This window comes from Limnobacter litoralis (assembly GCF_030160455.1).
Taxonomy (GTDB): Bacteria; Pseudomonadota; Gammaproteobacteria; order Burkholderiales; family Burkholderiaceae_B; genus Limnobacter; species Limnobacter litoralis.
The window spans coordinates 55216-166509 of sequence record NZ_BSOJ01000032.1; the positions used below are offsets into that span (position 1 = coordinate 55216).

Below are 111294 nucleotides of genomic sequence, written 5' to 3' on the forward strand. Positions count from 1 at the left end.
TGGTCTGGAAGGGGGCGTGGCGTTTGCAGTTGTCCATGGCCAAACAGCCGGTTGCCGCTGGTCACGCCAAAATGGCCCGCCTGTTCTCGCGGTGGGTGCCCATGTACCAATTGGAGGGCGAGCAATTTTTTACCGCCGACAAACCCGCTGACGCGGTCAAGTTGCGTCGCCAGCAAGGTTTTCGTCGACTTGCGGATCAGCTTGCGCAAATGCACCCCAACGGTCAGATCAGCGAGCAGGCTCAAGCTGCCCGTGAATTGGTGTCTGACGTGGAGTTTGTCAGCCTGTATCGGGTGCCTTTTCAGTATCGCAATCAGATCGCTTCCAGTTTCAAACTGCCGTATGGGGTCAGCAAGACGGCGGGTAACACACTGTGGGACGCGCAGGGCAATGCGTTTATGGATTTGACTGGCGCATACGGGTGCAACGTATTGGGCTACGACGCCTACAAAGGCATGATTCGCGACGCGGTTGAGAAGGCCGATGCCATTGGGCCGGTTTTAGGGCCCTACAGCAACGCGGTGGTGGACAACGCCCGCAGGCTTTGTGAGATCTCGCACATGGATGAGGTGTCGTTTCACATGAGCGGCACCGAGGCCGTCATGCAGGCGGTTCGCCTGGCCCAATACCACACTGGAAAGCGCAAAATTGTGCGGTTCGCCGGTGCTTATCACGGTTGGTGGGGTGAGGTACAACCCGGTGTTGGCAACCCGGTGGGCGCGCGCCATACACTGACCCTCAAAGAGATGGGCGAACAAAGCCTTCGCGTGTTGGCACACCGCCGCGATGTGGCCTGCGTGCTGGTCAACCCCTTGCAGGCGCTGCACCCCAATTCCAACGCCCCGGGTGATGGTTCCTTGCTCAGTGCAGCATCCAGAAAGGCGGGTTACGACAAAGTGGCCTACACGCAGTGGCTGAAGCGCCTTCGCGAGGTGTGCAACAAAAAGGGCATCGTGCTTATATTTGACGAGGTGTTTTTGGGCTTCCGCCTGGCACGCGGCGGAGCCCAGGCCTACTTTGGCGTTCAGGCCGACATGGTGACGTATGGCAAAACGCTGGGCGGCGGCTTGCCTGTGGGGGTGCTGTGTGGCAAGCGGGCATTCATGAAGCGTTACAAGGCCAATCAGCCTGCCAACATCTGCTTTGCACGCGGCACGTTCAATGCGCACCCCTACGTCATGCAAAGCATGAACTGCTTTCTCAATGAAATTGAAAAGCCCCACCATGACGAAATGTACCGTCACATCGATGAGGTCTGGAATGCGCGGGCCGAACGCTTGAATGCCATGTTAAGCCGTGCCAGTTTGCCGGTCCAGGTTCGCAACATGACGTCAGTCTGGACAATTTTGTACACCGCACCCTCACGTTTTCACTGGATGTTTCAGTTTTACCTGATCACGCAGGGCCTCATGCTGGGTTGGGTCGGCTCCGGCAGGCTGATTTTCAGCCACACTTTTAGCGATGCAGACATGGACGTTTTTTACGGGAAATTCATGGATGCCGCCCGCCGCATGAAACAGGATGGTTGGTGGGACCAAGGTGCACAATCCACCTCAGACCAGGCCATTCGCAACAGCCTGGTGAGGGAATTGATGATTGCCAAGTGGGGTCGGTGGTTGATCAAGTGGCCTGACGCGCCTTCACGTCGTCCATGGGGTCGATCAACTGGCCTTTAAGCAGGTAGAGGGGCGACTTGTAGTAAAGCAGCACGTCGTGAATGGGGTCAGTCACGATCTTGACCAGCCAGGTCAGCCCGGTTTGAATGTCGCGAATGAAAAAAAGCTGCAAGGTGCGAAAGGCCAGCCCCCCGAAGCCCAGATACAGCCAGAATTGACCCGCCTTGCGCAGCAATCCATCCGCACCGGGCTCCAGCAACCACAGCGCGATGGGAATAGCCACCCAAATGCTGAGCAACACAAGCTTGCGCTTCAGGTTGTAGCCTACCTTGATTTCCTCTTTGTGTTCATGCGTGGCGCGATTCACCTCGTCGTACGTTTTCGGTTCAAAGAAAAAGTGCCCCATCTGCCGACTGGTCATGGACACCAGCCAGGCCACCAGTGCTGCAGCCACCGGGTCGACCAGCAAGAGGTAATAGGCGTACAAAAAGGACAGCGCACTGAACAAGTGCAAGCTCTGGTTGATGCGGCTGTGGTGGTAGTAGCGGTGGTCGTCCCAGCGCTGTTCGTTCAGCTTCAAAAATGAAATTTTCATGTTGGATGAATAAAAAATGAAGGTTGGAAGCAACCACCCAAGTTGCCACGGCAATATTTCCCGGATATGACGATGCGGAATTGTCCCAATGAAATAGAGCCGCTTGTCAGCGTCACGCAAGCGGGCTTTGGCAACAATTAATGATATTTTGGTTTTTATTCTTTTTATGTAACCTTCTACAGGTGCCGAATTGCCTGAATCCATCAAAAACAAGCGCACCCGGCGCCGCACAGTGGTAGAGCGAGAAGGGGCCAAGCTGGTTGACCAATATTTTGATCACGTGGGTGAAGGTTACCTGCGCCATGCACCGCACCCCGACATGGACAAGGTGGCCAACTGGCGCCCGAAAATCTGGAGCCTGAACACCCTGAACCCCTGGTACGGTGGTTTGATGGGGGTGCATCGCAGGCGCAGCGGCGTAGGCAAAGACAAAATTGTGTGGTTGGAGATGGGCAGTGTGGCCAATCCGACCCTGTTGCTGTTGCATGGTTTTGCAGCCGCCAAAGAGCACTGGCTTCCGCTGATGCCTTTTTTGGCGGGCCATTTCCGTTTGCTGATTCCCGATTTGCCGGGCTGGGGTGAAAGCGGGTTCAACGCTGAGCGCCATTACGGGCTTGAGGAGCAGACCGAGCGCCTTGCGCACTGGCTGGCCGAGCTGGGTGCAAGCCGGGTGAATGTGGTTGGCAATTCCATGGGGGGCGCCATTGCCGGCTTGTTGACAGCCAGACACCCTGAAATCATCAGCAGCCTGGTGCTGATGGACGCCTTGGGTTTGCCTGGTGAACGTCACACCGATTTTGTGGACGATTTGCTGATGGGCAAAAACCGGCTGGTGCCCAGAGACCCCGCCGGGGTGTTGCGTCTGACGGACGTGGTGTTCTACAACCGCGCGTTGGCGGCATCGGCTGCCTTTTTTTCGGCCACCGAACTAATTCACCGCCGCGATGTGAACGCCTTTTTGTTTGGTGAAATGGTCAGTCGCAGGCCCGATTATCACAAGTCCACCTTTGAAGACATCAAGACCCCGGTGCTGGTGATGTGGGGCGAGGAAGACGAGGTGCTACACCCCAGTTGCGCCTACACCTTCGCACGGCTCATCAAGCGCGCTGAAATGCACATGATCCCTGGGGTTGGCCATCTGCCAATGATCGAAAGCCCCTACGTGTGTGCCAACTCCATCAAGGAGTTCGTGCACCGGCACCTCTGAGTGGCTTTTTCAGTTTGACGGGCACTGCGAAGGCTTTTTGCAGTGCCTTGGGCAGTGTGCGCAGGCCCAGTACGTTCGTCTCAGGCGGGGTCAGGCCGCTGAACTCACGTGTGCCCATGAGGTAATCAAACCAGGGCTTGGTGACGCACCAGTTGGCCCCGGGGTTGTTGCCCATGTGGTGGTCGTAGTGCCAGGGCACATTGGCCGCGCCCCATTCAGGGTCCATGTGTGAGCGTTTGTGCACCAGGTAATAGTTGAGCGCGCAGTACCACAGTGTGCCCACGTAAAAAGGCATGACCGGAAACAACGGGCTGATCAACACGCTGCTTGCAATCAGCGACCAGGTCTCTTTGCCTTGTGCATGCAGACCCAGCGGGAATTTCTCATAGTTGGGGTCGTAGTACCCATGCTGGCGCACCTCACGATGGTGTTCGTGAAAGTGAAAGGACCAAAACGAGCTGCGTTTTTTGCCCATTTGGTGAAGGACGTACTTGTGCATGGCCCATTCGACCCCGTTTGCGGTCAATAACCCCAGAGGAATTCCGAGCATTTCATTATCCCGTTAAAAGTAATATTTCTTGTAATGTATCACCAAGTGGAAATTCCACAAACCATGGTCATCTCACATTCAGATGTCATCAAAAGCTGTCAAAATGCCGTGCTAACTTATTCCTAAGAATCTTGGGTTATTTTGGCGGGTTTGCAATTCGCCAGAAAACGGGAGACGCCTTGAACAAAGACTCTGCAGCTTTCAAACTTGAGCCAATTCATTGGGCGCTGATTGCCGTATTCACCTTGGTCTGGTTTGTGTCGCTTGATGTGCGGGCGCTCATCACGCCGGACGAAGGTCGCTACGCAACGCTCTCCCTGTTCATGGCGAAAACAGGCGATTGGATCACGCCCCGCCTCAATGGCATTTTGTATTTCGAGAAGCCCATCATGCAGTACTGGATGGGGGCCATGGCCTTCAATGTGCTGGGTGTGAATGAATTTGCAGCCCGGTTCTGGCCGGGGTTGACCGGGTTTGCAACCGTGTTCCTGACCGGCTGGTTTGCGACGCGTTTGTGGAATGCCCGCATCGGCTTTTACGCCTTCTGCGTGGCCGGCAGTTCTCTTTTTATTTTGGGCAACAGCCACTTTCTAACGCTGGACATGGGGTTGACCTTTTTCCTGACCCTCGCGCTGGGCGCGTTTCTGCTGGCACAAACCGCGGAAAGTCAGGCTTGGCGTACCCGATTCAACTGGCTGGCCTGGGCGGCCATCTCGGGTGCCATGTTGTCCAAAGGTTTGGTGGCTTTGGTCATTCCTGGCATGAGCGCCATTATTTACATGGTGATCAAGCGCGACTGGACGCTGCTGGCACGAATGAACATGGTCAGCGGTTTGCTGATTTTTGCGCTGTTGGCCGGCCCCTGGTTTGTTGTGGTGTCCCTGCGGAACCCGGGCTTCGCCGACTTCTTTTTCATTCACGAGCATTTTCAGCGTTTTCTGACCGATGAGGCACGCCGCGAAGGCCCAATTTGGTACTTTCTACCCATGCTGATTGCAGGCATGTTGCCCTGGACGACCTGGCTTCCCGGTCTGTTCAAAGCGTCGGCGGCCCCTGCCAGTAAGCGGTTCGATTCCCGCCTGTTCCTGATCATCTGGTCTGTGTTCACACTGGTGTTTTTCAGCGTGTCCAAGTCCAAGCTGCCCTCTTATATTTTGCCCATGTTTCCGGCTTTGGCCATGTTGGTGGCGGCCAGAATAGAGCGGATGTCCGCCAGGGACTGGTGCTGGAACCTGGTTTTGCCGGGCGCACTTTGGGCTGTTTCAATTCCCCTGTTTTTGCTGTCCACCCGAATCGCAGAGCGCAGCAAGAACAGCTACGACGTGGTTCACTACGCCCTAAACCTTGTGTCTGTCGGTGGGTTGCTGGGTTTCATCGGTGTGTTGTTGAGCGCTCGCTATGCCTTGAAAGGCGACAGGCCCAAGGCGGTGTTGACTTTGGCCATGGGCGGCTTTTTGGCCATTACCCTGCTGCTGGCAGGTCATGAACGATACGGTCACGAAAAAAGCGCGGTGGACATTGCCCCGTTGTTCAAAAAAGACCTGGCTGCTGACGCGCCGGTGTTTTCAGTGGCCTACTACGATCAAACCCTGCCTTATTACCTTGGAAGAACAGTCACGCTGGTAAACTATTCCGATGAGTTTTCGTTTGGTTTGCAGCACGAACCTGAAAAAGGAATGACGCTGGACCAATTCAAGCAAAAGTGGGCCACATTGAACCAAGGCGGCGCACTGATGCTCAAATACACCTACGAGCAATTGCAAAAAGAAGGGGTGGCCATGAAGCCAGTGTATGAAGACAGTTATCGCGTGGCCGTGATCAAGCCATGAACAAGCCATGAGCCAACTCGAATTTTTGCCATTCACCAAGCCCACGCTGGATGAAGAAACCATCCAGAGCGTTGCCAATGTGTTGCGCAGTGGCTGGATCACCTCTGGCCCCAAGGTGCAGGAATTCGAGGCTGCACTGAGCGAGCATTTTGGCGGTCGCCCGGTTCGCGTCGCCAATTCGGCCACCGCAGCGCTGGAGATCGGGCTTCGCTTGATGGGCATTGGCCCCGGCGATGAGGTCATTACCACGCCGCTGACCTGGGTGGCCACCGTCAACGTCATTCTGAAAGTGGGCGCAACGCCAGTGCTGGTCGACATCGACCCAGCGACACGCAACATTGATCTCGACTTGCTTGAAAAGGCGATTACCCCGAACACCCGCGCCTTGTTGCCAGTGGATCTGGCAGGGCTGCCAGTGGACCGCAGGCGGCTTTACGAAATTGCCGGTGCCCACAATTTGCGGGTACTGGAAGACGCCGCCCAGTCACAGGGTGCAACCAGTCATGGCGAACGCATCGGTACGAAAGGTGATCTGTGTTCGGTGTCTTTCCACCCCAACAAAAACATCACCTCCATTGAAGGGGGTGCCCTTGTCATGAACACACTCGATGAGGCCCGTGAATTCGAGAAGTGGCGCTTGCAAGGGGTTGAACGTCTGCCAGACGGCACGATGGACGTCACTTTGCCGGGTGGCAAATGCAACCTGACCGATGTGGCCGCGGCGGTCGGCCTTGGTCAGCTCAAGCGCATTGTTGAATTCAACACCAAGCGCACACGACTGGCGCACCGTTACTTTGATCGCTTAAACCGCGATCTGGGTCTGGAGTTGCCAGTGTGGTCAGATGACAGCAACTGGCACATGTTTCAGCCACTTTTGCCGCTTGAACGGATGAAATTCGGCCGAGGCGAATTCATTGCCAAAATGAAAGACAAAGGCATTGGCGTCGGTGTGCATTACCCGGCCTTGCATCTGTTCACCCTGTTCCGGGCCATGGGCTACAGCGAAGGTCAGTACCCGGTGGCTGAACGGGTCGGTGCCAGCACGGTCAGCCTGCCTCTGTTTCCCGGCATGTCGCCCGAAGACGTCGACCGTGTCTGTGAAGCCCTTGAACAAGTAATGAAGGAAGCCCTTGCATGAGCATGGACCCCATGATTGAAACGGCAGTTGAACTGTCGGTGGTCATTCCCGTCTACAACGAAGAACTGGTGCTGAAGGCGCTGTTTGATCGACTGTACCCCGCACTGGATGCGTTGGACGTACGCTACGAGGTGGTGTTTGTCAACGACGGCAGCAAAGACAAATCTGCGGCCTTGCTGGCGGAGCAGTTTCGCCATCGTCCCGACGAGACCCGCGTCATTCTGTTCAACGGCAATTACGGCCAGCACAGGGCCATTCTGGCTGGCTTTGCCCACACCCGTGGTGCGCGTGTGGTTACCCTGGACGCCGACCTGCAAAACCCGCCCGAAGACATCGCCTTGTTGTTGGCCGAAATGGACAAGGGGCACGATTACGTCGGTTCCATTCGCCGCCAGGCCAACCACGCCCTGTGGCGCACGGTGGCCAGCAAGGCCATGAACCGCCTGCGGGAAAAGATCACCAAGATCAAGATGACTGACCAGGGCTGCATGATGCGCGCCTACAGCCGTGCCATCATTGATTCCATCAATGCCTGCAACGAGGCCAGCACCTACATTCCTGCACTGGCGTATTCGTTTTCCCAAAACCCGACCGAGGTGGTGGTCGGGCATGCGGATCGCGAAGCGGGTGAATCCAAGTATTCCCTGTACAGCCTGATCCGCCTGAACTTCGACCTGATGACCGGCTTTTCCATCTTGCCGCTGCAAGCGTTTTCAATGCTGGGCATGGCCGTGTCGTTTTTCTCGGGTTTGCTGGTGGTTTATCTGGCCCTGCGCCGCCTCATTGTTGGCCCTGAAGAGGGCGGTGTGTTTACTCTGTTTGGCATTGCGTTTTTCCTGATCGGCTTGTGTCTGTTTGGCATTGGCCTGTTGGGTGAATACATTGGTCGCATCTACGTCGACGTGCGCCAGCGCCCCCGTTACATGATCGCTGAAGTGCTGGAAAAGCGCCCATGAGCAGCGCGATCGTTTTTGCCTATCACAACGTAGGCGTGCGGTGCCTGAAAGTGCTGATGGCCGCTGGCGTTGACATACGCCTGGTGGTGACCCACAAAGCAGACCCGAATGAGAACATCTGGTTTCAGAGTGTTGAGCAGGTTTGCGTGGATTACGATTTGCCGCATCTCATCGCCGAGGATGTGTCACTGCCTGTTCTTCAAGAAAAGGCGGCCGCTTGCACCCCCGATTTTTTGTTCAGCTTTTACTACCGCAACATGCTGGGTGCTGATTTTCTGGCGATTCCCGCCAAAGGCGCCTACAACATGCACGGCTCCCTTCTGCCGGCTTTCCGAGGCCGCGCCCCCGTCAATTGGGCCGTCTTGAAAGGGGCCACCGAAACCGGTGCCAGTCTGCATGCCATGGAGGTCAAGCCCGACAAAGGCGCTGTGGTGGCTCAGGTGCCAGTGCCCATTCTGCCCGACGACACTGCGGCCGAGGTGTTTGACAAAGTGGCGGTGGCCGCTGAGTTGTGCTTACATGGCGTTTTACCCGCCTTGCTGGCTGGCAAGGCCCCCCACGTCGAGCAGGACCACACCAAAGCCAGTTATTACGGCCGGCGAACGCCAGCCGATGGCGCGGTCAATTGGTCTGACAACGCGCAAACCATTCACAATATGGTGCGTGCGTTAACCCATCCTTACCCCGGCGCGTTTACTGACACCGTTCACGGCAAGTTGTTTTTGTGGCGCACCCGTGTGCTTACGCAGACGATGAATATTAAGCCGGGTGTGATGCAGGTGGATGCCATGCACCGCGTGGTTTGCAACCCCGGCGGGGGCGGTACACTGCAGGTGTTGAATGCGCAGTTGAATGGCGAAACGCTGGATGCAGCGGCCTTGATGGCACGGTTTCAGGGCAGCTTGAAGTTGCCCCTTTGAATTTTAATTTTTGAGAGCACCAAACACATGAAAAAGATCCTGATTCTTGGGGTGAACGGCTTCATTGGCCACCACCTGACACGCCGCATCATCGAGTCCACCGACTGGGAAATTTACGGCATGGACATGTACAGCAACCGCGTGTCCGAATTTCTGGATCACCCGCGGTTCAAGTTTTTTGAGGGTGACATCACCATCAACAAAGAGTGGGTTGAATACCACGTCAAAAAGTGCGATGTGGTGCTGCCCTTGGTGGCCATTGCCACGCCTGCCACGTATGTGAAAGACCCGCTTCGTGTGTTTGAGCTGGACTTCGAGGCCAACCTGCCCATCGTGAAATCGTGTGTGAAGTATGGCAAGCGTGTGGTGTTTCCATCCACCTCCGAGGTGTATGGCATGTGCAAAGACGAAAGCTTTGATCCCTATGAATCAGAGCTGGTGTATGGCCCGATCAACAAGCCCCGCTGGATTTACGCCTGTTCCAAGCAATTGATGGATCGCGTGATTGCCGCGTATGGTCAGCAAGGTGCTCTTGATTACACCCTGTTCAGACCGTTTAACTGGATTGGCGGTGGTCTGGACTCCATTCACACCCCGAAGGAAGGTTCAAGCCGCGTGATCACCCAGTTTTTGGGTCACATCGCCCGTGGCGAAACGATCACCCTGGTAGACGGCGGCTTGCAAAAGCGCAGCTTCACCTACATCGATGATGGCATTGCCGCCTTGATCAAAATCATCGACAACAAAGACGGCGCTGCGTCGCAGAAGATCTACAACATCGGCAACCCGGCCAACGATTATTCCATCAAAGACTTGCTGGACATGATGTTGGCAACCGCGGCCAAGTACCCGGAGTTCGCGGCAGGTTTGGCCAAGGTGAAAGTGGAAGTGACCTCTTCCGACAACTACTACGGCAAAGGCTATCAGGACGTGAAAAGCCGGGTGCCCAGCATCACCAACACGTGCGAAGAACTGGACTGGAAACCCACCACCAACATGCAGGATTCTCTGGATGGCATTTTTGAATACTACCGCCACGAGATCAAGCAAGCTGCGGACTTGATGGACTAAGCATGCGCAAGCTTCTGGCCCTGAAAGTGGATGTAGACACCTGGCGCGGCACCCGTGAAGGGGTGCTGCCTTTGGTGAATCTGTTCAACAAACACGGAGCAGGGGCAACCTTCCTGTTCAGCTTGGGGCCAGACCACACCGGGCGGGCCATCAAACGGGTTTTCAGGCCTGGTTTTTTGAGCAAAGTGTCGCGCACCTCCGTGGTAGAGCACTACGGTGTTAAAACCCTGCTGTACGGCACCCTGTTGCCTGGGCCTGACATTGGCAAACGTGAGGCGGGCTTGCTGCGGCAAGTGCGCAACGGCGGGTTTGAAACCGGTATTCACACTTGGGATCACATTGCATGGCAAGACAATGTGGTGAACAAGGGCAACGAATGGACAACCCGGCAAATGCAAAAGGCATTTGATCGCTATCAGGAGGTGTTTGGCGAACCCCCCAAAACCCATGGCGCTGCAGGCTGGCAAATGAACGAACACGCCTACGCACTGGAAAAGCAGATGGGCATGGACTACGCGTCGGACGGGCGGGGCAGCGAAGCCTTTTTACCCTGTGATGCCACCGGGCGGGTTATTGGCGTGCCTCAGATACCCACCAATCTGCCCACCTTGGATGAACTGATCGGCCTGAACGGCATTGAAGCCGGCAATGTGCATGAAACCGTGCTGGCTTGCACTGAAAAGCCGCTTCCTCACGGGCATGTGTACACGCTGCATTCCGAGCTGGAAGGCATGAAGCTGCTGGACGTGCTGGAGCGACTCATACTCGGCTGGAAGGCCCAGGGCTATGAGTTGGTCAGCACGCGCACCCTGTTTGAGCAACTCGATGTTCAAAGCCTGCCAAGGCTTCGTGTCGGCATGGGTGAAATTCCGGGCCGCAGTGGGCAGGTTGCCGTGGCGTTTGCCACTTAAAGCCCAAGTGAACCCCCTCAGGGGAACCAACCCCTTAAAAATTGATACACAGCGCACCTTTCCTCATCAGGAGTCGTGCCATGTTCAGTTCTGATCTTGCCGCAGTTCGTCCCATTCCCGACCGTTTGCAGGCCGTAAAAATCCTGCATGAGTACACCGACGACGACGGTTTTTCCCGGGCACGTGAATATGAGGTGCCGGCCACCGAATGGGCCAACGACTGCGTGAAATCACTGTTGACCAACATCACCGCACAAGCCAATAGTCGCCACAGACGAGCCTGGCAATACAACAATGAGCTTGTATCCAGGGTTGATCATTTGCATCGTTCCAATGTACCTGTCGAGGCCCTGCAGGTGATCCGTCAGTTGCATGCTGACTTGCACCAAAGCGATGTGAAGGAGTTCATGGACAGTTACGCCGCTTTCACTTTGGGTCAAAGGTTCAACCTGGCAGGGTATGACGGCAATGGACGAGAAACCGGTGCCGACATGCTTCACAAAGCGCATCATCCGACTGGCCTTTTCAAGGCAAGAAAAACCCGCGAAAGGCTTGCTGAGCTGCAGCGCAGCAAGCCAATGACGCTCAGCAACACCCGGTATGTGTTCAGACTGCCTTTTTATGAGCAGCGTCTGAACGAATTGCTGTGGCGCGCCGCGCGTCCAGTGACCGACCAGCAGCGTGAAGTGCTTGACTTCGAAATCCAGAAGATGGCCCTCATCCTAGCTGGTGCAACACCTGAGCACCTGTTGAGAGCCAATCAGGGCGAAGTGGTCAAGCGAATTGTCGGCGTACTCCAGCCTGCGGGTGCTGATCAGGGGGGCAATAGAATGCACACGGCGGCCAGCAGGCTCGGTGTGTTGAGTGACCTGTTTCAGCAGTTAAATGTGCGCGCTTAATCGTGAAATTCGACTGTGTACACTTACTTTTTTCAGGTATTTTGAACACACCATAAAAATTGATGGTAACTCAACTCATTGTTTAAATTGTATTTTTTTCTATTAATAAAAAAATTTTAAAAATTTTCGAAGTAATAGATTGCGCCTTCTAGATTTTTTCTGGTTTAATTAGTGCACAGATGTTCACCAATTAAAAATCAAAAAGGTGCTTTATGAGAACTTTCAGCCAACTTTCCAGCCGAATTCTTCGTGGGTTGAGCTCCATTCTTGGAGACGAAGCCGTCGACTTCTGGCGTGAGCAGGCCGGTGCATTGTCCAGTCAAAACCGTTGCTTGGCAAGGGTTTGCGCTAAAACGCAGGAGACTGCGGACACATTCAGTTTCACCCTTGAGTTCAATGAACTCTTCGCGGGTTTCAAGGCGGGCCAGCATTTGAACGTTTCAGTGAACATCCATGAAATGGTGTACACCCGTTCATACAGTTTCAGCGCCCACGCCGACCAACCTCGCACCGCACGCATCACCGTCAAACGTGTACCAAGCGGCAAGGTAAGCGGCCACCTGTGCGATCAAGTGCAAGTGGGCGATTTGCTGGAGGTGGGGCAGGCATTCGGTGAAATGACGCTTGAAGACACCCAGGCACTTACCAGTGAAGGCCTGCTTTTTCTGGCCGCTGGCAGCGGTGTAACCCCCTTCATGGGTTTGGTGGAGGAGTTGGCAACACAGGGATTTCCGGTGCCTGCCACGCTGTGCTTCTGGGCCCGCACCCCGGCTGACCTGATTTACGACGCACGTTTTGAAGAACTCGCAAATCTGAACGCCAATTTCAACTACGTCCGCATTGTTGAGGCAGACGCCAATCTGGCTCGCGGTGACCTGCTGGGTCGTCCTTCACTGGTGCATTTGAACCAGGGTTGCCCCGATTGGCAGCAGCGCCAGGTGATGGCTTGCGGCCCCGACGGGTTCATGAAGGCGATCGACAGCCTGTGCAAGGGCAAAGTGGCGGCATTCCATGCTGAATCGTTCAGCCCCATGGTGCCAGTGCTTGACGACGCTGAAGTGCGTGAGGTCGAGGTGACCCTGACCCGCTCAAACCGCATTGTCAAAGTGGCGTCCAACAAACCCCTGCTGAAGGCTTTGCAAGAGCATGGCATTAACCCCAAGCATGGCTGTGGCATGGGCATTTGCAACACCTGTTCATGCGAGAAAGTCAGCGGCACCACCCGCAACCTGCAAAACGGCACCGCCTGCTCGGCTGGCAACGCCGCCGTCCGAATTTGCGTCAATGCAGCCCAGTCTGCTGTGTCGCTTGACCTTTAAAGAGAACAAAACAGGAGCTTGACCATGAGACAAGACAAGGTATTGAACAAAGCACAACTCGAAGAATTTGGCGCCAAAATTGAGGCCATCCGTCAAAAGCACCTCGCCGATGTCGGTGAGAAAGACGCCCGTTACATCAAACGTGTTGAAAAAGCGGTGCGTTACACCGAAGTGGCTGGCCGTGTGATGCTGATGGCCGGGTTTTTTCCGCCCGCCTTTGTGGCAGGTACACTGTCGCTGGCCGTGTCCAAAATTCTGGACAACATGGAATTGGGCCACAATGTGATGCACGGTCAGTATGACTTCATGCAAGAGCCCCGCCTGATGGGGCAAACCTTTGAATGGGACACTTGGTGTCCGTCTGAAGCCTGGCGCTACAGCCACAACTTCCGTCACCACACTTACACCAATGTACTGGGTGAGGATCACGACGTGGGCTATGGCGTATTGCGCCTGTTCCCCGAGCAGAAATGGGAACCCCGCTTTTTGGCCAATCTGCCTATGGCGTTCATTCTGGCGGTCTTTTTTGAAAACCTGCTGGCCCTGCAAACCCTTGAAATTGAGAAGGTGTTTTCCGGTGAAAAAACCTGGAAGCAAATCTGGAAGGAATCTGTGCCCATGCGCAAGAAGGCAGGTCGACAGATTCTGAAAGACTATGTTTTCTTCCCATTGATTGCTGGTCCATTCTTTCTGCCCGTGTTGGCGGGTAACTTCCTCGCCAATATTTTGCGCAACCTGTGGACTTTCACCATCATTTTCTGTGGTCACTTCACGGAAAATGCCGAGCTGTTCGACAAGTCTGTGCTGGACAATGAGACTCAGGCGCACTGGTATTTGCGTCAGTTGAAGGGCTCTTCAAACCTGACTGGTGGCAAGCTGTTCCACATCATGTCGGGCAACCTCAGCCACCAGATTGAGCACCACCTGTTTCCGGAAGTGCCTGCTCATCGTTACGCAGAAATGAGCGTTGAAGTGCAGGCCATTTGCAAGGAATACGGCATTCACTACAACAAGGCTTCACTACCCAAACAGTTCGGTACGGTGGTGGCCCGGCTGTTCAAGTTCTCGCTGCCTGGTCGCAATTCAAAAGCCAAGTTGGCGCACTCAGCCTAAGCTAAGTTTGTCGCGGCACACTCCGGTCTGTTTTTCGTGAACAGACCGGATTTTTTTTATGCATACTGTTCACGTGTTGAAAATAAGGTTGCATTCAAATGCGTGTGTTGCTGGTCGAAGACGACCTGATGATTGGACAGGCAGTGCAAGACGCGTTGAAAGACGCCACCCACGCCGTGGACTGGGTGCGGGACGGAAACCGCGCGCTGACCGCGCTTTCTTGCCAGTATTACGACCTTCTTCTGCTCGACTTGGGGCTGCCCGGCAAAGACGGGCTAGGGGTACTGTCGGCCTTGCGAACCCGTCAGGATGAAATTCCCGTCATCGTGCTGACAGCGCGTGACGCCTTGAGCGATCGCATTCTCGGTTTAGACAGTGGTGCAGACGATTACCTGGTCAAACCCTTTGACATGAGCGAACTGCTGGCCCGCATGCGTGCAGTCACACGCCGCAAGGGCGGTTCTGCCACCCCGGTGCTGGGCAATGGCATTGTCAGTCTCGACCCTGCAACACGCTTGGCTCAAGTGGGGCAAGAACCCCCGGTTCTGTTGCCCAACCGTGAATTTGCGCTGCTGCAGGCATTGCTGGTTCGCCCAGGTGTCATTTTGTCGCGCAGCGAATTGGAAGACCGCATTTATGGATGGGGTGAAGAGGTCGAAAGCAACGCGGTCGAATTTCTGATTCATTCTCTTCGAAAAAAGCTGGGTAGTCAGGTCATCAAGAATGTCAGGGGGGCGGGGTGGCTGGTTTCAAGGCAGGAATGACACATTCCATTCAGCGTCGGCTGATGCTGGGCATTTCGCTGGCCATTCTGGTGGTGGGTCTGGTGGGCGGTTTGGTGTCTTTTTGGGCCACCTATCAGGAGGCCTATGAATTTCAGGATGCGCAGCTGGTGCAGATTGCATCCATGTTTGATGCGGGGCATTTGCCCTTGCCGATCAAAGGCGACTTCCGAATCAAGCGGAAACGCAGTGAAGACCCCCAGATTTTTGTTCAATATCTGGAAGATCTGGATCACGACGGCGTGGTGGACCACCAGGCAGATCAGATCGGCTTTCAGGTGAACTTGCCAGATGGCTTAAGCGATCAGGTGGTCAGCAATCAGGAATTTCGGACCTACGTCAAAACGCTGGCCCCGGGCGAGCGCATCGCCATTGCGCAATCGGCGGGCGTTCGCGACGACGTGGCTTGGGACAACGCCCTGCGCACCGTGTTGCCTTTTCTGGTGCTGATTCCCGTCTTGTTGTTTGTGGTTGCAGACCTGATCCGCAAGTCTTTTCTGCCTGTGTCCAGGTTGTCCCGAGAGGTGGAGGGGCGGGGCGATCAAGAGCTTCACGCCATGCCGCTTGCCGGTGTGCCTTCGGAGTTGACTGCTTTTGTCCGGGCAATCAATTCCTTGTTGAAGCGCGTGGGTCAGTCCCTGGAAGTTCAGCGCCGTTTCGTGGCGGATTCTGCCCATGAATTGAGGTCTCCGCTGACCGCCATTGCCCTGCAGGCCGAGCGTCTGGGTCAAGCCGACCTGTCGGTGGAGGCCAAAGGCCGCCTGATGACTTTGAAGAACGGCATCAACCGCTCTCGCCAGTTGCTGGAGCAATTGCTGTCGCTGGCGCGCGAACAAAGCAACACCCAGGAGCGAACCACAGTTGCGACCAGCGCAGTCATGCCCGTGTTCAGGCGTGTTCTGGGTGACTTGATGCCCCTTGCCGAAGCCAAGGGCATCGATTTGGGGATCAACTTGCCGGAAAACTCCCGGCTGGATGCCACGGTGCGCGCCTCTGAGCTGGACCTCACGACCATTCTTAAAAACCTGGTGGACAATGCCATCCGCTACACACCTCAGGGTGGGCGCATTGACTTGGGTTTGCAGCTTGAAGATGGATTTGCAGTGCTGACCGTCGAAGATTCAGGTAGTGGCATAGAGCCCGATTTAAGGCACCGGGTGTTCGATCCGTTTTACCGGGTGCTGGGTTCAGACCAAACGGGGTCTGGTCTGGGCTTGTCGATTGTTAAAACGGTGGTCGACCGGCTGGGTGGTCAAATCGAATTGGAGGACGCCATGGCCTATCCCACCGGTTTGTGCGCGCGCGTTCGGCTTCACACCCTTGGGCGGGGCAGTTCAAGCCTTTGATCTGTGGTGCTGTAAAGGTCGCCCCCCATTTTGCCGACAGCCTGCAGCACCGCAGGGTCAATCTGGCCTTCTGCGATGGCATGGTCTGCCACTTCAATGCCTGTGACGTCCAGCAGCATCAGGGTGCCGCCTGTGGGCAGCCCTGAAATGGTTTGTAACTCGCGCAGCTTGCACTCGTAACGCACCAGCGCCGCCTTCACACCAGGCGCAGCCACGGTGTGGCTTTTCGATTTTTCCAGCCCAGCCTTCTCAAATTCATCCACCTCGGGTGGAAAAGTGGCGCAGCTGATGTTCATGGCGTCCAGCAGTGGCTGGCTGACCACATTCACCACGCATTCGCTGGTGTCTTTCAGATTCGTCAGGGTGTCTTTGTTGAGTTGATTGGCGGGTGTTACCTGCACCACACACAGCACGGGCGGGTTGCAGCTGGCCACTGTAAAAAACGAGTAAGGGGCCAGGTTGGCCACCCCGTTTTTACCCAAGGTGCTGACCCAGGCAATGGGGCGGGGCAAAACGCCACCCGTTAAAAGCTGGTAATTTTGTCGGGGGGCGATCTGGGTGGTGTCAAAAAACATGGTGTTCCTGTGCTTCAGTGTTGGGTGCCGTTAATCAGTGGCAGGTTGGCGATCAAATCAGCAAAACGCTGGCCTTGAATCATGACGTGGTCGCGCAGCAATTGATTGGCTTTGTCTGCGTTGCCAGAGACGATGGCCTCCACAATTTGTCCGTGTTCACCAAACGAGCTGCTGATGCGCCCACGCACACGCAACTGCAGGCGTCGGTAGGGGCGAAGCCGCCTGCGCAGGGCCCACGCTTGCTCTTGCAGAAAGGTGTTGTGGCTGCCTGCGTAGATCACGCCGTGAAATTCATCGTTTAACTGGTAATACTGGTCTGGGTCCCCACCGTTGGCGACCGCACTTTCGCACTTGGCGTGCACTTGCTGAAGCATTTTTTGTTCTTCCAGGGTCATGCGTCGGGCTGCAAGGCGGCCACACATGCCTTCAAATTCCCCCATCACCTCGAACATCTCTACCAATTCCTGTGCGCTGAGTGTAACCACCACGGCGCCACGTCGTGTTCTTAATTCAACCAGTCCGGCGGTTGCTAACTGGTTTAATGCTTCCCGTATGGGTGTTCTAGATACCTTAAAGCGCGCGGCCAGTTCTGTTTCGTCAAGGTGACGACCAGGCGGCAGTTCTCCAAACGCGATCAATTCTTCAATCTCATCACGCACGTCTTCGGACAGTTTTTTCTTCATGGCATTTGGGGACTTAGGGTTTTCTTCAATATTGACAATGTATACGAGAGCGCAATATCTTGTATACAGGAAATTCGAACTTGAATACAAGTACAAAAGGAGGGGAGGGCAATGGTCCCAGAGCCACGTCAAGCTGGTCTCAATATTCTGGCTTTCGACGTATTCGGTACTGTGGTGGATTGGCGTGGCAGCGTGGCTCGTGAAACACGGGAGCTGTGCCTTGCCAGAGGGCTGAACATCAACGCAGAGAAGTTCGCTGACGCATGGCGAAACGGCTACGCACCTGCGATGGACAGGGTCAGAAAAGGGTTACTGCCCTGGATGAAAATTGATCAGCTCCATCGCTTGATTCTAGACGAAATCATTCCTGAGTTTGGGCTCGAATCACTGTTAGAACCGGATCGTCAATATTTGAACGGTTGCTGGCATCGCCTTGCACCATGGCCGGATTCAGTCGATGGCCTGACCCGATTGAAGCGAAGATTTACCATAACAACCCTGTCCAACGGCAACTTTTCGTTGTTAACCAACATGGCTAAAAACGCAGGTTTGCCTTGGGATTGCATTGTGTCCGCAGAATTATTCAAGCATTACAAACCAGACCCAGAGACTTACCTGGGCCTTGCAAATCTATTGGATGTAAATCCAGAAGAGGTGATGTTGGTGGCCTCGCACCCCAGCGATCTTCGCGCTGCGAAGGCTCAGGGATTGAAAACCGCTTACGTCAGGCGACCGCTCGAGATGGGTGAGGGCTCCCCGTTGCCTGAGGTGTTTTCAGGTGAATTTGATTGGGCTGTGGATGATTTCAACGATCTGGCAGATCAGTTAAAAAAATAACAAGAATAGGCCATTGACAAGGCCTTCGCCCCTGGGTCCACCTTGGATGACCGGGAAATTGAAGAAGCAAGCTAGGAGATAAAACAATGAGAGTGAAATTCAAACCCATGTTGGCCGGTGTGGCTTTGGCGCTGATGTCTGTAGGCCCCTTCCAGGCCGCCAATGCTGCGCCAACAGTCATCAAGGTGTCCCATCAATTCCCCGGTGGAACCCTGGATGAGGGTGATTTCCGAGATCGTCTGGTGCGCCATTTTGCGGCTGAAGTTGAAAAACGCACCAACGGTGAAGTCAAGTTCGAAATCTATCCCGGCAGTTCATTGATGAAAACCAAGGCTCAGTTCTCTGCAATGCAGCGCGGGTCTCTGGACATGACTATTTATCCCTTGGCTTATGAAGGTGGACGCATTCCCGAGGTCAACATCACGCTGATGCCTGCGATGATCACCAGTTATGAGCAGGGGCAGCGTTGGAAAAATGCGCCAATCGGCAAAGCTTTGAGTAAGACGCTGGAAGACAATGGTGTGAAGATCATTACTTGGGTGTGGCAAGCGGGTGGCATTGCCTCCAAGTCACCGATTGTGCAGCCCAGCGATGTTAAGGGTGTGAAAATTCGTGGTGCCGGTAAAACCATGGACCTGATGTTGAAGGCTGCGGGAGGATCCATCACCAACATTCCTTCCAATGAGGTGTATAACGCGCTGCAAACCGGAGTTCTGGATGCAGGCGTCACTTCAAGCACGTCCATCATCAGCTTCCGCTTGGAAGAGGTCAGCGATTATCTCACTTCGGCTCGCAAAAACACATTCTGGTACATGTTTGAGCCGCTCCTGATGGCCAAGTCAACGTTTGATCGCCTTACCCCAGCTCAGCAGAAAATCGTGATGGATGTGGGTGCAAGCCTGGAGAAGTTCGGCATTGACGAGGCCAAAAAGGACGACACCAAAGTGGCTGAAATTTATGAAAAGGCCGGCAAAAAGGTGCTTGATATGGATGACACCAACTTTGCCAAATTCCGCGCCCTGTCCAAGCAATCTGCCTGGAAAGAGTTTGCCGACCAGGTCAAAGATGGCCAACACTGGATCGACATGGCTGAGGCTGTGAAATAAACACTTGGCTTTGGCCGATTTTCTTGCTTAGGGCGGGGGCTTTGCCGTGTGCTCCTCTCATGGTTGTCCTCGCCCGCCTCAGTTTAATCCGGAGATCTGACTTATGAACAAAGGAGTCTGGCAAGCCTTCCGGCAGGGGGTGTTTGTAATCAACAAAATGATGGCTTACCTGTCCGCCTTGCTGATTGTGGCGTGTGCGCTAGTTCTGATGTATGAGGTGATGACTCGTTACGTCATCCACTATTCCAACGACTGGGTAATCGAGGCCAGTGTTTTCATGTTAATTGCTGCTACTTTCATGGCTTCGGGCCACACCCAAAAAGACCGTGCTCACGTGGGCATTGAATTGCTCGATGAAATTATGGCGCCCAAATGGAAGCGCTATCGCTTGTTGTTTGGTGATGCGTTGTCCTTTCTGTTCTGCCTGCTGATTACCGTGTTGACCTGGAAATATTTTTACCTGGCCTACTCTGAAGGCTGGGACAGTGGTTCCACCTGGGCCCCCAAGCTCTGGATCCCGTATTCGTTCATGGCCTTGGGCATGACTTCTTTGAACTTGCAGTTCGTCATCCAGATTGTGGATGGCGTGCGTGGCACTGGAGATTGACCATGGGCGTCACTGAAATCGGGTTGTTGTACACAGCCCTGACCCTGCTTTTGCTGTTTTCGGGCATGCCCATTGCATTCGCCCTGGGTTCGTCCGCGGTGGTGGTGATGTATTTTTTCATGCCCCACAACAACATCGGGTTCATTCCTGAAACCGTGTTCGGCGAGCTCGACAACTTCACTTTGTTAACCATCCCCTTGTTTATTCTCATGGGGGCGGCAATTGGCAAAACCAGAGCGGCTGTGGACCTGTATGAGGCCGCTTACCGCTGGCTTTACCGCATGCCCGGAAGCCTGGGCGTGGCCAACGTGGTGGGTTGCACCATTTTCGCGGCGCTGTGTGGTTCAAGCCCTGCCACCTGTGCCGCCATCGGTGGCATGGGCATTCCTGAAATGCGCAAGCGCGGGTACACCGGTGCGCTGGCCAGCGGCCTGATTGCGGCCGGTGGCACTTTGGGCATTTTGATTCCGCCCAGCATCACGCTGATTATTTATGGCGTTATGGCTGAGCAATCCATTGGCAAATTGTTCATTGCCGGTGTGATACCAGGCTTGTTGCTGGCCTTGTTGTTTGCCATTTACGTGGTGTTTCAATACATTCGCGATCGCCACGCCTGGATGAAAACCGCGACCCCAGCCGAGATTGAGGCGGTCAGCCAAAAGGAACACTTCACCTGGACCGAGAAAATGGCCACATTGCCCCGTCTATTGCCATTTATGGTGTTGATTGGTGCCGTCATGGTGGCCATGTATGGCGGTTTTGGAACGCCGTCTGAAGTGGCCGGTGTGGGTGCATTTGGATCGATGTTGCTGGTGGCTGCACTGTACGGCTGCTACAAGTGGAACGACGTGAAGCACATTCTGTTGGGCGCCGCACGGGAAAGCAGCATGATCATGATGATCATTGCCATGTCCTTCCTGTTTACCTATGTGATGAGTTACCTGCGCATCAGCCAGAGCATGGCCGAGTGGTTGGTGGCCTTGCATCTGTCAAAGTGGGTGCTGCTGTTCTGGGTGAACGTACTTCTGCTGGTGCTGGGCTTTTTCCTGCCGCCCGTGGCGATCATCCTGATGATCACGCCAGTGATCTTGCCACCGATGATTGCAGCAGGCTTCGATCCAGTCTGGTTTGGAATCGTTTTGACGATCAACATGGAACTGGGCTTGATCACCCCGCCGGTGGGCCTGAACTTGTTCGTCATCAATGGCATTGCGCCCGACATCAAGTTTGGCGAAATCCTTCGGGGTGTCATGCCATTCATCGTCATCATGATTCTTTACATCGTGTTGTTGGCTGTGTTTCCCGACATCGTGATGTGGTTGCCCAACACCTTCTACACCAACTGACACAAGGTTGTGACATTTCATGAACCAAGATTCAACACATTGGCGCACGGGTCAGCAGTCCAAAGCTGACCGGCTTGAAAGGGCCAAACGAATCGCTCCTGCAAAGCTGGTGGATTCCAGCTTGGCAGTGGCCTTGCTGGAGGCGGTTTTGCAGCCTCGTGACCGGGTTTGTCTTGAGGGCAACAACCAAAAGCAGGCAGACTTTTTGGCCCAGTGCCTGGCCAAGGTCAACCCTGAAAAAATCAATCATTTGCACATGCTGCAAAGTGTGGTGGCCCTGCCCGAACACACCGCCCTGTTTGAAAAGGGCATCGCCAGTGAAATTGATTTTTCTTTTTCAGGCCCGCAGGGGGCAAGATTGGCCAACCTGGTGACGGCAGGCAAAATCAAGATCAATGCCATTCACACCTACTTGGAGCTTTTTGGGCGATATTTCGTTGATTTAACACCCAATGTGGCCTTTATCGCGGCCGAGGCAGCCGACGCACAGGGCAACCTGTACACCGGACCCAACACGGAGGACACGCCCGCCATTGTGGAGGCCACCGCGTTTAAGAACGGCATCGTGATCGTGCAGGTCAACGACCTGCGCGACAGTCTGCCGCGGGTAGATATTCCCGCCGACTGGGTGGATTTTGTGATCGTGGCACCGCGCCCCAATTACATCGAGCCGCTGTTTACGCGTGACCCCGCCCAAATTTCCGAAATTCAGGTTTTGATGGCGATGATGGTCATCAAGGGCATTTACGCGGAATACGGCGTGAAGCGCCTGAATCACGGCATCGGCTTTGACACGGCGGCCATCGAGTTGTTGTTGCCGACCTACGCCGAGTCGCTGGGCCTGAAAGGGCAGATTTGCACCCATTGGGCACTTAATCCCCACCCCGCGCTGATTCCCGCCATTGAGGCCGGTTTTGTTCAATCGGTTCACAGTTTCGGCAGTGAACTGGGCATGGAGAAATACATCGCCGCGCGGCCAGACGTCTTTTTCACAGGGGCCGACGGCTCCATGCGGTCCAACCGTGCCTTTTCGCAAGCGGCGGGCCACTACGCCTGCGACCTGTTCATCGGCTCAACTTTGCAGATCGACACATTTGGCAACAGTTCCACGGCCACCAAGGGCCGAATCACCGGCTTTGGCGGTGCGCCCAACATGGGGGCAGATGCCCGTGGGCGTCGGCATGAAAGTGCAGCCTGGTTGAAGGCAGGCCGCCAGGCGCAGCACAAACCCAATCACATTCCGAGGGGGCGCAAGCTGGTGGTTCAAATGGTGGAAACCTTCCGCGAGCACATGGCACCGGCCTTTGTGGAGCGGCTGGATGCCTGGGATCTCGCCGATTCGATGGGGCTGAATAACCCACCCGTCATGATTTACGGAGACGACGTGACCCACATCGTTACGGAAGAGGGCATTGCCAACCTGCTCCTGTGCCGAAACGACGAAGAACGTGAGCAGGCCATTCGCGGGGTTGCCGGGTACACCTCTGTGGGCTTGGGTCGAGATCAGGCGATGGTGGACGCGCTGCGTGCCCGTGGCGTGATTAAGCGTGCTGAAGACCTCGGCATTTCAATTCGACAGGCCAGCCGTGACTTGCTGGCCGCCAAAACCGTCAAGGACCTGGTTCGTGCCTCCGGTGGGTTGTACAACCCGCCAAGCCGTTTCAGAAACTGGTGATCAACAGGATTGAACACATGGAAAATTTGACATACCGGCTTGACAGTCGACCCCAGCCCCGAGGCAGCGACCCTGTGCTCGTGGGGGTGACAGCCTCCGGCAATTGCGAGGTGTTGCTGGAAGCCAGCACCGACAAAAGTGCATGCACCGTGCAGGTACAGACGTCAGCCATGGGGTTTGCGCCCATTTGGCAAGCTGTTCTATCTGATTTTGCCCAACGCCATGCGGCAGGTGGCCTCAGCATTGAAATTCACGATGTGGGCGCCACGCCCGCGGTGGTCAGCCTGCGTTTGGGGCAGGCCATTGAGGCTTGGGAGACACAACATGGCTGACAGTTTTTTCGAAATTTCCGCCCGCGAACGTTTGCAGGGCCTGGTCGATGAGGGCAGCTTCACGGAATGGCTGCCGCCTCAAGCCCGAGTCAGCAGCCCGCACATGCCTTTGCTGGATCAACCCGTTGCCTTTGACGACGGAGTGGTCATTGGCAAGGCCTTGCTCAATGGCCAACCAGTGTACCTGGCTGCGCAGGAAGGCGACTTTCTGGGCGGGGCTGTGGGGGAAGTGCACGGCGCAAAAATAACCGCCATGATTCGCAAGGCGATGATCGACAAACCCGTCGCTGTGCTGCTGGTGTTCGAGTCGGGCGGTGTGCGTCTGCATGAAGCGAACGCAGGTCTGGTGGCCGTGTCCGAAATCATGCGCGCTTTGCTTCAGGCCCGTGCAGCGGGTATCCGCTTCATCGGTCTGGTGGGTGGCGCAGCAGGTTGTTTTGGTGGAACGGGTTTGATTTCCCGTTGCTGCGACACGCTCATCATGTCTGAAGAAGGGCGTTTGAGCATGTCTGGTCCCGAGGTCATCGAAACCGTGCACGGTGTCGAAGAATTCGATTCGCGCGACCGCGCTTTGGTGTGGCGTGTCACGGGTGGCAAGAACCGCTACATTCTGGGTGAAGTGGACGCGTTGGTTGCAGATCAGGTGGCGGCATTCCGCCAGGCTGCGATTGCCGCTCTTCAGCAGGGAAAGCCAGCCGGCTTGACCTTGCAGGACATCGAAGCCGAGCACGCGATGCTGACCCGACGACTGGCCACATTTGAGCAGTGCAATGACGGGGCAGAAATTTGGCAGCAACTGGGCATGGGCGACATCAATACGCTGGCCATGATGCCCGCGGCTGAGTTTGCCGCACAGTTTGCCAAGGCCAGAGACAAGGCCATGGGAGGTGTATGAAATCTCAGCAACACATTATTGAGGCCCTGTTCGGGCAGTCTTATCAGGCGCTTGTTCAGGCAGACGATCACTTTTTTGGCAACACCCGGATCAACGACACCCCGGTGCGGGTGCTGGGCACCAGCCAGCGGGCTGAAATTGGCGCAGACCTTGCGCTGGCCATGGCCGGTCAGGTGCTGGACGTGATCAAAAACCAACCCAATACCGTCATTCTTTTTTTGCTGGACACGCAGGGCCAGCGATTGCGCCGTCACGATGAGTTGATGGGCTTGAACGGTTACATGGCCCACCTGGCCAAAACCGTTGAATTGGCCAGGCAACATGGGCACATTGTTTTAAGTGTGGTGTACGGCGAGGCAGTCAGTGGGGGGTACATCACCACCGGCATGATGGCCGACGCCTGTTATGGGTTGGCTGACGCTGAAATCAGCGTCATGAATTTGCCCGCGATGTCACGCATCACCAAAATTCCGCTGGATCGCCTGACCGCTTTGTCGGAGCAATCCCCCGTGTTTTCGCCCGGCGTGAACAACTATTTCAAAATGGGGCATTTGCAGGCTGTGTGGTCAGACCACTATCCACAGGCCTTGTCGAATGCATTGGCCCAACTTCAGGCCATGACCCCAGCCGAGCGCGCACGCGATTTGCGTATTCAAACCGGGGCAGAACGCGGTGGGCGTACGGCGGCCCAGCGCGTACTTGATTTGGTGCTGGGTGAGGGCTTTGAGCGTGCGTGACTTCAAGTTCAAGCGCCATGACCTGGTTTTTCTGACCCCTGAAGGCTGCACCGACGCGATCTCTCTCGGCCCCTATCCGATGGAGTCGCACATGGCTGAAGGCAGTTTGTTGTGCTGGTGCATGTCGGGTCATCCGCTGATCGTGAGCCGCCAACCCGACCATTTGCCAGACACACACCTTCAGGTTGGATTGGCAGAACCCTATTCGTGGGGGAAGCGCAGGTTGGCATTTTCAGTGCCTCGCCAGGAAATTGCCCGCCACGAATGCCCGCCTGACATTGCAGAAGTGATACAAAAGCTGAAACTTGCCGACGCCGCACTGTGGCAGAGCCTGGACCGTTCCTTCACGGCGCTGGGTTTGACACTTCGCGTGTTTGGTTCGGCGGCCCTACAAAGTCTGACCGGTTTGCAGTGCATGCATGCAGACTCCGATCTGGATTTGCTGGTTCAACCCGAAACACGGGATCAAGCCGATGCAGCGCTCACGGTCATGTCTTCATTCGTGCGACAAAACCCGCAGCTCAGGCTGGACGGAGAAATCGTCAATCCAGCGGGGCAGGGCGCTTCCATTCGGGAATGGTTGAAGCGACCAGATACGCTGTTGGTCAAGTCCATTGATCGGGTCGAGCTGATTGCCCAGGCTGAATTCAATGCCGCCTTTTCTGAAATGGGGGTTCACGCGGCATGACAACACTGGCCTTTGAGCTGGACGAACGCGTGCGCCTGGCACTCACCACCGAGATGCAGCTTGAATGCAAGCCTGGATTGGTGTGCCCCAGCGACAATGGCAGCCACAAGGACATGAATCAGGCGACATTCGAGCGCAGCATCTTTGCCCTGCAGGGCTACTTCGCCGATTGCTTTTTACTGGGGCAAAATCACGCTGTGCTGGCCGAGTTGAAAGCCAGGGGTCAACAGGCCGAAGCAGCCATGTTCAAGGCCACCGATGGCGTCAACACGCACAAGGGCGCCATTTTTATGTTGGGCTTGCTCTGCGCCGCTTTGGGTTTGCAAAAGGTCACTCATGGCCGTTTTCGACCCGCTCGGCTAGGCGAAATCGTCAAACAGGCCTGGGGTATTCCGGTGTTGCTCAGTGGTGCCGCGCATGCGGCTGTGCCCAGTCACGGCCTGCGTGTGCATCGCACCTTGGGTTTGCCCGGTGCTCGCGAGCAAGCGGCTGCGGGCTTTCCGGTTTTGTTCAATGTGTGCTGGCCAGCCTTGCAACACGCGCTGGACCGGGGTTGCTCAGAAAGTGCTGCAGCCAGCCATGCCCTCTTGAGTAGCATGGCCGTGCTGGACGACACCAATTTGGCGCACCGCGGCGGTCTGGAGGGATTGCGCTGGGCGCAGGCCAGTGCAGCGGGTTTTCTGGCGCAAGGCAGTGTGTTTGAATCCGGTTGGGAAGAGCGCTTGCGCGCCTTGTGCAAGGCGTTTCAGCAACGCTGGCTCAGCCCGGGCGGCAGCGCCGACCTGCTTTCGGCCGCGCTTTTCCTACAAGGTTTGCACCAGGACAACCCGCTTGATTTGCTGGCCCCTCAGGCGGAGGTGCGTGTGTGAGCCTGTGTGTACTGTGCCCGGGGCAGGGCAGCCAAAGCCTGAACATGTTTGACCGCTTGCGCAATGACCCGCTGGCTGAACCGGCCTTGCAGGCCGCGTGGGAGCACTTGCCGGGTGCGGTGCGTCTGGGCGTGTCTGAATCGACCTGTTACCAGACCAATGCGGTGGCTCAGCCCGCGCTGGTGTTGTACGCAGGGGTGGTGGGCGAACTGCTTCGCCAGCAAGGTGTGGTACCCGCCCTGGTCAGCGGTTACAGCGTGGGTGAGCTCAGTGCCCAGGTGGTGGCTGGCAAGCTGAGCACCGGGCACGGAATTGAATTGGCCGCTTTGCGAGCCCAACGCATGGACGATGCCAGCCCGGTCGACCACGGCTTGATGGCCATCAAGGGCATGCGAACGGCCGTGGTGGAAACCCTTCTACCAAAGCTGGGTGAATTCCCGGTGGCCATTTACAACGATGAACAACACTGTGTGGTGGGTGGCGGCAAGGCTGCGCTGGCCAGCCTTGGCAACACACTGCAGCAACAACACGGGGCGCATGTGGTGCACTTGTGCGTGAAGGTCCCTTCACACACCCACTGGTTGAAACAGGCCAGTGTTGATTTTGCCCGAGATCTTCAAAAGGTGACCTGGTTGACGGGTGACAGCCTGGTGCTAAGCGGACTCGCTGGTCGGGTTTGTTCGGCACCTCAGGATTCAATCGATTGCCTGGCCCGTCAATTGTCAGAAGCCCTGTATTGGGGACTGGCCCTGGACATGGCTGTTGAGCAAGGCGCCACCGTTTTTTTTGAAACCGGGCCGGGCAACACCCTCAGTCGAATGGTCCGCGAACGCTTTCCGGATCTGCCCTGTCGCTCGCTGTCAGACTTCAAGACAGTGCAAGGCGCGCTCAACTGGCTGCTCAAGCAGGGGGTGTCTTGATCTTTTTGACCGCAACCTTGATTTACATCGCGATCGGCGTGCTGTCGGGCTTTCTGGCGGGCTTGCTGGGTGTGGGTGGTGGCAGCGTGCTGGTGCCTGCCTTGGCTTGGGCATTTGAATTGGCGCATGAACCCTCTCAGTGGGTGTTTCGGCTCGCACTGGGCACCTCCATGGCCACCATTCTTTTTACCTCGCTGTCCAGTCTGCTCTCGCATCATCGCAAGGAAGGGGTTATCTGGCCGATCGTAGGCACGTTCACACCCGGCATTCTGGTCGGAACCCTGATTGGCACCTTTCTGGCCAGGCACGTGCCCAGCCTTGGGCTGGTCATTTTTTTCGCGTTGTTCATGGGGCTTGTGGCCTTTCAGATGATCTTTGAATTCAAACCCAAACCCGGTCGGGTTCTGCCCGGCAAAGCAGGGCAGTTGGGCGTGGCTGCCCTGATCGGTTGTGTGTCGTCGCTGGTGGCAGTGGGGGGCGCAGCCATGACCGTGCCTTTTCTGACCTGGTGCAATGTGTCGATCCGCAAAGCCATTGGCACGGCCGCGGCCTTGGGTTTTCCGATTGCCTTGGGGGGCACGCTGGGTTTTGTGTTCAATGGCTGGGCAGCCCCCGGGCTGCCCGAGGGCAGTGTGGGCTTTGTGTATTTGCCTGCACTGGTCTGGACCGTGTTGGCCTCGATGTTGACAGCCCCACTGGGTGCTCGAGCCACTCAGGTGCTTCCCGCCCACATTCTGCGCAAGGTGTTTGCTGTGGTGCTGCTCTGTGTGTCGGTTGAAATGTTGCACGGTGCCTGGACCAAATTGAGCTAAGCGGGCCGTCGGTGGTTTAGTATTGTGTCAATTCTTACGCTGGGTCATGAATTGGAGCCACATGCACATTTGGGTTGATGCCGACGCCTGTCCGGTGGTGATCAAGGAAATCCTGTTTCGCGCAGCCGACCGCGCCAGTGTGCACGTCACCCTGGTGGCCAATCAGTTTCTGCGCATTCCACCTTCGCCTTACATCCGTTTCGTCCAGGTTCAGGCCGGTTTTGATGTGGCCGACCACGAGATCGTCAAAAGGGCGCAGCCGGGTGATCTGGTCATCACAGCGGACATCCCCTTGGCCTCAGATGCGGTCGACAAAGGCGCCATGGCCTTGAACCCGCGCGGTGAACTTTACAGCGCCGAAAACATCAAGGCTTTGCTGACCATGCGCGATTTCATGGACACCCTTCGATCCAGTGGCATTGAAACCGGTGGGCCAGCCGCATTCAGCCAGTCCGACCGAAAAAATTTTGCGGGTCAGCTCGACCGATTGATCAACCGCTTCAAGAGGTAATTGAAGATGAACAACATTGAACAGCGCCCACCGTTTCCTCCCTTTTCTGTGGAAGACGCCATCAAAAAGGTCCGCATGGCCGAGGACGGCTGGAATGGCAAAAATCCGGAGAAAGTGGCCCTGGCTTACACGCCTGACAGTCAGTGGCGAAACCGCTCCGAGTTCCCGAAAGGTCGAGCAGAAATCATCGAGTTTTTGACCCGCAAATGGCAAAAGGAAAAGGATTACCGCCTGATCAAGGAATTGTGGGCCACAGCAGGTAACCGCATCGCAGTGCGCTTCGCCTACGAATGGCATGATGAAAGCGGGCAATGGTGGCGTTCTTACGGCAATGAAAATTGGGAATTTGACGAAAACGGATTGATGGCCAAACGTCACGCCAGCATCAATGACCTGAAGATCGCCGAAAGCGATCGTCTGTTTCATTGGCCCTCAGGCCCCAGACCTGCAGATCACCCGGGGCTGTCGGAGCTTGGCTTGTAATCGCTTACCAGCGCAGGAATCGGCTGCCCAGCAGGGCACCCAAACCAGTGCACAGCAGGATGCCCGCGGTGTACCAGATCGAGATGAAGGTCAATGAGGTTTCAACACACGCCAGTGAATAACCCATGGCACCCAAACCGCCAGCCATCAAGCCGCAGGCGGCACCGCTCAACATCGGGCGGGTAGGGGCCAGTTGTCTGGCTGCCCACAAGGCCAGTGCAAGCGCGGGCGCAGAGACTGTCAGAATGGCCCAAGGGCAGACCAGGTAGGATCCGCCGAACAGGGCTTTGTGCACTTCATTGGCTGGGGTGTTCAGGTAATTGCCTGCGCCGATCAAGGCCACCAGCACAGCCAAAGCTGGCAATAACCGTGGGGGTAGGCCAATTTTCACCCCAGGCTTGCCAAGCCTGACCATGCAAATACCACCCAGCAGTGCCAGTGTGGTGGCATAGCTCAGCTTGGCCCACACTGCAATCTCGCTGAACATCTGTAGCGGAATCAAACCCAGAACCGAAATGGCAATGGTTGCGGCCAGCAATGGGCCAAGCAGCAATGCGGGGCTCAGGCTTTTCAGCGCAAGTGCTTTGGGGGCAGGGCCGGCGTTGTTGGCCAGCATGTTCATCAAATCATCGGTTTTCATGTCAGGTACTCCTCAAGCGCGCTGCCAGTGCTTTCAAGCCCCTGTGCACCTGCACCTTCACGGCAGCCACACTGCTGCCGGTTTGTCGCGCCGCTTCTTCAATGCTCAAGCCCTCCAGCTTGGTCAACTCAATCGCCACCCGCTGTGCATCGGGCAGCTTGTTCAGCAGTTGCCCCACATCCCGTGCTGCTGACTGTTCGGCCACCTCAGAGGCCAATTCACTTTCATCCACCGAATCAATGTGGTCGTGCAGGGCCTCGGTTCTGCCTCTTCTGCGGTGTAAATCCACCAGTTTGTGACGAGCAATGGCAAACATCCAGGCCGACACCGGGTAAGCAGGGTCGTAAGTGCCGCGCTTGTTGTGCAGCGCAATCAGTGTTTCTTGCACCAGGTCTTCGACTTCGTCAGGCAGGCCTTGCAGCTTGTTGGCAAAAAAGGCACGCAGGCGTTGGGTCATCAGGGCCAAGGCGGACCGGTAATCGGCCGAGTTTCCACCCTGTGCGGACATCCACAAAGGGCGAAGCTTCGTTTCAAATGGGTCAGCGTTCTGGTTGTGAATGAATTCGTCAGGCATGAACAAAAGGTTACAGGAATTTGCTGCGCGTTTTAGTGTAACCGAAGCTTGATGCCAGACGTACTTGTGTGCACTGCAACTGAAAATTCAACGGACCCCAATTCATGAAAAAATTGATCATCCTGGTGGCCATTGCGGCCATCTTTCTGGCGGCGCATTATTTCGGAATCGACAGCTACCTGACTCTGGACGGTTTGAAGCAAGGGGTGAATCAGCTACAAACCCTGAACGCCACCCAGCCCTGGCTGGTTGTTGCAATCTTCTCAGCCATTTACATCGTGCTGACGGCGGTCTCTTTTCCGGGGGCGGCCGTCATGACCCTGGGTGCAGGCGCACTCTTCGGTGTGGTGGGTGGCACCATTGTGGTGTCGTTTGCGTCCACGATTGGCGCAACACTGGCTTTTCTGGCCAGCCGCTACCTGTTGCGTGATTATGTCGAAAGCAAGTTCGGCAGCCGCCTGAAAGCATTCAACACCGGAATCGAGAAAGAAGGCGCTTTTTACCTGTTTACCTTGCGACTGGCGCCTGTGGTGCCTTTTTTTGTGATCAATCTGCTGATGGGTTTGACAGCCATCAAGACCAGAACCTATTACTGGGTCAGCCAGTTGGGCATGCTGGCAGGCACCGCCGTGTATGTGAATGCAGGCACACAGCTGGCCAAAATCAGCTCGCTAAAAGGCATTTTGTCGCCGGGGCTGTTGATTTCATTCACCTTGTTGGGCTTGTTCCCGCTGATCGCGAAAAAAGCACTGAACCTGATTGCCAAGCGCAAGGTGTATGCGCGCTGGAAAAAGCCTGCCCGGTTCGATCAGAACCTGATCGTCATTGGCGCTGGGGCCGCGGGCTTGGTGACGGCCTACATCGCCGCCGCCGTCAAGGCCAAAGTCACGCTGATCGAAGCCCACAAAATGGGCGGTGATTGCCTGAATTATGGCTGCGTGCCTTCCAAGGCGCTGATCAAATCGGCCAAACTGGCACACCAGATGCGCCATGCCGACCGTTATGGCTTGAACGCTGCCACGCCCGCACTCAGTTTCAAAGCGGTCATGCAGCGTGTTCACAAAGTGATTGCCGACATTGCGCCGCACGACAGCATTGAGCGTTACACCGGCCTGGGCGTCAATGTTGTGCAGGGTTATGCCAAATTGATCGACCCTTGGACGGTCCACATCAAACACAACGACGGCCGTGAAAGCACCATGACAGCACGCAGCGTTGTGATTGCCGCTGGTGCACAGCCTTTCGTGCCGCCATTGCCGGGTCTGCAAGACGTGGGTTATGTCACCAGCGACACCCTGTGGGACGAATTTGTCAAACGCAATGAGCCACCCAAGCGGCTGGTGGTGCTGGGCGGTGGCCCCATTGGTTGCGAGCTTGCCCAAAGTTTTGCGCGTCTGGGGTCTACTGTCACGCAGGTTGAAATGGCGGATCGAATCATGATCCGCGAAGATGTCGAGGTGTCTGATCTGGCCATGAAGTCGCTTCACGCCGATGGTGTGAATGTACTGGTGGGTCACAAAGCCCTGCGTTGCGAATTGCGGGATGGGCGCAAGTTCCTGATAATGGAACACACGGGCCAACAGATCGAACTGGAATTTGACGACCTGCTGTGCGCCGTGGGCAGAAGCGCGCGCCTGACAGGTTATGGCCTGGAAGCGCTGGGCATCGACACCCATCGTGTGGTGCAAACCAATGATTATCTGGAGACCCTGTACCCCAATATTTTTGCGGCAGGCGACGTGGCAGGTCCTTACCAATTCACGCACGTGGCTGCGCACCAAGCCTGGTATGCGGCTGTGAACGCCTTGTTCGGCCAGTTCAAAAAATTCAAAGTGGATTATTCGGTCATCCCATGGACTACCTTCATTGATCCAGAAGTGGCGCGCGTCGGCTTGAACGAAGCCGATGCCAAATCACAGGGCGTGCCGTTCGAAGTGACCCGTTACGGCATTGACGACCTTGACCGGGCCATTACTGACAGCGACGCCCACGGTTTTGTCAAAGTTTTGACGGTGCCTGGCAAAGACAAAATCTTGGGTGCGACCATTGTGGGTACGCATGCGGGTGATTTGTTGGCCGAGTTTGTGCTGGCCATGCGCCATGGTTTGGGCTTGAACAAGATACTGGGCACAATCCACACCTATCCAACCCTGGCTGAGGCGAACAAATACGCGGCGGGCGAGTGGAAACGCGCCCACGCGCCCGCCAGAGTGCTGGCCTTGCTCTCCAAATATCACAATTGGCGATTGGGTTAGGTGTGACTTAACAAATCTTTACGGCTTGTCGGGTCAACTCCTACGGCAACTGGTTCGTTTTATAGGGGACACATTCGAATTGGAGTACTTAAAATGAAAAAAATCAGTAAAACAATCAGTCTGTTGGGTGTTGCTGCCACCTTGGGTTTGGCCAGCGCGGCAGCCAACGCAGGAGATCTTGCCATTTCTGTGGGCGTAGGCGGTGAAGTGCTGCCCGGCGTGTACGGCACGGTGAACGTGACCAATGCACAGCCACAATTGGTGATCGCTGACCCGGTCATCATTGAGCGTCGTGCAGTGTACGGCCCTCCAGTGTACCTTTCTGTGCCCCCAGGGCACGCCCGCCACTGGGAGCGTTATTGTGGCCGTTACAACGCCTGTGCTCGCCCGGTGTATTTCGTAAGGTCACCTGAATATCGGGATTTCAGCCCGGCCTATATTGAAAGCACTTACGTGATACACGATTATCATTATGACCGAGATGATCGGCACGAGTACCGCGAATATCGCGAAGACCACGACGGTTGGCGCGGTCGCGGCGATGACGATGACGAGGGTCACGGACATGGTCACGGCCATGGCCATGGCCACGGTCATGACCGCGATTAAAGTCTAGTTTGTTTTTGCGTCAGCGGGCTCCGGCAGGCTTACCTCCAGCCGCCGGGCCAGGCTGATCAACGCCATCACCGATGCGGTGGTGGTGTTTCTGTGTATCCCCACCCCGAATCTTGAGCCTTGCACGCCGCTGGTGCTGCCTTCAACAATGGCGATTGCCAATGCATCTGCACCGCTTCCCATTGATCGCTCCTCAAAACTAAGCACTTGCATGTCCACGCCAAGGGCCTTGCAAGCCGCTTCGACCGGGCCACTGCCTGCCGCTTTGCGGGTTTGGGCGTCTCCTTGCCAGCGCCAGCTTAAGTCGATGATCTGCTGATCGTTCGGCCCCTCTTGCAAATGGTGACTGATGTAGGTCAATTCCGTGTGCTCTGCACGCAAATACGTGTTTTTGAACAGTTTCCAGATTTCTTCCGAGCTGACTTCGGCATCGGCTGCTTCAGCATGACGCTGCACCACAGCGCTGAACTCCACCTGCATGCGGCGCGGCAGCACCACACCATGGTCCTTTTCCAGCAAATAAGCCACGCCGCCCTTGCCACTTTGGCTGTTGACGCGGATCACGCTGTCATAGGTGCGGCCCAAATCCGCCGGGTCAATTGGCAAATACGGCACCTCCCAAATGGCGTCGGCCTTCTGTGCGGCAAAGCCTTTTTTGATGGCGTCCTGGTGTGATCCTGAAAACGCTGTGAAGACCAAGTCGCCGGCGTAGGGGTGTCGAGGATGGGTCGCAATCTGCGTGAATTCTTCCACCTCGCGGGCAACCGCGTTGATGTCCGAAAAATCCAGCCTTGGGTGCACACCCTGGGTGTACAGGTTCAAGGCCAAAGTCACGATGTCCACATTGCCGCAACGCTCTCCATTGCCAAACAGGCAGCCTTCCACCCGCTGTGCCCCTGCCATTTGAGCCAACTCGGCGGCGGCAACACCCGTGCCCCTGTCGTTGTGCGGGTGCACCGACAGCACCACATGTTCACGCTGGTTCAGGTGCCGGTGCATCCACTCTATCTGGTCGGCGAATACATTGGGTGTGGCGTTTTCAACCGTGGTCGGCAAATTGATGATGACTGGCCTGCCTGGCCTGGCATTCCAGGCCTCGATGGCCGTGTTGCAAGCCTGCAGGGCCACGTCCAGTTCAGTGGCCGAGAAAGTTTCCGGGGAATATTGCAACACCCACTCGGTCTCGGGTGCCGCGTCGGTCAGCTTTTTCAAGTAGGCCACCCGGTCTTGGATCAATTGCATCACCTGCGGCACTTCCATGTTGAATACCACTTTGCGCCACACGGGTGCGGTGGCGTTGTAGAGGTGGACAATGGCGCGTTTGGCGCCACGCACAGACTCTACAGTGCGCGCAATCAGATCCTCGCGCGCTTGAGTGATGACCATGGGTGTGACATCGTCGGGTATGCGTTTTTCATCGATCAAGCGTCTGACGAAGTGGAAATCGGTCTGGGAGGCTGAGGGAAAACCGACCTCAACCTCCTTGAATCCGATGTCAACCAGACGCGTGAAAAAGCGGATTTTGGTTTCAACACTCATGGGCTCGAACAAAGCCTGATTGCCATCGCGCAAGTCAGTGCTCAGCCAAACGGGTGGTTTGGTGATCTGCTGGCTTGGCCATTGCCTGTCGTGCAAGGCAATGGGCGGAAAAGCGGTGTACTTCGTGGCGGGCTGGTTCAACATGATTTTTAAAACTCAAAAAGGGCTTCAACGAGGCCTATCTTACGCAGTCCACCTTGAAATGTGCTTGCGAAATTGCCTCGATAAATGCCGTTTTTGAATTTATATATTATTTAAAAATTCTTTTAAGGCATAAAATTGCGTTGCATGTGAAATATCAGGAGCTTTCATGAATCTCGATCGTTTTGACCTTCAAATTCTCGAAGTCTTGCAGGCTGAAGGGCGAATCAGCAATCAGGACCTGGCCGATCGAATCGGCCTGTCCCCCTCGCCTTGTCTTCGACGGGTTAAAGCCCTGGAAGAGGCGGGTTACATCGTCGGCTATCGAACCATTCTGGATGCCAAAAAGCTGGGCCTTTCGTTGATGGCCCTCATTCACATCTCAATGGATCAGCACACCCCCGAGCGTTTTGCCCACTTTGAAGCTGAAATTGCCCAGGTTCCGCAGGTGCTTGAGTGCCTTCTGATCACGGGCCAAAGCGCTGACTATCAGTTGAAAGTGGTCGTGCCCGACATGGATGGATTTCATCACCTTTTACTGAACAGAATTACCCGAATTGAAGGGGTAACAGGGGTACACTCCAGCTTTATTTTGAGGCGTGTTGTCGACAAAACCAGCCTGCCGGTTGCTTGAGTGCGGTGTACACTCGCAGTGCATTGCCAAACCATTTAAAAACGATGGAGACACCATGAGGGTACATTCACACTTTGCAGCCGGTCTGTTGATTGCGCTGTGCAGTACGTTTGGGGTTGACGCGGCGCAGGCGGCACCCGCTGACAATCTGGCTTTCAAGCCGGTGATGTGTGTGTTTGATGTTGTGGGGCAAAACGGCCCGGCGTTTGCATTTGCCAAAGATTACGCACTGACAGCCCGAAAGTGGGGTGCAGACATCAAGTTGGAGGCCTACACCGACGAACGGCTTGCGGCAGAGGACTTCAAAACCGGCAAGTGTGACGGCATGGCAGTTACCGCGCTGCGTGCCCGTGCCTTCAACAAATTTGTCGGCAGTATCGACGCCATTGGCGCGGTGCCCAGTTACAAACACTTGAAGGCCATTATTGATTTGTTGGCCACGCCGCAATCGGCCAAGTACATGCATTCCGGCGAGTATGAAGTGGCCGGCATCATCCCCTTGGGTGCGGCGTATGTGTTTGTCAACGACAAGTCGATTGATTCCGTTGAAAAGGCGGCTGGTAAAAAAATTGCCGTGCTGGATTACGACAAATCGCAGGCGCGTATTGTGCAACAGCTGGGTGCTCAGCCCGTGTCCTCTGAAATCATCAACTTTGGCACCAAGTTCAACAATGGGCAGGTGGACATCATCAATGCACCGGCTGTGGCCTATCAGCCGCTCGAACTGTACAAGGGCTTGGGCAAGAAAGGGGGAATTTACCGGTTTCCGCTGGTTCAACTGACGGCAGACCTCGTGATTCGCACAGACAAGTTTCCGCCGGGTTTCGGGCAAAAGTGCCGTGAATTCACGGCGAGCAAGTTTGACACAGCCGTGGCCACCGTGGACAAGTCCGAAGCCAGCATTCCGGTGCGCTACTGGCTTGATATTCCGCCGCAGGACAAAGACAAATACGACGTCATGATGCGCCAGGCACGCATTCAACTGACCCAGGAAGGTTTTTACGATCCGAAAATGATGAGCATACTCAAGAAAATTAGATGTAGACTGAACCCAAGTCTTGGTGAATGCGCCTCAACCGAGGAATCTCAATAAATTTCAAGGCTTTAAGGAATTGGATGAAGTATGACCAACAAGGATATTCTTGCGCTTGACAATCAGCTGTGTTTTTCGCTGTACGCCACCTCGCTGGCCATTACGCAGCTTTACAAGCCGATGCTTGAACCTTTGAATCTGACTTACCCGCAGTACCTGGTCATGATGATTCTCTGGGAATCCGACGGAGTCAGCTTGAATCACATCGCCGGGCTGCTGGGTCAGCAGCCTGGTGCCATTACGCCTGTGATCAAACGGCTGGCCGAGCAGGGTTACCTCAACAAGTCCCGTTGCGAAACAGACGAGCGTCAACTGCAGATATGCCTGACTGACGAGGGGCGGGCACTGAAAGACAAGGCTTATGACATCAACAACTGCATCGTCAAGCAATGCGGCGTTGAGCGGGCGAATTTGATTCGCCTGAAAACCGAGCTGGACGACATTCGCCGACGAATTGTAGCGGGTGAATAAGGCCTGAGTTGAAATGGGATTTGACAGAATGCACAAATACCTGAATAATAGTTATCGCAATAACTAATCGGAACGGGAGAATTATCATGCAAGCCATTTACACCACACAGGCCACATCCGTCGGCGGACGCGAAGGCAAATCAGAAACCTCAGACGGTCGTCTGAAAGTGCAATTGAGCACACCGAAAGAGCTGGGCGGCAATGGTGGCCCTGGCACCAACCCGGAACAACTGTTTGCTGCAGGTTACTCAGCCTGTTTCATCGGCGCCATCAAGTTTGTAGCAGGTCAGGACAAAATCGCCTTGCCAAAAGAGCCCGAGATCACCGGGCACGTGGGCATTGGCCAAAACCCCAAGGGCGTGGGTTTTGCCTTTTCAGTGGAATTGCAAATCAAGCTGGAAGGTCTGGAAAAAGCCAAGGCCCAGGCCCTCGTTGAAAAGGCCCATCAGGTGTGTCCTTACTCCAACGCAACACGTGGTAACGTCGACGTGGTGCTCACCCTGCTGTAATGCGTTACAGTGCCAGCTCGCCATGGGCTGGCTACCAATGAAAGGCCACCCTCGGGTGGCTTTTTTCATGGGTGTTTGTCATGTGGTCATATGGGGTTTTGTTTGCGTCGTCTTTCATCGCCGCAACGCTTTTGCCGATGTATTCCGAGGCAGTGCTCTTCGAGCTTGTACGGCAAGGGCACCCGCTGGCCTGGTTGTTGTTGGTGGCCACCCTGGGCAACACCCTCGGTGCACTTCTCAATTGGGCACTGGGCCGCTATTTGCTGCGTTTTCAGGACAGGCGCTGGTTTTATTTGAAACCTGACAAAATGGCTGGGGCGCAGCGGTGGTTTAACCGGTTTGGCTATTGGTCGCTTTTGTTCGCCTGGCTGCCCATCGTAGGGGATCCACTGACCTTTGTCGCAGGGGTCATGCGCGTGCGGCTTGTTCCGTTTCTCGTGTTGGTCACCCTTGGTAAGGCGGCGCGCTACATCGTGGTCGTCGTGTTGTCTGTTCAAAGCCTGAACTGGTTTTAAGGGTGTACGCAAAAGGAGGGGAGTCCTTTCGGGGGAAGGTGGGTGAGGTTAATCAAAGCTAACCTAAGTGCATCGTGTTTCCATGCAGTGTGAGGTTTCATCATGAAATTCCTGACTCCATTTTCCAGCAATTGGCGCGTCGTCAGTACGGTGGAAGACACCTCTCGACCCGAGACTGAGGCTTGCTTCTGGGAAACCCTCGGCGCCATGTGGTTCAATTCGGTGTGGCTGGGCACTGACTCCGATGGTTCTAATTTCCGGTATCGTGCCACCAAACTCGCCTTGCCGCTGGCTGCACAAATGGGGTTGTATTCACTGAAGCTGGGTAACATGGTGCCCAAACTGCGTGAAGAGTTTGTGCACAGCCACGATGGGTTTTTCCCGTCGAAGTCCGAGTTGGACATCCGTTTGGCGACCCTCCTGAGGGCTGCGGACAATTTTGAATTCGAGTTTTTCTTTGGCGGATTTGAGCAAGCTGCAAACGCCAGCAATGAAGCACTGGGTGAATGCCGTTTGGACATTGCCCTTGCCCGCTTTTGTGGATTGCGCCGAAGGGCAGATTACCTGACCCAGCCCGGCAGTGACATTCAAGCCAGCACCCGCAGCGCCGCTGTGGCTGTGCTTACCGAAGCGCACCATGCGTTGCTTGATCGCGAAGTTCAGGCTTTGCGGGCCGAGCGTGAGTTGAGCTTTGCCTGAGCCATTTCCCAGATGAATGCCATGCACTGCGCCACTGCCCAACACACCCATGCAGTGGCCAGTACATGACTCAGAAAATGTGCGCCACGCGCAATTTGCACAAAACAGGCCAGCGCGCCTATTGACACCACAAACAGCACGATCTGCCAACGCTTGACCCCGGGCAGTGCGAGTGGTGCAAACAGCCAGGCAATCCACATAAAACCGACACTGGCATGGCCGCTCGGAAAACATCGGCCAGGACCGGTCAGGTCAGTGAACGGCCCCCCAAAATCCTGAAGATCCCAAGGGCAACTGTGCGTTGAAAGCGACTTGAACACAGACACGAGAAGTGCCGCCAATAGGGCAGTGACCAGCAGATAGAGGCGTTGAGAGTGCCCTGGCTTCTGGCGCTTGACGAGCGTAAACGCCAGCAAACCCAACCACAGACAGACCGAAAAGTATTTCAGCCCCGAATGCAATGCCACAGCAAACAAAGGGTTGTTTTTCAGCGGGAATTGGTGGCTTGCTGCGTCATAGAAAAAATCACTGATGAACAAGTCGAGTCGAGTGGGGTGGGGTAGGCCAAAAACTCCAATTCCCGACAGTATCAGAAGCAGCCATGCCGCCCAATGTGAAGGTGCTTTTAAAACTTGTGTGGAAGTCAAAGGTGAAGTCGCCGATTCAGGGTGGGTTGCTCTTAGAATGTGGAGAGTGTATCAAAAAGGGTTTCACCATGCGTTTTCCTCGCCTCGGCTGGTTGTCTGTCTTTCGATTCATCGTGAGCCTTGCCATCATCACGGCGTCGCCTTCGAGCTTCGCGATGGACAAGGTGACGGTGGCCGCCGCCGCAACATTGAGGTTTGCACTGGCCGACATCGCCAAGCAGTATCAGGATCAAACGGGTCAGCAAATTGATCTTGTGTTTGGGTCATCCGGTAATTTTTACAATCAGATCTCACAGGGGGCACCGTTTGATTTGTTCATGTCTGCCGATGAGGATTACGTGCTTAGGCTTCAAAAGGCCGGCAAAGTGAACAATGCGGGTGTGGTGTATGCGCGTGGGCAACTGGCTTTTCTCGTGCCCAAAGGCGGAGCGGTCAAGGCCGACAGCCAGTTTGACGACCTGCGCAAAGCGCTGAAAGACGGCCGCCTGAAGCACTTCGCAATTGCCAACCCAGCCGTGGCACCTTACGGTGAACGAGCCCAGGAAGCCCTGGAGCACGCGGGTCTATGGCAGACCATCCAGCCCAAGCTGGTGACTGGTGAAAACGTGGCCCAGGCTGCCCAGTTCGCCTTGTCTGGATCGACTCAAGGAGGCTTGGTTGCGTTGTCACTGGTGATGTTACCCGACGTTCAGGCCCGATCAAACTACGCGGTCGTGCCGGAGCAGTGGCACAAACCGCTGTTGCAGCGCATGGTTTTACTGAAGCCTGAGAACACCGCTGCAAGCCGTTTTTACACTTATCTGCAAGGCGATGCAGCGCGCAAGGTGCTGCAGCGTTACGGTTATGGAGTCGGGCAGTAAGCCATGGACTGGTCGGCCTTTTCACTGTCTGTGGTATTGGCCATGTCCACCGTGGCTGTGCTGTTGCCGCTTGGCCTGCTGATTGCCCGCCTGCTTGCCTACCGACAATTCGCGGGCAAACCGCTGGTTGAGGCGCTCATTATCCTGCCGCTGGTTTTGCCACCCACTGTACTGGGCTACTACTTGTTGCAAGCCTTTGGTCAGCATTTCTGGCTGGGTCGCCTGTTTCAGGCGGTGTTTGGTTATAGCCTGAATTTCAGTTTCAGTGGTTTGCTGCTGGCCTCCGTGATTTTCAACCTTCCCTTCATGGTTCAACCCCTGCAGCGGGCTTTTGAGTCTATCCCTGTCAGCCTTTATCAGGCGGGCCAACTCTGCGGCTTGTCGTTCTGGCGCATTTTTACGCGCATTGAGCTGCCGCTGGCCTGGCGCGGTGTGTTGTCGGCGCTGGTTCTTACTTTCGTGCATACCTTGGGCGAATTTGGCGTGGTGCTCATGATTGGAGGCAACATACCGGGGCAAACGCGCACGCTTTCCATTGCCATCTACGACAGTGTGCAGGGGTTTGAGCTGGAAAAGGCTCAAGCGATGTCCTTAACCCTGCTGCTGTTCTGTCTGTTGGCTGTCGCCGTTTTGTATCTCTCGCCACGTCAATCAAAAGGGGCGCGGGCGTGAATGAACTAACGGTCGATGTTCAGCTGAATCGCCCAGTCGCCCTGTCGGTTCGAATTGATTGCAAGCCTGGGGAGCTGCTGGCCGTCGTTGGTCCTTCGGGGGCCGGTAAAACCAGTTTGTTGAAGGTGCTTGCCGGTTTGATGAATCCGCAAATGGGCCAGATTTCCGTGGGCGAGGCGGTGTGGGTTGATTGCCAGCACAAGATTTTCAGGAAGCCCAGTGAGCGCCGAGTTGGCATGGTGTTTCAGGACTATGCGCTGATGCCTCATCTCGACGCTGCCGACAACGTGGCCTTGGCGCTGGATCATTTGCCGAAAGCCACGCGCAGAGCCGAGGCACTGGTTTGGTTGAACAAGGTGCGACTCACGGCCGGTCAGGCGCATCGCAGGCCTCAGGCCCTTTCAGGCGGGCAGCAGCAGCGTGTGGCACTGGCGCGCGCGCTGGCGCGGCAGCCTGCCTTGCTGCTGCTGGACGAGCCGTTTTCTGCGGTGGACCAGATGAACCGTCAAAGCTTGTACGGCCTGCTGGCTGAGCTGCGTCAGCAATTGAATATTCCGATTGTGTTGGTGACGCACGACCTGAATGAAGCCCGATTGCTGTGTGACAGGCTGGTTGTGCTGGACGAAGGGCAGGTGTTGCAATCCGGCCCGCCTCGTGAGGTGTATCGCCGCCCCCGAAACATGCGGGTTGCTGACTTGCTGGGCATTCAAAACCGGTTTCAGGGGGTTTGGCTGGGTGAATCAGATGAACCGGGTTGGGGGCGCCTTGGCTGGATGGGGCAACACGGTGAGTCCATTGAGCTGCTGGCCTCTGACAAAGGAAAAATTCCGGCTGGTTTCGAGGTCAGTTGGGTGATCCATGGCGACGGAATCAGGCTGTACACGGGTGGAGATTTGCCTGCACATCATCGATTGTTTGAGGCCAGTTTGAGTCGTCATCGCGATCTGGGCGAGTTGTCCATGCTTGAGTTGTCAATCCATCATGCACCCAGCCTGATTGTTCGGTTGGCACTGTCCGGTCCTGAGCGCCTGCGTTTGCAGGCGGGCCAATCTGTGCAGCTAGTGATGGACTTGTCTTACATCCACATCATGCCCAAGAAACAACACTGAGACAGCAGTGTATTAAAAATTCACGCGAACAGGTATAAAGTGTAACTTTATTACCTGCTGTGCTGTCACTTATGAACGTACTGGATCGCATCACCGGTCAGCTTGACAGTTTGAGCCGGGCCGAACAGGCCGTGGCTCGCCTCGTGTTGCACGACCCGGATGCCTTTTTGCGGGCGCCTGTCAGCGAGGCTGCCAGTCTGGCTCGGGTCAGCGGTCCGACTGTGGTGCGGTTTTGCCGGTCGTTGGGTTACGAGGGCCTGAGTGATTTCAAGCTCAAGCTGGCCTCCAGCCTCAGTCGGGGCTCTGCTTTTGTCCACCAAAGTGCGACCCCCAAAGACAGCGACGAGGCACTGATCCACAAGGTAATCGGCCAGACCATTCACACCCTCGAACAATTCAAGCTGCATGCACCCGTTGAGTCCATTGCCCAGGCTTCTCGGCAGTTTGTGCAAAGCATTCGCAAAAAAGGCACGCTGGTGTTTATGGGGGTGGGCAATTCGGGGATGGTGGCGCAAGACGCACAGCACAAGTTCTTCAGACTGGGGTGTCACACGCAGGCTTTGTCGGATGGACATTTGCAGATCATGCAGGCCCGCATGTTGAGTGACAAAGACACGCTGTGTGTCATTTCCAATTCAGGCAAAAGTCGCGTGTTGATTGACGCCTGCAAGCTTGCTCAGGCTCAGGGTGCAGGGGTGGTGGTTATTAGCCAGTCGCGTTCACCACTGGCCAGGCAGGCCGACCTGTTCATTGCTGCAGATCACCATGAAAGCTATGAGCAATTCAGCCCGATGAGCTCCCGCATTCTGCATTTGTCGATTGTGGACATTCTGGCCACAAAGGTGGCGCTGGCCCTCGGGCCTAAAATGCAGTCGCACCTGGCTGGATTAAAAGACGCCTTAATCCGAACCCGTTACGTGAAGTAAAGCCGAGAAGCAAGCAATCAGACCACCTGATTTTCTGGCAGCGCCTGTGCTGAAACACGGGCGGCGATCAGACTGGCCTGCTCGAAACCCGGTCGGTTGGGAAAATCAAGGTCAGGCTGAGCTGAGCACACCATCATTTCGTCGCCATGGGGGCCGCCCAAGCAAGGCATGGTGGGCCGCGCCAAGGGCAATTCCACCTGTTCAACCAGTGTTCCTGCTGCATTGAATCGGTCCAGTCGATAGCCCTCAATGACTGCCACCCAATAGCTGCCGTCCGCGCTGACCACTGCGCCATCGGGTCGCTCGGTGCCTTCCGTGTAGGTGTGCAGCAACTCCCGTTGCCCCAGTTCGCCTTTGGCAAGATCAAAGGCATAACGCCACACGGCGCGCTGACGGGTGTCAGTGAGGTACAGCCAGTGGTTGCATGGTGAAAAGGCCAGCCCATTGCCAACAATCAGTCCGTCAACCATGGCTTTGGCCTGGCCGTGTTGCATCCGGTACAGGGCCGCGGTCGCCGGTTGTCGTGCATCCACCAGGGAACTGACCCAAGCACGCCCGGCCGAATCAGCCTTGCCATCGTTGAAACGGTGCTTGGTCGAATCGAACGGTGCGTCCATTGCCCGGGTCAATTGATTGGCCTGCATGCGCCAAGCGCCTTGTCGGCCATACGCCATCCAGAGGTCGGGCTGGCTGGTTGGCAGCACGCAGGCAATTTCATCGGGCAGGGCGATAACTTCTACCCTTTGAAGTGGCGAATTCAACAGCGATTTTTGTTTCAGGCGGTACAGCTTGCGTTGTTTGATGTCGAGCCAGGTCCAGCCCCCGTGGGCGTACCTCGGACTTTCCGCCAGTTCGCAGCGTGGCACTGCAAGGGCGGTCCAGTCCATGGTGTTTATTCGCCGCATTGCTGGTGCTTCATCAGCGCCAGCAAGTGCCGGGTAACCGGGTCTTTGGGGATGGCTGACAATTGGGTCCAGCAGGGTTCAATCTGCTCGGCAATGGTTTTGCCCAGTTCAACGCCCCATTGGTCGAAGGGGTTGATGTCCTGAATGGCCGCCAGCAGTGTGGTGCGGTGTTCCCAGGTGGCCAGCAGGCAGCCCAGTGAATACGGGCTTAGCCTGTCGAGCATCAGCACATGCACAGGCCGTTTGCCGGGGCAGGTGCGGTAGTTGATTTCAGGGTTGTTGCGCTGCTCGTCGGTGTTCAGCCTGCCGTTGTAAAACGCCTCGGCCTGCGCCAGAAAGTGCGACAGCAAAATCTGGTGGCTGGGTTGGTCGTCGTGCGCTGGGCACACCACAGCCAACAGCTCGACTGCACATTCAAGGGCTGACTGGTGCAGCATCTGGAAGAAGGCGTGTTGGCCATTGGTGCCCACATCGCCCCACAGTGCGGGGCAGCCGGGTGTGCCCAGCAGTTTGCCTTCGTTGGTGACGCCTTTGCCCAGTGATTCCATCCAGAGTTGCTGCAAATAGGGCACCAGCAGGCCCAGCCTGGAGTCGTAGGGGCTGAGCATCAATGATTCAATGCCTTGCTGTAAATTGTAGTAATCGCAAATGGCCAGCCACGCGGGCAGGCTGTCCGCAACGGGGCTGAGTGCCACGTGTTCGTCAACCAGCGCAGCACCTTCCAAAAATTGATTGAATACCGCGTTGCCGAATTTCATGCGAATGGAGGCGGACACTGGCCCCCACAGGGAAAACCGGCCTCCTACTTTTTCACTGAATTCAAAAACCCGTTGCCGGTCGATGCCAAATTCGATCGCCTTGTCCGGTTTGCAGGTGATGCCGACCAGTGCGGCTTCTTCGAACTCGGTACCGGCCTCACGCAGCCATCGTCGCACATGGCCTGCATTCAAGAGTGTCTCTCGAGTGGTGAATGATTTGCTGACAATGGTGACCAGCGTGCGGGTCGGGTCGAGTCGTGCAAGTCTTTCCTGCACCTCGTGATAGTCCACATTGCTCAAAAAGGCGATGCTCAGGTGAGGATGTTGCCCCTCCAGCTTCAAATGGGTGAAGACGTCATCCAGCAATTGCGGCCCAAGGTCGGAGCCGCCGATGCCAATGTGAACGATGTGTGTGTAGGTTTCACCCTGTGGTGTGCGGTATTGGCCGTTGCGCACCTCATCGGCAAAAGCCTCGAGTCGGGTTTTGACGGATGTGGCCTCATCGATGTCGATTTGGCAGGCGTGTGCAAACAGCGAATAGGCGGCCGGGGCCGCGGCGGCTCGCAAGGCCCAGTGATTGGCGGTGCGGCCCTCAGAGGGATTGACGGCTTTACCGGTGAATTGGCCAGACACCATGGCCTGCATGCGTCGGACTTGCTGGTCGCTGAGCAATTCGCCCAATGATTCGGCTGCGAAACGCTGCCGGTCCAGGTTGATGGTCAGGGGGCCAAGTCTTTGGGTCAGTGATGATTTCATTGAATAAAATAAATAACGTGCACGTCGTGACGGGAGCACTGCAAATTTTCGACTAGTCTAAACCAGCCCACACCTGAATGGATTGCGATGCGCGAGTCTGAACCACTTCTGTGACATTTTCTGGGGGCAGATTGCTGCTTAGCCAGGAACCGCCGACTGCAATGACGCCTTTCACTGATTTCCAGGCGGGGCAGGTGTCCATTGAAATGCCGCCTGTGGGAATAATACTCAGCCCTTGCAGTGCCGCCAGCAGACCTTGCAGTGCAGGTGGCCCACCCGCCGCCATGGCCGGGAAAAACTTCAGTGTTTTGAAGCCCAGTTCCATGGCTCGCATCACCTCGGAGGCGGTGGCCACGCCCGGTATCCAGGGCAATTGATTTTGCAGGGCGTGCTTCGCCAACGCCTCGGTCAGGCCCGGTGAAATAAACAACGTAGCGCCTGCGTTGGCGGCCTGCTCAAATTGTTGCGGGGTCAACACGCTGCCCGCCGACACAGCCATGTCTGGAAAGGCCTTTGCGACCTCGGCAAGCGCCTCAAGCGCAGCAGGTGTTCGCAGTGTAATTTCAATTTGCGTGATGCCACCCTGTTGAAGCCCTTGGGCAATTTGCAAGGCCTGATCGACCGATGCGGGGTTGACCACGGGCAGAATGCCTTGTCGAAGCCAGCTTGAAATCATTTTAAAATTCCTCAAACAAATGGGTTGCGCCCTGTTCAGCCCCGCTGACGGCCCGTCGCCAGGCGTTGAAATAGGAACGCCCCAGGTTGCCCGATCTCGCCGGCATGGTTTGCACGTTGCGATTTTTTAAATCTGCGTCGGTTTGAAGGACGCCGTGGTCCGCCTCAATTCGAATCAGGTCTCCGTCGCGCAATTTCCCAATCGGGCCGTCTTGCATCGCCTCCGGACTGACATGAATGGCGGCCAGTACTTTGCCAGACGCGCCGCTCATGCGTCCATCGGTCACCAAGGCAACGGCCAGCCCACGGTCTTGAAGCACGCCAAGCACGGGCGTCAGTTTGTGCAGTTCAGGCATGCCGTTGGCCTTGGGGCCCTGATGAATCACCACCACCACCACATCCTGTGTGAATTCGTCGCGTTCAAAGGCTTCAATGACTTCGTGCTGGTCTGAAAATACGCGGCAGGGTGCTGTAATGGACCGATTGACTTGTTTAACCGCAGACACCTTGCACACGCTTCGACCCAGGTTGCCCTGCAGAAGCCGGATTCCGCCATCGGATTGAAAGGGTTGGGTGTGAGGGCGCAAAACGTCCAGATTGCTGCTTTGTGAACTGGCTTGAAGCAGCCCATCGAGACATTCGCCCAGGCTGCAACCGAAACTGGTCATGGCACTGCCATCGACAAATCCCCCTTCAATCAGGGTGCGCAGTAAATAGGCTGTTCCGCCTGCGGCGTGAAAAGCGTTCACGTCTTCGGTGCCGTTGGGATAGACCCGGGTCAACAGCGGGGTGACGCTGGAAATTTCATCGAGATCCGTCCAGTCGATCAAATAGCCCGCTGCGCGCGCAACCGTGATCCAGTGAATGGTGTGATTGGTTGAACCACCCGAGGCCATCAAGCCCACCAGCGCATTGAGCAGGCTGGTCGAATTGACCAGTTCAGCCAGTTTCAGGGCATTCCTGTGGTCTGAGGCAGCCGCCCGGGCTATGGCGTGGACACTGTGCTGAATCAGGCGTTCTCGTTCAGGACTGTTGGGGGCACAGAATGCCCCTCCCGGGTATTGCAGCCCCATGAAGTCCAGCATCAACTGGTTGGAGTTGGCTGTGCCATAAAAGGTGCAGGTGCCACTGGAATGGTAGGCTGCCTCTTCCGCACGAAGCAGGGTGGCGCGGTCCGCTTTGCCCTCAGATGCAAGCTGTCGTATTTTTGCCTTCTCGGGATTGGACAATCCCGATGACATCGGCCCCGCCGGAATGAATACAAAGGGCAAGTGTCCGAATGCCAGTGCACCAATCAACAGGCCCGGTGCAATTTTGTCACACACCCCCAGTAATATGCCGCCATCAAACACATCGTGTGACAGACCCACACACGCCGACAGGGCGATGACATCGCGTGAAAACAGTGAGAGTTCCATGCCTTCACGGCCTTGCGTAATGCCGTCACACATGGCGGGTGTGCCCCCAGCCACTTGTGTGGTGACCCCCAATTCTTGGGCATACCCTGCAATTTTTGCCGGATACATTGCAAATGGTTGATGGGCAGACAGCATGTCGTTGTAGGCAGTGACAATGCCCAGATGCGGCGCCTTCTCCACCGCAATCTTGAACTTGTCGGCGGTGGGAAATACGGCCGTGGCGTGGGCCAGGTTGGCGCATCCCATGCTGGTTCTTGGACTGGGCCCGGCGGGCAGGCTGTTGAGGTATTGCGCTCGCGAAGCGGCCGACCGCTTTTCAATCCGTTGACGCACTTTCAAGAGTGTGGGGTGCAATGGCGACATGGATGGGGTCCGTTCAAGTGCTTGTACTGAAGCAGTCAATGTAACATAATTACAGAAAATTGATAATTGTCATGTAACCCATTTTCCTCTTCAAGGACGCTCATGGTCGAACCCTCAAAAGCAGCCTGTTACGAACCCAATGCTGTACCCCTGTGTCCTTTTACCTTTGTTCTTCACGGCGCCGCCGGTGATCTGGCCAAGCGGAAAATCATTCCTGCGCTGGGTCATCTGGCTGCAACCGGCTATTTCTCAAGCGACTCGGTGCTGGTGTTTGCCCAGCGTGAGGCGCTCAGTGCCTCTGAATGCCTGGCCGAGGTGGATGCTTTTCTGGCCCGCGCGGGCGACGACAGCGCACGGCAAGCCATTGCTGCCCTGAAGCCTTATTTCAAGACAGTGCAGCTCAGCCTGGGTGGCCCCACTGCCAAGGCTGACCTGGCAGCAGCGTTGCAGGGTTGCCCGCCCTTGGTGGTGCATTACGCCGCGCTACCCAGTTCACGCTTCACCGATTTGCTGGACTGCCTGGATGAGTGTCGTGACCCTGAGCGTTTGCGCCTCGTCCTTGAAAAGCCGCTTGGATTCAATGCCTCAGAATCTGCCGTGATTGAAAAGGCGGTGGAGGCCAAGCTGGATGAATCGCAGGTTTACCGAATCGATCATTATCTGGGTAAACAGGCGGTGCAGAATCTGCTGGCTTTGCGCCTTGGCAATCGAATTTTTGAGCCTTTGCTGACACGCGAGCACGTTGCACACGTTCAGATCACCGTAGCAGAAGACTTGGGTGTTGAAGACCGTGCCGGCTTTTACGAACAGGCAGGTGCCCTGCGTGACATGGTTCAAAGCCACATGTTGCAGTTGCTGGCCACCGTGGCCATGGAGCCCCCGGTCTCATTGGAGGCCAATTCCCTGCGCGATGAAAAGTTAAAAGTGCTGCGTTCGTTGAGAGTACCGAAGGTCAGTTCACCCGCTGAAATTGTAGTAGGGCAGTACGCCGAGGGTTACGTTCGGGGTCAGCCGGTGCCCGCGTATCGCCACGAAAAAGGCGTGGCCGAGGACTCCAACACCGAGACCTATGTGTCGTTTTGCACCGAGGTGCAAACCTGGCGCTGGGCGGGCGTGCCATTTTTGTTGCGCACCGGCAAGCGCATGCCCAAGCGCTTTGCTGAAATCGTGATTCAGTTTCGTGATGTGCCCAAACCCCTGTTTGAGCCAGTGGGCGGCATGTGGAGCGGCAACAAGTTGATTATTCAGCTGCAACCCGATGACAAGCTCGAGCTGCAGTTGTTGGCCAAAACGCCGGGCGAGCGGGAACGCTTGCGCCCGGTTTCGCTGGACCTTGATTTTTTCAACACCTGGCGAATACCCGTTCGCGACGCGTATGAACGGCTGTTGACCGACATTTTACGCGGCCGCCTTGGCCTGTTTTTGAGGCGTGACGAGGTGCAGGCCCAGTGGCACTTTGTGGATCAGATCATGGGTAATTTGCATCAGTTGGGCGTCAGCCCCGCGCCTTACACCAGCGGCACGTTTGGCCCGCCAGCAGCCACGGCGATGGCCTTGCGCGCCGGGGCCTTCTGGTCTGAAGATGGGTTGTAAGGGTTATACTGCAAACTTTCAGGAGGACAACACCACATGAAAGGTTCCGCACAAGTGATTGCGCAACTGAATGCGCAATTGAAAAACGAGCTGACTGCCATCAACCAGTATTTTCTGCATTCCCGCATTTATGGCAACTGGGGGCTGGAAGGGCTGAAGAAGAAGGAATACGACGAAAGCATCGGCGAAATGAAGCACGCCGACTTGCTGATCGAGCGCATTTTGATGTTGGAAGGTTTGCCCAATCTTCAGGACCTGGGCAAGTTGATGATTGGCGAAAATACCCAGGAAATTCTGGAAAGCGACATGCGACTGGAAATTGCCTCGCAGGCCACTGTGAAAAACGCCATCGTGGTGTGTGAGTCCGAGCGTGACTTTGTCTCTCGTGAGATCTTCCAGACTATTCTGGACGACACGGAGGAACACATTGATTGGCTGGAAACCCAGTTGGAATTGATTCAGCGGGTTGGTCTTGAAAATTACCAGCAGTCCATGATGAAGCCTGAAAGTTGAGCCGCGGATTCAAATTAAAATAAAGCTTGATATCAATAATAAGAATCGTTATTATTTGTATTGAGATATTTGATTTGACTCCGAGGACAGTATGATCGTCTGCATTTGTGCCAACGTCAGTGACCGCGCCATTGCCCAAGCCGTCAGGGAGGGTGCAAGTACCGTGGACGACATTACCATGACCACTGGTGCCTGTTCAGGTTGCCGTCAGTGCCACGGACATTGCCAAAGCGCAATTGACGCGCACCACGTTGTGCAGGTGGCGATGAAGGACAAAGAACTGGCACCCTAAATTCGTGTTCGAATTTGCGAAGTTTCAAATTAATTGACCGTTGGGCCAGCGTTTTGCTGGCCTTTGTTTTTTCGATCAGGCCTGCTTTCGCTGACCATTCCTTCGAGATCAGCGGAGACGCGATCGGCATGTGGCAACGCTTTCAGAAGGGTGAAAGTGCACCCGGCACCTCGGCTGCGCGCTTCAATGTCCGGACCGATTTGGCCGTGCAGTCGAACTTGTCCGACACCTCGCAGATTTACCTGCAAGTGCGGGCCGGGCACGGGCTGGGCCTTCAGACCGCCGCTGACACCTTCACTGGTGCTGTCAATTCAACCGACTTTGAATTGGAGAAAAACGCCAAAGGCGCGGGCGTGTCGCCTGTGCTGCTTGCTCAGGCCTGGTATCAATTCGACACTGGCCCGGTGCAATGGGTCATGGGCAAGATTGATCCTTTTCTTTTCTTTGACACCAACGCGTATGCAGACGACGAGTCCAGAGAATTTGTGAACAATGTGTTCGTTCACAACGCCCTTCTGGACAGTGGTTCTGATGCCGGTGTAGACGCCTACGGATTTTCACCGGGCGTGGTGGTGTCGGGCCATCTGAATGCCTCAAACGCCCGCAGCCCTGTGGTGCGGCTGGGCCTGTTCGGACACGGTCACGGCCCCAGTTTTTCAGGCAGTCTGAATCAGCCGTTCAGCATTCTTCAAATCCAGTTTGACTCGGATGCCTTTTTGCGCCGGCATGGGCGGTGCGAATGGTATGTGTGGCGAAATCCACAACTTGAAAACCCGTTCAATGGCCAGTGGGAAGCCCAAATCGGCGCGGGTCTGTCCCTGTCGCAGTCGCTCACCGACAGTCTGGGTGGTTTTGTCCGTGCCGGGCGTCGCTTCCAGGGCACGGGTGTGTTCAACCGTTTTGTGACATTGGGCTTGCGTCAGACCGGTCTTCTTTGGGGGCGTGAACAGGATGTGGCGGGCCTTGCTTTGGGGGTGCTGAATCCTTCAGAAGGTTACCGCGCCTCAAGGCAATTGGCAGGCAATGAAAAAAACGTGGAACTGTTTTACGACTGGCGCGTCAATGAACACATGGAGATCACACCCAACGTTCAGTGGATTGGCAATCCGGCGGCAAGCAACGCTGTCGATCATTTGAACTTTGTGGGGCTACGGGCGGCTTACTTCTTTTGATGCACTGTCCCGTTCATTGCTTTGGGGGACACATTTTGAATGGCATGAAGAAGATGGCTTGCATAGGCCTGATGGGCTTTGCCGGATTGGTTCAGGCCGCCGGAACAGGCATCACTGCCGGGCAGGTGACTCAAAACGCTGTCAAATGGCAACAGGAGCCGCTCTCAAGGCAAGTGCTTTCAGATCTTGCCACTCTGCATCAGACCCTCGCTTCATATTGCAAATCCGACGAGCGATCACCCGACTTGTCGGAGGTGCGCACGGCTTTTGGCAAGGCTTCCGTGTCATGGGGGGCCATGCGTGCTGCGGTTTTTGGCCCCATGCTGGAATTTGACACCCTGCGCTTGATTGACTTTCAGCCCACTGACCCCGAAATGATTCACAACGCTGCGCTTACCAAGCCCCACGGCGAAGCGGACATGATTTTGATCGGATCTGCTGCCAAAGGCTTTCCGGCCTTGAGTTGGTTGTTGTTTCAGAAAAACATCAAACCCGGGCAAGCGGAATGCAATTATGCAGTCGAGGTGACGCACGACATCACAGACACCATCAACAGCCTGGATTGGCGCGTTCATGACGATGGCGACGCTTCAGAAGTGAATGCGGAACAGTCGCGTGCACTTCAATCGTATTTTCGGCAATTGGTCGGTGGTGTACATGACCTGGCATGGGACGGGCTTGAAAAGCCCGAGCTGCGCATTCAGCAGGGCAGCGCGCCACAATGGCCGTCCGGCGACCCTGCGCAGGCGGACGCCTATTTGCAGCAAACCTGGAAAGCCCTTCGCGAGTTGTTGCTGATGCCCGACCCGGCCGCTGCACAAGACACAGCACACACCGTGATATCACTGGAAGCGTATTTACGCAGTCGGGGCTATTCTGTTGTGGCCAATCATTTGCATGCACAGATTGTGAATGTTGATGCGCAGTTCAAACGGGTGCAAACCAAAGACACCGCCAGCGTGAACAAAACCGCTGATGCCTTGAAAGTCTTGCAGAATTTGATGCAGGGCGAAGTGTCCAAAACCTTGGGGTTCAAGTTGAATTTTGTGGCGCTGGGCGATTACTAGGGACAAAGCCCACTTTCTGCACTATAATTCGCAGGCTCATTGGGGAGTAGCCTTCTTTCGACCCTGAAAGAGCCGTTGTCAACACACTTGGCACACACAGCCATGGCAACGGCGGTTTATCCGAACTTGGCAAGACCTTTGACATCCCGCCTTCCGGTTGGCCCGGCCAAGGCTGGTTGTCTTTTGGTTAGGTCGGGCCGGAGAATACATTCAAATGGAATCCCTGTTGGTCTCTTGTGGCGTTGTGGCCCTCGCCGAAATCGGCGACAAAACACAGTTGCTCGCCTTCCTTCTCGCTGCCCGTTTTAAAAAGCCCTTGCCGATCGTGCTGGGTATTCTTGTTGCGACCCTTTTGAATCATGGCCTGGCCGGCGCGCTGGGCGCGTGGATTACGGCCCATGTTGAACCCTCCATTTTGCGTTGGGTGCTCGGTGCCTCATTCATCGGCATGGCGATCTGGACCCTGATTCCGGACAAAATCGAGGAAGACGACGCCAAGCTGGCCACCCGGTTTGGCGTGTTCGGCGCGACGCTGATCACCTTCTTTCTGGCGGAAATGGGCGACAAAACCCAAATTGCGACTGTGGCCATGGCGGCGCACTACGCCGATGTCTGGATGGTGGTTGCGGGCACCACGCTGGGCATGTTGATCGCAGACGTACCTGCTGTGTTTGTGGGTGATCGACTGGCCAGCACAATACCCATGAAATGGGTGCATGCCACAGCTGCGGGTATATTCGCCATTCTTGGCGTTGTCACGCTGTTGGGCGCAGGCAAGTCGCTGGGTGTGTAAGTCTGCAGAGGGCTTTCCACAGTTGACCCGTTGGTCAGTTTTGAAATAATGCGGATTCACTTCAAAACGCATACCTGAATCCAGCATGAGCAACCCCGATATTTTTAATCAAATCATGGCGGTCACTGCACCTGTGTTCGCCATGGTCATTTTGGGGTTTGGTCTGCGCAAGGCGCGGTTGGTGGACGATCCCTTCATTCACACGGCGTCCAATTTGGTGTTCAGGGCCACCATGCCCACGCTGTTCTTTTTGTCGATCTGACAATCAGATCTGCATGTGGCCTTTCAACCTGGCTTGGTGCTGTGTTTTGCACTGGTCACGCTGTTGGCGTTTGCCGGTTCTTGGCGGTGGGCGCACACCAATCTGCCATTCAATCAGCGCGGCGTGTTTGTTCAAGGGGCCTTTCGGGGCAATTGCGGCGTGGTCAGTTTTGCCTTGGTGTCCAATTACTTTGGCGCCTATGGTGCATCTGTGGGTGGCGTCTTGGCAGGTGTGGCCATTTTGTTGTTCAATGTGCTCTCGGTGTTTATCTTGTCTTATTACAGCCCGCTGATGCGCTTCAGCGTGAAGTCGGCCCTGAAAGACCTGGTCAGCAACCCCCTGGTGTTGTCCGTGTTGGCGGGTCTGCTGGCTTCGTGGGTCAAGCTTTCCATTCCACACTGGGTGCAGGTGTCGGGGCACTATTTCGCCGGAATGACCCTGCCACTGGCCCTGATCTGCGCTGGGGCCACCCTGTCTGTGGAAGGGGTTCGCCAGTCTGGCAAGGCGGCGTTTCAATCCAGCCTTGTGAAAATCATCATCCTGCCGGTTCTGGGTTGTCTGTTGGCGTTTGCGCTGGGCTTTCGGGACAAAGACCTGATCGTATTGTGGTTCTTCTTTGCCACGCCCACCGCGGCCGCCAGCTTTTCAATGGCCCTGGCTGCAGGCGGTGACGGCCGACTGGCTGCCAACATCATTGCTGTCTCGACCGTGTTGTCTATTGCCACCGTGACGGCAGGCGTGTATGTTCTGGCAGCGTTCATTGGAAATTAAACATGCACCCTGAATTAAGCAGTAAACGGGAGTGGGCATTGTTGCTGGTGCTGGCAGGCATCCAGTTCTCGCATGTGCTGGACTTCATGATCATGATGCCCTTGGGGCCTCAGTTGATCGAGGCATTTCAAATCAGTGATTCCCAGTTCGGTCTTTTGGTGTCGGCCTACACCTTTGCTGCGGGCTTGTCCGGTTTGCTGGCCTCTACCTATGTCGATCGTTTTGAGCGCAAAGCCCTGCTTTCGGTGTTGTATGGTTTGTTCGCGCTGGCCACTTTCAGTTGTGCATTTGCCCCAGGTTTTGGTGTGCTCATGGTCGCACGTGTGGCCGCGGGCCTGTTCGGCGGCGTGTTGTCGGCGATGACCCAAACCATTGTGGGCGATGTGATTCCATTTGCCCGGCGCGGCAAGGCCATGGGTGTGGTCATGACCGCGTTTTCAGTGTCCAGCGTGATGGGTGTTCCAGTCAGTTTGTGGGTGGCCGCACACACCAGTTGGCATGCGCCTTTTGTCGGGGTTGGTGTGCTCAGCGTGGCTCTGTTGCTGGTGGCACAGTATGCCTTGCCCCGCATGGGTCAGCATTTGGTGCAGGATGACCGCTTGACCACCACCGAGCTAATGACACAAGTGCTGGGCGATGCGAACCACTGGCGTGGTTTTGCCCTGTCATTCTTCATGATCTTTGCCGGCTTTTCGATCATTCCGTACATTACCCTGTACATGCAGACCAACGCAGGTTTGTCGACGGATCAAATCCCTCTGGTTTACCTGTGCGGTGGGGCGGCCACTTTGTTCACGGCCAATATTCTGGGTAAATTGACAGATCGCTGGGGCAAAGTGCCCACGTTTACCGCAGTCACTCTGTTGTCCATTGTGCCGATGACGCTTGTCACCAACGTCGCCGGTGCCCCTCTGTCGGTGATTCTTCTGGTCACCACCGGCTTTTTCATCTTCGTCAGCGGGCGTCGCATTCCAGCCATGGCCTTGTTGGCTTCGGTGACCAAACCCAATTTGCGAGGCACATTCATCACCCTGAACACATCCATTCAGTCTGCGGGCATGGGCTTGGGTGCCCTCGTGGGTGGCATGTTGATCAGCCGCAATTCAGAGGGTTTGCTGACCGGCTACTGGATGTGCAGCGTGATGGCTTTGGGCGCCAACCTGTTGACCATCTGGATGGCGCGCAGGCTCAAGGTTCGGGATTGACCGTGCCGCCCAGGCCCTGAAGAATCGGGCAGTCGGGTCGGTGATTGCCTGCACAGGCATGAACGAGGTGCGCAATCGTGTCACGCATTTCGGTCATGTCATGAATTTTCTGTTGCAGTGCTTCAATGTGTGTCGTGGCGATCTTTTTGACCTCGCGGCTGGCGCGCTTGGGGTTTTGCCAAAGCGACACCAACTCTGAAATCTGCTCAAGTCCAAACCCGAGGGTTCGCGCCCGCTTGATGAATTTCAGGACATGCAGATCCCTTTCACTGTACAGCCGATAGCCCGATTCACTGCGTTCACCTTCCGGCATTAGCCCAACGCTTTCGTAGTAGCGAATCATCTTGGCGTGAATGCCGCTGGCTTGGGCGGCCTCTCCGATTTTCAGCGGAAAACGCAGTGCGGTATGCCCGTTTTTGCCTGTGTTCCTCATGACTTTGACTCCTGGCCGGGGCGCCACCTGCGCAACAGCAAGGCATTGCTGACCACACTGACTGAGCTGAATGCCATGGCCGCACCTGCCACCACCGGGTTGAGCAGGCCGAATGCCGCCAGCGGGATGCCAATCAGGTTGTAGATCAGCGCCCAAAAAAGGTTTTGCCGGATTTTCCGATACGTGCGTCGCGAGATGTCGATGGATTGTGGCACCAGCGCAGGGTCGCCCCGCATCAAGGTGATGCCTGCAGCCTGCATGGCCACATCCGTGCCGGTTGACATGGCCAGACCCACGTCGGCAGCGGCCAGGGCCGGTGCGTCGTTGATGCCGTCACCGACCATGCCCACGGTACGACCCTGCTTGCGAAGGGCCTTAACCTCGTCGGCTTTGTCTTGTGGCAGCACTTCAGCAATCACGTGGTCGATCCCCAATTCACGGGCTACGCGGTCGGCACTGCCCCGGTTGTCGCCAGTCAGCAGTGTGAGCTGAATACCCAGGCTTTTGAGAGAGGCCAGTGCCTGCTTGGCACCTGGCTTGATGTCATCGCCAAAGGCAAAGAGGGCAATGACCTCAGCCTGCTGCTTGTTTTCGCCACTTGCCTGGGCCAGCCAGGACACAGTGAAACCTGATTTTTGCAGGTCTTCTGCCTCTGCTTTCATGGCGTCCATGTTGACGTTCATTTCATTCATGAGTCGGGTGTTGCCCAGCCAGAATGCTCGTCCTTCTACCTCGCCCTGAATGCCTTTGCCAGCCAGAGTGCGCGTGTGTTGGGCGGCCTGGGCCTCAATGTGCATGGCTTTGGCGTGTTCCAGCACTGCTTTGGCCAGGCTGTGTTCGCTGCCTTGTTGAAGTGAAGCCGCCACTTTCAGGACCGATTTTTTGTCGTGCCCGGGAGCACACACGGTTTTGTTCAGCTTGGGGTGTCCAACGGTCAAGGTGCCTGTTTTGTCGAACACCAGGCTGTTGATGTTGTGGGCCAGTTCCAGCGCTTCACTGTCTTTAATCAGGATGCCATGCCGCGCGGCCACACCGGTGCCCACCATGATGGCGGTCGGGGTGGCAAGGCCGAGTGCACAGGGGCAGGCAATCACCAACACGGCCACTGCGTTGATGATGGACTGTTCGACATTGCCGGACACGGCCAGCCAACCGACAAGGGTAATCAGCGCCACACCTACAACCACCGGCACAAAGATTGCACTGACTTGATCAACCACTCGCTGGATGGGCGCTTTTTCAGCCTGGGCGTCCTCAACCAGTCGAATGATTCTGGACAGGGTGGTTTCAGCCCCGATTGCCTTGGTTTCGATCAGCAATACGCCGTCGCTGTTGATTGCACCCGCAGTAACCGGATTGCCCACCTGTTTGTCCACCGGTAGCCCTTCGCCGGTAATCAGCGATTCATCCACCTGACTTTGACCTTCCAGCACGATGCCGTCCACGGGAATGCGTTCTCCTGCCCGAACTTGTACGGTGTCGCCAACGGACACCTCTGAGATGGGGATGGTCTTCAGCTTGCCGTCTTTCAGCACATTGGCTGTGTCTGGGCGCAGTTTCTGCAAGGCTCGAATGGCACTGCTGGTTTGCCGTTTGGCCCGAGACTCCAGCCATTTACCCAACATGATAAGGGTGATGACCGAGGCACTGGCCTCAAAATAAAGGTGGGGTGATTGCCCAGCCTTTGCAGTGAGCAACACGTAAAGGCTGAGGCCGAATGCGGCACTTGTGCCCAAGGCCACCAGCAGGTCCATATTGCCACTGCGTGCCCGCAGGGCTGCCAATGCCCCGGTGTAAAAATGCCAGCCCAGTACAAACTGCACTGGAATGGTGAGTAGAAGTTGCACCCATGCAGGCAGCATGGCGTGGAGGCCAAATGGCGTAAGCGCCATCGGCAAAACCAGCGGGAGGGTGAGCAGGGCTGCAATTGCCACAGAGCGTCCCTGTGTGTCCTTCACGGGCGCAACCGGTGCATTTTCCCGATATTCACTGCCTGTGTAGCCTGCCTTTTCCACGGCTTGAATCAGTGTTTCAGCGCTTAGGCTGCCTTCGCCGTGAATTTTCGCCTTTTCAGTGGCCAAATTGACACTGACACTCTGTACCCCTTCGACTTTTTGCAATGCTTTTTCGACCCGCGCCACGCAGGAAGCGCAGGTCATGCCTGCGATGTTCAGTGTGTAGTCGTTCATTGGTTCCCTGATCGATTGATTCAACAGTTTCAGTATAAACCTTACAATGATTGGAAGGTCAACCCTTTGATCTGGGTCAATAAAAAAGGCCGCTCAGTGAGCGGCCTTTACAGAAGGTCAGGAGTGATGACTCTATATGCCTGTATTCATACCCAACGCGTGAGGCAGCGCCAAGGACAGTGCTGGCCAGTAAGTAACTAAGGCAAGGAATATAAGCATGGTGAGCAGCCAGGGCCAAACGGCCACAGTCAGTTCCGTGATACCCATCTTGGTGATGCCCGATGCCACGTACAGATTCAAGCCCACCGGCGGATGACACATGCCCACTTCCATGTTGACCACCATCAGGATGCCGAAGTGCACCGGGTCAATACCCAGCTTTACTGCAACCGGGAAAAGGATGGGTGCAAAGATCAGCACGATGGAAGAGGGTTCCATGAAATTGCCAGCAACCAGCAGAATGACGTTCACCGCCAACAAGAACGTGATGGTGCCCAAACCATGACTCAACATCCAGGCCGCCAGTGCCTGTGGAATGTTTTCATTGGTCATGACGAATGAGAACAACACCGCGTTTGTGATGATGTACAGCAGCATGGCAGACATGTTGGCAGAGGCCAGCAACACCCTTGGTACATCTTTCAGCCTCAGGTCTTTGTAGACAAAAACTGAAATAACAAAGGCATATACGGCGCTCATCGCAGCTGCTTCAGTGGGCGTAAAAAGACCACTGTAAATACCGCCCATGACTACAACAATCAGCAGCAAACCCCAAATCGCTTTTCGAAATGCCACCCATCTTTCTAGCATGGTGGCTTTTGGCTGCCGTGGGTATTTGTTTTTCCAGGCGCGGTACCAGGTCGTAAAGCCAAGAAAGCTTGCGAGCATCAAGCCGGGAACAACACCAGCCATAAACATTGCACCTACTGAGGTGTTGGTAGCAACCGAGTACATCACCATCACAATGGAGGGTGGAATCAGAATGCCTAGCGCCCCTGAGGTAGTGATTACACCCGCACCAAAGCGTTTTGGAAACCCAGCTTTCACCATGGCTGGCATCAGTATCGAACCAATTGCCACCACGGTGGCAGGCGATGATCCTGATACGGCAGCGAAAAGGGCACAAGCCAGAACACCAGCAAGACCCAAGCCACCATACCAGTGGCCAACAATCGAGGTGGCAAAGTTGATCATTCGCTTTGCCACACCACCGTGTGTCAGAAAATTGCCCGCCAGGATAAAAAACGGAATCGCCATGATTTCGAAGTTTTCAATGCCGGTGAACAATTTGAGCGCCACTGCTTCCAATGGCACATGTGTCATGGTGAACAGGAAGGTCAGTACCGTTAAGCCTAGCGAAATGGAGACAGGCATGCCCGTCAGCATCAGTACTAGCAGCACTGAGAAGATGATGAGTGCGTTCATGAATGGATCTCTTCGAGGGTGGTTTCGTCTTCAAGCCCGTCAACCTGACCATGGTCGTGGTGCGGTAGCTCGCCTGTGCGGTGGAACACCCATGCGACTTGCAGAAAGCGGAAGCACATTAACGCCGAACCCAAGGGAATAGCGCTGTACACAGCCCAGGTTGGCCATTCCAGATCGGGGGTTATGGGGCCTTCGTAAAGACCATCAAGATTGAGGCCCAGAAAATGGTAAATGGCATAGTGCGCGCCATTGTCCCATACGAAATGTCCACCCAGAACTGCAATCACAATCGTAAACAGGGCGCCAGCAAGCAAACCAAATATAACCATCATGCCCTTGTACGGGGTTTTCAACTTGTTGAGAACCACGTCCACGCCAACGTGAATACCTGTGCGAACGCCGTAGGCTGCGCCAAATTTGCAAACCCAGACAAACATAATGATGCAGAGTTCTTGAGCCCAGCCAAAGTTCAGGCTGAGCAAATAATCTTGTAGGTAGGGTATTGAGTAACCCGATAAGTACCTGTGAACAACCGCCACAAAGATAATCAGTGTGGCGGCGCCCATCAGGAAAGTTATCAAGGCTTCTTCAAGGTGGTTAAGAACCTTGTTGAGCATGAAAATCTCCAGAACTTTGAAAAAACCTTTCGGCTTTACATCTTGGCAGGATCAAACCCAGTTGCCTGGTATACGGCCTTGATTGTGGATGCACCGATGCGAGATTCCATGTCCTTGTGCACTTTCAGCAGAGTCTTTTTCCACTCTTTCTTTTCAGCTGCTGTGGGTGTGTACACGGTTGTTGTACCGGCCTTGATCACAGCTTGCAAGTCTTCATCGTTCTTGGATTTTGCGATGGAGTTGCCGTAGTCGGTGGCTTCTTTCATCGCTTGTGTCAGTTCAGTGCGAATGTCTGAAGGCAGACCGTCCCAGAACTTCTTGTTCACAATCACTGCGTAGCCCAGGTAACCGTGGTTGGTCAAGGTCAGGTACTTCTGAACCTCATTCATTTTCTGGGTGTAGAAGTTGGAAATCGGGTTTTCTGTGCCGTCTACAACGCCGGTTTGCAGAGCCTGATACACCTCAGAGAAAGCCATGGTCTGAGGAATTGCACCCAGAACACGCATTTGGTCTTCCAGCACCTTGGAAGACTGGATACGCAGCTTTTTGCCTTTCAGATCGTCAGGAACGTGGATGGGGGTGTTGGCGGACATGGATTTGAAACCGTTGTCCCAGAAGGCCAGACCTTTGATGCCGCGTGGCTCCAGCTTGGCCAACAGTTCTTGGCCGACTTTGCCTTGTGTCACTTTGTGCAGGTCGTTGTAGTCGTCGAAAATGTAAGGCAAGTCGAATACTTCAAATTCTTTCACGCCCAGTGGACCAAACTTGGCCAATGACGGGGCCAGCATTTGGACTGAACCCACCTGCAGCGCTTCCATTTCTTCTTTGTCTTTGTACAAAGTGGAGTTTGGATACACCTCTACCTTGACGCGACCCTTGGTCAGTTCAGCTGCCTTTTTGGCAAAGAAGTCTGCAGCCAGACCCTTGGGGGTGTCTTTGGCAACCACGTGGCTGAATTTGATAACGATGGGTTGAGCGTCAGCGGCCCACACTGAGGTTGATGCAGTTGCTGCGAAAACCACAGTTGCTACTGCTTTGGTGATGCTGGAGGTTAGCCATTTGTTGGATTTCATTGTTGCTCCTTTGGTTGTGTTGACAAGTTCAACAAGAAGAGCATAGTGGATTGCAGCAGTTTTAAAAGTTGGGAACTTCCACATTGTGGAAACCACGCAGAGGATTTCCCGAGCATGGCGAAATCCCTGCGTTTGAAGGCATTTAGCGGGATAAGTTTTCGTCAAGTGTTTCCGATTGAACACCGATGACTTGTTCATGAAACTGCCGCCAGATGTTCTGCCCGATGGTGTCGAGTTGTTCGACAGTTTTGAAATAGGTGGCGCGGCTTTGCGCGTCTACCCACTCATCGGGCAAAAGCGGGTCATGCCTGACCAGTCTGATGTGATGGCTGCCTAGCAAATAGGATTCTTTGGCAGCCACTTCCAGCCCCAGCGTTTCATGGCGATCAAGCCATTGCTTCAGTGTGTCGGTTTCTTTCTTGTAAGACGCATTGAGTTGCGCCGGATCCCAGAGATTCTGGATGTCTTGAAGCGTGTGCGTTTGGAACTCTTTGGCCACAAACAGGTGGCAGTCTGGTGCAACACCCATGTTGACCAGTCGTGCTTTCAGGGTGTCCAGGTCCTTTTCAACGTTGTCCGGACGTATGAACAGGCCCTGTTCAAGTTCACGAAATCCACAGAGCTCGAAGGCGGTTTCTCGCTGTTTGAGTATGGTGCGGTTGGTTCGCCCCATGTGGTTGGTGTAGGCCACTGTGTAAAAACCCGTCCACGGGCGGGCGCGTTGCATCTGCAAGGTCCAGTTACTAACCCGTGCACCAATGCCTTTGGTTGCGCGGCCCAGGGTGTAAATGCCCCGTGCCGTGGATTCAATTTCCTGCTCAGCAGTTAACCGGGCCAGTGCAACACGAGTGCTGCCTTGCGCGACGCCGAACAGTTCACAGGCAGCCACCAGGTCTTTGGCGCTGACCGACTGGCCCTTGGCCGCCAGCAGCAGCCCCAGAATGAGTTTGCGCGGTTGTATGGTCATGGCATGTTCAAGAAGCAAAATAATGCCTCAGTGTAAAGCGACCTGCGCAATTGATCTAAAAGTGACTCCCGTGTGCTTGAGGATTTAACGATTATTCTGCGTATTCGATTGGGGGAAGTGCTGCGAATTCTTCATCGGAATACAAGCGTGAACGGGTCAGGAAGCGGAATCCGGTGGGGCGCTCCAGGCTGAACATGCCGCCGTTGCCTTTGACGATGTCGATGGTGAGGTGAGTGTGCTCCCAATAGGTAAATTGGGATTTGCTCATGTAAAAAGGAACGCCGCCGATTTCACCCAGTTTGACATCCTGGCCTCCCAAGGGAAATTCGTGACGTGGAAACAGCATGGGAGCACTGCCGTCGCAACAACCGCCACTTTGATGAAAGATGACGTCGCCATGCAGGGCCTTCAGGGTTTTAATCAGTTCGATCGCGGGTTCAGTGGCACTGACTCGGGTGTTCATTCGGTTTTCTCCGTGGATGTGGCACCGCCGACAAAATGCCGGCGGTGTTTTGAAGCGTCAGATCACGTTAAAACCGGAGTTCTTCGATTAGAAGAAGCCCAGTGCGTTGGGGCTGTAGCTGACCAACAGGTTTTTGGTCTGTTGGTAGTGATCCAGCATCATCTTGTGGTTTTCACGTCCGATACCAGATTGCTTGTAGCCGCCAAATGCTGCGTGGGCAGGGTAGAGGTGGTAGCAGTTGCTCCACACACGACCCGCCTTGATGCCACGGCCCATGCGGAAGAGTTTTGCTCCGTCGCGTGTCCAGACACCGGCACCCAATCCGTACAGGGTGTCGTTTGCAATCGCCAGGGCGTCCGCTTCGTCCTTGAAGGTTGTCACTGACAACACAGGGCCGAAGATTTCTTCCTGGAAAATACGCATTTTGTTGTGGCCTTTGAAGACCGTGGGCTTGACGTAGTAGCCGCCAGCCAGATCACCTGTCTGCTTGTTTTGCTCGCCACCGATCAGGCACTGGGCACCTTCCTGTTTGCCCAGGTCAATGTAGCTCAGGATTTTTTCCAGTTGCTCGGAAGAAGCCTGCGCGCCAATCATGGTGGTGGCGTCCAACGGGTTGCCCATTTTGATTTTGCCAACGCGGTCGATGGCACGCTCAATGAAGGCGTCGTAGATGCTTTCCTGAATCAGGGCGCGAGACGGGCAGGTGCACACTTCACCCTGATTCAGGGCAAACATGGCAAAGCCTTCCAGACACTTGTCGAAGAAGGCGTCGTCGGCGTCCATGATGTCTTCAAAGAAGATGTTGGGCGATTTGCCGCCAAGTTCCAGCGTGACGGGGATCAGGTTTTGTGAAGCGTACTGCATGATCAGGCGACCGGTCGAGGTTTCACCGGTGAATGCAATTTTCGCGATGCGTGGATTGGAGGCCAGGGGTTTGCCCGCTTCCAGACCAAAGCCGTTGACGATGTTGAGCACGCCTGGGGGCAGCAGGTCGGCGATCAGATCCATCACCACCAGCAGGGACGCTGGCGTTTGTTCGGCGGGCTTGAGCACCACGCAGTTGCCGGCGGCCAATGCGGGGGCCAGCTTCCAGGCGGCCATCAGAATCGGGAAGTTCCAGGGAATGATCTGGCCGACCACGCCGAGTGGTTCTTTGAAGTGGTAAGCGTAGGTTTCGTGATCGATTTCGCAGATGCTGCCTTCTTCGCTGCGGATGCAGGATGCGAAGTAGCGGAAGTGGTCAATGGTCAGCGGAATGTCGGCGGCCATGGTTTCACGCAGGGGTTTGCCGTTGTCGAGTGTTTCGGCCACAGCAACAAGGCGCAGGTTCTCTTCGATACGGTCTGCGATCTTGTTCAGAATGATGGAACGCTGTGTAGGTGATGTTTTACCCCATGCGTCCTTGGCAGCGTGGGCGGCATCCAGCGCCATTTCAATGTCTTCGGCCTGCGAGCGGGCAACCTTGCAAAGCAGTTGGCCTGTCACCGGGGTCAGGTTGTCGAAGTATTGGCCACCTTTGGGGGCGACCCATTTGCCGCCAATGAAGTTGTCGTACTGTGCCTTGAATGGAAAGCTGACGCCCAGCTTTTGCTCGTCGAGCATGTTCATATCCCTTCTCCTGTTTGTGGTAATGATGGTGAAGGGACTAGCGCAACCTGCGTGCCAAGGGGCCAAGGAGCGATGTTCGGCAATCGCTTGCAGATTGCAGGGACGTTGTTAGGAACTCGATTGCCGCAAAGTGTGCATGAATATTAAAAAGTGTTAAATCAATTATGCAGGAAATTGCATAATTGTGTTCTGTCAGGACATGCCTGCCAAAAACGTTTCAAGTGGTTGCACCTGTCCAATGTTGATCGGGGTGTAGCCCACTGTGCTTGCAATGGATTGAACCACTGCATCAGATTGAAGCCAGGGGATCAGAATCGACATGGCTGGAAAGTTGAGATCGTCTTGGTGAACCACCAGAAAATATTTTTCCTGATTCAGCGGTCTGAATTCAAGTTGGTAATGATCCGCAGAGGCCTTCAGGCCAAGGCCCAGGTCGCCATGTCCGGCCGCGATGGCGCATGCCACGGCAAGATGCGAGTTTTCTTCGTGGTAATAACCGGGCAATTCTTCGGGCGACAGGCAAGCCCTGGCTATCAGACTGTCCAGTTGGTGATGCGTGGAGCTGGCCGGGTTTCTGTTGACCAGTTGGGCCTGGCGAAGCGCCACGTCCTGCAAGGTCGGTGGGCGGCTGCTTGGGCGACTGATCCAGCCCATTTCCCGTTCAAACAGTTCTACCACAGCAAGGTTGGAGCCCCGAAGGTATCGCCCCATGATTTGATGCACTTGCGTGTGGCTGTTGGATTGGAGTGGCAGATGGCAGCCTGCCACCTTGACTTCCCCTCGGTGCAGGGCGGACAGGGCCGCAATACTGCCGGCCCATCGCATGGACAGTTGAAGTTCTTTGTACAAGGCTGACTGGTTAAACAGGCGCTGCAGCACCGGGTCGTCGCTCATGGCGAGGCTGATCCAGGGCTTGTTGTGTTCGGTGTCCAGCCACTCGGCATTGATTTGTTCGACGTTCAAGGCCAGCTCAGGTGCAACTCTGATTCGGCCCTGCTCGATCATCCAAAGCACCTTTTTGCCAAACGGCGTCAGGCAGGCTCCGGCGCGCCCCTGTGTGGCAATGACAGGCTCGTCCAGCAGCTCATTGAATTTCTGAACCTGGTTCCAGAGTGTGCGATACGACACGTCCAGTTGCTTGCAGGCCAGCGACAGGGAGCCTTTGCGATGAATGGCCCAAAGGATGTCGAAGAAGGTGTCCTCCAGTGCGACAGTGTGACCTGCTTGCGTGGTCCAGGTGGCGGTGACGTTTAAATTCAGCATGCGATGTGACAGGAAATTGCAGGTCATAGATTACCCGCAGTTGGTTTGTTGTTGCGAGTGCCGTCAGCAATATGTGTGCATGGACCTGTAGCAAGTCATGAGACAGGGTGTGTCACACGGGTGTCACATTTTGAAACAGCCCTGTTTTTTCTGTCTCAAATTCGGCTTCTCAGGCCTTGGCATGAAGCTTGCGCCTACCTCATTCGGGTCGTCTGTAATCCGCTGGATGCAGGGCGAATCACCTCAATAAAGCAAACGGATGAAAGAAGAGGAGAAATAAGAAATGCGCAAGAAACTAATCGGCGCCATGGTTGCAGCTGCATTGGCCGTTCCGGCTTTTGCTGCTGACATTACGGCAGACATGATCAAGAACGATGCCAAAACGACAGACAACATTCTGACCGCAGGCTTGGGTACGAACGGTCAGCGTTACAGCCCGTTGACAGACATCAACACCAAAAACGTGGCACGCCTGGTGCCAGCCTGGTCTTTTTCGCTGGGTGGCGAAAAGCAGCGCGGTCAGGAAAGCCAGCCGCTGGTGGCCAATGGCAAGATTTTCGTGACAGGTTCTTATTCACGCATTTACGCGCTGGACGAAAAAACTGGCCAGGAATTGTGGAAGTACGAGCAGCGTCTGCCAGACGGCATCATGCCTTGCTGTGACGTGGTTAACCGCGGTGCCGCCCTGTTCAAGAACATGGTGATCTTCGCCACGCTGGACGCACAACTGGTTGCTTTGGACCAGGACAGCGGCAAGGTGGTCTGGAAAGAAAAGATTGACGACTACTCAGCAGGCTACTCAGCCACTGCTGCACCCTTGATCGCAGACGGCTTGTTGCTGACTGGTGTGTCAGGTGGTGAATTCGGTATCGTTGGACGCATTGAAGCGCGCAACCCTGAAACCGGTGAACTGGTGTGGACTCGTCCAACCGTTGAAGGCCACATGGGCTACACCTATGACAAGGACGGCAACAAGCACGAGAACGGCATTTCAGGCACAACCAATGCCACATGGAAGGGCGATCTCTGGAAAACCGGTGGTGCCTCAACCTGGATGGGCGGTACATACGACTCCAAGACTGGTTTGGCCTACTTCGGTACAGGCAACCCAGCACCCTGGAACAGCCACCTGCGCCCCGGCGACAACCTGTTCTCATGCTCAACCGTGGCTGTAGACGTTCACACTGGCAAGATTGTGTGGCACTACCAAGGTACACCGAACGACGGATGGGACTTTGACGGTGCCAACGAGTTCGTTACTTTTGACGGACCCAAGGGCGAGCGCCTCGGCGGCAAGGCCGACCGCAACGGCTTCTTCTACGTGCTGGACGCCAAAGACGGCAAGCTGAAAAACGCCTTCCCGTTTGTACGCAACGTGAACTGGGCCAAGGGCATCGACATGAAAACCGGTCGCCCGATTTATGATCCAGAACACCGCCCAGGTGACCCCACTGCCACCGATGGCAAGAAAGGTCAATCCGTGTTCTCTACACCTTCATTCCTGGGTGGCAAGAACCAGCAGCCTATGGCTTACAGCCCCAAGACTGGCATGTTCTACGTGCCTGCCAACGAGTGGGGCATGGAAATCTGGAATGAGCCTGTGACCTACAAGAAAGGCGCGGCTTACCTGGGTGCAGGCTTTACCATCAAGACCATTCCTGGCCTGGATTACATCGGCGCACTGCGCGCCGTGAACCCAGAGACAGGCAAGATCGTTTGGGAAATCAAGAACCAGGCTCCGCTGTGGGGTGGTGTGTTGACAACCGGTGGCGATCTGGTTTTCTGGGGTACGCCTGAAGGTTACCTGAATGCGGCTGACGCCAAGACAGGCAAAGTGCTTTGGAAGTTCCAGGTGGGTACTGGTGTGGTTGCTCCTCCCGTCACCTGGAAAGACAAAGATGGTACTCAGTACGTGGCTGTGATGGCTGGCTGGGGTGGTGCAGTTCCACTCTGGGGTGGCGAAGTGGCCAAGAAAGTGCGTCACCTTGAGCAAGGTGGTTCACTCTGGGTATTCAAGTTGATGAAGTAATTGAAGTTGTATTTCACCCCCGAACTCCCTGCCTGCTCCGCAGGGAGTTCACCCGACGTGTTCGTGTGTACAAATTGCTCCTTGGGAATCTCGTGATTTGTTGAAGTCTCCTAACGAATGCGTCTTTCAGCCCGGCCTTGTGCCGGGTTTTTTTTATTTGCGCAGGGGGATGACTGCACCTTGGCGACTGAACTGCCAGCAAGCCACCCACAGCATTACCACCGTTGCGGCGGTAAGTACGATCACGCTATAAGCGGCGTTGAATTCTGCGTGGCTTTGAAAGGCATGGCGAAGCAGATCAACGCAATAGGTAAAAGGGTTGAGCTGACTGAGAAGTCTCGCAAAGTAGGGCATTGGCGCGGTGGGGTAGAGCGCACCGCTGAAAAAAAACAGCGGAAAAATGACGAAATTCATCATGACCGCAAAGCCATCAATGCTTTTGGCGAACGTGCCGCACAGCACACCCAGCGTGCCACAGGCAACGCTGCTGAGCGTCAGGCTGGTCAGCAGCCACAGCAGGCTTGGCCATTCGGATTTGCCCAGCCAGGGAAACAGGCTGGACAGATCGAACCCCGCTTTCAGAACGAGCCAGTGCAGGGCTTCCAATACGCCGAGAATCAAAAGTAGAAGGCCCGCCTGTACCAATGCGGCGACGGCTGCAGCAAGGCTTTTGACAATCAGGATGTGGTGTTGCCTAACAGGGCTTGTGACCAACAGACGCATGGTGCCTGCGTCGCGATCAAACGCCAGTGAGAGGCCACCGACCATGCCGCCAAACAGCACTGTCATGCCGACGATGCCCGGCAGCAGGCGGGCCGTGTAGCCAGGCCCAGCGAGGGCCTGCATGCCGCCACCAATGACCCACAACCACAAAATGGGGCGAACCATGGCCGCCGACAGGCGGTCGCGCTGACGAAGCAGTTTACGGGTTTCGCGAACAATGACGGCGCGATAGAAGCTGTAGATTTCAGTCATGGTGGTGTGTTTGTGACATTTTCCAGATGAACCAGTCGGCCAGTGTGGCGCGGCGGGTTTGAGTCACGCTTTGATCAGGAAGTTGGTCCAGTGCCTGGACCGGGGTGCCTGTCCATTCAATTCGACCTGCGCGTAAAAAGGTGACACGATCGCAGTCCTGCGCTTCGTCCATGAGGTGGGTGGCGACCAGAATGCTGAGGTGATTGCGTTCTTGGAGTGACTTCAGGGTCGACCAAAGCAGGCCTTTGGCGCTTGGGTCAAGGGCGGTGGTGGGCTCGTCGAGAATCAATACCTTGGGGTTGTGCACCAACGCCCTGGCGATGTCGACCAGGCGTTTTTGACCGCCAGACAGTGCCCCCACCGGCTTGTGCAAGTAGGCCTTGATGGGCAGGCTGTCGCACAGTTCGGCAATGCGTGGTGAGATCTGCCTTTCTGACATGCCTTGCAGACCGGCTGCAAATTCGAGGTTTTGCAGAACCGACATGAATGGGTCCAGCGACACCGACTGAAATACGAAGCCCAATGATTTTCGGGCAGTCAGTGCCTGTTGGCGAACGTCAACCCCATTGACCTGTATGTGGCCTTCTGCAGGGTTGACAAGCCCGGCAATCAGGCTGATCAGTGTGGTTTTGCCGCCCCCGTTGGGGCCGAGCAGGCCCAACATTTCCCCCGGGTTCAGCGTCAGGCTGACCCGGTGAAGCGTGGGAGTGTCCAGCCAGGAAAAAGAGATGTTTTCAGCGAGTATGGTGGGGATCTGCTGCACTTAGATGCACCGAGTTCTGGTCGTTTCGATACCATACCACGGGTTGTTCCAGCCCTTTGGCCAAGCCAATGTGTTGCGGCTTTTGCACCTTTAAAATAGGCGTATCAGGCGAGTCGGATTGGGCTTGGTTGACGAAATTGACCACCTGCTGGTGGTGCGGGCTTTTGTGACAGACGGGGTCTGCGTGGGTGGCGTCTCCGGTGATCAGGTAGGCCTGACATCGACATCCGCCAAAGTCTTTTTCTTTGTCAGGGCAGGTTTTGCAGGGGTCTTTCATCCAGCTGTCGCCGCGGTATTTGCCGAAGGCCTCCGAGTGTTGCCAAATGTCCTTGATTGGTGTGGTGGTGACGTTGGGAAATACGAAGCCCGGTAACATGCGGGCGGCCTGGCAGGGCAGGGCCGTGCCGTCGGGGGCTATCGACAAAAACACATTGCCCCAGCCGCTCATGCAGGCTTTTGGCGTTTTCTCGAAATAGTCGGGCACCACATACAGCAATTTCATGCTGTTGCCCAGTTTCTTGCGCCACGCCTGTACGCGTTCTTCGGCAAACTTCAGCTGGGCGTGTGTGGGTATCAGCGCGGCCTTGTTTTGATAGGCCCAGCCATAGTACTGCGTGTTGGCCAGTTCGAGATATTCCACACCCAACTTGTGCGCCAGTTCGATGATGGCGTCAATGTGATCCAGATTCAGTCTGTGAAGCACCACGTTGAGCACCATGGGCCAGCCATACGCCTTCACGGCGGTGGCAATTTCCAGTTTTTTCTCAAAGGTTTTGGTGTCTGACAGCGCGTCGTTGGCCGCCTGTGTGGCGTCCTGAAAGCTGACTTGAATGTGGTCCAGGCCAGCCGCCTTCAAGCAGTTCAGACGATCGGGTTTAAGCCCGATACCTGAGGTGATGAGATTGGTGTAATAGCCCAGGTCATGGCCATATTGCACCAGCTCTTCCAGATCGTCGCGCAGCAGGGGTTCACCCCCGGAAAAGCCAAGCTGAACCGCACCCAAAGCGCGGGCCTGCTTCATGGTGTCTTTCCACTGCTCAGTGCTGAGTTCGGCCGTTTGGCGTTTGTAATCGATCGGGTTGTAGCAGAACACGCAATGCAGCGGGCAGCGGTAGGTGAGTTCAGCCAACAACCACAGCGGGCCCTGGGGCGTTGGCTTTGAAGTGCTCAAGCCGCCTCCAGCCAGTTGCGTCGGCAGGCCTCTTCAAGCATGGCTGTGACGTCGGGGCCGAGGTTGTTGGTCGAAAAACGGGTTTCCAGCGTGTGCACAATTTCATTGAGCGTACGGGTGCCGTCGCACAGCAGCAAAATTTCGCTGGCGGACTGGTTGAGCTTGACCATGCCCTCCGGGTACAGAAGCACATAGCTTTGCTGCGCTTCTTCGTATTGCATTCTGAACAGTCGGTTCAGGCGTGGCCGTTCAGGCACTGTGATGGTGTTCGAGGTGTCGTTCATGTCAGTTCTCGTCCGGGTAAGCTGCGGCAATGGCATCCGACATGGCCCACAGCACATCCAGTTTGAATTGCAGGATTTCCAGCGCGCGCTCTTGTTGCTGGCGGGTCTGGAAATAACTCAATGTTAACTCCAGTCCGTGTTCAACATCGCGCTCAGCAAGGCTGATTCTGGAGCGAAAGTATCCGAGGCCTTCTGCACCAACCCAAGGGTAATCGGTGGGCCAGTTGGACAGGCGTTCCTTGTGGATTTCGGGCGCAAACATTTCAGTCAATGAAGAGCACACCGCCTCTTGCCAGGGGGCCCTGCGCGCGAAGTTGACATAGGCATCCACCGCAAATTTAACAGGCGGCAGCACTTTGGAGAGGTTCCAGAGGGTGTCACGTTCAATGCCCACGGCCTCGCCCAGGCGGCTCCACGCCTCAATGCCACCCTGGTTGTCGCCAAACCCGTCGTGGTCGAGGATGCGTTGCACCCAACGTCGGCGTGTCTCGCGATCGTTGCAGTTGGCCATGATTGCCGCGTCCTTTTGAGGAATCATGATCTGGTAATAAAACCGGTTGGCTACCCAACCCTGCAACTGGGTTTTGCTGAGCTGACCCGTGCGCATTTTGATGTTGAACGGATGGTGGATGTGGTAGCGATCGCCTTTGGCCCGCAGTCGGGCTTCAAACTCGGCTTTGCTCCAGGGGGCTTCCGTCATGCCAGTATCTCCATGCCGTCGAATGAAACCTCAATTCCGTGGCGGGCCAGAATGTCACGCTCCGGGCCCAGTTCATTAAGGATCGGGTTGGTGTTGTTGATGTGAATCAGGATCTTGCGTTTGCCGGGGAAGCGGTCAAGCTGACTGATCATACCGCTGCCATCTCGATGCGGCAAATCGGTCTGTGGCAAGTGACCCATGTCGGCTGCCATTTTCTTGGAAAATCCGTTGCGCACCATTTCGTCTTCAGTCCAGAAGGTGCCGTCCACCAACAGCACGTCAGCGGCCTCGACGTGCGGCAACAGATCGTCGGTAATGCGCTCAAGGCCTGGGGCGTAAAACACCCTTTTGCCGCTTTGGGTGTCTTCAATCATCAGGCCGATGTTGTCACCGACCCGGCCTGCGTATCGGCTTGGCGAATAGGGTGGCGCCTTGCTGATCAAGGGGATGGACTTGATGCGCAGGGTGTCCATGGGGGCAATCGAAAACGGCTTTTCGCATTCGGTGCACAGGGGGGTCCATTTGACCCCGCAGTAGTATTCGAGCGTGGGCACCAACGGCAGGCCACTGGTGAGGTCTTCCCAAACCGCTGGGGTGGTGTACAGCCGCATGGGCACTTTGCCCTCGCGCATCATCAACAAGCCTGTCACGTGGTCGATTTGCGCGTCCATCAGGATGACACCACAAATGCCCGTGTCGCGCGGGCTGCGGTTGGGCTGCAGTTCGGGCGTGTTTTTGATTTGCGTCAGAATGTCCGGTGAGGCATTGACCAGTATCCAGTTCGGAGAGCCGTCGGAAATAGCGATTGACGATTGGGTTCTTGCTGTAAACCCAGGCTTGCCAGCCCGCACCGACTGACAGTTGTTGCAATTGCAGTTCCACTGCGGAAACCCGCCACCTGCAGCTGATCCCAGAACTTTGATCTTCATGTTGTTTTAGTTTTTTGGGTTAAAAAAACCCTGGGGCCTTTGTGGGGCGCCAGGGTTGGTGCCAATGCGCTGAATCAGCGGTTGGCGATGTACATGGTGATTTCGAAACCGAAACGCATGTCAACGAATGATGGTGTTGTCCACTGCATGAAAAATCCTCCTGTTTTGCTGTTGGTAAAAATGCTTATCCCAATTCTGAGGTTTGCCTCAAGAACGTTGTTTCATCGTGTGTAGAAACTTCCGCGTTCGTGATTAAATCAGCAATTCCTGTGCCACATCCGGAATACGTAAAATGCGTCAAACTGAATGCCTGATTTTGTATTGTGAACCGACTGTACCAATTTGCAACAAGTTTCACTGTAAAAAAGCGCATGCCTTTTGAGCATGCGCTTTCGATGATCACCGCGGAGGGTTGTGGCGATCAGAAGAACAGGATGGCACCCAGTGCAAAGGTGTTGGCCTTGCCTTCAGGTCCAGCTGCACCCAGTTGATAGGTTTGCTTCTGGGTGGTGTACTCGGCTGCCAGTGTCAGGCTTGGAGTCAGGTTGTGGTAAACACCCGCTGTGATGTTGGTGTTTTCGCGGAGCATGATTGTGTTGGCCGCAGTGTCCGCTGCCGTGGCATCCAGCTTGGACTTGCCGTAGTTGATACCGAACTTGGTGTTGTTCAGCTTGTAGGTGGCCTGCAGCAGGTAGCCATTTGAATCGCGCTTGCCGCCGTTGGCATCCGCACCACCAAAACCGATCAGGGTCGTGCCCAGGCCTTTGCCGGTGAAGTAGTTGCCGGTCAGACCCAGGTTGCCGATGTTGTAGTTTCCACCGAGTTCACCACCGCTGAGATCAGCCTGATTGGTGGTTGTGTCGCGGGACTGGTTGATCAGCGTTGCCCAAACCTTGCCGTCTTTACCCAGTGCGTAGGTGGCCATGCCCTGGAAGCCGGTCTTGTTGTGGGAGCTGGTGGCACTTGTTGTTGTTGCACTAAGTGCCACTGGCTGGAACACGCCGCCACTGAGGCTGAGACCACCAAGGTCTGGCGATGTGTAGGTAATTTGTGGCTGGAATTGCGTGTAAACGTAACCGGAGCCAATGGAACCCAGTGTGGTGTTCAAGGCGCCGTTGTACGCAGCACCGCCGCCAACCGCCAGCAATGACATGTCGTTCAGAATGGCGTTGGATCCGAACAGACCGATGTCACGACCCAACTTCAGGGTACCGATGTCTTTGTTGCCAAATGACAGGTAAACGCGGCGAGCGTCACCGACGGCCTGGCCTACACCGCCGTTCAGATTCGTGGACGCTGCGCTGGAGTTGGTTGTGCCTGGATCAATCGAAATAACGCCCTTCAGGTCGTAGCCGTTTTGTGTTGTTGAGGCTGAAAACACAATAAAACCGGGCAGCAGGCCGTTCTGAATGTTGTTGGAAGACTGGCCAGTCTGTGAGTATCCGCACAGGCCAAGCGCACCAGACGCTGTTGCGCCTGCGTTGTCACATTTGGTGTTGGTGTAGTAGGCGTTCACTGAACCGGAGATGTCCATGTTCCAGTCACCGGCCTTGAATCCGATGGCGTGAGCTGATGTCCCCATTGCTGCAAGTACTGATGCCGCTAGAATCTTTTTGCTGATCATAAGATCAACCCTCCATTTTTGTTTTAAAAGTTATTGCTTGTGGTTTACTTCGGTCTCGTCAGAGGAACACTGATTTCCTGACTTGAGAGGGCAAGGGCAAATCCTGTGCCATGACTTAAATTATTGATTTAAAATGATTTTTACAAAAATTATAAAAATTGAATGGCAAGCTGTTTCATGGAGCGACTGTTGCCGTGACAGCCCAATTTGTGACAGTTTTGTCGCCATGTGGAGCAGAAGTGTGACAGTGATGTGACAACAGGAATGCAGGCGTAGTGCAGGTGTTGCTTCAGGGGGCACAACAAAAAAGCCACCGCGATTGCGGTGGCTTACAAGGGGCGAGCCTGCAGGGTCAGGCCTGCTGCTTTTCTTTGAGTCTTCGGTAGATGGTGTTGCGTGAAATACCCAGCAGGCGTGCAGCCGCACTCACGTTGCCATGGCACTTTTCGAGCGCGTCCTGAATTGCTCGGGTCTCAATGTCATCCAGATTGCCGAGATCCATCACGCTGCTGACCTGCATCGCCTTTGCGCCGAGGTAACCCTGTGATCGGGCCTCCATGGCTTTCTGGTCGTAGGGGGACGATTCGCCTCCAAACCGGTTGTTGAAGCGTTCCTCCCGGAATCGGGAGAAAGTTTGGTCGAGGTCTGACCGAGAGGAGGTGCCCGCAGGCTGCGCATTGAAAAACGGCTCTTCTGCGGCATGCTGCTTGACTGGCTCTGCATTGGCGCCTTGAAAGTGGCGCGTGGTCTGAAACTGAAAACGCTGCACGGGTTGGGCCGTTTGCTTTTGAGGAGCCGGGTGGCCAGACAGGCAGGGTTTGACGCTGAACACCGGACGTCTGATTTGCGGGGTATGGCCGGTTGATGCTGAATGGCGTGCTGGCTCAGCATGCCCACTTAGATGAGGCTCATGCAATGCGTCATCTTGCGGATGTTCAATCGGTGATTCCATTGCAGCGTTGGGCTTGGACCGCTTGCTGCGCAAGCTGATCCACTCGTCGTGGAAGTCGTCTGGCAGATGTTCCCACTCAATGGTGGGGTTGCCGTCAGCCATGACCACAGCAGTGCGCAGAATGTTGGTCAGTTGACGAATGTTGCCGGGCCAGGAATGTGCCACAAATGCGTTGGTCACATCCGGGGCGAGATCCATGGGCATGTGGGGGGATTCGTTTTCGAGAATGCGGGCGATGATCCGCTTGATGTCCTTGCGGTCTCGAAGAGCGGGCAACTTGACTGCCAGGCCATGCAGCCGGTAGTAAAGGTCTTCGCGGAACTGGCCGGCGTCGATCAAGTCTCGCAAATTGCGGTGGGTGGCGCAAATCACAATCAAATTGACCGGAATGGATTTCTGGCTGCCCAGTGGTGTGACCACCCGTTCTTGAAGAACGCGCAGCAGGCGGGCCTGCAACGATATGGGCATGTCGCCAATTTCGTCCAGAAACAGGGTGCCGCCATTGGCTTGAAGAATTTTGCCCTGCGATCCTTTCTTTTTGGCACCCGTAAAGGCGCCGTCTTCATAGCCAAACAGCTCAGATTCAATCAGCGTTTCTGGAATGGATGCGCAGTTTACCGCCACAAATGGCTTGTCGCGCCGAGGCGAGTCGTTGTGGATGGCCTGAGCCAGAATTTCCTTGCCGGTGCCAGTTTCACCCAGAATCAGGATCGGAATGTCTTTGCCGATCACTTTGCCCAGTTTGTCGATGACCTTGGCCACGGTGGGGTCGCCGGTGTTCAGGTATTTCAGACTGGACAGATAACGGTTTTTGTAAAGCGCTTGTTGGGACTGTTCGCTGGATGTGCGGCCTGCAATGCCCCCAACCATGTTTCCGTTCAGTATGTCATTGGATTTGGCCAGCCCGGCAGAACCAAAGAACTGACTGCGGCCCACGCTGCCCAAACTGGCGCGCGCAGTGACGTGGTTTCCATTGTGCAAACACAGAATCAGTGGCTCGGGGTTGCAGGTGCGGTAGTGGTCGATCAGCGCCGAAATCGGCATGCCAAACAGCGAGCTGAAAGTGTGGGCACGCAAGGCATTGACCGACATGCCAAACTGAACCATGGCTGCACGGTTGGCCGCCAGAAACTTGCCAGAGGGCGAGAATGCGGCTGCCCCTTCGACCACTGAGCCCAAAAATTCGCCTCGCTGGTGAAATTGGACAATGATCGAGTCTTGGAATGACGAATTGAACAAATGGTTTTCGATCATCTGGGCCGACATGCGGACCAAACCCATGGTGTGGCGGTGGTAGCTGCGATAATCGCCCGTGACATCAAGCACGCCCAAGGGAACGCCAGTGGGGTCGAATATCGGTGCAGCCGAGCACGTCAAAAATCGATTGACGTCCAGAAAGTGATCCTGGCCATGAACCACGGTCGGCAGTTCTTCAATCAAGGCCGTGCCGATGGCATTGGTGCCTTTGCTTTCTTCGCTCCAGGTCATGCCCTTGGCCAGGGCCACCTTTTGTGCCTTTTCCAAGAAGTCGTCGTCACCCAACGATTCAATGATGGTGCCGCTGGCGTCGGTCAGTAGCACCATGCTGTGCGTGCTGACCACCTGCTCGTAAAGTGTTTCCATGAAGGGCAGGGCGCAGCTTCTCAGCTGATTGTTTTTTGCGACCAGCTCTTGCAAGACGTCTCGGGCTGCGGGTTCAAAGTTGACTTTGCTGGAGCTTTCCAGCCCGGACTCTGCGCATCGCTTGTGGGCTCTGCGTATGAATTCGAGGTGCCCTTCGGTGTTGGGATCGATCAGCTCGATCACCTTGGAATTGGGCGTACTTACGGCGTTACCTTGGTCAGGTAGGAAGGACATCCGTGTCTCCTCTTGTTGCTTGTGTTTGTATGGTTGTCTTTGCAACCTGCATCTAATTTTTGACAGCCTGCCCCACTATGCAAAAGCTGTGCCATCGGGTAACGGGTTGTACCAAAATGGGACACTGTGACAATCAAATTAGCACAATGACATTCTCTTTTCCAGTCCTTATCCAATCGCAATTGACTGTTTTCTGGTGGATTTGCAGCTGGCTTTGGCGCAGACGGGGCTGCCGTTGGCACGGGGATTGCGTTGTGAACAATTACAAAATTTTTATTCTCAAACACAGGAGTTGTGGATGTTAGTTCGTAAATTGGCCCTCTTTTCCCTTTTGCTCACAGTGACCGGCCTGGTCTATTCACACGGTGATGTCACTCCCCAAGCCGTTGATGTCTCCACCTTGCCCAAGCTGGGCGACACCATGCTCGACAAGAACCCCTTCGAAGGCAACAAGGAGGCAATTCGGATTGGCGCTTCAGCCTACAATCAGAACTGTGCGCGTTGCCATGGCCTGGAAGTGATTAGCGGCGGTATTGCACCTGACCTGCGCAAGCTCAACATGGATTGTGAAGGACTGGCCAACCCGAAGAAAAAGGCGCAATGCATCGGGGACATGGACGTGTACTTCAGAAATTCCGTGTTGGGCGGCAAGGTGGTGGACGGACGTGTTTACATGCCCTCGTTTGCAGCTGTGTTCAGTCAAGAAGCCATTTGGGCGATCCGTTCCTACATTGAAACTCGCAAGTACGACGAGTAAGTAGAACGCATGGCACGTGTAGATCCATAAAAAAGACCGGAGACCTGGAGCAATGAAGTCAGAAGCAATCAAGTGGATTCAGAAGTTGGGAATGGGTGTGTTGTTGGGTGGGGCCCTTTGCGTGGCCGCCCAAGCCCAGGAACTGCATGGATGGGAAAAGGTCAAGCACGACGGTGTGCTCAAAGTGGCCTTGTACAACGACCTCGTGCCCTTCTCAGACAAGGGCCAGGGCATTGACGCCGACATTGCAACCGCGCTGGCGGACAAGCTGGGCTTGAAGGTAAAGTTCCTGCCATTTCCCGCCGACGAAACCATGAGCGATGATTTGCGCAACATGGTCTGGAAGGGGCATTACATGGGATACGGCCCGGGTGATGTCATGATGCACGTGCCCATTGACCCCTTGCTGATGAAGCAGGAAGACAAGGTGCTGTTTTTTGCCCCCTACGTACATGAAGACATTTATGTCGTTCGCAATAAAAAGGACATACCGGCCCTGGACGACTTTTCACCCTTTGCTGAACACAAAGTGGGCGCCGAAATGAATTCGATTGGCGGACTTGTGTTGGCGGGGGCGGATCACGGCAAGTACGTTGAAAACCTGCACAATTACAAGACGGCCCGCATGGCCATGGAAGGTTTGTTGAAAGGCGAAGTGTCCGCCGTGATGGCCACCAAGCCCGAAATTGAATCGGCTTTGTTCAAGCAGCCCAATGCTGGAGACTTTGTGATTTCGAAGCTCAGCTTCCCGGCACTTCCGCCGAAGGGTTGGGTGTCTGGTTTGGCGGTAAAGGCCACCAACCAGCAATTGGCGATTGAGCTCAGAAAGGCCATGGATGAACTTCAACAGAGTGGTGAACTCCAAAAAATATTCGCCAACTATGGAGTGACCTATGACCATCCGTAAAACGACACTTGCCCTGTTTGTTGCACAACTCGCCCTGATTGGATCTGCAAACGCCTTTGAGGCGTATGCGTCCAACGAAGGTTCAAGCTCGATCAGTGTCATCGATGGCAAAACCATGTCAGTGGCCGGCACCATTGCGGTGGAAGGCAAGCCCCGTGGCATCGTGATTTCGAACGACGGAAAAACCGTGTATGTGTCAGAGCAGACCAAAGGTCGATTGCTGGTAATTGACACTGCCAAACACAAGATCACCAAGGAAATTCCCTTGGGTGAATCTCCCGAGGGTTTGGGTATCAACAAGGATGGCAGCCTGATTGCGGCTGCTGTGGAGCGCTTGAACAGCGTTTTGGTGGTGAACACGCACACGGGCAAAGTGGTGGCCACCATCAAGACCGAAGGTGAGAACCCAGAACACGCAGAATTCTCTCCCGATGGCAAATGGATTTACGCCAGCGCTGAAGAAGACCATCGCGTGGACATACTGGATGTGAAAACCGGCAAAGAAGTGAAATCGGTTGAAGTGGGCAAACGGCCCCGTGGTATCGGTTTCACGCCTGATGGCAAGCTGGCCTTCATCGGTTGTGAAATGGACAACTCGGTTTATGTGATCGACGTGGCCAGCATGGAAGTGGTGAAGCGCATACCGGCTGGTCTTCGGGCCAATGGCATTGTGGTCAGCCCCGATGGCAAGTATGTGTACGTCAGCAATGGCGGTGACGCCAACGTGATGCAGATCGACGTGGCCAAACTGGCCGTGGTCAACACCTTCCCGGTGGGCAAGCGCCCGTGGAACATGTCGATTGCCGACAATGGCAAATACCTGTTGGTGGCTTCTGGGCGGTCTGACGAAGTGTCGGTGGTTGATCTGGAGAAGGGCAAGGCCTTGCCGCCCGTGCCTGTTGGGCAGCGGCCCTGGGGTGTGGTGGCGCATTGATCGGCTTGGGTTGAGTTGCTTAGTCGGCTATTACAGGCGTGCATGTCACTTGCGCTTGGCTTGCCCGAAAAAACGCTGATCAGAACCCTGGCTTTGGAAGCCCGAGCGACAACTCGTGGCTTTGCAAGCCACTCAAACATGTCGCAGGTCGGGCCTATTCCAAAGCTGCAGGCCCTGACCAGCCGGGCAACCCTGAATCGCGCTGCGTGACACACCCACCCGCAAAGCCTGACATTGCGGAACCTCGACGAAGCGATCCAGACCGACCTGCTGACCTGCTGACCTGCTGACCTGCTGACCTGCTGACTTGCTCAGCTTTACCCTCGCTACACTGTTCACTAACTTTGACCGAAGCCTCGGTCTGCCCCAAGCGCACTGCCCGGTCTGTCGAAGCCCGATTCAAGAATTGCCCCACTTGTGTTGACTCGCAGCCTTGGAATATGCCCGACCTGCGACATGTCTGAGCCCCGGCTTTACCGGGGCGAGTTGTCGCTCGGGCTTCCAAGGCCAGAGGCAATTACAAGTTGAATGGGCAATTCAAGGGCGAGACAGACTGGGCGGTGCGCTTGGAACAAGCACCCAGGCCAGAGGCAATTAAAAGTTCTATGGACAATTCAAGGGCAAGACAGACTGGGCGGTGCGCGGAGGAGGGCAAGACAGCCTGGGCTGGAGGCAACGATGTTCGCCTTGCAACACCTGTGTCATTTTGGAACAGTTGCGTCACACCATCCATGTCGAAAACCGGAAGTTATGCAAACAGTTGCCGAATGGAGCAGTTGATGGGTCTTTTAGTTGGCAGGGTTATTGCATAGAGCCTCTTGAAGCAGTTTGAACAAGAAAAACTGACAACTTAAAAAGGATGAGGTATCGGGATGCAAAAATCTCTTCAAATCAATCCAGACAAGTGCACGGGCTGCCTGCAATGCGAAATGGCATGTAGCTACGAGAACTATCAGGTGTTCAACACCTCGTTGTCGCGGATCAAGGTTTTCGATTTTCACCACACGGGCAAGAAAGTGCCCTACACCTGCACGCAGTGTGACGAGGCTTGGTGTCTGCACGCCTGTCCGGTTGAGGCGATCACCATGGACAAGCTCAGTGGTGTGAAGGTGGTGTCGGAAGACACTTGTGTGGGTTGCAAGGTTTGTACGATTGCCTGCCCCTTTGGCACGGTCAACTACGTGCAGGAAACCGGCAAGGTTCAGAAGTGTGACCTGTGCGGCGGTGAGCCCGCCTGTGCCGAGGCCTGCCCAACCGGCGCGATTACTTTTGTAGACGCCAACTGGACAGGTTTGGACAAGATGAAGCAGTGGGCTGAAAAGCTGAGTAACCAGACACACGCCTGACCACACGAACAGAATTGGGAGAAGCAACATGGCATGGACCGGAAAATTGCTGCGGGTCAACCTGACGGAAGGCACCTGCAAAAGTGAAGATTTGAAGATGGAATGGGCCCGGAATTATTTGGGTCAACGTGGCCTGGCCACCAAGTATTTTGTGGAAGAAGTGGACGCGAAGGTGGACCCACTGTCGCCTGAAAACAAGTTGATGTTTGCCACAGGGCCCTTGACTGGCACCATGGCCTCCACCGGTGGCCGTTATTCTGTGATCACCAAGGGCCCATTGACGGGTGCAATTGCCTGTTCAAATTCGGGTGGTTACTGGGGTGCAGAATTGAAAATGGCCGGTTGGGACATGGTCATTCTGGAGGGCAAGTCGCCCAAGCCTGTGTACCTGTACATTGAAAATGATGTGCCCAAGCTGTTGGATGCATCAGATCTGTGGGGCAAGAGTGTTTGGGAAACCGAGCCTGCGCTGAAGACCCGTCATCAAGACCCTTTGATCCGTGTGACATCGATTGGTCGCGCCGGTGAAAACCAGGTGCTTTACGCAGCCATCGTGAACGATTTGCACCGGGCTGCAGGACGTTCTGGCGTGGGTGCCGTCATGGGCTCCAAAAACCTGAAGGCGATTGCCGTGCGTGGCACCAAGGGTGTGGGCAATATCCACAATCCCAAAGAGTTCATGAAGGTTACCTTTGAGAAGAAGAAAATTCTGGCCGAAAACGCAGTGACAGGACAGGGCTTGCCAACCTATGGCACCCAGGTGTTGATGAACGTGATCAACGAGATGGGTGCAATGCCCACCAACAACCACCGCGAGGTGCAGTTTGATGGCGCGAAGGACATTTCTGGCGAAAAGATGCACGAGAAGCGTCCGACCGATGGCAAAGCCAATTTGGTGACCAATCAGGCGTGCTTTGGATGCACCATCGCGTGTGGCCGCATTTCAAAGATCGACGAAACGCACTTCACCGTGGAAAACAAACCCCAATACTGGGGTGCGTCTGGCGGACTTGAATATGAAGCCGCATGGGCGTTGGGATCTTCCAATGGCGTCAGTGACCTTGAGGCGCTGACCTATGTCAACTTCCTGTGCAATGAACACGGCATCGACCCAATCTCCTTCGGGGCTACGGTGTCTGCAGTCATGGAGTTGTACGAAATGGGTGTGTTGACCGAGCAGCAAATCGGTGTGAAGGCACCCTTCGGTTCTGCCGAGGCATTGACCAAACTGGCTGAATGGACGTGCAATGGCGAAGGTTTTGGCAAAGACGTTGGCTTGGGTTCCAAGCGATTGACGGCCAAATATGGTCATCCAGAGCTGTCCATGAGCGTGAAGGGCCAGGAATTTCCGGCTTACGATTCACGCGGCATTCAGGGCATGGGTTTGGCGTATGCCACCTCCAACCGGGGCGCCTGCCACCTGCGCGGCTACACGGTGGCCTCCGAGGTGCTGGGTATTCCCGTGAAGACAGATCCTTTGACCACCGATGGCAAGCCCGAGTTGGTGAAGGCCTTCCAGGACGCCACTGCGGTGTTTGACTCTGCCGGTATTTGTGTGTTCACCAGTTTTGCCTGGACCTTGGCGGATGTACAGCCACAGGTTGCAGCCGCTTGTGGTGACGAGTTCGACATGGACAACCTGGGTGTGATTGGCGAGCGGATCTGGAACCTGGAGCGTCAGTTCAACCTCAATGCCGGCTTCACGAAAGCCGACGATGACTTGCCTGCGCGTCTGAAAAAAGACGCAGCCAAGGTAGGACCCGCCAAGGGCTTGGTCAGTGGTGTTGAAAAGATGCTGCCTGAGTATTATGAGTTGCGCGGCTGGGATGCTGAAGGCCGACCACGCAAGGAAACCCTGGAGAAATTGGGCCTATGACAACGCGGCACGTTATTTTAGGTAACGGGCCGGCGGGTGTGGTCGCTGCGGAGCAAATCAGAAAGCAGCGACCCCACGATTCAATCGTGATGGTGGGGGCCGAACCTGAGCCCCCGTATTCCCGCATGGCCATTCCTTACCTGTTGATCGGCAAGGTGGGTGAAAAAGGCACCTATCTGCGCAAAGACCCCGACCATTTCAAGCGACAGAATATTCTGGAAGTGCAGGCCAGGGCCACCCGTCTTGACACCAAAGGCAAGGTGGTTCACCTGGACAATGGGCAGCAGTTGCCTTACGACAAGTTGTTGATTGCAACGGGTGCTCGGCCCATTTCGCCACCCATCCCAGGTGTGAATTTGCCGGGCGTGTACCCCTGCTGGACGCTTGAAAACGCGCGTCAAATCATCGAGTTGGCCAAGCCAGGTTCGCGCGTTCTGCAAATGGGTGCGGGTTTTATCGGCTGCATCATTATGGAAGCATTGGCCTTGCGGGGCGTGAAGCTGACGGTGGTCGAAATGGGCAACCGCATGGTGCCCCGCATGATGACGGAAGGCGCGGGCAGCATGATTCGCGACTGGTGCATTGCCAAGGGTGTGAACGTGCATTGTTCCACCAAGGTTGAAGCCATTGAGCAGGGCGGCAAGCCCGCTGGTTTGATGGGCAAAATCGGTGCGGCACTGGGCATGGGTGGTGGGCAATCTTCCGGTGCCCCTTTGCTGGCCAAGCTCAGCAATGGTGAAACGCTGGAGTGTGATTTGATCATTTCAGCCACGGGTGTGAAGCCGAATCTGGATTTTCTGGAAGGTTCAGGCCTGGAAGTGGATCAGGGCTTGCTGGTCGACGATCACATGCAGACCAATGTGCCCGATGTGTTTGCCGCGGGTGATGTGGCGCAAGTGCGCGACTTTTCCACTGGCCAGAAAACGGTCAACATGATTCAACCGGCTGCCGCAGATGACGCGCGCATTGCCGCTCAGAACATGATGGGCCTGGGGACCGAGACTCAAGGCAGCCTGGCCATGAACGTGCTGGACACGCTTGGCTTGATTGCGGCGTCTTTTGGTCAATGGTGGGGTTCTGACACGGGCCAGAGCGTTGAGCTGGTTCGCAAGGAATCGTTCAATTACTTGCGACTCGAATTTGAAGGAGATGTGCTGATCGGTGCGACAAGCTTGGGCCTGACCGACCACGTGGGCGTATTGCGTGGCCTGATTCAGGGCAAAATCAGGCTGGGCGAGTGGAAAGACATTCTGCTCGAAGACCCAACCCGATTAATGGAAGCCTATCTGGCTTGCGCACAGTCACAAAGCACATGGAAATTACCTTCAAACTCTTTGCAACACTGACTGACTATCTGCCGCCGAATCGCAAAGACAACGCGGTTCGGCTGACAGTCAATGAGGGCAGCAGCGTTCAATCTGTCATCGAACAGTTCAATCTGCCAGAAAAGCTGACGCACCTGGTACTGGTCAATGGGGTCTACGTGGGCCCTGCGGATCGGGCAGGGCGGGTGTTGGTGGCTGATGATGTGCTGGCCATTTGGCCGCCAATCGCTGGAGGTTGAGTGTCGATGCCTGACTCTGCATTCAAATGCATCAGCCTGCGTGACATGGCCTGCACGGAACGGGAGTTGTTGCGCTGGCTGGGTGTAATGGAAACCCTGTTTGAACCGGCAGGGCGTGAAGCCGCTGTTTGGTCATTCAAGCTGAATGGAGGTCATGCGCGCATCGCCTGGTCACCCTTGCCTGATCGGGTGATCGCATTGGTTCGGCTCAAAAGGCTTGAAGTTCGTCTGGAGTGTGAACAATCGGTGCCGGATGACGAGGCGCGCCGGTTTGTGTTTGAGTTTGACCGCCACACGCAAAGGGGCGGCGGTTAACGTTCTGTACCCAGTTGATCGACCTTGCATTCGCTGGTTTCAACGTCGAAACCCATTAGCAGCGCACAAAACAGATCGTCCTGGCTGAAACGCTTGTCTTCAAATCGCTTGAACTGATCAATGCTGTAGCGATTGTTCTTGCCGAACCACAAGACGGCGGGCACGTGCTTTTGTGCATCGGGTGCAAAGGCGTAAGGGGCTCCATGCAGGTACAAGCCGTTTTCTCCCAGTGATTCGCCATGGTCGCTGAGGTAGGCCATGGTGGTGGCGTACTTGTCGTCGTTGGCTTTTAGCAGGTCAATGACCTTGGCCAGAAAGTGGTCGGTGTACAAAATGGCGTTGTCGTAGGCGTTGATGATTTGCGCCTGGCTACATTGTGCAAGCTCATTCGTTTTGCACACTGGCGTGAATTTCTCGAATTGTTTGGGGTAACGCTTGTAGTAAGCCGGACCGTGATTGCCCATTTGGTGCAACACAATCAGGATGTCTTTGTTGGCGTGTTTGTTGATGTAGTCCTGAAGCCCTACCAGCATGCCCACGTCGCGACATTCGGAATCACAGTGGGTGTTGGGTGGCGATTTTTTATAATCCTGAAACTCAATGCGCAAGGCAACCGCCTTGGAGTCGGAATTGTTGTCGCGCCAAAGCACCTGTACGCCCAGGCGCTTGAGCACATCCAGAGCGTTTTCGCGGTTTTTGGCTTCGCCAATGTCAAAGTCACCCTGGTGCAGGTCAGAAAACATGCAGGGCACCGAGACTGCCGTTGCCGTGCCGCAAGACCACATGTTTTTCAGGCTGAGTACCCCAATTTTTTCAAGTTCAGGGTTGGTGTTGCGCGGGTATCCATTCAAGGAAAAATGATCTGCGCGTGCGGTTTCGCCGACCACCAAAATGGTCAGCTTGTGTGGCCCCCCTTGGCTGACTATTTTGCTGTCTGTTGCAGTGGCCGCCAAAGGCATGGGCGAATTGTCTTTGACGATCTCTCGCCCCAGCTTAATGACGGAGTAGATGTAAAACGTTGGGTTGGCATAAAAGCGAACGCTTTTGTGTGCCCTGAAAAACGTGGCGTAGTGGCTGGTCAGTGGTGCAATCGCACAGGCCATCAAAATTAGCGACAGCAGTGCAAGCCATGCCTTGGAGCGTGCGCCCACCCAGAAACCCCGATTGGGTTTGCTGTAACGAACCATCAGCCAAGCGGGTAAAATGCCCAGAAATGCCAGTCGCAAAACCAACGGCCAGCTCAGCAGGTCGAGTGTTTCCGAGGCGTTGGTTTGCAGCATGTTGGTCAGCATGTCTGCGTCAATCATGGCACCGTAGGTGTCCATGAAATAGGCTGCTGCTGCACTGGCAAACAGAACAAAAGCCAGAACCCATTTGCCCGCTCTGGAGAAGACGATCAGGTTCAGAACAAACAGGGTGGCTGCAAAAAACAGCACAAACACCGAGGCCAGAAATGGCGTATTGGCGAGCGACAAGGGGTAAATGTCAAACACTCTGCCGAAAAAGCTGAAGTTGCCTGTCACCATGATGAACAGGGAAGCCCAAACAATGCTGAGTTCCTGGCGGTTGATGTGTCTGGTCAGAAAATTCAAGTCAATGCCTTGTTTATGTGGACAGCGGTCTTGGGTTCAAGCCTTTGTTCCAGGCCCAGAAGGCCAATTCAAAATCGGTTTGCAGATTCAGCTTTTGCCGGATCTGCGACAAGTTGTTGCTGACTGTTTTTGTGCTAATGCCAAGCGAGATGGCGGTCTGCTCGATGGTTGCGCCCGCTGTCAGGCTGCGCACGATGTCCATCTCCCGGGCGGTCAGCACCTCCACGTTGACCTGCGCATTTTCAATGTCGCTGGACGAGGCCACCTGATTGCCCAATACACGCTGAATGACCTGAATCAATTCCTCGGGCGGGCTGCTTTTGGTGACATAGCCATTGGCCCCTTGCTCAATGGCTTTGCTGGCGATCACCGGCGTGTCGTGCATGCTGAGCACCACAATTTTCAGAGTAGGGTGCTTCAGGCGCAGGCGCTTAATCAGTTCAAAACCGCTTTGCCCGGGCATGCTGATGTCGACAACAGCCAGATCAATTTTTTCCTGCTCAAGCAAAGCCCAGGCGTCGTTGGCGTTGCTGGCTTCACCTGCAACCAGCAGGTGTTTCTCCATTTCGATAAAGCGCCTGTAACCAGCACGCACAGCGGCGTGGTCGTCAACCAGCAGGATCTTGCACTGTAGCATTGGCGAGGTTTTCAGGAATCAAGGGGCAGTGGCATTCTAACGCAAAGCGTCCATCCTGCCGACGCCAGTGCGCCTGGCCACCCAATCCGTTGAGTCTTTCTGTGATGCCACAGAGGCCCAAAGAGGGCAACACCGGCCTTTGATCATCGGCAACGCCGTCATTTTCAACAATCAGTATCAGTGTTTTGCCTGTTGATTCAGCCCCAGCCAGTATCTTGACGTGTTTGGCCTGGCTGTGCCGGGCCGCATTGGTCAAGGCTTCTTGCAACACGCGAAACAAGATCACAGCGGTGTCTTTGGCCAGTGATGGGGTGTTGTCCTGCCATGCGAAATCGACAAACCAGCCTTTGCGCTTTGCCCAGGTTTCAACCAGGTCTATGGTGGCATCCCGAAGAGAAACGTCCATGACCAGCAGAGGTTTGAGCTCTCGCAGAGAACTGCGCAGCCAGCTCATCATGTCTTGCGATTGCTGTTGAATGGCGAGGGCTGCGTCGCGTGCATTGCCTTCGGTGGTTTTAGTCAAAAAGGCGGCGTTGACCGCAATCGACGTCAGCATTTGGCCCAAGTGGTCGTGCAGGTCTTGGGCAATCGTTTGACGTTCTTGCTCTTGCACTTTCACCACGCGCTGGTACAGCGACTTGCTGTGTTGCTGTTCGGTCTGCAAGGTGGCAATCAGCCGTTCAATGCCGGCCTGCAGCTGGTTCAATTCGCTGAGCACAGGCGGTGGGGGTGGTTTGGCGTGGCTATTTTCTTGATCGTAACTTTTCAGCCACTGCAAGGTGGCCTTGAGAGGTTTGTCCAGCATGGGTTTTAACGACAGCCAGACCACCACCCCACTGCCAAGTCCCATCAACAGCAACATGCCGATGGTCAGCACAAAGTCATCGCGCGCTTCAAGGTGTTCAGCCCCCGATTTTGCACGCGCCAGCGAGCTTGCCATTGCATTCAGGCTTTCGGGCGTCTGAGCCGGGTTTTGCAGCAGAGAATCTTGCACCTGCTGAACCAGCTTGAGCGAGTTTTGGTATTCGCTGGTGACGTCGTTTTGCCCGGTGGCTTTCAGTACAGCCATGCACAACAGCAGCCAGAGCCCAAGCCAGACAAAAAGCCGCTTCAGCAGCAAATGATTCAAGCGCATGGCGCTTTTCTCCGAGTGGGGTGCTTTTCAGGAAAACTTCCCTGTTGAAAAACACCGGGTTTATTTAGTCTTTAAACACGACTACAAGAATAAACAGGCATTTGAGGCTACATGATAATCAGAACCACCAAAAACCCACGATTGAAATGTGCAACTGCAGCCACAGCCGCGCTGCTTTGCGGTATTCCACTGGCACATTCGGCCGACGGTCAACTGGGCGACATCACCGTGATCAGTTCCACCCCTTTGCCAGGTCTGGGTGTTGCCAAAGACAGTGTGCCAGCGCCAGTGCAAACACTGAATTCAAAGGCCATTGAAAACACCAACGCCAGCTCGGTCACTGACATTCTCAATGACAAGCTGGGCAGTGTTTACATCAATGACATTCAAAACAACGCCTATCAGCCTGATCTGAATTACCGGGGTTTTACTGCCTCGCCTTTATTGGGCACGCCGCAGGGTTTGTCGGTTTACATGGACGGTGTGCGTCTGAACCAGCCGTTTGGCGATGTGGTCAGTTTTGATCTCATACCCAAAGCCGCGCTGGAAAGCATTACGCTGGTGCCCGGTTCCAACCCGGTGTATGGGTTAAACACATTGGGAGGTGCGGTGTCCATACGCACCAAGGACGGCCGAAGTGCACCCGGCACCAGCATTGAATTGACAGGTGGCAATCGCAGCGCCTGGGGTCTGGAATTCGAACATGGTGGCAGTGACAACACCCGTGGTTTGAACTGGTATTTGACGGCCAACCAGGAGGGCGACAACGGTTGGCGCCCCTATTCGCCCAGCGACATCAAGCAGTTGTTTGGCAAACTGGGTTGGGCCAACGATTCCACCGACATGAGTTTGACCTTGTCATTGGCCGACAATTCGCTGTCGGGCAACGCCTTGCAGGAATACCGACTGATGCAGCGTGACTATGCCAGTGTGTACACCACGCCCGACATCACCAACAACAGGGCGGTGTTTGTGAACCTGGCGGGTACGCATTTTTTGAATGATTACTGGTCGTTGGAAGGCAACCTGTATTACCGAAAGATCAAAACCAACACCTACAACGGTGACTTGGGCGACCCCACGGGGGTACCCACGCCGGTAGATTGCATGACCAACCCCAGCACAGCCAACTGCAGCGCCTTGATCAACCGAACCAACACCGACCAAGACAACACGGGGGCCAGCCTGCAATTGTCCTCCAATCAGGCGGTTTGGACATTGCCCAATGTGGTCACCTACGGTGTGGCCGTGGACACCAGCACCGTGCGCTTTGGCCAAACTTCACAGTTGGCCTACCTGAACGCGGACCGAAGCGTGACCAGCGTGCCGGCCTTCAACCCCGCCAACCAGGTCGGCCTGACCGGCAGCATGCGAACCTACAGCCTGTATGCCACAGACACGTTGACCTTGAGCAAACAGTGGTACTTGACCGGCAGCGGGCGATTCAACCGCACACACGTCAGCACCAGCGATCTGCTGAATCCGGGTGGGGGGCCAGGCTCACTGGATGGCGACCACAACTTCAGCCGCTTCAATCCGGCCGTGGGGGTGTCGTACAAGCCTTCCAACACGCTGAACTGGTACGCCGGTTACAACGAGGGAAGCCGTGCCCCTTCGGTGATTGAATTGGGTTGTGCCGACTCCAACAATCCGTGCACATTACCCAACTCGCTGGGCGGTGATCCGCCTTTGAAGCAGGTGGTCACCAAAACCAAAGAGCTGGGTGTGCGTGGGCAAACCCCTGGCGGCTTTCACTGGTCAGCCAATGTGTTTCGCGCTGACAATTACGACGATTTGCTGTTTGTCGCCTCGCCCACCACGCAGGGTCAAGGCTACTTCAAGAATTTTGGGCAAACCCGCCGGCAGGGTCTTGAGCTTGGGTTGGACAAATCGTATTCACAGTTGGCCTGGAAGGCAAATTACACCTTTCTGGACGCCACTTATCAAAGTTCGGACACCTTGACCGGTGGCGCCAACAGCACTCAAGACGCCAACGGCAACATCACGGTCAACCCCGGCAACCACATACCACTGGTGCCTCGCCACGTCTTCAAGCTGAACACCAGCTGGAAGGTCAACAGTGTGTTTCGCACAGGGCTGGACATGATTGCGATCGGGCGGAGTTACGCACGCGGCAACGAAAACAACCAGCATCAGGCCGACGGTGTGAATTTTCTGGGTTCGGGTGAGGTGCCCGGTTATGCGATTTTCAACTTGAATGCCAATTACGATGTCCACAAGAACGTGGAGTTGTGGGCCAAAGTGACCAATCTGTTCGACCGTCATTATTCAACCAGCGGACTTCTGGGCGCCACAGGTTTTGACCCCAATGGCACTTACCTGGGGGCAAATACGGTGAATTCCACGTTCTACGGCCCGGGTGCTCCGCGATCATTCTGGGTGGGTGTAAAAATCGCGGTGGACTAGGCTGGAACACGGATTGCTTTGACAGCCAGATGAACACGGAATACAGGCGTCAGCGGACGCCTGTTGTGTCAATTTGAAACACGCCGTACCCGGAGCCTGACGTTGAACCCACACAAGTACACCATTTTTCTGTATTGGTTGTTGATTGCCAGCGCCACGGCGCTTGCCGCCGCCATCGTGTGGGATCAAGGTTTGTTGTTGAAGATCTTCATTCTGGACAACACGCGCATTTGCGCATTCATCGCTTTCTGTTTTGTTGGGGGCACCCTGCTGGCGGGCTGGCGCAGTCTGTATCTGTCTCGGCAGGCTGAGTATCTGGACGAGATTCAACGCAACCCTCGCCGAGTGCAATTCGAGCCTGGCCAGTCCATCTGCTGGGACTACCTCAGTCACCATGACCCCATGGCCAAGGCCAGTGAAGGCCAGTTGCTGGCCGAGGTGATGGCTGAAGAGGCCCGCGGCAATCATCAGATCGGCTGGTTTTTGGCAGGCCTCATGATCAAGCTGGGCTTGCTGGGCACGGTGGTTGGGTTTGTGATGATGTTGGCCACTCTGCAAGGCATTTCTACGCTGGATGTGAAAGACATCCAAGGGGTTATGGCTCAAACCACCGGCGGCATGGGGGTGGCCATGTACACCACACTGGTGGGCTTGGTGGGCAGCATTTTGCTGGGCCTGCAATACATTTTGCTGGATCGCTTTGCCGATGGACTGGTGGCCCGCGCCGTGCGGTTTGCACATGTGTTCAATCAGGCAAAAGGCTGAAGCTGCATGGCGCTTTTCAAGCACAACAGTGACCTGGACATTGATCCATTCACTGACCTGATCTTCAACACGCTGTTGACCTTCACTTTTTTGTTTTTGATTTCGCTGTTTTTGCTGAACCCACCCGCCAAAAGCGGCATCATCGACCCGAAAGCAGAATTGCTGATCACGGTCAGCTGGCCAGACAACAACCCGGATGACGTGGACGTCTGGGGGGCTGGGCCGGGCGACACACTGGTGTGGTACATGCACCCGCAAGATGGCTTGATGAACATTGACCGCGACGACAGGGGCATGGCCAATGACACGCAGCTCGTCAACGGGCAGGTCATCTCGAACCCCCTGAACCAGGAGGTGCTGACTGTGCGTGGCAGAACCCCCGGCGAGTACATCGTCAACCTGAATTACTTCAAAAGCGAAGACCACAAGCCCGTGCCCGTGAAGGTGTACCTGGCTGACGTCAACCCCAAACTGCAAGTGCTGTATTACGGCGAATTTGTGCTGCAGCATGAAAAAGACGAGTTGACGGCCTTTCGGTTCACCATCGATGGCGATGGCAAGGTCGTTGACATCAATCAACTTCAAAAATCTCTCGTAAAGGCACAAGAAAAATGACAGAGGTACTGATCGGCCTGACCCTGGCCTACGTGTTCGTGGTGTTACTTTTGCTGATTGTGCTGATACGCGGCAATTTGAAATGGATGATCAAGGCCCTGCTGGTGGTGCTGGCCATGGGCATGAACTGGTACACCTATCAAACCTGGCAGGGGGTGCAGGGCTGGCCTTCGCCTGTGGCCATGCCCACCCATTTTTTGCTGCACTATGCGGTCATCGATGAGCCCAATCAGAAAAAGGGCACCAAAGGCCACCTGTACGTGTGGGCCAGTGAAATCAGCAAAGCCAAACCCAGCGAGCAACCCCGTGCTTATGAGCTGCCTTACAGCACTGACCTGCATGCCAAGCTGGAGTCGGCCATGCGAAAAATCGGCAATGGCCAGTTGCAGATGGGGCGTATCACGGGCGGAGAGACCAAAAACCGCCTGAATGTTCGCGATTACACGCGCATTGGCGACAAAAGCGCAGGGCTGGACCTGGAGTTCAGCAATCTGCCTGATCCACAACTGCCGGAGAAATGATGATGATTCGGCGATGGATGGCAATCGGGCTGGGCGTGATGACGCTGTTGAGTGGCTGTGGCTCCAAGAGCACTTACTTTCCGCTTGAAAAGGGGCGCACCTGGAGTTACGTGATGCGCTACGAGCGCCCCGATGGAAAGACGCAAGAAGTGATGCAAATTCGCACCTTGGGCAAAGCCGATTATACGGATGCCAAGGGTGCGTCTGAAACAGCCTATGTAAGGCGCACCAGCAGTGGCACCGATTATTACCTCAGCGTCAAACCCGAGGGCGTGTACAGGGTGGCCAAACGGGTGGTGGTTCAGTTTGACCCCGTGGCGGATGCCAAGCCGAGGCTGGTCATGCCCATGGGGAAAAACCTGCGCATCGGTTACAGCTGGGCGATGGAGACCCAACCCATGCTGATTCAATGGCAAGGCACGTTTGCCGAGGCCAATGGCAGTGTGAAGCCCTTTGACATGACTTATCAGGTGGCGGCGCTGGATGACACCATAGACACCCCGGCGGGTCACTTCACGCATTGCATACGCATTGAGGGTGAAGGCAAGATCACCATCTACGCCAACCCGGCCTCGGGCTATCAGGAAGTGCTGATCAACCAGCGCGAATGGTACGCACCCGGCGTGGGCCTGGTGCGTCTTGAACGGGATGAACCCCTGAACATGGACATCATCAAGGGTGGCAAGGCGGTGATGCAACTGGTGGATTATTCCGATTAATCCACCGTGTGCATCAAGCCTTGTTGTTCGTCAGGGTTTGAAAACTGTGAATCAGATTCCGGTAATCAGGAATGTGATTGGAGAACAGCGTGCCCAGACCCTCAACGTCGTTTCTCCAGTCGCGGTGCAGTTCACAGGCAGCGCCAAACCAGGTCATCAGCTGTGCGCCCGCGGCAGCCATGCGTTGCCAGGCGGCATCTCGGGTCAATGCATTGAATGTGCCCGATGCATCGGTGATGACAAACACCTCGAAGCCCTCTTGCAAGGCTGACAAGACAGGAAAAGAAACACACACTTCGGTCACCACGCCGGCCACGATCAGTTGCTTTTTCCCCGTGGCTTTGACCGCTGCTACAAAATCCTCATTGTCCCAGGCGTTGATCTGACCGGGTCGGGCAATGAAGGGTGAATCCGGAAATATCGCTTTGAGTTCTGGCACCAGGGGGCCATTGGGGCCATTTTCGAAACTGGTGGTCAAAACCGTCGGCAAATTGAAGTACTTCGCGCAATCGGCCAAAGCCAGAACGTTGTTTTTGAACTTGTCCGGATCGATGTCGCGAACCAGTGAAAGCAGACCGGTTTGATGGTCAACCAGCAGAACAGCAGCGTCATCCTTGTTCAGGCGAATGTAGTTTTGGGTCATGGCTTTTCCTCCGTTGAAAAGCCCAGAGCTTAGGCAGACAGTGCTGCATTGAACATGGTGATGCGGTGGCGACGAATCGTGATTCGCCAGGAAATAGGGCTTTGTAGAGCTCGGTCAATGCCTTGATAATCCAGTCTTGATGCGGCCTAGAGGGTGTTTTTGCCCGAATGCCAAATGGCAAGTGGAACGTGCCGCAGTGGACACGGTGGCCGAAAATGACAATTCAATGGCCTTTTAAGCACCGATCTGAAAATCTGCTTGCGGTACAGTGTGGATAGTCCAAATTCTCTCAGGAGCAGTCATGCCCGATCATCACAAAAACAGGTTCTGGAAAAACCGTCGAGTGCTCGTCACCGGTGCAGGCAGCGGGATTGGTCGTGAAATTGCCCGACAGTTACACACCCATGGTGCCAACGTGTTTGCAGTCAGTCTGCATCAGCACGAACTGGATCAATTGGCCGACAGCCTTGACTATGACACGCATCGACTTCAATGCCTTGCGATGGATCTCACTGCCCAAGGGGCGGTGAAGCAGCTGCTGGCCTATCTGGATGAGCATCACATCACCATTGAAGCCCTGTTTAACAATGCAGGCACTGCCTTGTTTGGACCTCATATTGAATTGGACCCCAAGGCAGTCAGCAACATGCTGACCCTGAACATTCAGGTGATGAGCGAAATGGCCAGCGAGATGGCCCGACACATGGTGAATCGGCGCGTGGCGGGCCATATCCTGAATGTGGCCTCCATCGCGTCATTTGCGCCCGTGCCTAACCTGGCGGCCTACAGCGCGAGCAAGCATTATGTGTTGGCGTTCACGCATGCGTTGGCGCTTGAATTGCGCACCCACAACATTCACGTTGGCGCGTTTTGTCCGGGTATTACCCGCACCCCCATCATTGAAAAAATGGGTCTGAATTCTGGCAGTCAGAATCGCAATTCCGTGAGCTTCCTGGCGTCCAAACTGGCCACGCCGGTGACGCCCGTTGCAGCCTGTGCACTTCGCGCCATGCGGGATGAAAAGGCATTGGCGCTGCCGGGTGTCAATCAGTTGGTGCCCTTGGGCAGACTGATACCTGGCCGCGTGCTCAGCAGTTTGGTATTCCGGTTTCTTTCCGGTCGTCAGCCTGCATGAACGAGCTTGCTGCTCAAGGGCACGACCTGGCCACCTGGTTTTTCAAGCCTGTCATTCCGGCGACTTACGCCAAAACCGTGTTGAATGTGGCGCGTTCAAGAGGTCTGAACATCGAACATGTGGCCTGCCACGCAGGCCTGGACCTTGCCTTGCTGGATGATCCAGCGGCCCGTGTATTGCCGCTGGTCCACATGAATGTTGTGCAACAAATTCTCAGTCAGACCGGGGATCATGGCCTGGGGTTTGAAATCGGTCTTGCACTGCCTTTGACCAGCCACGGTGATTTGGGTTTTGCCGTCATGTGCGCCGGTTCCCTCTGCGAGGTTTTTGACCTGTTGCATCGCTTCTGGAATTTGCAGGAAAAGGCGATTAGCCTGGTGGCCGAGGTTCATCCACGGCAGGCCACGATTACCTTGACCACGCCCCTGCAATTGCCTGCACCCGTCGAGCAAGTGTATTTTGAATGCCTGTTGGCCATGATTGTTCGCGCTTTGCAAATGTTGACAGGAAGCCAAGCGCTGCCCGGGCAAGTCAACTTGAAGGGGCCAGAGCGTGACTATGTAAAGCGGTTTGCAGAGGTGCTTCCACCCCTTCGCTTCAACATGCCCAACTGGCAGTACACCATTCCGGTGGAGTGGATGGAGGTGCGCCTTCCGATGTCCAATCCCGACATGCTGGCCGCCGCTGTGCTGCGTTGTGAACGTGAATTGGCGATGCTGGCGGGTGACCCCAAGGATTTCATGACTCGCGTGCAGCAAGCGCTCACTCTCGGAGCGGGCGGCTACCCCGATCAGCAAACCATCGCACGGCACTTGAATGTGTCTGTGCGGACCTTTCGGCGTCGCTTGCTGCTGTGTGGCACCAGCTACCGGGAATTGCTTGAACTGGCCCAGCGCAAAGACGCGGTCTGCCTGCTTGAAAGTTCGAATCTCAAGGTGCAACAAATTGCAGCCAGGCTGGGCTATTTGAATTCTGGCAACTTTTCAAGGGCATTCAAAAGCTGGACAGGGCTGTCTCCAGAGGCATTCCGTCGTCATCGTGTTGAACAGGCACGTGGCAATTAGGCTGTCATTGCCGTTTCCTCAATCCGCCTTTAATTCCATCGCCACATAATGCCCAGCCATGTTGGCCAGCACCTGGGCCAACTCTTCAAAACTGAATGCGGGGTTGGGGTGGCTTAAATACCGTGTCATTGAATACACGCCACTGTTGATAAAAATGTAGGCCACGGTGGGCAGGTTTTTCAGTTGCAACTGTTCAGGGTGGGCAATGGCGTGTTTCGTAAACAATTCGCCAAGTGCGCGGTACACCGGGCTGAGCAGGGTGTGGTTGTCATGCAGCATCAGCGACCGGGCGCATTTCAGGTATTGCTCGTCGTTGGCCTTCAGGAATTCTGCAAATTTCAGGGTCAATTCATACACCGCATCGGTGAGTGGAATCCGAACGAGGGACGGGGTAAGTGCCTTTACATGGGCTGCAATGGCCTGGGCAAAGTGCTCAATCAGCGCGTCCAGAATGGCTTGCTTGTTCTCAAAATACTCATACAGCGAACCCACGCCAATGCCTGCGATTTCCGCAATTTGTCGGGTAGTGGTTGATTCAGAACCATTTTTTGCAATTGCAATGTAGGCCGCCTGAATAATGGCGTCGTAGGTCTGCCTTGAGCGGGCTTGCTGGGGCTTTCTGGGCATTGTGAAATCCGAGTTGAATCCGAACAAACGTTCACTTTACCATGACATTATTCAATGTCACGGTTAATGCCGTCAAGGAACGCAATTCATGTTTGGAAAAAAGCTCAGTAAAAATGCCAATGCAGTGGTCACAGGGGCTGGCAGCGGCATTGGCCGCGCCTTCGCGCTCGAGATCGCCAAGCGTGGTGGTCGCGTGGTGTGTGCAGACATCGACCTGCAACGTGCGCAGGAAACCGTGGAGATGATCACCGCCTTGCTGGAAGGCGACAAGCCCCATCCGGACCTGGTGTACAAGCCACACGCCTGGGCGGTGCAGTGCGATGTCAGCAAGCTGGCGCAGGTTCAGGCCCTGGCCGACACTGCAGAAGACTGTTTTGAGGGCAGCGCCGAGCGCACCGCCATCAACCTCGTCATCAACAACGCAGGCATTGGCATCGGCGGCAAACCAATCGGTGAAACACCCATAGAAGACTGGCAGCGTACCCTCGGGGTGAACATGTGGGGCGTGATTCACGGCTGCCATGTGTTTGCGCCCCGGCTGAAAGCCGCGGCCACCCAGGGTCGCAAAGGCAAACGCACCAACAACCAGTTTGGCATTGTCAATGTGGCTTCTACGGCCAGCTTTGCTGCAGCACCTTTGATGGGGCCCTACAACGCCAGCAAGGCCGCTGCCCTGGCCGTGACAGAAACCCTGGCCGCTGAAGTAGCGGGCACCGGCATGAAAGTGACCGCCTTGTGCCCCACCTTTGTGAAAACCAACATTGTGCGCGACGGCGAGATCGACAACGATTCCCGCAAGCTGGCCGAAAAGCTGATGCACTGGACCGGCATGGCCCCCGAGAAAGTGGTCATCCAAACCCTGAATGCGTTGGACAGCGGTGAGTTGTATGTGCTCCCGCAGATGGACGCGCGAATGATCTGGCGCATGAAGCGCCTGACCCCCGGCACTTACGCCAAGGGCGCCGGTTTGCTCAACCGGATTGCCCAGAAAGCCCTTTAATTTTTGACAAGCAGCATTAGGAGTACACCATGCCTCAACTCGATTTGGTAAAAACACTGCGCCGCATCAAGGAAAACCAGTGGGCGCTGGCCGACATAGACTGGGACGCCCCCGGCGCCGATCAGATCACCCCCGAACAATGGCCCAAGCTGAAAGCCTTCATGGCCGACTTGACCTGGATTGAACACGTGGGTGCGCGCGGCTTTGCCGCCATGGCCAAAAAAGCCCCCAACGACACCCTGCGTGAAATTTATCAATGGTTTCACGCTGAAGAACAGCGCCACGCCAACGCCGAGCTGGCCCTGATGCAGCGCTGGGGCATGCTGGAGGACGGCGAAGTGCCCGAGCCGAACATCAACCTGCGCATCACCATCGAATGGCTGGACAAGTTCAGCGACGACATGCCTCTGAATGTGCTGGGCAGCGTGATCCCGATGCTCGAAGTGGCTCTGGATGGTGCCTTGTGCAAATTCCTGCTGGAAGAAGTGAAAGACCCGATCTGCCACGAGGTGTTCAAGAAAATCAACGCCGACGAAGCCCGCCACCTGGGTGTGGATTTCCATGTGCTGGAAATGCTCGGCCACGGCAAGCAATACCAACTTATTTTAGAAGCGCTGGGCACCGCATTGAATCCCAAGCTGATTCTGGGCGTGCTGGCCTATTTCCCCCTGCTGAACCGCATGCGCGACAACATCATCGGCATGGGCTTGAAAGAAGAGCGCCTGTACGAGGCCATGAACAAGTTTGAAACTTACGGTGGCGCAACACCCGAAGGCCGCCGCAACCCTTGGTATCAGGTGATGCGCCAGCACGGCAAATGGGTGGTCAACCGCAAATCGCTGTACCACAAGCCTGTGGATTTGCTGGTCAAGGCGTCTGACTACATTCCCGCCAAGGTGTTTGGCCCTGTGCCCACCTGGGTCAACAAAATCACATGGCGCCCCGTGGCGAACTAACCCATGAATACAAGCACACTGACACGCACCAAACCGGCCGTGCGTCGCAAATCAGCCAACCCGGAATACGACACCGTCATCATCGGTGCCGGCTTTGCAGGCCTGGGCACCGCCATCAAGCTTTTGGAGGCGGGCGTCAAAAACTTCGTCATTCTGGAGCGAGGCCAACAACCTGGCGGCACCTGGCGCGACAACCAGTACCCCGGCGCAGCCTGCGACATTCCGTCGAACCTGTACAGCTTTTCATTCGCGCCCAACCCCGAGTGGTCCCGAAGTTTTTCCGGCAGTGCCGAGATATTCGAGTATGTGAAGCACCTGGTGAAGCACTTCAAGCTGGAGCCGCACATTCAATATGGCCAAAATGTCAACAGCGCCGAACTGGACGATGAAACAGGCCTTTGGCACATTCACACCGAGGACGGCAAAATCCACAAGGGCAGGGCGGTGGTCATGGCCTCAGGCCCGTTGGCCAACCCGAAAATGCCCGCCATCAAGGGGCTGGCCGATTATCAAGGCAAGATTGTGCACAGTGCCCGCTGGGACCACGACTACGACCTAGCTGGCAAACGCGTGGCGGTGATCGGCACTGGCGCAAGCGCCATCCAGATCATTCCGGAAATTGTGGACAAGGTGGGCAAGTTGACGGTGTTTCAGCGCACCCCGGCCTGGGTCATGCCGCGGCCCGATTTCACCACATCCGGGTTTAGCAAAAGCCTGTTTCGCAATCTGCCCTTTACCCAGAAAGCCATTCGCGAGGCCCTGTACTGGACGCATGAATCCATGGCGCTGGCGGTTATTTGGGACTCCCCCTTGCGCAAGGTGGCCGAGCGTTTGGGCAGTGCATTTCTGAATGCGCAGGTGAAAGACAAGTGGATGCGCCGCCAGTTGACGCCCGATTACAAAATCGGCTGCAAGCGGATCTTGGTCAGCAACACGTATTACCCCGCCTTGCAGCGCAAAAACTGCGAACTGATTACTTGGCCCATCGCCAACGTGAGTCATCAGGGCATACGCACCGCCGATGGGGTGGAACACCAGGTGGACTGCATCGTGCTGGCGACGGGCTTTGACGTGCCCAAAAGCGGCACCCCTTACCCGATCAAGGGCATTGGCGGCCGCTTGCTGGCTGAGGAATGGGCGCGGGGCGCACAGGCCTACAAAAGCATCAACGTGTCGGGCTACCCAAACCTGTTTATCACCTTCGGACCCAACAGCGGCCCCGGCCACAATTCGGCGCTGGTGTACATGGAGCAGCAGATCGCCTACATCGTGAAGGGTGTGCGGCAAATTCTGGACAAGAACCTGAAAATGCTGGATGTGAAACCCGAGGTGCAGGCCCGATACAACCAGAGCATCCAGAAGCGGCTTTCCAGAACCAACTGGAATTCGGGCTGTAAAAGCTGGTACCTGACCGAGGACGGCTTTAACGCCACCATGTACCCCGGCTTTGCAACCCAGTACGCGGCGCAAATGAAGCGCTTTGACACTCGCGCTTACGCGCAGGTTCAACAAAACAGGCCAGCATAAGCGCACAGTGGCGGGTTAGAATCGAGCGGTTCGATTCAACGATTCAACCCGCCCAGGTGCCGCAGATGACGGATTCGCCCACACAGGCTTCAGAGCCGATTTCAAGACGTCAAGCCTGGCTGTTTTGGCTCAAGCTGGGCTTCATCAGCTTTGGCGGGCCTGCGGGGCAAATTTCGATCATGCACCAAGAGCTGGTTGAAAAGCGCCGCTGGATCTCCGAGAACCGCTTTCTTCACGCCCTGAACTATTGCATGGTGCTGCCCGGGCCTGAGGCTCAGCAACTGGCCACTTACCTGGGGTGGCTGATGCACCGCACCGCGGGCGGCGTGGTCGCCGGGGTATTGTTCATCTTGCCCTCCCTGTTCATTCTGATTGCTTTAACCTGGGTGTATCTGGCGTTTGGCCAGTTGCCCTTGATTGCCGGAATTTTTTACGGCATCAAGCCGGCAGTCACCGCCATTGTCGTGCATGCTGCGCACCGCATCGGCTCGCGCGCACTCAAGAACGGCTGGATGTGGGGCATTGCCGCAGCGGCGTTTGTCGCCATTTTCGGCCTGAATGTGCCGTTTCCAGCCATTGTACTCGGCGCGGCCCTGCTGGGCTTTTTCGGCGGAAAGGTGGCTCCAGGGCTTTTCCAATCCGGTGGCGGGCACGGTGGTGCAACAAAATCCTACGGGCAAGCCATCATTGACGATGCCACGCCAACACCCCCCCACGCGCTGTTCACCTGGGGCCGGCTTGCCAGGGTATTGGGCAGTGGTTTGCTGCTGTGGTGCCTGCCGATGGCTTTGTTGTGGAGTGTTTTGGGCTGGCAGCACACCTACACGCAAATGGCCTGGTTTTTCACCAAGGCGGCCTTGCTGACTTTCGGCGGTGCCTATGCCGTGTTGCCGTATGTGTATCAAGGGGCTGTGTTGAATTTTGGTTGGTTGTCGCCCACGCAAATGATCGACGGCTTGGCGCTGGGCGAAACCACGCCCGGGCCCCTGATCATGGTGGTGGCCTTTGTGGCTTTCGTGGGGGGGTACCTGAAGTCTGCCCTGGGGCCTGAACTTCATTTTCTGTCTGGTGTGGTGGCCACATTGCTGGTGACCTGGTTTACCTTTTTGCCGTCGTTTGTCTTCATACTGGCAGGCGGCCCTTTGGTTGAAACCACACACAACGACCTGAAATTCACCGCCCCGCTAACAGCCATCACCGCCGCTGTGGTTGGCGTGGTGCTCAATCTGGCCCTGTTTTTTGCTTATCACGTGTGGTGGCCCAGCGGCTTTCAAGGGCATTTCGACTGGTTTTCGGCGCTGCTCAGTTTCAGCGCCTTCATCGCGCTGTTCAGGTTCAAGCGCGGCATGATGGAAACGCTGGCAGCCTGCGCGCTTCTGGGTTTGGTGGTGCACTGGTTTACGGGCATACCCTAGGTCACATTTGTCCTTGCTGAACCACGGGTCAGTGACTTCGGGCGTAGAATTTTCAGGGCGTTTCATTCTTTGAGAGTCCTTTATGTCACTGCGATCCCATCCCGTTTTTTTCAAAGCCTTGGCCGGGCTTGGCGCTTTGGCCGTTGCCATGGGAATCGGGCGCTTTGCATTTACACCGGTGTTGCCGATGATGATTGCAGACGCCGGGCTGGACATTCGCAGCGGCGGCCTGCTGGCCTCCTCCAACTACCTGGGTTACCTGCTGGGGGCCTTGTCAGCCACTTTTTTCCGCCTGCCTGTCACCAGGGCCATTCGTTTTGGGCTGCTTTTCACTGGCCTGTTGACAGTTGCCATGGCCGCTGAATTTCCCTTCACCGTGTGGGCTGTTTTGCGCTTTCTCGCAGGGGTTTGCAGCGCCTGGGTGTTGATCTCGGTGTCGTCATGGAACATCGACAATTTGCAGGACGCGCAGCGCCCCTGGCTGGGAAATCTGGTGTTCGTCGGGGTGGGTTCAGGTGTCACAGGGGCCGGGTTACTCTGTTTGGCGCTGGTGCACTGGCACGCCCATTCCAGCGTGGCCTGGTTGGTGTTGGGTTTGCTGGCCCTCGGCATCACCGCATTGGCCTGGCGACAGTTCGAAGTGCCCGCCAAGGCTGAAAACCTGGCCCACAAGTCCGCATCCCCGCACACCTTCCGATGGAATGCTGAGGCAGTGCGCATGGTGGTCTGCTACGGAGCCTATGGTTTTGGGTACATTTTGCCGGCCACTTTCCTGCCGGTCATGGCCAAAGCCGCCTTGAACGGATCCCCCGTGTTCGGCTGGTCGTGGGTGGTGTTTGGTCTGGCGGCCATTGCATCAGTGTGGCTGGCGGCGCCTGCGGTGCGCTGGCTGGGCGCCCGGAAAAGCTGGGTGATGTATCACTGGGTTATGGGCATTGGGGTGGCCTTGCCTGCCATTCACGCCAACCTGCTAACCATCCTGATTGCAGCCCTTTGTGTGGGCGGCACCTTCATCGTGGTCACTGTGGTGGCCGTGCAAGACGCCAAACGTTTGACCAAGGGCGATGCCACCCAGTTGATTGCAGCCATGACCTCGGCCTTTGCCCTTGGGCAGGTGGTGGGTCCATTCACGGTTCGTGGCGGCGCAGATTCGTTTGAGTGGCCGCTTTTGCTGGCCGCCACCATCCTGATTGGCAGTGGTGCTCTGCTTCTGAAAAAAATCGACTAGGGGTTTACGAGAAATTCGCCGGATTTACTGGGGTTTCGCGCTGATTTTTTGGCCTTTTTTCATTACACTGCAAAAATTACGTAAAACGAACAGGGTATAGCCCTTGTGCTGCAGTGGATGATTTCCAGAATTCTTTCGTACAGGCCTTTGCGCTGATCTGGCGCATGGACCCTCAGTTGATCGAGATCATCTCGCTCTCATTGCGCGTTACTTTGACGGCCGTCAGCATTGCCTGTGCCATCGGCCTGCCGCTGGGTGCACTGGTGGCGGTGTCCCGTTTTCCAGGCCGAAATGCCGTCATCGTCTTGTTGAACTCACTCATGGGCTTTCCGCCCGTGGTTTTGGGTTTGCTGCTCTACCTCATTTTTTCAGCGTCCGGCCCTTTGGGTTTTTTACAGTTTCTGTACACACCCACAGTGATGATTGTTGCCCAGTGCGTCATGGTGATTCCAATTGTGGCTGCGCTAACCCGGCAGGTGATTGAAGACCTGTTGGGCGAGTACGATGAGACCTTGCGTTCTCTGAATGCAACCCGCCTTCAAACCTTGACCACCTTGCTTTGGGATGCCCGTTATTCCCTGCTGACCGGGGCGCTGGCCGGCCTTGGCAGGGCGCTGGCTGAGGTCGGTGCGGTCATTATTGTGGGCGGCAACATCGACCACGTCACAAGGGTGATGACCACAGCCATCGCACTTGAAACCTCCAAGGGTGATCTCGCGCTGGCCCTGGGCCTTGGGATCATTCTCTTCACGCTCTCAGTGTTGGTCAACGCGGGGCTGTATGCGTTGAAGCAGGCGGCTCAAAGGTTGTCCTATGCTTAGCCCGCAGCCACCCACCGATGCTTTGGTCACGCCGCTCATTCCGGGCAGTGGGCTGTTGCCTCTCGCATTCGACGAGGTCACGCTCACATTCAGGCAGTTTTCGCCGCTCAACGGTGTGTCATTGCGCATTGCCAGCCCGGGTATCACCGCCATCATGGGGCCGAACGGGGCCGGTAAAAGCCTGATGTTGCGTTTGCTCGGCGGCCTGATTGAACCGGTCAGCGGACAGGTGCGGTTTGGCGAGCAGAACCGGGTGCCGCGCGGACACATTGGTTATGTCTTTCAAACGCCAGTGCTGCTGCGCCGCAGTGTGAAAGGCAACCTGTTGCACGCTTTAAAGCTCGCCGGTGTGGCTCGCCCCGAGCGCAAAGAGCGGGCGTCAGCCCTGTTGAAAATGGGTGAGTTGCACCATTTGGCGGACAACCCCGCTCGAAGTCTGTCCGGCGGCGAAAAGCAGCGGTTGGCCCTGTTGCGTGCGCTGGCTTGCAAGCCAGCTTTGTTATTGCTGGATGAGCCCAGTGCCAGCCTCGATCCACAGGCCACGTTTTTGATTGAATCGCTTGTTTCCAGGGCCAGCAGGGCCGGTGTCAAAGTGGTTTTGATCAGCCACGACCAAGGGCAGATGGGCAGGCTCGCCGATGAAGTGGTTTTTGTACACAAGGGCAGGGTGCTTGAACAGTGCCCTGCCGATGTCTTTTTAAAGTCGCCCGAATCCAGACAGGCCAAAGCCTATCTGAGCGGGCAGTTGTTGTTGGATTAATCCAAGGGAGAGTGATTTCATGAATATTCAAAAATGGTTCAAGCAGGGCGCACTGGCGGCCGTGTCCGCGCTGGCACTGATTTCATCAGTGGCCGCACACGCTGAAGACAAGTTCATTGTGGTGCAATCAACCACCTCGACGCAAAACTCCGGTCTGTACGAATACCTGTTGCCATTGTTCAAAAAAGACACCGGCATTGATGTGCACGTGGTGGCCGTGGGCACTGGCCAGGCCATTAAAAACGCTGAAAAGTGCGACGGCGACGTGTTACTGGTGCATGCCAAGGCTGCAGAATTGAAGTTTCTTGAAACAGGCTATGGCGTTAAGCGCACCGACCTGATGTACAACGACTTCATTATTGTGGGCCCCAAAAGCGACCCCGCCGGCATCAACGGCATGACCGACGCCGCCAAGGCCTTGCAGACCATTGCCAGCAAAAAGGCGATTTTTGCATCCCGCGGTGACGACAGCGGCACCAACAAAAAGGAAATGGCCCTGTGGAAAATTGCCGGCATTGACGTGAAGGCAGAAAGCGGCAAGTGGTATCGCGAAACTGGCTCTGGCATGGGCGCCACACTGAACACCGGCATTGGCATGAATGCCTACGTGTTGACTGACCGTGCCACCTGGATCAATTTCAAGAACAAAGGCAGCTACGAAATCGTGGTGCAGGGCGACAAAGACCTGTTCAACCAGTACGGTGTTACCTTGATCAACAAGGACAAGTGCCCCATGGTAAAGGCTGATTTGGGTCAGACCTTCATCGACTGGTTGTTGTCACCCAAGGGTCAGAAAATCATTGATGGCTACAAAATCAACGGCCAGCAACTGTTTTTCGCCAATGCGCCCAAGCAATAAAATTTAAGCGTTCCAGATGACCTGGCTCTGTTGGGCCAGGTCATAGCCCTGCAATTGTCTCGATTTCTGCACGAAAAATTCGCCTCGGGTGAATTGCCACAATTTCTGAAAATGCGGATCGAACCAGGCCTTGCGATGCACCAGCAGGTCAAAGCGTTCTTTCAGGCAAGGCACAAACCCCAAACCATACTGTGCCGCCATGGCTTGAAGGCCAAGCGCAACGTCCGCTTCCCCGCTCGTGATGCAGGCCACCGCATCTGTTTCGCCGTGGCACACCTCAGACCATTGAACATCCGTGGGCTTTAGTCCGTTTTGTTGGAGAAGCCAGTCCATCAGCACCTGGGTGCCTGAACCGACAGGACGCCTGACCAGACGCAAACCTTTGAGTTGGGACACGTCTCGAAACAGCTGCGTTTTGCCCGACAGCATGACGAATCCTCGGTTGCGCCAGGCCCAATTGACCAGCACCGCGTTTTGCAAACCCGCCTGATTGGCCACTGTTTTGTGGTTCCAGCCCAAACTGCCGGACAGCGGTTCAGCCAGATGTAGACCGCACGCCTGTGCCTGGCCTGCCACGAATTCGTCCAGCCCGGACTGACTGCCTGCGAGCTTGAGTGCGAGATCGCACCCCGAGGCCTTGATCGCCCATTCCAGCAGCGGATCGTAGCTGCCAGCTAGCACCGGCGGTGGCGTGTGATTCAGCTTTGATGTGGGTTCAGGCTGCTTGCCGTGTTGAAGCCAGGTCAGAATGTCTTGCCGTGGAAACAGCAATTTGCCTTTGGCTTTGACCGATGGAATTTCATGGGTAGAGGCCAGTTCATACACTTTGCGCAGTTTGATGCGCAACAGGTCGGCAACCTCATGGGTTGTCAAAAATTCAGTAGACATGCATTAATCGTTGCCAAAATTTTTCCAGCGCGTCTGCGAGGTCACCAAGCCATATTTCTGCTTTTTGCCACAGGGTGGCTGGCTTGGCACTGACCCATACATTAAACCGGGATTGCGGCAAAAGACGCCGGCCTTGCATGTTTTCAACGATCTTGAACTGATTCAGGCCTTTTTCACCCGCGGTGTAATCGCTTTTCAGGTCATTGCCAAGAATGGTCACTGTGAGGGCCGGTGGATGTTTGCTGTCTATCGCCGAATCCAGTGCGCCCAGCAGGTTGGTGTCCGGCATGTCCATCCACGAGGTGTCGCTGGTGTCGATCACCACATGAATTCGATGCTGGTCCAGATCGGCATTAATAATACTGGTGCCTTGGAGCGCCTGCAGCACTTGCGCCGCTTTGCCTTCCGCCACGAACCCGCAACTCAGAGACCCGTTGCGATACTTCACCTGCTTGGTGACGGTCAGCCCGTCAATTTTAACGGGGCCGCTGTTGTCGAGCACATTTTGAACACGTGGGTGTGCTTCGAAAAATGCCTCGCAAATGCCGAGCTGTTTCGACCGGTCATCGAGTGTGCCGTGGATCAGGGCCGGGTTTTGAAGGGTCAGCAGGTCAATGGTTTGTTGTGACAGATCGGCCAGCACGGTGGCGCTTGAATGGTTGGGCTCACGCATGTCCAGTGTGACGTGCGTGTTTACGCAGGCCGTTAAGCCGAGCAGGGCGCTCCATACGCCAGTCTTCACGGCTTTCATTAGTACAGACATTCGGTCAGGCATCCACGTCAATGGGTTGTGCGTTAGAAAACGAATTTACAACTTGGTTTCAAATAGCCCTTGAATTTTCTCACATTCGCCCCATGTCATGTTCCATGTTCGCAGCATGCAGTAAACTTACTTACCAATAAGTCATTAAGCAGTAAAGGAGTACCCAATGACAACCACAGCAGTGAAAGACCATCCCCTTTTTAAACCCTTCAAACTGGGCTCCATTGAGCTGAAGAACCGCATCGTACTGGCCCCCTTGACCCGCAATCGCGCAAGCGCCGGCAACGTGCCCAATGCGAGCAATGTGACTTACTACCGTCAGCGGTCCACTGCGGGCCTTATCATCTCTGAGGCTACACAGATCAGCCCTCAAGGCGTTGGCTACCCCAACACCCCCGGTATTCACACCGATGAGCAGGTGGCTGGCTGGAAAGGTGTGGTCAAAGGCGTCCATGAAGAGGGCGGAAAAATTTTCCTGCAGCTCTGGCACGTGGGTCGCATCAGCCATTCCAGCCTGCAGCCTGACGGCGCACTGCCAGTCGCACCCAGTGCGGTCAAGCCACATGAAGGCATGGCCATGACTTACGAAGGCATGAAAGAATTTGAAACCCCACGCGCTTTGGAGCTGTCTGAAATTCCCGGCATTGTCGCCGACTACCGCCGTGCCGCAGAGCGCGCCCTCGAAGCCGGTTTTGACGGCATTGAAGTGCACGCCGCCAATGGTTATCTGCTCGACCAGTTTTTGCGCGATGGTTCCAACAAGCGCACAGACGCCTACGGTGGCGCCATCGAGAACCGTTGCCGCTTGGTGCTCGAAGTGCTTCAGGCTGTTCTTGAGGTGTGGCCGGCCGACAAGGTGGGCATCCGCATTTCGCCCAGTGGCACCTTCAACAGCATGAGCGATTCCAACCCCGAGGCCTTGTTCACCTTCCTGCTTGAAAAACTGAACAGCCACAAACTGGCCTACGTGCATGTGGTGGAGGTCAACGAAGCCGATTTACGCCACGGTGGGCGTAAGGTGGACACCGAAGTGCTACGCAAGGCTTACCACGGTAACCTGATGGTGTGTGGCGACTACACGGCCGAGCGCGCCATCCAGGCTGTGGACAGCAAGCTGGCTGAGCTGGTGGCTTTCGGGCGTTTGTACATTGCCAACCCTGACCTGCCACAGCGTTTGCAGTTGGGTGCCGAATTGAACACGCCCGATGTGAACACCTTCTATGGTGGCACCGACAAGGGTTACATTGATTACCCAACCCTGTCGGAGCAGGCAGCCAGCGTTTAATCTGGCTACAATAACGGCCATTGTTTCAACATGCATGTGGGTGCAATGGCCGTCTTCAAACTTCAGGAAATCACGCTGCTGGAAATCGATGAAAACACTGGCCTGCACACCAAAGAGCACCGTGTTTTCTCGTTTTTTGAAGCGGATCGTGTGATCAGCCAAATCCAGCAGCTCGTCAGGCAGGGTGCCCAGCGTCATCTGCAGTTCCGCATTCATTACCTTGAAAACCGGCATAAGCGGCACTACAAAGGGCTATTTCGATTCAGCCAGCAAAGTGGTGCGGTCTCGTTGCAGCGTCACATTTCGGATTTTTTGAACCAGTGCGAAACCCGGCTGGATCAGTTGCGAATGAGCGAGGCGGATTTTCGGATTTTGAAAAACCGCATGACCAGCCTGTTTGAAGCCTGCACCCTTGAAGAAATGTTCCGCTTGAACCGCAAGGACATTTTTGTAGAGCCTTAGTGTGGCGCTGGGTTGCGTCACTTAGTCAGCAGGCAACTCCGCCAGAAAACGCAAAGCGTAGCCATATCCCTTCCAGCCCAGCCCGCACACCACCCCGACCGCAAGGTCTGACAGGAAAGAATGATGCCGAAAGGCCTCCCGCTTGTGCACATTGGACAAATGCACTTCAACAAAGGGAATGCCCACGCCAGCCAGGGCATCGCGAATGGCAACACTGGTGTGGGTGTATGCGCCGGGGTTGATCACAATACCTGCCATGTCGTCTGTTTTGGCTTGGTGAATACGGTCAATCAGCGCGCCTTCGTGATTGCTCTGAAACACCGTCAAGGAAAACCCTTCTTTGGTGGCCTGCGCCTTCAGGTTGTTTTCAATGTCGGTCAATGTCATGTGGCCGTAAATACCGGGCTCGCGGGTGCCCAGCAAATTCAAGTTCGGTCCGTTGATCAGCAATAACTTTTTCACGCAGGTCTCCTGAAGGGATTGCCAATAGTAGCAAGCTGCGCGCGGCTTTGGGCAGAATTGGGATAAGATCAAAGGCTGCAATTTCAAATAAAACAACACTTTCGGAGACGCTTTTCATGAGTACCCAAGTGGATGCTGTGGTCAACCTGTTTGCCGGCACCATGCGCGGCTGGCGTGGCACAACGGTGCGTGGCCGTGCCCGCAAAACCCCGGAAAAACTGCTGAAACTGTATGACATTGAGGCTAGCCCGTTTTGTCGACTGGTGCGCGAGGCCCTGTCCGAAATGGACCTTGATGTGCTTATTCTGCCTTGCCCAGCCGGCGGCACACGTTTTCGGCCACAGGCCAAAGCCTTGTTGAAAAACACCACTTTCCCGATGCTTGTGGACGAGAACACGGGTGAAATGATGAATGAGTCAGCTCACATCATTGACTATCTGGCCCGCACTTATGAGGGTGGCGTGCAAGCCCAGAAAGGGCCATTTCGAGGCCTCGCGGTGGGTACGTCTGTGTTGTCCACGCTGTTTGGTCTGCGCAGCCACGGTTTGTCAGGCTTGAAGGCGCGTCCTTCGCGCGAGCCTGCCCAGCCGCTTGAGCTGTTCAGCTTCGAGTCCAGTCCTTTTTCAAAGCCTGTGCGTGCACGCCTGTGCGAGCTCGAATTGCCTTACGTGTTGCGCAACACCGCCAAAGGCGCGATGAGCGATATGGGTCCGCCTTCGTTTCGCGACAAGCTTTTTAAGGGCCCAAAAGGCACCACCCGCAATCGCGCCTTCCTGTTTGAAAAAACCGGCAAGGTGCAAGTGCCCTATTTGATCGACCCCAACACGGGTGTCGAAATGTATGAATCGCAAGCCATTTTGAATTATCTGGATCAAACTTACGCTGTGCGCTGAACCAGGAGTGTTGCCCAATGCCTGCCGACATTAAAACCCACCGCCGCGCTTGCCCGCTTTGCGAGGCCATTTGTGGACTTGTCATTGAAACCCAGCTTGGAGAGGTCATCTCCATTCGGGGGGACAAGGAGGACCCGTTCAGCAGGGGCCACATTTGCCCCAAAGCAGTGGCACTCAAGGACATTCAGGAAGATCCAGACCGTCTGACCCAGCCCATGCGTCGCGAGGGGCGTTCCTGGCTGCCCATCAGCTGGGACGAAGCCCTTGAATACGCGGTGGAGGGGCTGGCACAGGTGCGTGAGAAGCACGGCCCGAACGCCGTGGGTGTTTACCAGGGCAACCCCAATGTGCACAACTGGGGTTTGATGACGCACGCCAGTCAGTTTCTGGGTTTGCTTAAAACACGCAACCGATTTTCAGCCACTTCAGTGGACCAGTTGCCCCACCAATTGGTGGTGTACTGGATGTATGGTCATCAGCTCTTGATACCCATTCCAGACATCGACCACACGGAATACATGCTGGTGCTTGGCGCCAACCCGCTGGCGTCAAACGGCAGCCTGATGACCGTGCCCGACGTGGCCCGCCGCATCAAAGCCCTGCAAGCCCGCGGTGGTGAACTGGTGGTCATTGACCCCCGCCGCACCGAAACTGCCAAAGTGGCCAATGCCCATCATTTCATCAAGCCCGGCACAGACGCCGTCTTTCTGATGGCCATCATCAACACCATCGTCAGCAAGGGCTTGTCCAAACTGGGGCGCCTGGCTGAGATCACGGATGGCCTTGATGATGCACTGGCCAGCATTTCCGGTGTGGACTCGGCCATGGCTGAAAAGCTGTGTGGCATTGCCGCCGCCGACATTGAACAAATCGCCAAGTCATTTGCCTTGGCCAGCCGCGCGGTCTGTTACGGTCGCATGGGCATTTCCACGCAGGTGCATGGCACGCTTTGCCAGTGGCTGGTGCAATTGCTGAACCTGATCACCGGCAATTTGGACCGCGTTGGGGGCAGCCTGGTCACCAAGCCAGCGCTGGATTTACTGACTGCGCCGGGCAGCAAAAAAGGCAGCTACGGGCGTTGGTACAGCCGCGTCAGCCAGCGCCCAGAAGTGCTGGGCGAGTTTCCATCTTCTGTGATGGCTGAAGAAATGTTGGCCGAGGGGGAAGGGCAGATCAAGGCAATGGTGACAGTTGCCGGCAATCCGGTGCTGTCCACCCCGAACGGCCGGCAACTTGACCAGGGCCTGGAGTCGCTTGAATTCATGGTGTCGGTGGACATGTACCTGAATGAAACCACCCGCCAC

Annotated in this window: 115 protein-coding genes and 1 riboswitch (2 of these 116 cut by a window edge); of the genes, 76 read left to right on the forward strand and 39 right to left on the reverse strand. The window is 55.5% G+C overall.

Annotated features, from left to right (window positions below; all coding sequences use genetic code 11):
* On the forward strand, nt 1-1676 hold the 3' portion of the coding sequence (locus QQJ87_RS13255) for an aminotransferase class III-fold pyridoxal phosphate-dependent enzyme (protein WP_284282320.1). Its footprint begins 58 nt before the window's first position; 1676 of the gene's 1734 nt are visible here — the last part of the coding sequence; its start codon lies off the left edge, out of view; the stop codon is at nt 1674-1676.
* On the opposite strand, the gene QQJ87_RS13260 is transcribed toward QQJ87_RS13255, so the two are convergent.
* A complete protein-coding gene (locus QQJ87_RS13260; RefSeq protein ID WP_284282321.1) occupies nt 1621-2211 on the reverse strand; it encodes a hypothetical protein in 591 nt (196 codons plus the stop codon). The genes QQJ87_RS13255 and QQJ87_RS13260 overlap by 56 nt on opposite strands.
* 190 nt (nt 2212-2401) lie before the next feature.
* On the opposite strand from QQJ87_RS13260, the gene QQJ87_RS13265 reads away from it, so the two are divergent.
* Nucleotides 2402-3418, forward strand: a complete 1017-nt coding sequence (locus tag QQJ87_RS13265) for an alpha/beta fold hydrolase (RefSeq protein WP_284282322.1) — start codon at nt 2402-2404, stop codon at nt 3416-3418.
* On the opposite strand, the gene QQJ87_RS13270 is transcribed toward QQJ87_RS13265, so the two are convergent.
* The gene (locus QQJ87_RS13270) at nt 3390-3968 is read right to left on the reverse strand and encodes a sterol desaturase family protein (RefSeq protein ID WP_284282323.1); all 579 of its coding nucleotides are present in this window, start codon (nt 3966-3968) and stop codon (nt 3390-3392) included. The two genes, QQJ87_RS13265 and QQJ87_RS13270, sit on opposite strands and share 29 nt — an antisense overlap.
* Nucleotides 3969-4147: 179 nt before the next feature.
* Here QQJ87_RS13270 and QQJ87_RS13275 point away from each other — a divergent pair, with 179 nt between their 5' ends.
* The 11 genes from QQJ87_RS13275 (at nt 4148) to QQJ87_RS13325 (ending at nt 16252) form a co-directional block, all read left to right on the forward strand.
* The gene (locus tag QQJ87_RS13275; RefSeq protein WP_284282324.1) at nt 4148-5797 is read left to right on the forward strand and encodes a glycosyltransferase family 39 protein; all 1650 of its coding nucleotides are present in this window, start codon (nt 4148-4150) and stop codon (nt 5795-5797) included.
* 7 nt (nt 5798-5804) lie between these two features.
* Nucleotides 5805-6935 (forward strand): DegT/DnrJ/EryC1/StrS family aminotransferase, encoded by a 1131-nt coding sequence (locus QQJ87_RS13280; RefSeq protein ID WP_284282325.1) that lies wholly within the window; start codon nt 5805-5807, stop codon nt 6933-6935.
* On the forward strand, nt 6932-7891 hold the full coding sequence (locus QQJ87_RS13285) for a glycosyltransferase (protein WP_284282327.1): 960 nt from the start codon (nt 6932-6934) through the stop codon (nt 7889-7891). The genes QQJ87_RS13280 and QQJ87_RS13285 overlap by 4 nt, the downstream gene beginning before the upstream one ends.
* Nucleotides 7888-8811 carry a formyltransferase gene (locus QQJ87_RS13290; RefSeq protein WP_284282329.1) on the forward strand — a complete coding sequence of 308 codons (924 nt, stop codon included), beginning with the start codon at nt 7888-7890 and terminating at the stop codon, nt 8809-8811. The genes QQJ87_RS13285 and QQJ87_RS13290 overlap by 4 nt, the downstream gene beginning before the upstream one ends.
* A 27-nt stretch (nt 8812-8838) precedes the next feature.
* Nucleotides 8839-9882, forward strand: a complete 1044-nt coding sequence (locus tag QQJ87_RS13295; RefSeq protein WP_284282331.1) for a bifunctional UDP-4-keto-pentose/UDP-xylose synthase — start codon at nt 8839-8841, stop codon at nt 9880-9882.
* A gap of 2 nt (nt 9883-9884) precedes the next feature.
* Nucleotides 9885-10793 (forward strand): polysaccharide deacetylase family protein, encoded by a 909-nt coding sequence (locus tag QQJ87_RS13300; RefSeq protein ID WP_284282332.1) that lies wholly within the window; start codon nt 9885-9887, stop codon nt 10791-10793.
* Nucleotides 10794-10873: 80 nt separating this feature from the next.
* Nucleotides 10874-11692 carry a hypothetical protein gene (locus QQJ87_RS13305; protein WP_284282334.1) on the forward strand — a complete coding sequence of 273 codons (819 nt, stop codon included), beginning with the start codon at nt 10874-10876 and terminating at the stop codon, nt 11690-11692.
* Between the two features lie 212 nt (nt 11693-11904).
* The gene (locus QQJ87_RS13310) at nt 11905-13011 is read left to right on the forward strand and encodes a ferredoxin reductase (protein WP_284282336.1); all 1107 of its coding nucleotides are present in this window, start codon (nt 11905-11907) and stop codon (nt 13009-13011) included.
* Between the two features lie 24 nt (nt 13012-13035).
* Nucleotides 13036-14124, forward strand: a complete 1089-nt coding sequence (locus tag QQJ87_RS13315; protein WP_284282338.1) for a fatty acid desaturase family protein — start codon at nt 13036-13038, stop codon at nt 14122-14124.
* A gap of 98 nt (nt 14125-14222) precedes the next feature.
* Nucleotides 14223-14888, forward strand: a complete 666-nt coding sequence (locus QQJ87_RS13320; protein ID WP_284282340.1) for a response regulator transcription factor — start codon at nt 14223-14225, stop codon at nt 14886-14888.
* Nucleotides 14885-16252, forward strand: coding sequence for a sensor histidine kinase (locus tag QQJ87_RS13325; protein WP_284282342.1), 1368 nt, complete (start codon nt 14885-14887; stop codon nt 16250-16252). The genes QQJ87_RS13320 and QQJ87_RS13325 overlap by 4 nt, the downstream gene beginning before the upstream one ends.
* Here the strand turns inward: QQJ87_RS13325 and QQJ87_RS13330 are convergent.
* Entirely contained in the window at nt 16219-16827 is a 609-nt protein-coding gene (locus QQJ87_RS13330; protein WP_284282343.1) for a flavin reductase family protein, read from the reverse strand. The genes QQJ87_RS13325 and QQJ87_RS13330 overlap by 34 nt on opposite strands.
* A gap of 14 nt (nt 16828-16841) precedes the next feature.
* A complete protein-coding gene (locus QQJ87_RS13335; protein ID WP_284282344.1) occupies nt 16842-17510 on the reverse strand; it encodes a GntR family transcriptional regulator in 669 nt (222 codons plus the stop codon).
* Nucleotides 17511-17621: 111 nt separating this feature from the next.
* On the opposite strand from QQJ87_RS13335, the gene QQJ87_RS13340 reads away from it, so the two are divergent.
* From QQJ87_RS13340 to QQJ87_RS13405, 14 genes are all read left to right on the forward strand, one after another.
* Nucleotides 17622-18347 (forward strand): haloacid dehalogenase type II, encoded by a 726-nt coding sequence (locus QQJ87_RS13340; RefSeq protein WP_284282346.1) that lies wholly within the window; start codon nt 17622-17624, stop codon nt 18345-18347.
* Nucleotides 18348-18433: 86 nt separating this feature from the next.
* On the forward strand, nt 18434-19453 hold the full coding sequence (gene dctP / locus QQJ87_RS13345) for a TRAP transporter substrate-binding protein DctP (protein WP_284282348.1): 1020 nt from the start codon (nt 18434-18436) through the stop codon (nt 19451-19453).
* Between the two features lie 103 nt (nt 19454-19556).
* On the forward strand, nt 19557-20060 hold the full coding sequence (locus QQJ87_RS13350; RefSeq protein WP_284282349.1) for a TRAP transporter small permease: 504 nt from the start codon (nt 19557-19559) through the stop codon (nt 20058-20060).
* Between the two features lie 2 nt (nt 20061-20062).
* Complete coding sequence (locus QQJ87_RS13355) at nt 20063-21406, forward strand: TRAP transporter large permease (RefSeq protein WP_284282351.1); 1344 nt, start codon at nt 20063-20065, stop codon at nt 21404-21406.
* Between the two features lie 19 nt (nt 21407-21425).
* A complete protein-coding gene (gene mdcA / locus QQJ87_RS13360) occupies nt 21426-23081 on the forward strand; it encodes a malonate decarboxylase subunit alpha (RefSeq protein WP_284282353.1) in 1656 nt (551 codons plus the stop codon).
* A 17-nt stretch (nt 23082-23098) separates the two neighbouring features.
* Nucleotides 23099-23413, forward strand: coding sequence for a malonate decarboxylase acyl carrier protein (gene mdcC, locus QQJ87_RS13365; protein WP_284282354.1), 315 nt, complete (start codon nt 23099-23101; stop codon nt 23411-23413).
* Nucleotides 23406-24308: a biotin-independent malonate decarboxylase subunit beta gene (locus tag QQJ87_RS13370; protein WP_284282355.1), complete on the forward strand. Its 903-nt coding sequence runs from the start codon at nt 23406-23408 to the stop codon at nt 24306-24308. The genes mdcC and QQJ87_RS13370 overlap by 8 nt, the downstream gene beginning before the upstream one ends.
* Nucleotides 24305-25045: a biotin-independent malonate decarboxylase subunit gamma gene (locus QQJ87_RS13375; protein WP_284282357.1), complete on the forward strand. Its 741-nt coding sequence runs from the start codon at nt 24305-24307 to the stop codon at nt 25043-25045. The genes QQJ87_RS13370 and QQJ87_RS13375 overlap by 4 nt, the downstream gene beginning before the upstream one ends.
* Nucleotides 25038-25733 carry a malonate decarboxylase holo-[acyl-carrier-protein] synthase gene (gene mdcG, locus QQJ87_RS13380; RefSeq protein ID WP_284282359.1) on the forward strand — a complete coding sequence of 232 codons (696 nt, stop codon included), beginning with the start codon at nt 25038-25040 and terminating at the stop codon, nt 25731-25733. The genes QQJ87_RS13375 and mdcG overlap by 8 nt, the downstream gene beginning before the upstream one ends.
* The gene (locus tag QQJ87_RS13385; RefSeq protein ID WP_284282360.1) at nt 25730-26602 is read left to right on the forward strand and encodes a triphosphoribosyl-dephospho-CoA synthase; all 873 of its coding nucleotides are present in this window, start codon (nt 25730-25732) and stop codon (nt 26600-26602) included. The genes mdcG and QQJ87_RS13385 overlap by 4 nt, the downstream gene beginning before the upstream one ends.
* Nucleotides 26599-27522 (forward strand): acyltransferase domain-containing protein, encoded by a 924-nt coding sequence (locus tag QQJ87_RS13390; protein ID WP_284282361.1) that lies wholly within the window; start codon nt 26599-26601, stop codon nt 27520-27522. The genes QQJ87_RS13385 and QQJ87_RS13390 overlap by 4 nt, the downstream gene beginning before the upstream one ends.
* Nucleotides 27519-28334, forward strand: a complete 816-nt coding sequence (locus tag QQJ87_RS13395) for a sulfite exporter TauE/SafE family protein (RefSeq protein ID WP_284282362.1) — start codon at nt 27519-27521, stop codon at nt 28332-28334. Before QQJ87_RS13390 ends, QQJ87_RS13395 begins: the two co-directional genes overlap by 4 nt.
* A gap of 61 nt (nt 28335-28395) precedes the next feature.
* Nucleotides 28396-28845, forward strand: a complete 450-nt coding sequence (locus QQJ87_RS13400; RefSeq protein ID WP_284282363.1) for a YaiI/YqxD family protein — start codon at nt 28396-28398, stop codon at nt 28843-28845.
* Nucleotides 28846-28851: 6 nt separating this feature from the next.
* Complete coding sequence (locus QQJ87_RS13405) at nt 28852-29328, forward strand: nuclear transport factor 2 family protein (protein ID WP_284282364.1); 477 nt, start codon at nt 28852-28854, stop codon at nt 29326-29328.
* 4 nt (nt 29329-29332) lie between these two features.
* Here QQJ87_RS13405 and QQJ87_RS13410 read toward each other — a convergent pair whose 3' ends face one another.
* Together QQJ87_RS13410 and QQJ87_RS13415 are read right to left on the reverse strand one after the other, a co-directional pair.
* Entirely contained in the window at nt 29333-29968 is a 636-nt protein-coding gene (locus tag QQJ87_RS13410; protein WP_284282365.1) for an NrsF family protein, read from the reverse strand.
* A gap of 1 nt (nt 29969) precedes the next feature.
* Complete coding sequence (locus tag QQJ87_RS13415) at nt 29970-30542, reverse strand: sigma-70 family RNA polymerase sigma factor (RefSeq protein WP_284282366.1); 573 nt, start codon at nt 30540-30542, stop codon at nt 29970-29972.
* 104 nt (nt 30543-30646) lie between these two features.
* On the opposite strand from QQJ87_RS13415, the gene QQJ87_RS13420 reads away from it, so the two are divergent.
* Together QQJ87_RS13420 and QQJ87_RS13425 are read left to right on the forward strand one after the other, a co-directional pair.
* The gene (locus QQJ87_RS13420; protein WP_284282367.1) at nt 30647-32797 is read left to right on the forward strand and encodes a dihydrolipoyl dehydrogenase family protein; all 2151 of its coding nucleotides are present in this window, start codon (nt 30647-30649) and stop codon (nt 32795-32797) included.
* A 93-nt stretch (nt 32798-32890) separates the two neighbouring features.
* Nucleotides 32891-33406, forward strand: a complete 516-nt coding sequence (locus QQJ87_RS13425; RefSeq protein WP_284282368.1) for a hypothetical protein — start codon at nt 32891-32893, stop codon at nt 33404-33406.
* A 3-nt stretch (nt 33407-33409) separates the two neighbouring features.
* Here QQJ87_RS13425 and leuA read toward each other — a convergent pair whose 3' ends face one another.
* A complete protein-coding gene (leuA, locus tag QQJ87_RS13430) occupies nt 33410-35095 on the reverse strand; it encodes a 2-isopropylmalate synthase (RefSeq protein WP_284282369.1) in 1686 nt (561 codons plus the stop codon).
* 166 nt (nt 35096-35261) lie between these two features.
* Between leuA and QQJ87_RS13435 the strand changes: the two genes are divergently transcribed.
* The 6 genes from QQJ87_RS13435 (at nt 35262) to QQJ87_RS13460 (ending at nt 39013) form a co-directional block, all read left to right on the forward strand.
* Entirely contained in the window at nt 35262-35726 is a 465-nt protein-coding gene (locus QQJ87_RS13435; protein ID WP_284282370.1) for an Lrp/AsnC family transcriptional regulator, read from the forward strand.
* Between the two features lie 55 nt (nt 35727-35781).
* A complete protein-coding gene (locus tag QQJ87_RS13440) occupies nt 35782-36819 on the forward strand; it encodes a putative solute-binding protein (protein WP_284282371.1) in 1038 nt (345 codons plus the stop codon).
* A gap of 30 nt (nt 36820-36849) precedes the next feature.
* A complete protein-coding gene (locus QQJ87_RS13445) occupies nt 36850-37290 on the forward strand; it encodes a MarR family winged helix-turn-helix transcriptional regulator (RefSeq protein ID WP_284282373.1) in 441 nt (146 codons plus the stop codon).
* A gap of 86 nt (nt 37291-37376) precedes the next feature.
* Complete coding sequence (locus QQJ87_RS13450) at nt 37377-37799, forward strand: organic hydroperoxide resistance protein (RefSeq protein WP_284282375.1); 423 nt, start codon at nt 37377-37379, stop codon at nt 37797-37799.
* An 80-nt stretch (nt 37800-37879) separates the two neighbouring features.
* Complete coding sequence (locus tag QQJ87_RS13455) at nt 37880-38314, forward strand: YqaA family protein (RefSeq protein ID WP_431310105.1); 435 nt, start codon at nt 37880-37882, stop codon at nt 38312-38314.
* A 102-nt stretch (nt 38315-38416) separates the two neighbouring features.
* The gene (locus QQJ87_RS13460; protein ID WP_284282377.1) at nt 38417-39013 is read left to right on the forward strand and encodes a hypothetical protein; all 597 of its coding nucleotides are present in this window, start codon (nt 38417-38419) and stop codon (nt 39011-39013) included.
* Here QQJ87_RS13460 and QQJ87_RS13465 read toward each other — a convergent pair.
* Nucleotides 38974-39552 carry a phosphatase PAP2 family protein gene (locus QQJ87_RS13465; protein ID WP_284282378.1) on the reverse strand — a complete coding sequence of 193 codons (579 nt, stop codon included), beginning with the start codon at nt 39550-39552 and terminating at the stop codon, nt 38974-38976. The genes QQJ87_RS13460 and QQJ87_RS13465 overlap by 40 nt on opposite strands.
* Nucleotides 39553-39728: 176 nt before the next feature.
* Between QQJ87_RS13465 and modA the strand changes: the two genes are divergently transcribed.
* From modA to QQJ87_RS13485, 4 genes are all read left to right on the forward strand, one after another.
* On the forward strand, nt 39729-40520 hold the full coding sequence (modA, locus tag QQJ87_RS13470; RefSeq protein ID WP_284282379.1) for a molybdate ABC transporter substrate-binding protein: 792 nt from the start codon (nt 39729-39731) through the stop codon (nt 40518-40520).
* 3 nt (nt 40521-40523) lie between these two features.
* Nucleotides 40524-41192, forward strand: a complete 669-nt coding sequence (modB, locus tag QQJ87_RS13475; RefSeq protein WP_284282380.1) for a molybdate ABC transporter permease subunit — start codon at nt 40524-40526, stop codon at nt 41190-41192.
* A complete protein-coding gene (locus tag QQJ87_RS13480; protein ID WP_284282381.1) occupies nt 41189-42301 on the forward strand; it encodes an ABC transporter ATP-binding protein in 1113 nt (370 codons plus the stop codon). Before modB ends, QQJ87_RS13480 begins: the two co-directional genes overlap by 4 nt.
* A gap of 71 nt (nt 42302-42372) precedes the next feature.
* A complete protein-coding gene (locus QQJ87_RS13485) occupies nt 42373-43227 on the forward strand; it encodes a MurR/RpiR family transcriptional regulator (RefSeq protein WP_284282382.1) in 855 nt (284 codons plus the stop codon).
* Nucleotides 43228-43244: 17 nt separating this feature from the next.
* Here QQJ87_RS13485 and QQJ87_RS13490 read toward each other — a convergent pair whose 3' ends face one another.
* Genes QQJ87_RS13490 through edd form a run of 4 tightly spaced genes read right to left on the reverse strand, consistent with a single transcriptional unit; the run spans nt 43245 to nt 48102 of the window.
* Nucleotides 43245-44114, reverse strand: coding sequence for an SMP-30/gluconolactonase/LRE family protein (locus QQJ87_RS13490; RefSeq protein ID WP_284282383.1), 870 nt, complete (start codon nt 44112-44114; stop codon nt 43245-43247).
* A 5-nt stretch (nt 44115-44119) separates the two neighbouring features.
* Complete coding sequence (locus tag QQJ87_RS13495) at nt 44120-45646, reverse strand: glucose-6-phosphate isomerase (protein WP_284282384.1); 1527 nt, start codon at nt 45644-45646, stop codon at nt 44120-44122.
* Nucleotides 45647-45698: 52 nt separating this feature from the next.
* Nucleotides 45699-46322, reverse strand: coding sequence for a bifunctional 4-hydroxy-2-oxoglutarate aldolase/2-dehydro-3-deoxy-phosphogluconate aldolase (gene eda / locus QQJ87_RS13500; protein ID WP_284282385.1), 624 nt, complete (start codon nt 46320-46322; stop codon nt 45699-45701).
* 1 nt (nt 46323) lies between these two features.
* The gene (gene edd / locus QQJ87_RS13505; protein WP_284282386.1) at nt 46324-48102 is read right to left on the reverse strand and encodes a phosphogluconate dehydratase; all 1779 of its coding nucleotides are present in this window, start codon (nt 48100-48102) and stop codon (nt 46324-46326) included.
* Nucleotides 48103-48204: 102 nt separating this feature from the next.
* Between edd and zwf the strand changes: the two genes are divergently transcribed.
* The 9 genes from zwf (at nt 48205) to QQJ87_RS13550 (ending at nt 55770) form a co-directional block, all read left to right on the forward strand.
* Nucleotides 48205-49695 (forward strand): glucose-6-phosphate dehydrogenase, encoded by a 1491-nt coding sequence (gene zwf / locus QQJ87_RS13510; protein ID WP_284282387.1) that lies wholly within the window; start codon nt 48205-48207, stop codon nt 49693-49695.
* 36 nt (nt 49696-49731) lie between these two features.
* Nucleotides 49732-50208, forward strand: a complete 477-nt coding sequence (gene bfr / locus QQJ87_RS13515; protein WP_284282388.1) for a bacterioferritin — start codon at nt 49732-49734, stop codon at nt 50206-50208.
* A gap of 91 nt (nt 50209-50299) precedes the next feature.
* Nucleotides 50300-50500, forward strand: coding sequence for a (2Fe-2S)-binding protein (locus QQJ87_RS13520; RefSeq protein WP_284282389.1), 201 nt, complete (start codon nt 50300-50302; stop codon nt 50498-50500).
* Between the two features lie 128 nt (nt 50501-50628).
* Nucleotides 50629-51672 (forward strand): carbohydrate porin, encoded by a 1044-nt coding sequence (locus tag QQJ87_RS13525; RefSeq protein ID WP_284282390.1) that lies wholly within the window; start codon nt 50629-50631, stop codon nt 51670-51672.
* Between the two features lie 44 nt (nt 51673-51716).
* Complete coding sequence (locus tag QQJ87_RS13530; RefSeq protein WP_284282391.1) at nt 51717-52739, forward strand: imelysin family protein; 1023 nt, start codon at nt 51717-51719, stop codon at nt 52737-52739.
* 29 nt (nt 52740-52768) lie between these two features.
* Nucleotides 52769-52945, forward strand: a riboswitch (yybP-ykoY riboswitch).
* Nucleotides 52946-52953: 8 nt separating this feature from the next.
* A complete protein-coding gene (locus QQJ87_RS13535; RefSeq protein ID WP_284282392.1) occupies nt 52954-53532 on the forward strand; it encodes a TMEM165/GDT1 family protein in 579 nt (192 codons plus the stop codon).
* An 85-nt stretch (nt 53533-53617) separates the two neighbouring features.
* The gene (locus QQJ87_RS13540) at nt 53618-53794 is read left to right on the forward strand and encodes a hypothetical protein (protein WP_284282393.1); all 177 of its coding nucleotides are present in this window, start codon (nt 53618-53620) and stop codon (nt 53792-53794) included.
* Nucleotides 53795-53809: 15 nt separating this feature from the next.
* A complete protein-coding gene (locus QQJ87_RS13545) occupies nt 53810-54565 on the forward strand; it encodes an AEC family transporter (RefSeq protein WP_284282394.1) in 756 nt (251 codons plus the stop codon).
* Nucleotides 54566-54567: 2 nt separating this feature from the next.
* Complete coding sequence (locus QQJ87_RS13550; RefSeq protein WP_284282395.1) at nt 54568-55770, forward strand: MFS transporter; 1203 nt, start codon at nt 54568-54570, stop codon at nt 55768-55770.
* Here the strand turns inward: QQJ87_RS13550 and cueR are convergent.
* The 9 genes from cueR to QQJ87_RS13595 all read right to left on the reverse strand — a co-directional run bounded on the left by cueR (nt 55754) and on the right by QQJ87_RS13595 (nt 65808).
* Nucleotides 55754-56203: a Cu(I)-responsive transcriptional regulator gene (gene cueR / locus QQJ87_RS13555; protein ID WP_284282396.1), complete on the reverse strand. Its 450-nt coding sequence runs from the start codon at nt 56201-56203 to the stop codon at nt 55754-55756. The two genes, QQJ87_RS13550 and cueR, sit on opposite strands and share 17 nt — an antisense overlap.
* Complete coding sequence (locus tag QQJ87_RS13560) at nt 56200-58392, reverse strand: heavy metal translocating P-type ATPase (protein ID WP_284282397.1); 2193 nt, start codon at nt 58390-58392, stop codon at nt 56200-56202. Before QQJ87_RS13560 ends, cueR begins: the two co-directional genes overlap by 4 nt.
* Before the next feature lie 132 nt (nt 58393-58524).
* The gene (locus QQJ87_RS13565) at nt 58525-59817 is read right to left on the reverse strand and encodes a TRAP transporter large permease (protein ID WP_284282398.1); all 1293 of its coding nucleotides are present in this window, start codon (nt 59815-59817) and stop codon (nt 58525-58527) included.
* Nucleotides 59814-60434 carry a TRAP transporter small permease gene (locus QQJ87_RS13570; protein WP_284282399.1) on the reverse strand — a complete coding sequence of 207 codons (621 nt, stop codon included), beginning with the start codon at nt 60432-60434 and terminating at the stop codon, nt 59814-59816. The genes QQJ87_RS13565 and QQJ87_RS13570 overlap by 4 nt, the downstream gene beginning before the upstream one ends.
* A gap of 35 nt (nt 60435-60469) precedes the next feature.
* Nucleotides 60470-61507 carry a TRAP transporter substrate-binding protein gene (locus QQJ87_RS13575; RefSeq protein ID WP_284282401.1) on the reverse strand — a complete coding sequence of 346 codons (1038 nt, stop codon included), beginning with the start codon at nt 61505-61507 and terminating at the stop codon, nt 60470-60472.
* A 142-nt stretch (nt 61508-61649) separates the two neighbouring features.
* Nucleotides 61650-62474: a PaaX family transcriptional regulator C-terminal domain-containing protein gene (locus QQJ87_RS13580; RefSeq protein WP_284282402.1), complete on the reverse strand. Its 825-nt coding sequence runs from the start codon at nt 62472-62474 to the stop codon at nt 61650-61652.
* Between the two features lie 91 nt (nt 62475-62565).
* Nucleotides 62566-62937, reverse strand: coding sequence for a DUF779 domain-containing protein (locus QQJ87_RS13585; protein ID WP_284282403.1), 372 nt, complete (start codon nt 62935-62937; stop codon nt 62566-62568).
* A gap of 87 nt (nt 62938-63024) precedes the next feature.
* Complete coding sequence (gene adh, locus QQJ87_RS13590; protein WP_284282404.1) at nt 63025-64545, reverse strand: aldehyde dehydrogenase; 1521 nt, start codon at nt 64543-64545, stop codon at nt 63025-63027.
* 192 nt (nt 64546-64737) lie between these two features.
* Nucleotides 64738-65808, reverse strand: a complete 1071-nt coding sequence (locus QQJ87_RS13595) for a substrate-binding domain-containing protein (RefSeq protein WP_284282405.1) — start codon at nt 65806-65808, stop codon at nt 64738-64740.
* Nucleotides 65809-66091: 283 nt separating this feature from the next.
* Here QQJ87_RS13595 and QQJ87_RS13600 point away from each other — a divergent pair, with 283 nt between their 5' ends.
* On the forward strand, nt 66092-67837 hold the full coding sequence (locus tag QQJ87_RS13600) for a methanol/ethanol family PQQ-dependent dehydrogenase (protein WP_284282406.1): 1746 nt from the start codon (nt 66092-66094) through the stop codon (nt 67835-67837).
* A 153-nt stretch (nt 67838-67990) separates the two neighbouring features.
* Here the strand turns inward: QQJ87_RS13600 and QQJ87_RS13605 are convergent, their stop codons facing one another.
* The 9 genes from QQJ87_RS13605 to QQJ87_RS13650 all read right to left on the reverse strand — a co-directional run bounded on the left by QQJ87_RS13605 (nt 67991) and on the right by QQJ87_RS13650 (nt 77092).
* A complete protein-coding gene (locus QQJ87_RS13605) occupies nt 67991-68812 on the reverse strand; it encodes an ABC transporter permease (protein WP_284282407.1) in 822 nt (273 codons plus the stop codon).
* Nucleotides 68805-69575 (reverse strand): ABC transporter ATP-binding protein, encoded by a 771-nt coding sequence (locus QQJ87_RS13610; protein WP_284282408.1) that lies wholly within the window; start codon nt 69573-69575, stop codon nt 68805-68807. Before QQJ87_RS13610 ends, QQJ87_RS13605 begins: the two co-directional genes overlap by 8 nt.
* Entirely contained in the window at nt 69547-70746 is a 1200-nt protein-coding gene (pqqE, locus tag QQJ87_RS13615; protein ID WP_284282410.1) for a pyrroloquinoline quinone biosynthesis protein PqqE, read from the reverse strand. The genes QQJ87_RS13610 and pqqE overlap by 29 nt, the downstream gene beginning before the upstream one ends.
* Complete coding sequence (gene pqqD, locus QQJ87_RS13620; protein ID WP_284282411.1) at nt 70743-71030, reverse strand: pyrroloquinoline quinone biosynthesis peptide chaperone PqqD; 288 nt, start codon at nt 71028-71030, stop codon at nt 70743-70745. The genes pqqE and pqqD overlap by 4 nt, the downstream gene beginning before the upstream one ends.
* A 1-nt stretch (nt 71031) precedes the next feature.
* On the reverse strand, nt 71032-71730 hold the full coding sequence (pqqC, locus tag QQJ87_RS13625) for a pyrroloquinoline-quinone synthase PqqC (protein WP_284282412.1): 699 nt from the start codon (nt 71728-71730) through the stop codon (nt 71032-71034).
* Nucleotides 71727-72659 (reverse strand): pyrroloquinoline quinone biosynthesis protein PqqB, encoded by a 933-nt coding sequence (gene pqqB / locus QQJ87_RS13630; RefSeq protein WP_284282413.1) that lies wholly within the window; start codon nt 72657-72659, stop codon nt 71727-71729. The genes pqqC and pqqB overlap by 4 nt, the downstream gene beginning before the upstream one ends.
* 74 nt (nt 72660-72733) lie before the next feature.
* Nucleotides 72734-72808, reverse strand: a complete 75-nt coding sequence (pqqA, locus tag QQJ87_RS13635; protein WP_083797182.1) for a pyrroloquinoline quinone precursor peptide PqqA — start codon at nt 72806-72808, stop codon at nt 72734-72736.
* A gap of 272 nt (nt 72809-73080) precedes the next feature.
* Nucleotides 73081-74283 (reverse strand): porin, encoded by a 1203-nt coding sequence (locus QQJ87_RS13640; protein WP_284282414.1) that lies wholly within the window; start codon nt 74281-74283, stop codon nt 73081-73083.
* Nucleotides 74284-74635: 352 nt separating this feature from the next.
* Entirely contained in the window at nt 74636-77092 is a 2457-nt protein-coding gene (locus tag QQJ87_RS13650) for a sigma-54-dependent Fis family transcriptional regulator (protein ID WP_348534584.1), read from the reverse strand.
* A 298-nt stretch (nt 77093-77390) separates the two neighbouring features.
* On the opposite strand from QQJ87_RS13650, the gene pedF reads away from it, so the two are divergent.
* From pedF to QQJ87_RS13665, 3 genes are read left to right on the forward strand one after another with little or no spacing between them, the layout of a single operon-like run.
* A complete protein-coding gene (gene pedF, locus QQJ87_RS13655; protein WP_284282415.1) occupies nt 77391-77849 on the forward strand; it encodes a cytochrome c-550 PedF in 459 nt (152 codons plus the stop codon).
* Between the two features lie 52 nt (nt 77850-77901).
* Nucleotides 77902-78756, forward strand: coding sequence for a substrate-binding periplasmic protein (locus QQJ87_RS13660; protein ID WP_284282416.1), 855 nt, complete (start codon nt 77902-77904; stop codon nt 78754-78756).
* Nucleotides 78743-79690 carry a beta-propeller fold lactonase family protein gene (locus tag QQJ87_RS13665; protein ID WP_284282417.1) on the forward strand — a complete coding sequence of 316 codons (948 nt, stop codon included), beginning with the start codon at nt 78743-78745 and terminating at the stop codon, nt 79688-79690. Before QQJ87_RS13660 ends, QQJ87_RS13665 begins: the two co-directional genes overlap by 14 nt.
* Nucleotides 79691-79822: 132 nt before the next feature.
* Here the strand turns inward: QQJ87_RS13665 and QQJ87_RS13670 are convergent, their stop codons facing one another.
* Nucleotides 79823-80029: a hypothetical protein gene (locus tag QQJ87_RS13670; RefSeq protein ID WP_284282418.1), complete on the reverse strand. Its 207-nt coding sequence runs from the start codon at nt 80027-80029 to the stop codon at nt 79823-79825.
* A gap of 533 nt (nt 80030-80562) precedes the next feature.
* On the opposite strand from QQJ87_RS13670, the gene QQJ87_RS13675 reads away from it, so the two are divergent.
* From QQJ87_RS13675 to QQJ87_RS13695, 5 genes are read left to right on the forward strand one after another with little or no spacing between them, the layout of a single operon-like run.
* The gene (locus QQJ87_RS13675; protein ID WP_284282419.1) at nt 80563-81036 is read left to right on the forward strand and encodes a 4Fe-4S dicluster domain-containing protein; all 474 of its coding nucleotides are present in this window, start codon (nt 80563-80565) and stop codon (nt 81034-81036) included.
* Nucleotides 81037-81064: 28 nt separating this feature from the next.
* Entirely contained in the window at nt 81065-82912 is a 1848-nt protein-coding gene (locus QQJ87_RS13680) for an aldehyde ferredoxin oxidoreductase family protein (protein WP_284282420.1), read from the forward strand.
* Nucleotides 82909-84258 (forward strand): NAD(P)/FAD-dependent oxidoreductase, encoded by a 1350-nt coding sequence (locus QQJ87_RS13685; RefSeq protein ID WP_284282421.1) that lies wholly within the window; start codon nt 82909-82911, stop codon nt 84256-84258. The genes QQJ87_RS13680 and QQJ87_RS13685 overlap by 4 nt, the downstream gene beginning before the upstream one ends.
* On the forward strand, nt 84225-84476 hold the full coding sequence (thiS, locus tag QQJ87_RS13690; protein ID WP_284282422.1) for a sulfur carrier protein ThiS: 252 nt from the start codon (nt 84225-84227) through the stop codon (nt 84474-84476). Before QQJ87_RS13685 ends, thiS begins: the two co-directional genes overlap by 34 nt.
* A 6-nt stretch (nt 84477-84482) precedes the next feature.
* Nucleotides 84483-84791 (forward strand): hypothetical protein, encoded by a 309-nt coding sequence (locus tag QQJ87_RS13695; RefSeq protein WP_284282423.1) that lies wholly within the window; start codon nt 84483-84485, stop codon nt 84789-84791.
* Here QQJ87_RS13695 and QQJ87_RS13700 read toward each other — a convergent pair.
* Genes QQJ87_RS13700 through QQJ87_RS13710 form a run of 3 tightly spaced genes read right to left on the reverse strand, consistent with a single transcriptional unit; the run spans nt 84788 to nt 88155 of the window.
* The gene (locus tag QQJ87_RS13700; RefSeq protein ID WP_284282425.1) at nt 84788-86383 is read right to left on the reverse strand and encodes a phosphoethanolamine transferase; all 1596 of its coding nucleotides are present in this window, start codon (nt 86381-86383) and stop codon (nt 84788-84790) included. The two genes, QQJ87_RS13695 and QQJ87_RS13700, sit on opposite strands and share 4 nt — an antisense overlap.
* A gap of 13 nt (nt 86384-86396) precedes the next feature.
* The gene (locus tag QQJ87_RS13705; protein ID WP_284282426.1) at nt 86397-87020 is read right to left on the reverse strand and encodes a response regulator transcription factor; all 624 of its coding nucleotides are present in this window, start codon (nt 87018-87020) and stop codon (nt 86397-86399) included.
* On the reverse strand, nt 86992-88155 hold the full coding sequence (locus QQJ87_RS13710; RefSeq protein WP_284282427.1) for a sensor histidine kinase: 1164 nt from the start codon (nt 88153-88155) through the stop codon (nt 86992-86994). Before QQJ87_RS13710 ends, QQJ87_RS13705 begins: the two co-directional genes overlap by 29 nt.
* Nucleotides 88156-88266: 111 nt before the next feature.
* Here QQJ87_RS13710 and QQJ87_RS13715 point away from each other — a divergent pair, with 111 nt between their 5' ends.
* From QQJ87_RS13715 to QQJ87_RS13735, 5 genes are all read left to right on the forward strand, one after another.
* On the forward strand, nt 88267-90582 hold the full coding sequence (locus QQJ87_RS13715) for a TonB-dependent receptor (RefSeq protein WP_284282428.1): 2316 nt from the start codon (nt 88267-88269) through the stop codon (nt 90580-90582).
* 102 nt (nt 90583-90684) lie between these two features.
* The gene (locus tag QQJ87_RS13720) at nt 90685-91347 is read left to right on the forward strand and encodes a MotA/TolQ/ExbB proton channel family protein (RefSeq protein ID WP_284282429.1); all 663 of its coding nucleotides are present in this window, start codon (nt 90685-90687) and stop codon (nt 91345-91347) included.
* Nucleotides 91348-91353: 6 nt separating this feature from the next.
* The gene (locus tag QQJ87_RS13725; protein WP_284282430.1) at nt 91354-91962 is read left to right on the forward strand and encodes a hypothetical protein; all 609 of its coding nucleotides are present in this window, start codon (nt 91354-91356) and stop codon (nt 91960-91962) included.
* Nucleotides 91959-92483: a hypothetical protein gene (locus QQJ87_RS13730; protein WP_284282431.1), complete on the forward strand. Its 525-nt coding sequence runs from the start codon at nt 91959-91961 to the stop codon at nt 92481-92483. The genes QQJ87_RS13725 and QQJ87_RS13730 overlap by 4 nt, the downstream gene beginning before the upstream one ends.
* Complete coding sequence (locus QQJ87_RS13735; RefSeq protein WP_284282432.1) at nt 92480-93202, forward strand: hypothetical protein; 723 nt, start codon at nt 92480-92482, stop codon at nt 93200-93202. The genes QQJ87_RS13730 and QQJ87_RS13735 overlap by 4 nt, the downstream gene beginning before the upstream one ends.
* 13 nt (nt 93203-93215) lie before the next feature.
* On the opposite strand, the gene ycaC is transcribed toward QQJ87_RS13735, so the two are convergent.
* A complete protein-coding gene (gene ycaC / locus QQJ87_RS13740; protein ID WP_284282433.1) occupies nt 93216-93845 on the reverse strand; it encodes an isochorismate family cysteine hydrolase YcaC in 630 nt (209 codons plus the stop codon).
* A gap of 301 nt (nt 93846-94146) precedes the next feature.
* Here ycaC and QQJ87_RS13745 point away from each other — a divergent pair, with 301 nt between their 5' ends.
* Both QQJ87_RS13745 and QQJ87_RS13750 read left to right on the forward strand, forming a co-directional pair.
* Nucleotides 94147-94980, forward strand: a complete 834-nt coding sequence (locus QQJ87_RS13745; protein ID WP_284282435.1) for an SDR family NAD(P)-dependent oxidoreductase — start codon at nt 94147-94149, stop codon at nt 94978-94980.
* Nucleotides 94977-96044, forward strand: coding sequence for an AraC family transcriptional regulator (locus QQJ87_RS13750; protein ID WP_284282436.1), 1068 nt, complete (start codon nt 94977-94979; stop codon nt 96042-96044). Before QQJ87_RS13745 ends, QQJ87_RS13750 begins: the two co-directional genes overlap by 4 nt.
* Before the next feature lie 18 nt (nt 96045-96062).
* Here QQJ87_RS13750 and QQJ87_RS13755 read toward each other — a convergent pair whose 3' ends face one another.
* Entirely contained in the window at nt 96063-96671 is a 609-nt protein-coding gene (locus tag QQJ87_RS13755; RefSeq protein WP_284282438.1) for a TetR/AcrR family transcriptional regulator, read from the reverse strand.
* Between the two features lie 88 nt (nt 96672-96759).
* Here QQJ87_RS13755 and QQJ87_RS13760 point away from each other — a divergent pair, with 88 nt between their 5' ends.
* The 8 genes from QQJ87_RS13760 (at nt 96760) to QQJ87_RS13795 (ending at nt 105237) form a co-directional block, all read left to right on the forward strand.
* The gene (locus tag QQJ87_RS13760) at nt 96760-97671 is read left to right on the forward strand and encodes an SDR family NAD(P)-dependent oxidoreductase (RefSeq protein ID WP_284282440.1); all 912 of its coding nucleotides are present in this window, start codon (nt 96760-96762) and stop codon (nt 97669-97671) included.
* Between the two features lie 29 nt (nt 97672-97700).
* The gene (locus tag QQJ87_RS13765; protein ID WP_284282442.1) at nt 97701-98627 is read left to right on the forward strand and encodes a hypothetical protein; all 927 of its coding nucleotides are present in this window, start codon (nt 97701-97703) and stop codon (nt 98625-98627) included.
* Between the two features lie 3 nt (nt 98628-98630).
* Complete coding sequence (locus tag QQJ87_RS13770) at nt 98631-100154, forward strand: flavin-containing monooxygenase (protein ID WP_284282443.1); 1524 nt, start codon at nt 98631-98633, stop codon at nt 100152-100154.
* Between the two features lie 65 nt (nt 100155-100219).
* On the forward strand, nt 100220-101569 hold the full coding sequence (chrA, locus tag QQJ87_RS13775; RefSeq protein WP_284282444.1) for a chromate efflux transporter: 1350 nt from the start codon (nt 100220-100222) through the stop codon (nt 101567-101569).
* 82 nt (nt 101570-101651) lie between these two features.
* The gene (locus QQJ87_RS13780) at nt 101652-102797 is read left to right on the forward strand and encodes a YbfB/YjiJ family MFS transporter (RefSeq protein WP_284282446.1); all 1146 of its coding nucleotides are present in this window, start codon (nt 101652-101654) and stop codon (nt 102795-102797) included.
* Between the two features lie 113 nt (nt 102798-102910).
* Nucleotides 102911-103618, forward strand: a complete 708-nt coding sequence (locus QQJ87_RS13785; RefSeq protein WP_284282447.1) for an ABC transporter permease — start codon at nt 102911-102913, stop codon at nt 103616-103618.
* Nucleotides 103611-104378: an ATP-binding cassette domain-containing protein gene (locus QQJ87_RS13790; protein WP_284282448.1), complete on the forward strand. Its 768-nt coding sequence runs from the start codon at nt 103611-103613 to the stop codon at nt 104376-104378. Before QQJ87_RS13785 ends, QQJ87_RS13790 begins: the two co-directional genes overlap by 8 nt.
* Before the next feature lie 19 nt (nt 104379-104397).
* A complete protein-coding gene (locus QQJ87_RS13795; protein WP_284282449.1) occupies nt 104398-105237 on the forward strand; it encodes an ABC transporter substrate-binding protein in 840 nt (279 codons plus the stop codon).
* A 3-nt stretch (nt 105238-105240) separates the two neighbouring features.
* Here the strand turns inward: QQJ87_RS13795 and QQJ87_RS13800 are convergent, their stop codons facing one another.
* Both QQJ87_RS13800 and QQJ87_RS13805 read right to left on the reverse strand, forming a co-directional pair.
* Complete coding sequence (locus QQJ87_RS13800; protein WP_284282450.1) at nt 105241-106125, reverse strand: substrate-binding domain-containing protein; 885 nt, start codon at nt 106123-106125, stop codon at nt 105241-105243.
* Nucleotides 106115-106888 (reverse strand): hypothetical protein, encoded by a 774-nt coding sequence (locus tag QQJ87_RS13805; protein WP_284282451.1) that lies wholly within the window; start codon nt 106886-106888, stop codon nt 106115-106117. The genes QQJ87_RS13800 and QQJ87_RS13805 overlap by 11 nt, the downstream gene beginning before the upstream one ends.
* 166 nt (nt 106889-107054) lie before the next feature.
* Here QQJ87_RS13805 and QQJ87_RS13810 point away from each other — a divergent pair, with 166 nt between their 5' ends.
* Nucleotides 107055-108173, forward strand: a complete 1119-nt coding sequence (locus QQJ87_RS13810; RefSeq protein ID WP_284282452.1) for an alkene reductase — start codon at nt 107055-107057, stop codon at nt 108171-108173.
* 45 nt (nt 108174-108218) lie between these two features.
* Nucleotides 108219-108635 carry a hypothetical protein gene (locus QQJ87_RS13815; protein WP_284282453.1) on the forward strand — a complete coding sequence of 139 codons (417 nt, stop codon included), beginning with the start codon at nt 108219-108221 and terminating at the stop codon, nt 108633-108635.
* 21 nt (nt 108636-108656) lie between these two features.
* Here the strand turns inward: QQJ87_RS13815 and aroQ are convergent, their stop codons facing one another.
* Nucleotides 108657-109097, reverse strand: a complete 441-nt coding sequence (aroQ, locus tag QQJ87_RS13820) for a type II 3-dehydroquinate dehydratase (protein ID WP_284282454.1) — start codon at nt 109095-109097, stop codon at nt 108657-108659.
* A gap of 116 nt (nt 109098-109213) precedes the next feature.
* Here aroQ and QQJ87_RS13825 point away from each other — a divergent pair, with 116 nt between their 5' ends.
* Together QQJ87_RS13825 and QQJ87_RS13830 are read left to right on the forward strand one after the other, a co-directional pair.
* On the forward strand, nt 109214-109990 hold the full coding sequence (locus QQJ87_RS13825) for a glutathione S-transferase N-terminal domain-containing protein (protein WP_284282455.1): 777 nt from the start codon (nt 109214-109216) through the stop codon (nt 109988-109990).
* A gap of 17 nt (nt 109991-110007) precedes the next feature.
* Nucleotides 110008-111294: the 5' portion of a molybdopterin-dependent oxidoreductase gene (locus tag QQJ87_RS13830; RefSeq protein WP_284282456.1), read on the forward strand. 834 nt of this gene lie beyond the right edge of the window; 1287 of the gene's 2121 nt are visible here — the first part of the coding sequence; it begins with the start codon at nt 110008-110010; its stop codon lies beyond the right edge, outside the window.

Excerpts from the sequence above, each read along its gene's own strand:
- QQJ87_RS13375 (WP_284282357.1), top strand. The coding sequence starts at position 24,305 with ATGAAATCTCAGCAACACATTATTGAGGCCCTGTTCGGGCAGTCTTAT.
- pqqC (WP_284282412.1), bottom strand. The coding sequence starts at position 71,730 with ATGACGGAAGCCCCCTGGAGCAAAGCCGAGTTTGAAGCCCGACTGCGG.
- QQJ87_RS13715 (WP_284282428.1), top strand. The coding sequence starts at position 88,267 with ATGATAATCAGAACCACCAAAAACCCACGATTGAAATGTGCAACTGCA.
- QQJ87_RS13305 (WP_284282334.1), top strand. The coding sequence starts at position 10,874 with ATGTTCAGTTCTGATCTTGCCGCAGTTCGTCCCATTCCCGACCGTTTG.
- QQJ87_RS13420 (WP_284282367.1), top strand. The coding sequence starts at position 30,647 with ATGAAAAAATTGATCATCCTGGTGGCCATTGCGGCCATCTTTCTGGCG.
- QQJ87_RS13440 (WP_284282371.1), top strand. The coding sequence starts at position 35,782 with ATGAGGGTACATTCACACTTTGCAGCCGGTCTGTTGATTGCGCTGTGC.
- QQJ87_RS13580 (WP_284282402.1), bottom strand. The coding sequence starts at position 62,474 with ATGACCATACAACCGCGCAAACTCATTCTGGGGCTGCTGCTGGCGGCC.
- QQJ87_RS13790 (WP_284282448.1), top strand. The coding sequence starts at position 103,611 with ATGCTTAGCCCGCAGCCACCCACCGATGCTTTGGTCACGCCGCTCATT.
- QQJ87_RS13745 (WP_284282435.1), top strand. The coding sequence starts at position 94,147 with ATGCCCGATCATCACAAAAACAGGTTCTGGAAAAACCGTCGAGTGCTC.
- QQJ87_RS13425 (WP_284282368.1), top strand. The coding sequence starts at position 32,891 with ATGAAAAAAATCAGTAAAACAATCAGTCTGTTGGGTGTTGCTGCCACC.
- QQJ87_RS13605 (WP_284282407.1), bottom strand. The coding sequence starts at position 68,812 with ATGACTGAAATCTACAGCTTCTATCGCGCCGTCATTGTTCGCGAAACC.
- QQJ87_RS13270 (WP_284282323.1), bottom strand. The coding sequence starts at position 3,968 with ATGCTCGGAATTCCTCTGGGGTTATTGACCGCAAACGGGGTCGAATGG.
- QQJ87_RS13315 (WP_284282338.1), top strand. The coding sequence starts at position 13,036 with ATGAGACAAGACAAGGTATTGAACAAAGCACAACTCGAAGAATTTGGC.
- QQJ87_RS13735 (WP_284282432.1), top strand. The coding sequence starts at position 92,480 with ATGATGATGATTCGGCGATGGATGGCAATCGGGCTGGGCGTGATGACG.
- dctP (WP_284282348.1), top strand. The coding sequence starts at position 18,434 with ATGAGAGTGAAATTCAAACCCATGTTGGCCGGTGTGGCTTTGGCGCTG.
- mdcA (WP_284282353.1), top strand. The coding sequence starts at position 21,426 with ATGAACCAAGATTCAACACATTGGCGCACGGGTCAGCAGTCCAAAGCT.
- QQJ87_RS13770 (WP_284282443.1), top strand. The coding sequence starts at position 98,631 with ATGAATACAAGCACACTGACACGCACCAAACCGGCCGTGCGTCGCAAA.
- QQJ87_RS13445 (WP_284282373.1), top strand. The coding sequence starts at position 36,850 with ATGACCAACAAGGATATTCTTGCGCTTGACAATCAGCTGTGTTTTTCG.
- QQJ87_RS13485 (WP_284282382.1), top strand. The coding sequence starts at position 42,373 with ATGAACGTACTGGATCGCATCACCGGTCAGCTTGACAGTTTGAGCCGG.
- QQJ87_RS13330 (WP_284282343.1), bottom strand. The coding sequence starts at position 16,827 with ATGTTTTTTGACACCACCCAGATCGCCCCCCGACAAAATTACCAGCTT.
- QQJ87_RS13495 (WP_284282384.1), bottom strand. The coding sequence starts at position 45,646 with ATGAAATCATCACTGACCCAAAGACTTGGCCCCCTGACCATCAACCTG.
- QQJ87_RS13280 (WP_284282325.1), top strand. The coding sequence starts at position 5,805 with ATGAGCCAACTCGAATTTTTGCCATTCACCAAGCCCACGCTGGATGAA.
- QQJ87_RS13355 (WP_284282351.1), top strand. The coding sequence starts at position 20,063 with ATGGGCGTCACTGAAATCGGGTTGTTGTACACAGCCCTGACCCTGCTT.
- QQJ87_RS13530 (WP_284282391.1), top strand. The coding sequence starts at position 51,717 with ATGAAGAAGATGGCTTGCATAGGCCTGATGGGCTTTGCCGGATTGGTT.
- QQJ87_RS13385 (WP_284282360.1), top strand. The coding sequence starts at position 25,730 with ATGACAACACTGGCCTTTGAGCTGGACGAACGCGTGCGCCTGGCACTC.
- QQJ87_RS13455 (WP_431310105.1), top strand. The coding sequence starts at position 37,880 with ATGTGGTCATATGGGGTTTTGTTTGCGTCGTCTTTCATCGCCGCAACG.
- eda (WP_284282385.1), bottom strand. The coding sequence starts at position 46,322 with ATGATTTCAAGCTGGCTTCGACAAGGCATTCTGCCCGTGGTCAACCCC.
- QQJ87_RS13525 (WP_284282390.1), top strand. The coding sequence starts at position 50,629 with ATGTGGCAACGCTTTCAGAAGGGTGAAAGTGCACCCGGCACCTCGGCT.
- QQJ87_RS13490 (WP_284282383.1), bottom strand. The coding sequence starts at position 44,114 with ATGGACTGGACCGCCCTTGCAGTGCCACGCTGCGAACTGGCGGAAAGT.
- QQJ87_RS13350 (WP_284282349.1), top strand. The coding sequence starts at position 19,557 with ATGAACAAAGGAGTCTGGCAAGCCTTCCGGCAGGGGGTGTTTGTAATC.
- QQJ87_RS13750 (WP_284282436.1), top strand. The coding sequence starts at position 94,977 with ATGAACGAGCTTGCTGCTCAAGGGCACGACCTGGCCACCTGGTTTTTC.
- QQJ87_RS13760 (WP_284282440.1), top strand. The coding sequence starts at position 96,760 with ATGTTTGGAAAAAAGCTCAGTAAAAATGCCAATGCAGTGGTCACAGGG.
- bfr (WP_284282388.1), top strand. The coding sequence starts at position 49,732 with ATGAAAGGTTCCGCACAAGTGATTGCGCAACTGAATGCGCAATTGAAA.
- zwf (WP_284282387.1), top strand. The coding sequence starts at position 48,205 with ATGGTCGAACCCTCAAAAGCAGCCTGTTACGAACCCAATGCTGTACCC.
- QQJ87_RS13450 (WP_284282375.1), top strand. The coding sequence starts at position 37,377 with ATGCAAGCCATTTACACCACACAGGCCACATCCGTCGGCGGACGCGAA.
- QQJ87_RS13370 (WP_284282355.1), top strand. The coding sequence starts at position 23,406 with ATGGCTGACAGTTTTTTCGAAATTTCCGCCCGCGAACGTTTGCAGGGC.
- QQJ87_RS13660 (WP_284282416.1), top strand. The coding sequence starts at position 77,902 with ATGAAGTCAGAAGCAATCAAGTGGATTCAGAAGTTGGGAATGGGTGTG.
- QQJ87_RS13570 (WP_284282399.1), bottom strand. The coding sequence starts at position 60,434 with ATGCTCAACAAGGTTCTTAACCACCTTGAAGAAGCCTTGATAACTTTC.
- QQJ87_RS13260 (WP_284282321.1), bottom strand. The coding sequence starts at position 2,211 with ATGAAAATTTCATTTTTGAAGCTGAACGAACAGCGCTGGGACGACCAC.
- QQJ87_RS13520 (WP_284282389.1), top strand. The coding sequence starts at position 50,300 with ATGATCGTCTGCATTTGTGCCAACGTCAGTGACCGCGCCATTGCCCAA.
- QQJ87_RS13595 (WP_284282405.1), bottom strand. The coding sequence starts at position 65,808 with ATGCTGAATTTAAACGTCACCGCCACCTGGACCACGCAAGCAGGTCAC.
- edd (WP_284282386.1), bottom strand. The coding sequence starts at position 48,102 with ATGTCGCCATTGCACCCCACACTCTTGAAAGTGCGTCAACGGATTGAA.
- QQJ87_RS13815 (WP_284282453.1), top strand. The coding sequence starts at position 108,219 with ATGGCCGTCTTCAAACTTCAGGAAATCACGCTGCTGGAAATCGATGAA.
- chrA (WP_284282444.1), top strand. The coding sequence starts at position 100,220 with ATGACGGATTCGCCCACACAGGCTTCAGAGCCGATTTCAAGACGTCAA.
- QQJ87_RS13285 (WP_284282327.1), top strand. The coding sequence starts at position 6,932 with ATGAGCATGGACCCCATGATTGAAACGGCAGTTGAACTGTCGGTGGTC.
- QQJ87_RS13410 (WP_284282365.1), bottom strand. The coding sequence starts at position 29,968 with ATGAAAACCGATGATTTGATGAACATGCTGGCCAACAACGCCGGCCCT.
- QQJ87_RS13290 (WP_284282329.1), top strand. The coding sequence starts at position 7,888 with ATGAGCAGCGCGATCGTTTTTGCCTATCACAACGTAGGCGTGCGGTGC.
- QQJ87_RS13565 (WP_284282398.1), bottom strand. The coding sequence starts at position 59,817 with ATGAACGCACTCATCATCTTCTCAGTGCTGCTAGTACTGATGCTGACG.
- QQJ87_RS13665 (WP_284282417.1), top strand. The coding sequence starts at position 78,743 with ATGACCATCCGTAAAACGACACTTGCCCTGTTTGTTGCACAACTCGCC.
- QQJ87_RS13585 (WP_284282403.1), bottom strand. The coding sequence starts at position 62,937 with ATGAACACCCGAGTCAGTGCCACTGAACCCGCGATCGAACTGATTAAA.
- QQJ87_RS13780 (WP_284282446.1), top strand. The coding sequence starts at position 101,652 with ATGTCACTGCGATCCCATCCCGTTTTTTTCAAAGCCTTGGCCGGGCTT.
- mdcC (WP_284282354.1), top strand. The coding sequence starts at position 23,099 with ATGGAAAATTTGACATACCGGCTTGACAGTCGACCCCAGCCCCGAGGC.
- pqqB (WP_284282413.1), bottom strand. The coding sequence starts at position 72,659 with ATGAAGATCAAAGTTCTGGGATCAGCTGCAGGTGGCGGGTTTCCGCAG.
- QQJ87_RS13825 (WP_284282455.1), top strand. The coding sequence starts at position 109,214 with ATGAGTACCCAAGTGGATGCTGTGGTCAACCTGTTTGCCGGCACCATG.
- QQJ87_RS13575 (WP_284282401.1), bottom strand. The coding sequence starts at position 61,507 with ATGAAATCCAACAAATGGCTAACCTCCAGCATCACCAAAGCAGTAGCA.
- QQJ87_RS13710 (WP_284282427.1), bottom strand. The coding sequence starts at position 88,155 with ATGCGCTTGAATCATTTGCTGCTGAAGCGGCTTTTTGTCTGGCTTGGG.
- QQJ87_RS13680 (WP_284282420.1), top strand. The coding sequence starts at position 81,065 with ATGGCATGGACCGGAAAATTGCTGCGGGTCAACCTGACGGAAGGCACC.
- QQJ87_RS13805 (WP_284282451.1), bottom strand. The coding sequence starts at position 106,888 with ATGTCTGTACTAATGAAAGCCGTGAAGACTGGCGTATGGAGCGCCCTG.
- QQJ87_RS13540 (WP_284282393.1), top strand. The coding sequence starts at position 53,618 with ATGAGCAACCCCGATATTTTTAATCAAATCATGGCGGTCACTGCACCT.
- modB (WP_284282380.1), top strand. The coding sequence starts at position 40,524 with ATGGACTGGTCGGCCTTTTCACTGTCTGTGGTATTGGCCATGTCCACC.
- QQJ87_RS13640 (WP_284282414.1), bottom strand. The coding sequence starts at position 74,283 with ATGATCAGCAAAAAGATTCTAGCGGCATCAGTACTTGCAGCAATGGGG.
- QQJ87_RS13600 (WP_284282406.1), top strand. The coding sequence starts at position 66,092 with ATGCGCAAGAAACTAATCGGCGCCATGGTTGCAGCTGCATTGGCCGTT.
- QQJ87_RS13405 (WP_284282364.1), top strand. The coding sequence starts at position 28,852 with ATGAACAACATTGAACAGCGCCCACCGTTTCCTCCCTTTTCTGTGGAA.
- QQJ87_RS13460 (WP_284282377.1), top strand. The coding sequence starts at position 38,417 with ATGAAATTCCTGACTCCATTTTCCAGCAATTGGCGCGTCGTCAGTACG.
- QQJ87_RS13650 (WP_348534584.1), bottom strand. The coding sequence starts at position 77,092 with ATGTCCTTCCTACCTGACCAAGGTAACGCCGTAAGTACGCCCAATTCC.
- QQJ87_RS13295 (WP_284282331.1), top strand. The coding sequence starts at position 8,839 with ATGAAAAAGATCCTGATTCTTGGGGTGAACGGCTTCATTGGCCACCAC.
- QQJ87_RS13535 (WP_284282392.1), top strand. The coding sequence starts at position 52,954 with ATGGAATCCCTGTTGGTCTCTTGTGGCGTTGTGGCCCTCGCCGAAATC.
- adh (WP_284282404.1), bottom strand. The coding sequence starts at position 64,545 with ATGAACATGCTCGACGAGCAAAAGCTGGGCGTCAGCTTTCCATTCAAG.
- QQJ87_RS13730 (WP_284282431.1), top strand. The coding sequence starts at position 91,959 with ATGACAGAGGTACTGATCGGCCTGACCCTGGCCTACGTGTTCGTGGTG.
- QQJ87_RS13400 (WP_284282363.1), top strand. The coding sequence starts at position 28,396 with ATGCACATTTGGGTTGATGCCGACGCCTGTCCGGTGGTGATCAAGGAA.
- QQJ87_RS13320 (WP_284282340.1), top strand. The coding sequence starts at position 14,223 with ATGCGTGTGTTGCTGGTCGAAGACGACCTGATGATTGGACAGGCAGTG.
- QQJ87_RS13765 (WP_284282442.1), top strand. The coding sequence starts at position 97,701 with ATGCCTCAACTCGATTTGGTAAAAACACTGCGCCGCATCAAGGAAAAC.
- QQJ87_RS13300 (WP_284282332.1), top strand. The coding sequence starts at position 9,885 with ATGCGCAAGCTTCTGGCCCTGAAAGTGGATGTAGACACCTGGCGCGGC.
- QQJ87_RS13695 (WP_284282423.1), top strand. The coding sequence starts at position 84,483 with ATGCCTGACTCTGCATTCAAATGCATCAGCCTGCGTGACATGGCCTGC.
- QQJ87_RS13755 (WP_284282438.1), bottom strand. The coding sequence starts at position 96,671 with ATGCCCAGAAAGCCCCAGCAAGCCCGCTCAAGGCAGACCTACGACGCC.
- leuA (WP_284282369.1), bottom strand. The coding sequence starts at position 35,095 with ATGTTGAACCAGCCCGCCACGAAGTACACCGCTTTTCCGCCCATTGCC.
- QQJ87_RS13340 (WP_284282346.1), top strand. The coding sequence starts at position 17,622 with ATGGTCCCAGAGCCACGTCAAGCTGGTCTCAATATTCTGGCTTTCGAC.
- QQJ87_RS13800 (WP_284282450.1), bottom strand. The coding sequence starts at position 106,125 with ATGTCTACTGAATTTTTGACAACCCATGAGGTTGCCGACCTGTTGCGC.
- pqqD (WP_284282411.1), bottom strand. The coding sequence starts at position 71,030 with ATGAACGACACCTCGAACACCATCACAGTGCCTGAACGGCCACGCCTG.
- ycaC (WP_284282433.1), bottom strand. The coding sequence starts at position 93,845 with ATGACCCAAAACTACATTCGCCTGAACAAGGATGACGCTGCTGTTCTG.
- cueR (WP_284282396.1), bottom strand. The coding sequence starts at position 56,203 with ATGAGGAACACAGGCAAAAACGGGCATACCGCACTGCGTTTTCCGCTG.
- QQJ87_RS13705 (WP_284282426.1), bottom strand. The coding sequence starts at position 87,020 with ATGCTACAGTGCAAGATCCTGCTGGTTGACGACCACGCCGCTGTGCGT.
- QQJ87_RS13550 (WP_284282395.1), top strand. The coding sequence starts at position 54,568 with ATGCACCCTGAATTAAGCAGTAAACGGGAGTGGGCATTGTTGCTGGTG.
- QQJ87_RS13435 (WP_284282370.1), top strand. The coding sequence starts at position 35,262 with ATGAATCTCGATCGTTTTGACCTTCAAATTCTCGAAGTCTTGCAGGCT.
- QQJ87_RS13325 (WP_284282342.1), top strand. The coding sequence starts at position 14,885 with ATGACACATTCCATTCAGCGTCGGCTGATGCTGGGCATTTCGCTGGCC.
- QQJ87_RS13725 (WP_284282430.1), top strand. The coding sequence starts at position 91,354 with ATGGCGCTTTTCAAGCACAACAGTGACCTGGACATTGATCCATTCACT.
- QQJ87_RS13415 (WP_284282366.1), bottom strand. The coding sequence starts at position 30,542 with ATGCCTGACGAATTCATTCACAACCAGAACGCTGACCCATTTGAAACG.
- QQJ87_RS13795 (WP_284282449.1), top strand. The coding sequence starts at position 104,398 with ATGAATATTCAAAAATGGTTCAAGCAGGGCGCACTGGCGGCCGTGTCC.
- QQJ87_RS13685 (WP_284282421.1), top strand. The coding sequence starts at position 82,909 with ATGACAACGCGGCACGTTATTTTAGGTAACGGGCCGGCGGGTGTGGTC.
- pedF (WP_284282415.1), top strand. The coding sequence starts at position 77,391 with ATGTTAGTTCGTAAATTGGCCCTCTTTTCCCTTTTGCTCACAGTGACC.
- QQJ87_RS13675 (WP_284282419.1), top strand. The coding sequence starts at position 80,563 with ATGCAAAAATCTCTTCAAATCAATCCAGACAAGTGCACGGGCTGCCTG.
- QQJ87_RS13335 (WP_284282344.1), bottom strand. The coding sequence starts at position 17,510 with ATGAAGAAAAAACTGTCCGAAGACGTGCGTGATGAGATTGAAGAATTG.
- modA (WP_284282379.1), top strand. The coding sequence starts at position 39,729 with ATGCGTTTTCCTCGCCTCGGCTGGTTGTCTGTCTTTCGATTCATCGTG.
- thiS (WP_284282422.1), top strand. The coding sequence starts at position 84,225 with ATGGAAATTACCTTCAAACTCTTTGCAACACTGACTGACTATCTGCCG.
- QQJ87_RS13560 (WP_284282397.1), bottom strand. The coding sequence starts at position 58,392 with ATGAACGACTACACACTGAACATCGCAGGCATGACCTGCGCTTCCTGC.
- QQJ87_RS13310 (WP_284282336.1), top strand. The coding sequence starts at position 11,905 with ATGAGAACTTTCAGCCAACTTTCCAGCCGAATTCTTCGTGGGTTGAGC.
- QQJ87_RS13810 (WP_284282452.1), top strand. The coding sequence starts at position 107,055 with ATGACAACCACAGCAGTGAAAGACCATCCCCTTTTTAAACCCTTCAAA.